The following is a 111,871-nucleotide window of genomic DNA, read 5'->3' as shown; positions in this document are numbered from 1 at the left end:
GCGGGTTCCAGAATGGCCTCAAATGGTTAGGGGATCATGAACCATCGGGGTGGGTCCGCGCTTTGCGGAGCCAAAAGCGGCATTTTCGCGGCTCTTGACGCCGGGGCCGGTGGTGGCCCATATGTGACGCATGCACGGTCTCCTCGCCATTTGCGCCATTTGCCGCGAGATTACGAGCTAGCGATTCGCTGGCTGGAGCCGTCTTTTCTCAATCACACTGAGAGCCCTGGACGCCCGGCCGAGAGGGATGGGTTGTCATGGAATTGCGTCTTTACGATACGCTGAGCCGGGAAAAGCGCACCTTCCTGCCGCTCGATGCGAACAACGTCCGCATGTATGTCTGCGGACCGACCGTCTATGACTTCGCCCATATCGGCAACGCGCGGCCGGTGATCGTGTTCGACGTGCTGTTTCGCCTGCTGCGCCACATTTACGGCGAAGCGCATGTCAAATATGTCCGCAACATCACCGACGTCGATGACAAGATCAACGACCGCGCGGCGCGCGATTTCCCCGGCCTGCCGCTGAACGAGGCCATTCGCAAGGTCACCGAGCAGACCGGAAGGCAGTTTCACGCTGACGTCGATGCGCTCGGCTGCTTGCGGCCGACCGTCGAGCCCCGTGCGACCGAGCATATCGGCGAGATGCGCGAGATCATCGAGAGGCTGATCGCCGGCGGCTTTGCCTACGTCGCCGAGGACCACGTGCTGTTCTCGCCGCAGGCGATGAACGCGGCGAATTCCTCGCTGCCGCGCTATGGCGCGCTGTCGAAGCGTTCGCTCGACGAGATGATCGCAGGCGCCCGTGTCGACGTCGCGCCTTACAAGCGGGATGCGACCGACTTCGTGCTGTGGAAGCCGTCGAAACCGGGCGAGCCGTCATGGCCGTCGCCGGCCGGCATCAAGGCCGAGGGCCGTCCGGGCTGGCATGTCGAGTGCTCGGCCATGGCCTGGAAGCATCTCGGCGAGCATTTCGACATCCATGGCGGCGGCATCGATCTCGTGTTCCCGCATCACGAGAACGAGGTCGCGCAGAGTTGCTGCGCCTTCCACCGGGAGCGCATGGCCAATTACTGGATGCATAACGGCTTCCTGCAGGTCGAGAGCGAGAAGATGTCGAAGTCGCTCGGCAACTTCATCACCATCCATGAGCTGCTCGCGGACTGGCCGGGCGAGGTGCTTCGGCTGAACATGCTCAAGACGCACTACCGCTCGCCGATCGACTGGACCATGAAGTCGCTGGAGGAGAGCGCCAAGACGCTCGACGACTGGTACCGCCTCGCAGCCGACGCCGCGCCCGGGAAACCCGCAGCTTCCGTGATCGAGCCGCTGCTCGATGACCTCAATACGCCGCTGGCGATCGCGGCGCTGCACGGCCTGCGCGGCAACGACGTGAGCGCGTTGGCTGGCTCGTTGCGGCTGCTTGGCTTCCTCTCCGAAAGCGCGGCGCAGTGGGAAGGACGAAAGCAGCAGGCGAGCGGGGTCGATGCCAACGAGGTCGAGCGCTTGATTGCGGAGCGGACGGCTGCCCGCAGCCGCAAGGATTTTGGCGAGTCCGACCGTATTCGCGATCTGCTCGCCGCGATGGGCGTTGCGATCAAGGACTCAAAGGAAGGTACGACATGGGAGATCGCACGATGAAGCGGCCCGATACGCCTTTCCCGCGGCACTGGCTCTATTACATCGCGCTGAAGATCGCGCTGCTGGCCGGCGCCGTGGCGCTGGTGCTCAAGCTCTACGGAATGTGGTGAACACGATGGCACAAGCGCATCCCAAGCCCGGCTTGCGGCCCTTCCTGCCTGCTGACGTGCCGGTGCTTGCCGCGATCTTCGCCGCCAGCATCGCGGAATTGACCGGCGATGACTACAGCGAGGCGCAGCAGGAAGCCTGGATGGCGGCGGCCGAGGACGAGGAGTTTGGGAAGCGGCTTGCGGCCGACCTCACGCTGATCGCGACGCTCGAGGGCTCGCCCGTCGGCTTCGCCTCGCTGCGCGGCAACGATCACATTCACATGCTCTATGTGCATCCGGCCGTGGCCGGGCAGGGCATCGCGACCATGCTGGTCGACGCGCTGGAGAAGCTTGCGGGCGGCCGCGGCGCGCAAAGCCTTTCGGTCGATGCCAGCGACACCGCGCAGGGCTTCTTCGCCAAGCGAGGCTACACTGCCCAGCAGCGCAACAGCGTCACCATCAACGACGAGTGGCTCGCCAACACCACGATGAAGAAGGCGCTCGGAGCGGGGCAATGAGCAAGGAGCGGCTCTACCTGTTCGACACCACGCTGCGCGACGGGGCGCAGACCAACGGCGTCGATTTCACGCTGGCCGACAAGCAGGTCATCGCGGCGATGCTCGACGATCTCGGCATCGACTATGTCGAGGGCGGCTATCCCGGCGCCAATCCGCTGGACAGCAAATTCTTCGCGACCAAGCCGAAGCTCAATCATGCGCGCTTTGCCGCGTTCGGCATGACGCGGCGGGCAGGGCGCTCCGTCTCCAACGACCCCGGTGTCGCCGGCCTCCTGGAGGCCAAGGCGGATGCGATCTGCTTCGTGGCGAAGTCGTCGGCCTATCAGGTTCGCGTCGCGCTGGAGACGACGAAAGAGGAGAACCTCGCCTCGATCCGCGACAGCGTCGCGGCCGCGAAGGCCGCCGGCCGCGAGGTGATGCTCGACTGCGAGCACTTTTTCGACGGCTACAAGGAAGACCCGGGATTCGCGCTGGCCTGCGCCAAAGCGGCCTATGAGGCTGGTGCGCGCTGGGTGGTGCTCTGCGACACCAATGGCGGCACCATGCCTGATGAGGTCGAGGCCATCGTCAGAGAGGTGACGACGCACATCCCGGGGGATCATGTCGGCATCCACGCCCATAACGACACGGAGCAGGCGGTAGCCAACTCGCTCGCCGCGGTGCGCGCCGGCGCGCGGCAGATCCAGGGCACCCTCAACGGTCTCGGCGAGCGCTGCGGCAACGCCAATCTCTGCTCGCTGATCCCGACGCTGAAGCTCAAGAAGGGTTTTGCCGAATCCTTCGAGATCGGCGTCACGACGGAGAAGCTGGCGACCCTCGTAAAAGTCTCGCGCACGCTCGACGACATGCTCAACCGCGCGCCGAACCGGCATGCTCCTTACGTCGGCGAGAGCGCCTTCGTCACCAAGACCGGCATCCACGCCTCCGCCGTGCTGAAGGATCCGCAGACCTACGAGCACGTGCTGCCGGAACTCGTCGGCAATCATCGCAAGGTGCTGGTGTCCGATCAGGCCGGCCGCTCCAACGTCATCGCCGAGCTCGATCGTGCCGGCATTGCTTACGACAAGAGCGATCCCAAGCTGACGCGCCTCGTCGAGGAATTGAAGGAGCGCGAGGCACAAGGCTACGCCTATGAGTCGGCCAACGCTTCGTTCGAGCTGCTGGCGCGCCGCACGCTCGGCAAGGTACCGCAATATTTCGAGGTCGAGCAATTCGACGTCAACGTCGAGCAGCGCTACAACGCGCTGGGAGAGCGGGTCACCGTTGCGCTCGCGGTCGTCAAGGTCGACGTCGCAGGCGAGCATCTGATCTCGGCCGCCGAAGGCAATGGCCCCGTCAACGCGCTGGACGTCGCCCTGCGCAAGGACCTCGGCAAGTACCAGAAATACATCGAGGGCCTGAGGCTGATCGACTATCGCGTGCGTATCCTCAACGGCGGCACCGGTGCGGTCACGCGCGTGCTGATCGAGAGCGAGGACGAGAACGGCGACCGCTGGACCACAGTGGGCGTGTCCCCGAACATCATCGACGCCTCCTTCCAGGCGCTGATGGATTCGGTGATCTACAAACTGGTGAAGTCGGGGGCGCCGGCGTAAGTATAGCGGGGGCATTCCGGGGCGGTCCGCAGGACCGAACCATGGTGCGCAGTTGCGCACCTGAGAATCTCGAAATTCCGGGTTCACGCTTCGCGTGCCACGGAATGACGGCGGGGGAGGGAGCACGGCCATGATCGACCACATCTCCGTAGGTGTCAGCGATCTCGATCGCGCCGCGAAATTCTACGAGGCGACGCTCGCCGCGCTGGGCCTTTCGCGCCTCGTGACGCGGCCGCGGACGATCGGGTTCGGCAAGACCTATCCGGAGTTCTGGATCAACTTGCGCGAAGGCATGGCGCGTGTCGCGCCGGAGAGCGGCGTGCACATCTGCCTGCGGGCGAAGACGACCAGCGAAGTGGATGCGTTTCACGCAGCGGCGTTGTCCGCGGGCGGCGCCTCCGATGGCTCGCCCGGCGTCCGCCCCCACGACCGCGTGCGTTACTACGCGGCCTTCGTCCTCGATCCCGATGGCAACCGCATCGAAGCGGTGACTTTTCCGCAGGAATAGCAGGCGAGCTACAGCCGCCGCGCCACGTCGGGTGCGAGATCCTGCTCGCTGTCGGGAATCTGTGCAGCCGCGGCGCGCAGCCGCGGAATGATCTCCTCGATCTTGTCCGCCTTCAGGATATCGACGGACAGGCCGGCCCGGATGAACTGGGTTTCGCGCATGTGCGCGACCAGGGAGAATAACGGCTCCCAGAAGCCGTCGACATTGGCGAGCAGCACGGGCTTGGCGTGACGGCCGAGCTGCTGCCAGGTCAGCTGCTCGACCAGCTCCTCCAGCGTGCCGAGCCCGCCGGGCAAAGCGACGAAGGCATCCGAGCGCTCGAACATCAACCGCTTGCGTTCGTGCATGTCGGGCGTGACGACCATTTCCTGCACGCGAGTCAGCGCGTTCTCCCGCATCCGCAGAAAGTCGGGAATGATGCCGGTAACGGTGCCGCCGTGATCCAGCACGGAGGTTGCGACCGCACCCATCAGGCCCAGCGAGCCGCCGCCATAAACGAGGCGGATCTTGCTTTCCGCCAGCGCTTTGCCGAGCGCCTTCGCCGCTTCGATGAAGTTGGGATTGGTTCCAGGGCCGGAGCCGCAATAGACGCAGACGGTTTTGATCGTGCTCATTGATACCATGATGCATTGCAGCGAAGAGGCGTCAAGCCCAATCGGTGATTCGATACTCCCGGAAACCTACCGGTAAATGACGATGAACAATCGAGAATTCGCCATCTGGCGGGGTGCGTTGGCATCAGGAAGGCTCTATATGACGGACGAAAATCGCAAATCGCAGTTGCGCCCGCACCCGGCGGGCTGTCAGGCATCTTGATGGACCAACCTCAATCGTTCGACGGCGCCAACGTTCCTGATCCTCCTGCCGGAGGACCGCAGGCCGGAGGCACGCTAATGGGCACGCTGGCGCATCTGTGGCCCTATATCTGGCCGGGCGATCGCGTCGATCTGAAGATGCGGGTGGTCTGGTCGCTGGTGCTGCTGCTCGCCGCCAAGCTGATCACGCTCGCGGTGCCATTCAGCTTCAAGTGGGCGACGGATGCGCTGACCGGCGCCAATACCGCGCCGGTCGCGGCCGACAACTGGCATCTCTGGGTGATTGCCTCGCCGCTGCTGCTCACCGCGAGCTACGGCGTGATGCGCATCCTGATGGCCGTGCTGACGCAATGGCGCGACGGCATCTTCGCCCGTGTCGCCATGCATGCTGTGCGCAAGCTTGCGACCCTCACCTTCATCCACATGCACGAGCTGTCGCTGCGCTTCCACCTCGAACGCAAGACCGGCGGCCTGACGCGCGTGCTGGAGCGCGGCCGCGAGGGCATCGAGGTCATCGTGCGCATGGTGATCCTGCAACTGATCCCGACCATCGTCGAGGTCTCGCTGCTGCTGGCCGTGCTGCTCTGGCAATTCGACTGGCGTTACGTGGTCGCCACGCTGATCACGGTCACGCTCTATATGTACTACACCTACATCGCGACCGAGTGGCGGATCGGCATCCGCCGCAAGATGAACGATTCCGACACCGAGGCGAACACCAAGGCGATCGACTCGCTGCTCAACTACGAGACCGTGAAGTATTTCAGCGCCGAGGCGCGCGAGGCGCAACGCTATGACAAATCGGTCGAGCGCTACGAAGAGGCGAGCGTCCGCACCTATACTTCGCTCGCGGTGCTCAATACCGGGCAGGCAGTGATCTTCACGCTGGGCCTGACCGCGACCATGCTGATGTGCGCGATGGGCGTGCGCAATGGTACCAACACGGTCGGCGATTTCGTGCTGGTCAACGCCATGATGATCCAGCTCTACCAGCCCCTCAACTTCATGGGCATGGTCTATCGCGAGATCAAGCAGGCGATCATCGACATCGAGAAGATGTTCAGTGTGCTGGGGCGCGAGGCCGAGATCAAGGATGCGCCTGACGCGAAGCCGCTGGTCATCTCCGCCGGCACGGTGCGCTTCGAGGACGTGCGCTTTGCCTATGAGCCGTCGCGGCCGATCCTGAAAGGGATCAGCTTCGAGGTGCCGGCCGGCAAGACGATCGCGATCGTCGGCCCGTCCGGTGCGGGCAAGTCGACGATCTCGCGCCTCCTGTTCCGGCTGTATGACGTCTCCGGCGGCAAGATCCTGATTGACGGCCAGGACATCCGCGACGTCACGCAGGCGAGCCTGCGCGCATCGATCGGCATGGTGCCGCAGGACACCGTGCTGTTCAACGACACCATCCGCTACAACATCCGCTACGGTCGCTGGGACGCCAGCGATGCCGAAGTCGAGGAAGCGGCGCGGCTGGCGCAGATCGATCATTTCATCCGCATGGCGCCGAAGGGTTACGAGACCCAGGTGGGCGAGCGCGGCCTGAAGCTGTCAGGCGGCGAGAAGCAGCGCGTCGCGATCGCGCGCACGGTGCTCAAGGCGCCGCCGATCCTGGTGCTGGACGAGGCGACATCGGCGCTCGACACCCACACCGAGCACGAGATCCAGGGTGCGCTCGACCGCGTGGCAAAGAACCGCACCTCGCTGGTGATCGCGCACCGTCTTTCGACCATCGTCGGCGCCGACGAGATCATCGTGTTGGATCAGGGACGCATCGCCGAGCGCGGCACCCACGCGAAGCTGCTGGCGCAGGGCGGTCTCTATGCGAGCATGTGGAACAGGCAGCGCGAGGCCGAGGCGGCGCGCGAGAAGCTGGCCAGGATGGCTGACAGCAGCGAGGCACCCAACCGGCAGCCGCCGCCGGTCGATGATGTCCTGACGAGGCCTGCGGCGGTGGAGTGATCTTGTCTCGGGTCCCAAGTCTGGCCTAAACAAGCGCGCGCGACGACCCGCCATTAAACTCCGACCGGCAGATAGCGATGTCCATTCTCGATTCGATCCAGCGTCAGATCCCGCCGATCCACAAGGAGGGCTATCCCTTCATCGGTGGCTTTGCGCTGGCAAGCCTGCTCCTGTTCTGGCTGTGGTCGCCATTGGGGTGGATCGGCACGATCCTCACCGTTTGGTGCGCGCTGTTCTTCCGCGACCCCGTCCGCGTGACACCCGTCCGTGAAGGGCTGGTTGTTTCGCCCGCCGACGGCCGCGTCTCGATGATCACCATGGCGCTGCCGCCGGCCGAACTCGGCCTCGGCGACCGGCCGTTGCCGCGCATTTCGGTGTTCATGAGCGTGTTCAATTGCCACGTCAATCGCGCGCCCGTAGCTGGCAGGGTGGACCGCATCGCGTACCGTCCGGGTCTCTTCATCAACGCCGAGCTCGACAAGGCGAGCGAGGATAATGAGCGCAACTCGCTGGTGATCACGACGCCGACGGCGCGGATCGGCGTTGTCCAGATCGCCGGCCTCGTCGCCAAGCGCATCGTCTGCTTCGTCAAGGAGGGACAGTCGATCGGCGCCGGCGAGCGCTTCGGCCTGATCCGCTTCGGCTCGCGCCTCGACGTCTATTTGCCCGTGGGCACCAAGGCGCTGGTCTCGGAAGGGCAGACCGCGATTGCCGGAGAGACGATCCTGGCCGACCTTGCCGGCGACGACCCGAGCCGGGTCTACCGCACCAATTGACCGATAGTCGGTGCTTGCAGGCCTTCCGCCGCAATGGCGGAGGGAGGCGTGACTTGCTATATCTCGCTCGAGGTGAGCAATGACGCCCTATGACTTCAAATATCCCGATGCACGCCGCCGGCGGTTCCGACCGATCCCGGTGCGGATGCTGGTCCCCAACGTCATCACCCTGCTGGCGATTTGCGCCGGCCTGACCTCGATCCGCCTGTCGATCGAGGGGCGGATGTCGCTCGCCGTCTACGCCATCGTGTTCGCCGCGGCGCTCGACGGCATCGACGGCCGCATCGCCCGCATGATCAAGGGGCAGTCCAAGTTCGGCGCCGAACTCGACAGCCTCGCGGATTTCGTCAATTTCGGCGTGGCGCCCGGCCTGATGCTGTATTTCTGGCAGCTGCACGAGCTCGGCAATGCCGGCTGGATCGCTGCGATGGTATTCGCAATCTCCGGCGGCCTGCGTCTCGCGCGCTTCAACGCCACCATGGATGATCCGAACAAGCCGGCCTTCGCGGCCAATTTCTTTACCGGCGTGCCGGCGCCGGCCGGCGCAATCACGGTGCTTCTGCCGATCTACATCGCGTTCCTCGATCTCGGCCGCACCCCTGTGGCGGTGACGGCGGCCTATACGCTTCTGATCGCCTTTCTGATGGTGTCGCGCCTGCCGGTATTCTCCGGCAAGACCAAGCGCATGCGCGTGCCGCCGGAGCTGGTGCTGCCCGCGTTCGTCGCCGTGATCGTTTTCATCGCGCTCCTGATTGCCTATCCCTGGCATGTGCTGTCGATTGGCACGGTGCTTTATCTGCTCTGCCTGCCGCTCGGCTACAAATCCTACCGCGACCAGGCGCGCGCGCTGCAAGCCGCCGCGCCTGCGGAAGGGGAAGTCTCGTCACCTCCTTCTGCGCCGACGCTGTCGAACCTGTCGGAGCCGCCGCAGGATGACGACCGGCCCGGTCGGCTGCACTGAGCGTTCTTCGCGGATATCTGCCATGAGGCCTGCCTGAGTTGGGTCGGAGCCCGATCTCGGCTATATCGCCCGTGTGACGGCGGCATCGCGCAATCAATCGCCGCCAATCTGGGAGAGAACGCCGTGACTGATACCGCGACCGGGCCGCTGCCCGCTTCCGTCCTCGAGGCACTGGGCCGCTACGATACGCCGACGATCTGCAATGCCATGGAGATCGTGGCGCCCGAGCGACGGTTGATCGGCTACACCACCAAGCAACTGGTCTGTCCGTTCCCCGATTTGCCGCCGATCGTCGGATATGCCCGCACGGTGACCATCCGTTCGGTGTTGAAATCCTCGCTTCCCGCCGAGGAGCAGTCCAAGCGCCGCATCCAGTATTACGAGTATGTCGGCACCGGGCACGGTCCGCGCATCTCGGTGATCCAGGACATCGACGGTCCTGATGTCGGCTATGGCGCGTTCTGGGGCGAGGTGCAGAGCAACGTGCACAAGGCGCTCGGCTGCCTCGGCGTCATCACCGACGGCTCGATCCGAGACATCCCGCAATGGGCGCCCGGCTTCCAGGCACTGGCCGGCTCGATCGGCCCGTCGCACGCCTGGGTGCATGCCGAGAATTTTGGCGGGGAGGTGCGCGTTGCCGGCATGACCGTGAGGTCGGACGACCTGATCCATGCCGACCAGCACGGCGCCATCGTGATCCCGCTCGAGGTCGCGGCAAAGCTGCCCGAGGCTGCCGAGCTCTGCGGCCGCCGTGAAACGCCGATCCTGGAGATTGCCCGCAGCCCCGACTTCTCTCTGGAGAAGCTGAAGGCCGCGCTGAAGCGCTCGGCGGAGATCCATTGAAGCGTGATGAGATCAGGATCGATCGGGTGTGTCGGAACGGAAACCGCTGCACATTCTTTCAGATCAGGCTCCAGGCAGGGACGACCTACGGCCGCGACGCCGGCCGCGGGTCGCCTTGTTCCGTCAGAAACAGGACCGCCTGGTCCGGCTCGCCGAACATCGCTGCGGCGCATCCAATCAGGGTGAACCCGCCGGCGAGGTCCAACAGGGTGATGCTGTCCGCATTGTCCGGGATGGGAATCAGGCGCGCCAAGATCACGGCGAAAGCCGCCTCTGCAAAGAGCACGAGGCTGAAGACCGGCAGGACGAGCTCCGGTTCGAGCAGGTGAAGTGCCAGCACCGCCGGCAGCGCAGTAAGAACACTGAACAGCGTCAACATCGCGACGGCTCCGGCGATCCAGCATGCGACCGGCCTTCAGAATAGCAATTCATCCCCCGTTCCGGATGTGGCGCAGGGCCGCAGCCGAACCGTGGGCCGACGCTATCTGCATGGTTAGCGAAGTGTTGAGATTCCTGTCGCTGGACGGCAATTGCGGTGTTCGCAGCGGCGGATGCCGCGCTGTCCGGACTTAACCTTTACGCGGCTTTAAGGGCGGGGCTCTAGGGTCCTGCGATGCGGTTCGGGTTGGGCCGCGTCAGCGGCCAGGACAGCCGTTGTTGCGTACGTGTTGGAGTCAGTAATGGATATCGCAACACTTGTCGGCTTGGTGGCGGGCGCCACTGTGGTGTCGACCCTGATCTTGATGGGCGGCAGCTTCGGGATGTTTTACGACATCCACGCCGTCATCGTCATCTTCGGCGGCTCGTTCGCCGCAACAATGATCCGCTTTCCACTGTCTGCGATGATCCACGGCGTGCCGCTCGGCGCGAAGTTTGCCTTTACCCTGAGCCGCCTTTCGGCCCACGACCTCGTCGACGAGCTCGCCCGCATCGCCGAAATCGCCCGCAAGCAGGGCCCGGTCGGACTGGAAAAGGTCGAGACGGACGAGCCGTTCCTCGCCAAGGGCATCCGCTACGTCGCCGACGGCTACGATCTCGATTTCATTCGCGACAATCTGGAGCGCGACCGCGACAACTTCCTGATGCACCTCGACGAAGGCAGCAAGATCTATCGCGCCGTCGGTGACTGCGCTCCGGCGTTCGGCATGATCGGCACGCTGCTTGGCATGGTGCAGATGTTCTCCAACATGTCGGATCCTTCCAAGCTCGGTCCGTTCATGGCCACCGCGTTGCTGGCGACGCTCTACGGCGCCGTCGTCGCCAACCTGATCTGCTTGCCGATCGCAGACAAGCTGCACGGCAAGCTGCTGGACGAAGAGACGAACCGCACCCTGATCATCGACGGCATCCTGATGATCCGCGACTCCAAGAGCCCAACGCTCGTGCGCGAAATGCTGCTGGCCTATCTGCCGGAGAAGCATCGTCACACCGAAGGCGAGCCGGTGCCGGCTTGAGGCCGCCGCCGGGATTTGAGAGATGGCCAAGAAAAAGCGCGGCGATGCTCACGGCGGCGGCCACGGCTGGTTCGTAACCTTCGCCGACCTGATGGCGCTGCTGCTGGCGTTCTTCGTGATGCTGGTCGCGTTCTCGACACAGGATGCCAACAAGCTCAAGATCGTCGCGGGCTCGATGCGCGAGGCGTTCGGCGTGCAGACCGAAGCGCGCTACTCGGGCATCGTCGAATCCGACGGCCTGCCGACGCGTCCGCGGCTCAAGAACGTCGACCACATCCAGCCCGAAGATTCGTCCAACACGCCGACGCCGGATCAGGAGGATCGCGAGAAGACCTCCGGCGCCAAGATCAAGGTCGACCGCAATTTCGCCCTGGCCGCAGCCTCGCTGCGCCAGGCGTTGCAGGACATGCCGGAGCTGACCGAGATGTCCAAGCACATCATGTTCGAGGAAACCAAGCAGGGCCTCAATCTCGAGATCGTCGACCAGGACGGCCGCTCGATGTTCGCCGACGGCTCCAAGGTGCCTTACGACCGCACGCGGCGCCTGGTCGAGAAGCTAGCGATCCCACTCAAGGCCACCCCGCTGCGGGTTTCCATCACCGGCCACACCGCGGCCGGATTCGTGCCGACCCGCAGCGACTACGGCGCCTTCGACCTGTCGGCAGACCGCGCCAACGCCGTGCGACAGATCCTCGAACGCGAAGGCCTGCCGCCGTCGCACATCTTCGCCGTCTCGGGCAAGGCGGATACGCAGCCGCTGTTTCCGGACGATCCCTCGCTCGCTGCCAACCGTCGGGTGACCATCACCCTGATGCGTGAAGATCCGCCGCTGCCGCCCAATCTGAAGCCGTGACCCTCTTGCACTACGATTATACCTGAGACATGTCGTCGCGCGGGCGACAAGCGTGGCCGCACCGTCACAGCATCCGTCTCAAGGCCTGCTAAGGTGGGGGGCCGATTGACACGCGCGCGGGAAGCGTCAAAAGGCGCCGGATCAATTCAGGGACGGAAGCGTTTTTCACCCCCATGACGGCGAGCATCACATCGACCGAGACCCAGGACGGGCAACCGGTCAAAACAGGCTTTTGGGCCCTTACGCTCGGGAGCATCGGCGTCGTCTTCGGGGATATCGGCACCTCGCCGCTCTATGCATTCCACGAGGCGGTCAAGGGCGCGGCCCATGGCGAGCCGGTGTCGCGGGTCATCGTGCTGGGCGTGCTCTCGCTGATTCTGTGGGCGCTGCTGATCGTCGTCACCGCCAAATACGTGCTGCTGCTGCTGCGCGCCGACAATAACGGGGAGGGCGGCACGCTGTCGCTGATGGCGCTCGGCCAGCGCGCGCTCGGGCGACGAAGCTGGGTTCTGCTCGCGCTCGGTGTGGTCGGCGCTTCCATGTTCATCGGCGATTCCATGATCACGCCGGCGATCTCGGTGCTGTCGGCAGTGCAGGGCCTCAAGCTGGCAACGCCCGCGCTCGAGCACTATGTGGTGCCGCTGACCGTCCTCATCCTGGTGCTGCTGTTCGCGGTCCAGAGCAAGGGAACCGCCCTGGTCGCATCGGCCTTCGGGCCGGTGATGGTCGTCTGGTTCGCCGTGATTGCGGTGATGGGGGCAGTGCACATTGCCGACGACCCCACCGTGCTCGCGGCAATCAATCCCTATTACGCGGTGCAATTCGTGCTGTCGCACGGCATCATCGGCCTCGTCACGCTTGGCGCCGTGTTTCTGGCGGTGACCGGCGGCGAGGCGCTTTATGCCGATCTCGGCCATTTCGGGCGCAAGCCGATCCAGTCGGCGTGGATGTTCTTCGTGCTGCCGGCCCTCTTGATCAACTATTTCGGGCAGGGGGCGCTCGTGCTGTCCGATCCCAGCGCGATCGAACATTCCTTCTACCGCATGGTGCCCGACAGCCTGGTGCTGCCGCTGGTCGGACTTGCGACGGCGGCAACCGTGATCGCGAGCCAAGCGGTGATCACGGGCGCCTATTCGCTGGTCTATCAGGCCGTGCAGCTCGGTCTCTTGCCGCGTTTCGAGGTGCGTTACACCTCCGAATCCCACGCCGGCCAGATCTATCTGCCCCGCGTCAACCGCCTGTTGCTGATCGGCGTGATGCTGCTGGTGCTGCTGTTCCACACCCCCAGCAATCTGGCCTCGGCCTACGGCATTGCCGTCTCCACCACCATGGTCGTCGACGGCATCATGGGTTTCGTCGTGATCTGGAAGCTGTGGAACTGGCGCGCGGCAACGGCCGCAGCCGTGATCGTGCCCTTCGTGATCGTCGATTTGAGCTTCTTCAGCGCCAACCTGCTCAAGCTGCTCGACGGCGCCTGGGTGCCGCTGCTGTTCGGCGTCGTCATGGCAGGGACGATCTGGACTTGGCGCAAGGGGTCCGGAATCCTGATCCAGAAGACGCGACGGATCGAGGTGCCGCTGGACGATCTGGTCGGCAGCCTGGAGAAGCGGCCGCCGCATATCGTCAAGGGCACGGCGGTGTTCCTGACCAGCGATCCCGCCTTCGTACCGACCGCGCTTCTGCACAATCTCAAGCACAACAAGGTGCTGCACGAGCACAACGTGATCCTGACCATCGAGACCGCGCACACGCCGAGGGTCGATCTGTCGGAGCGGTTCCGGATGGAGAAGATCAGCGACAAGTTCTCCAAGGTCCGTCTGCGCTTCGGCTATATGGAGCAGCCGAACGTGCCCAAGGCGCTTGCGATCGCGCGCAAGCAGGGCTGGCAATTCGACATCATGTCGACATCCTTCTTCGTGTCGCGAAGGTCGCTGAAGGCATCGGCGCAGTCGGGCATGCCGCTGTGGCAGGACCATTTGTTCATCGCGCTGAGCCGGTCCGCCAACGATGCCACCGACTACTTCCAGATTCCCACCGGGCGGGTGGTTGAAGTCGGAACCCAGGTCACCATCTAAGTGCATCGGCAAAGCCATGCATATCTGCATGGCTCCGGCCCGCAAACAGGCTAGGCCATGCCGCTGGCGCAAGACTATAAGCCGCGCGCTCTTCCGCCGTTGTGCCGTGAAGCATTTTGAGGCCACTGGGCTCTCCCATGACAACCGACGTAGCAGCAGTTCCTGCCCCGGAAACGGCGGTGGCCAATGGGCATGGCGAGGCCCACACAACGGCCCGTTTCGGTGCACTGACCCTCGGCAGCATCGGCGTCGTCTATGGCGACATCGGCACCAGCCCGCTCTACGCGTTCCGCGAGGCCGTGATGGCGGCCTCGGGTGCGGAGGGATTGCCGACGCCGGCAGCCGTGCTCGGTGTGCTCTCCCTGATCCTATGGGCGCTCATCATCGTGGTGACGCTCAAATACGTCGTGATCCTTCTCCGGGCCGACAACAACGGTGAGGGCGGCACCCTGGCGCTGATGGCGCTGGCCCAACGGGCGGTTGGCACCGGCGGGGGAACCATCGTCCTGCTCGGCATCATTTCCGGAGCCCTGTTCTATGGCGATGCCGTGATCACGCCGGCCCTGTCGGTGCTGTCCGCAATCGAGGGCATGAAGGACGTCACCCTGACATTCGAGCCCTATATCGTTCCGCTGACCATCGTGATCCTCGTCTGTCTGTTCGCTGTGCAGTCCCGCGGCACGGCGCGCGTCGCAGCGTTCTTTGGCCCGATCATGTGCGTGTGGTTCGCAGTCATCGCGGCAGCGGCGGTCCATCCGATCATCCAGCAGCCGCAGGTGCTGCTTGCGCTCAACCCGCTCCATGCGGTGTCCTTCATGCTGCACCATGGCATCATCGGCTTCGTGACCCTGGGCGCCGTGTTCCTGGCAGTCACCGGCGCCGAGGCGCTCTATGCCGACCTCGGCCATTTCGGCAAGCGGCCGATCCAGTTTGCCTGGCTCTCCATCGTGCTGCCGTCGCTGGCGCTCAACTATCTAGGGCAAGGGGCGCTTGTCCTCAGCGACCCCGGCGCGATCGTGAGCCCGTTCTTCCAGCTCTTTCCGCAAGGCTTTTTCCGCGGCAGCATGGTCGTGCTGGCCATCGCCGCCACGGTCATCGCGAGCCAGGCCGTCATCACCGGCGCCTATTCGCTGACGCGGCAGGCGATCCAGCTCGGCCTATTGCCGCGCTTCGAAATTCGCCATACGTCGGAAGCTCATTCCGGCCAGATCTTCATCCCCCGCATCAACCAGTTGCTGCTCGTCGCAGTGGTGCTGCTGGTGCTCTTGTTCCGCTCGTCCAGCGCCCTGGCTTCCGCCTACGGCATCTCGGTCACCGGCACCATGGTGGTCACGGCAATGATGGGCTTCGTCGTGATCTGGAAGGGCTGGCGATGGCCGCCGCTCGCCGCCGGGGTGCTGATCGCACCGTTCTTGTTCCTGGATCTGACCTTCCTGACCGCGAACCTCCTGAAGGTGTTCGAGGGCGGCTGGATGCCGCTGGCGCTCGGCGCGCTCATGGTCATCCTGATGTATACGTGGCGGCGCGGCAGCCGTCTGCTGTTCGAGAAGTCGCGCAAGCTCGAATTCCCGCTCGCGGACCTCGTGGCCATGCTGGAGAAACGGCCGCCGCAACGAGTCCCAGGCACCGCGGTGTTCCTGACCTCGGACCCGCTCAGCGCGCCGACCGCGCTGATGCATAGCTTGAAGCACTACAAGGTGCTCCACGAGAAGAATGTCATTCTTACCATCGAGACCGCGCAGACCCCGCGGATCGATCCGGCCGACCGCGTGAGGCTGGAGCAGATCTCGCCGACCTTCTCCAAGGTGACGCTGAAGTTCGGCTTCATGGAATCGCCCAACGTGCCGAAGGCGCTCGCGATCGCCCGCAAGCTGGGCTGGCAGTTCGACATCATGTCGACCTCCTTCTTCCTGTCACGCAGAGCGCTCAAGCCCGCGGCCCATTCCGACATGCCGCGCTGGCAGGACCGGCTGTTCATCTCGCTGAGCCGCTCCGCCAACGACGCCACCGATTATTTTCAGATCCCGAGCGGCCGCGTCGTGGAGGTCGGTACGCAGGTGGCGATCTAGGGCCCGGATTCAAAGCGGACTTCAAGTCGCTGCGATTTAGCTTTAACTTGCGCCGCGCGGCTCAAGCCTTTGTAGCGCTTGATTTTCGTCTCCCGAGAGGCGAGGTTGCCGCCAGCCGGGATCGCCCCGGTGCGCGGCCGCGACGTTGGAGGATGATGTGGCAAATCAAGTGCAGGATCTGACCCCGGACGAGGTCTCCAAAGGTGTCGCGGAAGGACGCTATCTGCTCGTCGACGTTCGCGAGCCGAACGAGGTTCAGGCCGAGGCCTATCCTTTCGGCGTCGTGGTGCCGCTCTCGACCTTCGATCCCAAGGCCATCCCCGATCCCGCAGGCAAGGAGGTCGTGTTCGCCTGCCGTTCGGGCAAGCGCTCGGTGACGGCCTCGCTGGCGGCGCAGGCGGCGGGCCTGCCTTACGACAGGCATCTGGCCGGCGGCATGCTGGCCTGGAAGGCGGCCGGACTCCCGACCAGGCTCGGCGGCTGATCGGCCCGATGTCCAAAAGCTCGTCCCTGAACAAGGTCTTCGCCGATCTTCCCGTCACCATCTTCGAGGCGATGTCGCAGGCCGCGCGCGACAACGAGGCCATCAATCTCGGCCAGGGCTTTCCCGACGATCCCGGCCCCGAGGACATTCGCCGCGCCGCAGCCGAGGCCTCGCTGAACGGCTACAACCAGTACCCGTCGATGATGGGTCTGCCGGAGCTGCGCCAGGCGATCGCGACCCATTATGGCCACTGGCACGGCCTCAAGCTCGACCCGATGAGCGAGGTCATGGTGACCTCCGGCGGCACCGAGGCATTGACCTCGGCGATCCTCGCGGTGGTGCAGCCCGGCGACGAGGTGGTCTGCTTCCAGCCGGTCTATGATTCCTATTTGCCGATCATCCGCCAGGCCGGCGGCATTCCGCGCCTCGTCCGGCTCGAGCCGCCGCACTGGCGCCTGAACGAGGACATGCTGAAGAGCGTGTTCAATTCAAAGACCAAGGCGGTCCTGTTCAACAACCCGCTGAACCCTAGCGCGGTGGTCTATCCGCGCGAGGACCTCGAGCTGCTGGCGCGCTACTGCCAGGAGTTCGACGTGATCGCGATCTGCGACGAGGTGTGGGAGCACGTCACCTTCGACGAGCACAAGCATATCCCGCTGATCACCATCCCCGGCATGCGCGAGCGCACCATCAAGGTCGGCTCGGCCGGCAAGATCTTCTCGCTGACGGGGTGGAAGATCGGCTTCGTCTGCGCCGCGCCGCCGCTGCTCCGCGTCGCCGCCAAGGTGCACCAGTTCCTGACCTTCACCACCGCGCCGAACCTGCAAGTGGCCGTCGCCTACGGCCTCGGCAAATCCGACGACTATTTCCTGTCGATGCGCAAGGATCTGACCCGGAGCAGGGACCGCCTGACCAAGGGCCTCGAGAGCCTCGGCTTCCCCGTGCTGAAGTCGCAGGGCACGTACTTCCTCACCGTCGACCTGTCGCCGCTAGGGCTCAACGAGAGCGACACCGAGTTCTGCTGGCGGATCGTGAAGGATTACAAGGTCGCGGCGATCCCGGTCTCGGCATTCTACGAGCAGGACCCGGTGACCTCAGTGGTGCGCTTCTGTTTTGCCAAGAAGGACCAGACGCTCGATACCGCGCTGGAGCGGCTCTCGGATGCGGTGCGCGGGCGCAAGAGGTAGGAACGAGATGACGAAGGTCGGCCGCTCGGGGTTTCGCCTCGGTCTCGCAATCACCGCGGCGGTGTCGTTCCTTTCCCAGGCGGCCGCCGCCGAGGAGCGCGTCGTCAACTTCTACAACTGGTCCAATTACATAGCGCCTGGCGTCCTCGAAGCCTTCACCAAGGAGACCGGCATCAAGGTGGTCTATGACACCTTCGATGCCAACGAGACGCTGGAGACGCGCCTGATGGCCGGCAAGTCCGGCTATGATGTGGTGGTGCCCACCGCCTATTTCCTGCAGCGCCAGATCAAGGCCAACATCTTCCAGAAGCTCGACAAGTCGAAACTGCCGAACCTCGCCAATGCCTGGCCGATGGTGACCAAGCACCTTGCGACCTACGACCCCGGCAACGTCTACGCCGCCAACTACATGTGGGGCACGACCGGCATCGGTTACAATGTCGCCAAGGTGAAGCAGATCCTCGGGCCCGACGCCAAGATCGACAGCTGGGACATCGTCTTCAAGCCGGAGAACCTGGCAAAATTCAAAGATTGCGGCGTGCACTTGCTGGACTCCGCCGACGACATCTTTCCGGCGGCGCTGAACTGGCTCGGGCTCGATCCGAACTCGACCAAGCAGGCCGACCTCGAGAAAGCAGCGGAGGCCGTGGCAAAAGTCCGGCCCTCCGTACGCAAGTTTCACTCGTCCGAATATCTGAGCGCACTCGCCACCGGCGAGATCTGCTTCGTGGTCGGCTGGTCCGGCGACATCATGCAGGCACGCGCCCGCGCAGCCGAAGCCAAGAACAGCAGCGGCGTCGAGATCGGCTACGCCATCCCGAAGGAAGGCGCGCAGATGTTCTTCGACAATCTCGCGATCCCCGCCGATGCCAAGAACGTCAATGAAGCATACGAGCTGATCAACTATCTCTACCGCCCCGAGGTCGCGGCGAAGAACGCCGACTTCCTGTCCTACGCCAGCGGCAATCTCGCCAGCCAGAAGCTGGTCGATCCGAAGATCCTGAACGACAAGAACATCTATCCGGACGAGGCGACGCTCTCGAAGTTGTTCGTCATCACCGCGCGCGAGCCGGCCACGCAGAGGATCATCAACCGGCTCTGGACCAAGGTGAAGACGGGGCGCTGAGCTGGATTGCCGTCATAGCGAGCGAAAACTCTGGATTGCTTCGTGGCTTCGCTGCTCGCGACGGCGACGTAACTAACGCCACCTTCGATGCAGCCAAAGCCACTGCTCGGGATGCTCGCGCACCCAGCTTTCCACCACGCTGGTGATCGCCTGCGTCGTGCCTTGGATGTCGATCCTGCCCTCCGCATCGCGCACCGGCTTGACCTCTTCGGTCAGTTCGCCGCGGAAACGGCCACCGGGCAGGCGGATGATGCGGACGCCGTGGATCGGGCATTCGACCTGGCGGAGCAGGCGCGCCAGCATCGGATTGGCGCGGGTCTTGCGGCCGAAGAATGTGACCTCGACGCCGCCGGTGAGATACTGGTCGATCAGCATCGCGACGTGCTTGCCGTCCTTCAGCGCCTGGGCGAGCCGGAGCGGGGCGTCACGGCCCGCCGGGATCAGCGTGCCCATGTTGACCTGTCGCATCTCCTGGATGATGCGGTCGGCCGAGGCGATGTTCGGGCGGCGATAGAGGATCGCGGTCTCCAGTCCATGCGCGACGGCGGCGAGCGCCGGCAATTCCCAATTGGCGAGATGCGCAGCGAAGATCAGCGCCGGCTTGCCGTCATCGCGGATCCGGTCGAACAGCTCGATGCTGCGCGGCGACAATTCGATCCGGCTGTTCTCGGGATGGTCGCGGTCGTAGTCCCAGACCTTGTCCATATGGGCGAATTCGGCGCCGACGCGGCCGAGATTGTCCCACACGCCCATCAGGATCTGCTCGATCTCCTCCGGCGATTTCTCCGGAAAGGCAGCGGCGAGATTGGCGCGGCCGATCCGATGCTCGCGCAGGCGCGGGCCGATCGTCTTCACGACGCGCGCGAAGAAGTCGGAGGTCTTGACCGGATCGAAATAGCGCGTGGTGCGCAGCAGGCCGACGGTCGCGGCGCCAATCAGGCTTCCGCCGAGCGATTTGGCAGCCTCGCGCGCGCGGGCCTTCGTGCTCGCAGTCAGCAGCGCCATGCGTCCGGTCAGGCCGGTTCGCGGGTCAGGATCAGCGAAGCGTTCTGGCCGCCGAAACCGAACGAGTTCGACATCACCGCGGTGACGCGGGCATCGCGCGCCTTGTTGCCGACGACGTCGAACAGGATCGTCGGGTCCGGGGTGTCGTAGTTGATCGTCGGCGGAATGCGCTGATGCTCGAGCGTGAGCAGCGAGAAGATCGCCTCGACTGCGCCGGCGGCCGAGATGGTGTGGCCGACCATGGATTTGTTCGACGTGACCGGAATCTTCCGCAGAAGCTCGCCGAACACGGCCGATGTCGTGTTGTACTCCATCTTGTCGTTCTCGGGCGTCGCGGTGCCGTGCGCGTTGATGTGATCGATCTGGTCCGGCGTCATGCCGGCGTCGGCCAGCGTCTTGTTCATGCAGCCGATGATCGGCTTGCCGTCAGGCGAGGAGCGGGTGCGGTGGAAGGAATCGGTGAGCTCGCCGCAACCGGCGATCACGCCGAGGATCTTTGCGCCGCGTGCAGTCGCCGCCTCATAGCTTTCGAGCACCAGCGCGCCGGCGCCCTCGGCCATGACGAAGCCGTCGCGGTTCTTCGAGAAGGGGCGGGAGGCCGCCTGCGGCGGATCGTTCTGGGTCGACAGGGCCGAGAGCAGAGAGAAGCGCACCATGGCCTCGGGATTGACCGTGCCGTCGGTCGCGACGCACAGCGCGGCATCGGTCTCTCCGCGGCGGATCGCTTCGACGCCGAGCTGGATCGAGGTGGCTCCGGACGCGCAGGCCGTCGACAGCGAGATCGGGGAGCCCTTGGTGCCGAAGGTCTCGGCGAGGTAGGCGGCGACCGAGCCGAACATGAAGCGATGATGATAGGCGCTGTACTTGCCGCCGCCGGAAATGCGGAGCAGATCATCATAGGTGATGTCCTGCTGGCCGACTGCGCGACCAAGCTCGCGACGCTGCGGCCATTCGACCTCGACCGGCGCAACCGCGAGGAAGAGGGGACCCGGGAAGTCGGCCTTGGCGCCGATGCCGGACTGCTCCAAGGCTTCCTGCGTCACCAACTCGGCCATCCGCTCGGACAGGGCGGTCGAGGAGAACGGATCGACGCTGACGAAATCGACCGTGCCGGCCATGGTGGTCTTCAGGCCGTCGACCGGAAAACGCGTGATGGTGCGGATGCCGGATTCGCCGGCGACGAGCTTCGCCCAATTGTCGGCCTTGCCGGCGCCGAGCGAGGTCATGATGCCCATGCCGGTGACGACGACGACGGGACGCCCGAGTTTGTCGCGTGGTGCAGTCATGTCGATCCCCGCTTGAGCTAGCTAAACTGCCTCGACCAGCGCCATGCCTTCGCCGCGCCAATGTCCGGCCCCCACCACGACAATCTGGGTGGGTGCGCCCTGCATTTCAATCTCGGTCCCCGTGGAATCATGCGGCGGGAACAGCGCGCCGCGCGAGATGGACAGTGCGGCCAGCGCGATGCCGAGCGGGAATTGCGTCTCCATGGCGTGGCCGAACATCGTGCCGGTCGAGCGCACCGGGAACTCGGCATGGTTCTTCAGGAAATTGCGCTCTTCCGAGGTCGCGGGCTCGGCACCGGTCGCGCCGGATATGATCGCGCCCTTGCCATCGCGCTTCGGCAACTGGGTCCACAGCTTCTCCAGGGTCGCAGCCATGTCGCCGGGCTGCTTGCGCTTGGCGAGGTCGGCGACCACGCTCGACAGCTTTGCGAACGGCTTCGCGCCGCGCGCTTCCGCATGCGCCTTCGATTCCAGCACCAGGAAAGCGCCGGCCGAGCCGAGCGCGAAGCCGGGATGGTCCTTGCGCGCCCAGACGGGAGCGAACTTGTCCTTCAAGTTGAAGTCGCCGAATTCGTAGAGGACGAGCAGGTCCTTGCGTTCGCCGTTGTGCGAGCCGCCGACCAGCGCGATGTCGCTTTCGCCCGAGGCGATGCGCGCGAGCGCAATGCGCGCGGCATCGGCGCCGGCGACCTCTTCACCCATGAAGGTGCGCGAGGTACCTCCCAAGCCGTGCACGATGGCGATGTTGCCGGCGAGCAGGTTGGAGAGCTGGGCCAGGAACAGCGTCGGCCTGAGATCGCTCATCAGCCGCTCGTTCAGGAAGCCCGGCGCGTTGGCGCCCTTGGCCTCGGCGGTGAGAATGCCGGTGTCGACGTTGAGATCGCGCTCTCCGCCGCCGGCGGCGACCACCATGTCGATCTTCGACAGGATATCCTTGTTGCCCTTGATGCCGGCGGAATCGAGTGCAAGACCGGCGGCATAGGTGCCGATGCGCTGCCAGGCCTCCATCTGGCGCTGGTCGCCCTTCTTGGGAATCTGGCTGTCGAAGCTGACCGGCATCAGCGGATGCACGATGTAGGGGGCAAAGCCCTTCTCGTCGACATTGATGCGCTTCTCCTGAAGCGCGGCCCAGTTGGCATCCAGGCCCTCGCCAAGCGAGGTGGCGAGCCCAATGCCCGTGATCCAGACTTCGGTCTGGCCCGGCTTCGAAACGGAAGTGTCAGTCATGGCGATACGGCCTGTTGCGGAAACCCGACGCGCTTGGCGATCGCGTCCATGTGGGAGCGCATGTCCGCATTGGGGAAGGGAATCAGCGTGAAGGTGAGCGCCGAATTCGCGCGCAGCTTGCCGCCAACCTTGATCTTGGCCTCGGTCATGGCATAGCCGGAGCCTTCGTGGGTGAGGCTCGCCTCGATGCTCATGAGATCGCCGGGGAACACCGAGCCGCGCACCTTGGCCTCCTTCACGGCAGCCAGGATCGGCATACGTTCGAACTTGAACACGCCGAGCTGAAGCCAGCCGGAGGCCTGCGCCATCGATTCGATCAGAAGCACGCCGGGCATCAAGGGATAGCCCGGGAAGTGCCCCTCGAATACGGTGCTTTCCTTCGGGACCTGGGCTTCGACGACGATCGTCTTCTCGTCGACCTTGAGGTCGACGATGCGATCGATCATGTGGAAGTATTCGAGTTGCATGACTGCGCCCTTAGGCGCTCGCACCCTTGGCCGCAACCAGTTCGTCGATGCGGGCGCACAGGTTCTTCAGGACGAAATATTGCTCGGTGGTCGCCTTGCCGTCGTTGACCTCCTGGGTCCACTTTTCCAGCGGCAGCTTGATGCCGAACTGCTTGTCGATCGCGAAGGCGATATCGAGGAAATCGAGGCTGTCGATGCCGAGGTCATCGATGGCGTGGCTATCCGGCGTGATCGTGTCGCGCGGGATGTCGCAGGTTTCAGCGATGATCGTAGCGACCTGATCGAATGTGGAGGACATCACTAAGCCTTTGATAGATTGTGGGTATTTCTCAGATATTCCAGAGTGGCATGGTGGGTGGGCATCGCGCCCCTGATGACGCCCTCTAACCCCTCTCTGGCCGGGTCGAAAGCCCGTATATCGGAGCGCCGCCCTGAGTTCAATGGAGCCGGACAAGGGCGGCGACAGGGCTGGGGATGCCTGTCGGAGCCTCCCGGCGCACGACCGGCGGCGACCGGCTCTAGATGTGTGGCGTCGTGATCTTGATACAGTCGCGGCGGCCCATCAGCACGCAATCCTGGGTCCGGCGCAGGTCGGCGATGCTGACCGCGAGCCAGATCCCGATCGCGGTCAAAGCAATGGTGAAGGCCAGCGCTGCGATGTTGGCAAGCATGCGCTGGCGAAAATTGTCGGGTTCGGCGCGGGGCTGCTCATAGCGCGACAAGTCGAGCCGTTCGGGTGCGATGCGCAGCGGCTGCACGGTGCCGCTGCCGCGCTGGGCCGGCCGGGAAGGCGCGGTGCGCGGCCTGAACTGGAGCACCCGGTGCTCGTCATCAGAGCTTATGGGCCGCTGGTTGTTCATGGGGCGGGATCACTCCGAAGCTCCGATTTTGATAGCATAGGCGACGAGAGCGTTGCAGAAAATCTTCTGAATGCGCGCGTGCATTTGTGCAGTCGCACAATTTGTGAATGGATGGTCCAAAGCGTCGGGGAAGCCGGTCGTCGTGCATTTTATCGCCGCTGGATCCGATGGCATGAGCCGCGGGAACCGGAACATCAGCTGCAACGGTGTGAGGACTTTCGATCATGACGAACACGCGCGAGCCGAGAGTGCATCCGGTCCCGATTATGTCGCTCCGGCCGACACAGATGACGGTCGGACTGCGCGAGGTCAGGGAGAAACGCAAGCGCTGGCGCGAGCACGACAACAAGGAGCAGGCCGACCTGCTCGGCAAGCACATGATTCCCGTCGTCTTCGGTCCAGACAAGCGCTACTACGTCATCGACCATCATCATCTCGGCCGCGCGCTGCACGATGAAGGCGTCAAGGAGGTGCTGGTGACCATCGTCGGGGACCTCAGGATGGTCGAGCGCGAGGCTTTCTGGGGCGTGATGGACAACAGGCGCTGGGTCTATCCTTACGACGCCAAGGGCGAGCGGCGGTCGTTCCGCGACCTGCCCAAATCGCTCGCCGATCTCAAGGACGATCCATTCCGCAGCCTTGCCGGCGAATTGCGCCGCATGGGCGGCTTCGCCAAGGACACTACGCCGTTCTCCGAATTCCTGTGGGCGGATTTCCTGCGCAGAAGGCTGTCACGCAAGGCGGTCGACGCTGATTTCGACAAGGCGCTCGAGATCGCCATGGCTGCGGCGAGGAGCAAGGATGCGATCTACCTGCCTGGCTGGTGCGGTCCGGAGGACGAGGATTAGGGCGGTGGACGCCCTGCGACACCATCCCTCGCATGACATCACGGTCTCTTGAGCGAAATCATTTTTCATCGCCATGAAGCGGTCCTGAAACACGGGCCGTCCCATCTATGGTTATCGAGCTCATACAGGAGGCCGAAATGCGCCGTCTGATTTTTGTCATTGCCGTGCTCGCCGTCGCCTCAGCAGGCATCTCCGCCTCGTTTGCCGCAGTTCACCACGCCCGAACATTGACATTTGCCGAGCGGTTTGCCCCGGCGCTCGAGGCGATGGCAAAGCGCTAGCGGTACGGCGGCCCGAACACGCTTGATCTTCCGCAAGTTCGCGGCGGCGTCGGCGGCTATCGTGCGCCTGCATGATTACGGAAGCAGCGATACGCCCCGACGCGGGGGCGGGAGGGCTACAGGTCATGCTGACTGGGACATGACCATGAGCATCATCTTTCGTCTCCTGTTCATCATCGCCGGCGCGGTCACCGCACTGTTCGTCGCGCGTGATGCGCTGAACTTCACGATCATCCAGACCTTCGTTGCGATTTTGCTCGTGACCGCTATCGTGGGCGTTGGAAGTCTCTGGAGCCTGCGGCGGAAGACGTGAGTGAGGTAGAACGCGGCAGTTTAGCCGGGCTGAGCGAAGCCGAGGCCCGGCTACGGCTACAACAGGAAGGTTACAACGAACTGCCCCGGTCCGAACGGCGCACTCCACTGCGCATCGTTCTGGAGGTGCTGCGCGAACCGATGCTCGCGCTCCTTCTGTGCGGCGGGCTGGTCTACCTCCTGCTCGGCGATCTCCGCGAGGCACTGCTTCTGCTCGTGTTCGGGGCCATCTCCGTCGTGATCACCATCGTGCAGGAGACCCGCACCGAACGTGTGCTGGAAGCCTTGCGAGAGCTGACCAGTCCGCGAGCGCTCGTGGTCAGGGACGGGGAACGCCGGCGGATCGCAGGGCGGGAAGTCGTCCGTGGCGATCTCCTCGTCCTCTCCGAGGGCGATCGGGTTCCGGCAGATGCCATGCTTGTCAGTGCGCGAGATCTGGCTGTCGACGAGTCGCTGCTAACCGGCGAGTCGGTGCCCGTTCGCAAGCAGCTCGCCAAGATGCCGCCCGCGGAAGCGGCATCGACCGATCATCGCCCGGGCGGTGACGACCAGCCATTCGTGTATTCGGGCTCACTCGTCGTACGAGGTGAGGGCCTGGCCGAGGTCGAGGCCACCGGGCCCCGCAGCGAGATCGGGAAGATCGGATTGTCGCTGCATGGCTTGCGGCCGGAGCCGCCTCGGCTGCAGCAGCAGACTGCCCGGCTCGTTCGGCTTTGCTTTCTCGGCGGCGTGGCGATCAGCCTTGCCGCTGTCCTGCTCTATGGAATGTTGCGCGGAGATTGGCTGCAGGCGTTGCTCGGGGGCATCGCAATCGGCATGTCCATGCTTCCCGAGGAGTTTGCCGTCGTCCTGACGGTGTTCATGGCCATGGGCGCCTGGCGCATCTCCAAGGCGCGCGTGCTGACGCGTCGCGCCGCAGCGATCGAGGTGCTTGGCTCGGCGACGGTGCTCTGTACCGACAAGACCGGCACCTTGACGCAGAACCGGATGTCGGTCGCGGAGCTGAGGTTGCGCGACGGCGTAAATATGCGGGCTGGGTCCTCGCAGGCGGCTCCCGTAAGAACAGAGTTTTTCGAACTGGCGCGTTGCAGCGTTCTGGCAAGCTCGCCGGAACCGTTCGATCCCATGGAGAAGGCGCTGCACGCATTCGTGCATGCAGGTCTCCCGCAGGACGACGAGGCCGCGGACGCTCGGACCTTGGTACGCAGCTACGGCCTGCGCCCCGAACTGCTGGCGATGACCCAGGTCTGGCGTTGGTCGCATCAGAAGGGCCTCGTCGCGGCGGCGAAAGGCGCCCCCGAGGCGATCGCGCACCTCTGTAAGCTGGATGGTGCGGATCAGGAGGCGATGCGGGATGCGGTCGCGGTGATGGCGAAGAATGGTCTTCGCGTGCTCGGCGTGGCCGCCGCAACCTACCACGGCGAGGACCTGCCGCCGTCCCAGGAAGGCTTCGCCTTTCGCTTCATCGGTTTGGTGGGGTTGGCCGACCCGCTTCGTCCGGGCGTTCCCGAGGCGGTGGGTGAATGCCGCTCGGCCGGCATTCGCGTCGTCATGATCACGGGCGACTATCCGGCGACCGCCATGGCGATCGCCGGGCAGGCGGGACTCCATGTCAACGAAGTCGTGACTGGCGAGCAGATCAAGCTTGCGGACGACGGCGAGCTCGATGCGCTCGTCAGAAACGTGAACGTCTTCGCGCGCGTCCTGCCGGAGCAAAAGCTGCGGATCGTTCAGGCGCTGAAGCGCTGCGGCGAGATCGTGGCGATGACGGGCGACGGCGTCAATGACGCGCCGTCCCTGAAAGCCGCGCATATCGGGATCGCGATGGGCGGCCGCGGCACCGACGTCGCTCGCGAGGCATCCTCGATCGTCCTGCTCGACGACGATTTCAGCTCCATCGTCGCCTCTATCCGGCTGGGACGCCGGATCTACGACAATCTGCGCAAGGCCATGGCCTTCATTTTCGCCGTCCACGTTCCGATCGCCGGGCTTGCCCTGCTTCCCCTGGTTTTCGGGCTGCCGCTGGTTCTCGGCCCGGTTCACATCGCCTTTCTGGAGCTGATCATCGACCCCGTATGCTCGCTGGTGTTCGAAGCCGAGCGGGAGGAGCGCGACGTCATGCAGCGCCCGCCGCGACGGGCCGATGCGGAGCTGTTCTCGTGGCCCTTGATCGGCTGGAGCGTCCTGCAGGGCGCCATGGCGTTCGCCTTGATCGCCGCGATCTTCGTCGGAGCGATTCGTTCCGGGCTTCCGCCCGATGAGGCGCGCACGATCGCATTCATCACGCTCGTCGTCTGCGTGATCGCGCTGGTGCTGGTCAACCGGTCCTTCAGCGCCTCCTTCTTGTCTGCCTTCTTCCGCCCCAACCCGGCGCTGCTGTGGATATTTCTCTCGATTGCGTTCGTGCTCGCCACGGCTCTGTTCTGGCCGCCCGCGTCCGGTCTCTTTCGTTTCGGTCCCCTGCACCTGGTGGACCTGATGATCACGCTCGGCGCGGGATTGCTGGTGCTTACGGCGCTCGAACTGCTCAAGCCGTTGTGGGGCCGCCGGCTTCGGTTCTAGCCGCTCCCTCGGGAATCCGTCTGCGGCAAGGTCTCTGTCCGTTGCGGATCTTCCTTGCCGCCGAGGGCTCGATGCAGCCAGCGTTCGACGCGGCGGCCGATCGTGAGCAGCACGAAGGTAAAGGCGAGCGCGACCAGGACGATCTTCCACTGCCCGGCGCCGCAGGCAATGCCGACACAGGCGGCGAGAAAGGTGCAGGCCGCGCTGGTGAGGCCCCGCACCCGAAAGCGGTCGCTCTCGTGGACGATGACGCCGGCGCCGAGAAAGCCGATACCGGTGAGAATGCCCTGGATCACGCGGCTCGCCGCATCGGTGATCCCGCCGGGCTCGGCGAACGCGACCGCGAGCAGCACGACCGTTGCGGTAGAGAGCCCGACGATGCCGAGCGTCTTCAGTCCGATCGGCTTGCCATGCAGGTCGCGATTGAGGCCGATTGCGCTGCCGGCGAGCGTCGCGCTGCCGAGGCGCAGCAGGATTTCGGGCCAGTCCAGCTCTGTCATTGCGTGTCGATCATGTCTTCGGCAGGCGTCCCATCAGGTAGAACTCGTCGTTCGGACGCATGCCCGTGAAATTCGCCAGCCGGTTCGACAGCGCGAAGAAGGCGGAGATCGCGGCGATGTCCCAGATGTCGTCGTTGCTGAAGCCGTGCGGGGCGAGCGCTGCGAAATCGTCGTCGGAGATGCGCTGCGCCTCGGTCGAGACTTTCATCGCGAAGTCGAGCATTGCCTTCTGCCGCGGCGTGATGTCGGCCTTGCGGTAGTTCACCGCGACCTGGTCCGCGATGAGCGGGTTCTTGGCGCGGATGCGCAGGATCGCGCCGTGGGCGATCACGCAATACTGGCACTGGTTGGCCGCAGAGGTCGCCACCACGATCATCTCGCGCTCGGCCTTGGTGAGGCCGCCGTCCTTCTCCATCAGCGCGTCGTGATAGGCGAAAAAGGCGCGGAACTCGTCGGGACGATAGGCCAGTGTCAGGAACACGTTCGGCACGAAGCCGCTCTTCTCCTGCACGGCGAGAAGCCGCGTGCGGATGTCGTCGGGGAGTGTATCGAGGGCGGGTGCGGGGAAGCGCTGCGGGGCGGTCTTTGTCATGGCATGGATTCCGGCTGGGGGTCGGAAACCATACTCGATGCGGCCTGCAGGCTCAATCTGGTGGCCGATGCAATGACGGTATCGGATCGACCGTTGCCTTACCGCAGCGGCTTCTTGAGCAGCGAGAAGCGGTCCGGATCAAGGCCCATCGATGGCTGCAGCATCGGGGCTTCGACGCTGGACATCGTCTTCGCCGGCGGTGCCGAGAACACCGGATCGTTCGGCACGTCGCGCTGCGATGTGGCACCGCGCCAGCGCTCGAGCACGGCGCTGACGAAATGCATGTCATGGCCGGAGGTGACGGAGGGCACGCTCGAGATGGTGGCTTCGCCGCGCGGCAATTGATGCGGCGGCACCTCCTTGAAGCGCAAGCGCGTCGGCAGTGCGACGCCTTCGCCGAAGGCCAGCACCTCGCGCGTGCCGAGCGAGGGCACGAAGGAGAGCAGGTTCGCGGCGGCGTCCGACACCGCGGCGCGCAGCAAGGCCTGGTCGCGATCGTTGGCAAGGCGCATCGTGAACAGCGTGTTGCACTGGGAGATGATGGTCGCGTCGAGCTCTGCCGGACGCTGCGTGATCAGGCCGAGATAGACGCCGTATTTACGTCCCTCCTTGGCGATGCGCGACACTGCCTTGCGGGTCGGCCCGAAGCCGATGTTGCGGTCGGCGGAGGCATAGCGGTGGGCTTCCTCGCAGACGAACAGCAGCGGTGAGACGCCGTCGCTCCACAGGCCGAAATCGAAGGCCATGCGGCAGAGCACCGAGACGACGGAATCGATGACTTCCGCCGGGAAGCCGGCGAGTTGCATCACCGTCATCGGCTTGCCGTTCGCTGGCAGGCGGAACAGATGGCTGATCACCTCGGCCATGGTGTCGCCGCCGACATTGGCGTTGTCGAACATGAAGGCGTAGCGCGGGTCGTTGCGCACGGCCTCGATACGCGAGATCAGCTTGTGATAGATGATGCGCGAGGAGCGGTTCTCGAGCTTGCCCATACGCTCGTCGATCAGCGACAGCAGGTCGACGAGGCGATAGGGCACCGGCGTGTCGACGGTGTAGCCGATCTGCTTGGGATCGATGCGCTTGAGACCGATGCGGTCGGCGTTCTGGTACTGGGTGTAGACGCCCTTGGCGAGCGGAATCACCTCAGCGAGGATGTCGAGCTCCTCCGGCACGCCGGCGCGACCGCCGAACAGCACGTCGACGATCTCCTCGAAGTTGAACAGCCAGAACGGCAGCTTCAGGTTCCGCGGGTTGAGAACCAGCGCGCGGTCGCCGAAGCAACGGCCATATTCGTTGTGAACGTCGAGCAGGAAGATGCGCAGGTTCGGCCGCGCCTTCAGGATCTCGTTGAGCAGCAGCGAGACGCCCGTCGATTTGCCGACGCCGGTCGATCCCAGCACCGCAAAGTGCTTGGACAGCATTTCCTCGACGTCGACATAGGCGACGACGGAGCGATCCTGCTGGAGGAAGCCGACATTGATCTGGTCCGACCCCGTCGGCGCGTAAATCGTGCGCAGCTCCTGGCTGGTGATCAGGTCGACGGCGTCGCCGATCGTCGGATAGTTGGTGACGCCACGCTGGAATTTGGCCTTGTCCGCGGCGTTGAGGATCTCGCCGAGCAGATCGACCGAGGCAATGGCGATGTAGCCGTCGGAGCTCGACAGGTTCTCGCAGGAGACCTCAGTGATCATCGCGACGATGACCGAGCTGGCGCAACGAATGCTGACGAAGCGGCCGACGGTCGCCCGAACCTCCGAGATCGGCATTTGGCTTGCCGCCAATAACCCGACCCGGGCGAGCGATCCGCGAACCGAAATCACACGTCCAAAGGATGTCACGATGAGTGGACCCAGCAAGAGCAACGAATTCGCTCCGACTATGCGCGGCTGTCGCTGCACAAACGGTTAAACGCCGGGCGCGGCGGCTTCGTTAAATCTGCGGTAATTCAGTCGGGAGCTTTGTGGCCAATGCACACTTAGGAGCGTAAGTGCCCGGAAATTGCTGCATTTCTCGCCCGTTGCCCCATAACGGTCTTAGGGAAGATTTTACCATTCGGGCAGGCTGCAGTCCGCTCGGAAGGCGCCCTTGGGCCACCGGGCGCCGCTCGCGCGATGGTCGATTTGTTGACGGGACCTAATGATTTGTACATTAGTACAAATCAAATCGCGGTCCTCGGCGCCGACCGGGCCCTGCGCCTCACGTCCGTCAGGCGGATAGCAGCCACATCCCTGGAGGAATCATGCAGCCCGAACCGATCCTCGATCTCGCTCATCTCGGCCATATGGAGCTGTTGACGCCCAAGCCTGATGAGAGCCTCAAATTCTTCGTCGACGTCATGGGCATGACCGTCAGCGGGCAAAAGGGCGAGTCGGTTTACTTGCGCGGCTGGGACGATTACGAACGCTATTCGCTCAAGCTCACGGCTTCGAAGACATCGGGCATGGGCCACATGGCGCTGCGCGCACGCAGCCAGCAGGCGCTGGAGCGTCGGGTCGCCGCGCTCAAGGGCTCTGGCTTCGACATCGGCTGGATCGACGGCGACATGGGGCAGGGGCCAACCTTCCGCTGCCGCGATCCCGACGGCCATATCGTCGAGCTCTACTACGAGACCGAATGGTATCAGGCACCGCCGGAGCTCAAGCCCGCGCTGAAGAACCAGGCGCAGCGCTTTCCGGCCCGCGGCGTCAACGTCCGCCGGCTCGACCATCTCAACTGCCTTGCCGTCGACATCAAGGCCAACCGCGAGTTCTTCGAGAACTATCTCGGCTGCCGGCTCACCGAGCAAATCGTGCTCAACGACGGTCGTGAAGCCGCGATGTGGCTGACCATGTCGAACAAGAGCTACGATTTCGCCTATTCGCTCGACCATTCCGGCGTGCCCGGCCGCTTCCACCACGTCACCTACGCGCTCGACAGCCGCGAAGAGATCTTGCGCGCCGCCGATATCTTTCTCGAGAACGGTGTGCACATCGAGACCGGTCCGCACAAGCACGCGATCCAGCAGACCTTCTTCCTCTATGTCTACGAGCCCGGCGGCAACCGTGTCGAGGTCGCCAATGCCGGTGCGCGTCTCATCCTCGCGCCCGACTGGAAGCCGATCGTGTGGACCGAAGAGGAGCGCAAGAAGGGCCAGGCCTGGGGACTGAAGACGATCGAATCCTTTCACACCCACGGCACGCCGCCGGTGGAGGTGGAGAAGCACGCCTGAACTAATGTGCCGATGATCGGAGGCGCGCGATCGTCTCGCGCACGTTGGTCCACGCCGGTTTGTCGGGTGCAAACTGCCGGCGCAGGAACGTGACGAGCTCCTCCACCTGCGTGTCGCTCATGCTGTTCCTGAACGCCGGCATGTAGCCGAGGTCGCTGGAGACGGGCTCGACAATGCCGTGCAGGATGACTTGCACGAGATTGTCCGCCGTTCTGCTGTGCAGATTGCTGTTGAGCGCGAGCGAAGGCCTGGTGCCGAACAGCGGCAGACCGCCGACTTCGTGGCAGACCGCGCACGCACCCTGGTAGAGGCGCGCGCCGGGGGATGCGGCGACGGCGACCTGCGTCCCGCTCTCGAGCTTCGCGGCAAGTGCGTCCTGGGTCCCCATGGCCCTATCGTTGAACGAGTTGAGATAGACGGCCATCGCACGGATGTCCTGGTCGGGCAGGGCTTTGAGATCCTTCACGATCGGCGCCATGGGGCCGGCCGCGACGCCGTGATAGCGCGAATGGCCGGTGCGCAAATAAGCAAAGAGCTCATCCTCGCTCCACGGGATCGGCGCATGCGAGAGCGAGGTCAGGGGCGGCGCTTCCCAGCCCTCGGCAAAACCGCCGGCGAGATAGGCCTCGCGCTGCTCGGCGCCGAGCGCGTTGCGGGGCGAATGGCAGGCGCTGCAATGGCCGAGACCTTCGATCAGATAAGCGCCGCGATTCCAGGCTTCCGACTTCGCGGGATCGGGCTTGAACTCGCGCGTCCGATGAAACAGCGCATTCCAGCCTGCCAGCAGCGGACGGAGATTGAACGGGAATTTGAGCGCGTTTGCGGGGGGCGTCGCGCGCACCGAAGGCTGAGCCATCAAGTAGGCGTAGAGTGCCTGCATGTCGGCGTCGCTTGTCTTCGCAAAATGCGTGTAGGGAAAGGCGGGATAGAGCTGGCGCCCGTCGCGATGCAATCCGTCGCGCATCGCGCGTTCGAAGGCGGGATAGGACCACGCGCCGATGCCGGTCTCGACGTCGGGTGTGATGTTGGTTGCGTAGATCGTGCCGAAGGGCGTCTCCAGTGCGCGGCCGCCAGCGTTGACCGCTCCGCCAAGGCTGGTGTGGCACTCCGCGCAGTTGCCGAGCGCAGCAAGCTGCTGGCCGCGCGCAATCGTTGCCGCGGAATAGACCGATGCATCCGGTCGCGAGATCGGTGCGATGGCTCGTCCCGGAAGCAGTGCTGCGCCAATCCCGATCGCAGCGGTGCACAGGGCCGCAACCGCAGCGAAGACGCCGGCGCGCTTGGCGAAGGGATTTGTCCAGATCCGAGACGGTGGCGGCGCGGCCGGTGCGGGCAGGGCCTGCGGCGTCGCCGGCCTGTCGCCATGCAGCCCTTTCAAGATGCGCTCGGGCGTAAACGGCGGCTCGCGAAACCGTACGCCGGTGGCGTCGAATATCGCGTTCGCGATCGCCGCCGCGCTCGGCACCGAGGCGGATTCGCCGACGCCGAGCGGCGGCTGGTCCTGACGCGGCAGCATCAGGACATCGATCTTGGGAACGTCGGGGAAGGGGATGATCGGATAGGCACCCCATTCCCGCGCCGCCACCGCGCCGCGCTCGAACGACACTTCCTCCATCAGCGCGCGGCTGGTGGACTGAATGACATTGCCCTGGATCTGGTGGCGCACGCCGTCCGGATTGATCATCAGGCCGGAATCCTGCCCCGCAACGACGCGCGTGACGCTGACATCGCCGGTGGTCTTGTTCACCGCGACGTCGGCGACCCAGGCCGACCACGCCGCGCCATAACCGGGAAACTTGCTGTGCACGTAGAGCGCATAGGCAAAGCCGCGCCCGTGCACGACCTCGCCGTCCTTCTCCTCGCGTACCGGACGTGGTTTCCACCCCGCACGTTCGGCGACCGCATGGACGAGATCGATCGCGCGCGGGTCTTTGAGATAGCGCAGGCGGTATTCGATCGGATCGACGCCGGCCTCCGTTGCGGCCTCGTCGATGTAGGATTCGTGGGCGAAGGTGTTCGGCAGCGCGGACACGCCGCGAATCCAGGAGGCGCGCACGATCGGCGGCATGTCATGGGCAACGACACGCATGTGATCGTAGTCGTAGGGTGGGATCGCGGTGCGGTCGCCCATCTGAAGCACCGCCGGTTCCGGCGATATGCGTCCCGTCAGCAGCAGCGCCAAGGTCGGCGCAGCGTTTGAGGGGTAACGCGTGGCCAGATCGTAACCGGCAATGCCGCCACCGGCGTCCAGTCCGCCATTGACGTCGATGAGCTGCGCGGTGCCCTTGGGTTCCCAGGCGTGCTCCTGCTCCCGAGTCAATTGCACGCGCACCGGCCGTCCGACCGCGCGCGATAGCAACAGCGCGTCGGCGGTGACGTCATCGGCGCAGTTGCGGCCGTAGCAGCCCGCAGCCTCCAGCCGGATCACCTCGATCTCGCTCTCGGGCCGCTCGATCAGAAGTGCAAGGTCGCCGCGAAGCACATGCGGGTTCTGTGTGCCGGACCAGACCCGGATATTGCCTTCCTGGAAATCCGCGACCGCGCAGGATGGACCGATCGACGCATGCATCTGATACGGCCACACGTAAGTGCGCTGCATCGGCTTGGCCGCGCCCGCGATCGCCTGGTCGACGTCGCCCTTGTCGATCAGCGTGCGCGGAGTCGACGGATTGGCGCGGAGCGCGGTCTCGACGTCGGCAAGATCGGTCAGGGTGGGCGTCGGCTTCCAGCTCACCTTGAGCTGCTCCGCTGCGCGGATGGCCTGCTCCTCGCGCTCGGCGACGACGCCGACGAAATCGCCGATGCGCACCACGGCCACGAGGCCAGGAATGCCGCGGACCGAGGATTCGTCGACCGCGAGCAAGCTGGTGCCGACGAACGGGCCGGCGTCGACGCCCGCATAGGGCGGGCGCACGACACGCCCGTGGAGCATGCCGGGCACTCGGATGTCGTGGACGAAGGTCAGCTCGCCCGTCGCCTTGGCGGGCAGATCGACGCGCGGCACCGACTGGCCGACGATGGAGTAATCGTCGGCCGGCTTGACTTGCACATCGTCGGCCAGCTCGAGCCGGATCGTCTCGTCGCCGATCAGCTCGCCATAGCTGATGCTGCGGTTGTCGCGGCCGCGCACGAGGCCGTCTTCGATCCTGAGGTCGGCGGCCGGCAGCTCCAGGCGTTCTGCTGCGCGTGCGATCAGGAAATGCCGCGCTTGCGCTGCAGCCCTGCGCAGAGGGACGGCCGTGATCTGGATGGTTTCGCTCGCAATCGTCGCGCCCTGGTTCGGCACCACCGACGTGTCGCCGAGCACGATCACGACGCGCGCAAAGGAGACGTCGAGCTCTTCGGCGACGATCTGGCCAAGCGCGGTACGGATGCCGGTGCCGAGATCGACGTGGCCATTATAGGCCGTGACCGAACCATCCGCAGTGATGCGGACGAAGGTCTCGGACGTGACCTCGTCGACGGTACGGGCGACGACGAGCGAGCCCGATGGCCGCTCAGCTCCGTTCGAAACAGGGGAGGCCATCAGTCCGCGGCCTCGACGATCTGGCCCGATGCGCGCATCACCGCGCGCAGGATTTCGACATGGGTGCCGCAACGGCAAAGATTGTAGCGTAGCGCCGCCAGCGCCTCCTGCTCGGTCGGCCGCGGGTTGATGGCGAGCAGCGCCTTGGTGGTCATGATCATGCCGTTGAGACAGTAGCCGCATTGCGCAGCCTGCTCGTCGATGAAGGCCTGCTGCACGAGGTCGGGTCTCTCGCGGGTGCCGAGGCCTTCGAGCGTCACGATGTCGCGGCCTTCACAGCCGCTCACCGGGATCACACAGGAGCGCGCCGCCGCGCCGTCGATCAGGACAGTACAGGTGCCGCATTCGCCGAGGCCGCAACCGTACTTCGGGCCATTCAGCGCGAGCTCGTTGCGCAACACATAGAGCAGCGGCGTCTGGCGCTCTGCCGTGACCTCGTGGATCCTGCCGTTCACGGTGAGGCGGATCGATGCCTGCGTCATGCTCGTTCCCAAACCAAGATTATGCAATCGCGGAAATTCGACCACGCGACGATACCGTTTGTACACAAACGTGCAAGCCGCGCATTCCGCACTGCAGCGCGATTGCCTTGTTTGTGGACAGAGCGGATAGGCAAATGAGGTTTTATACGGCAGTGGCATCTTTTGCGCTGCACCGCCGCTTGACAGCCCCGGGGGACCGCGCGCAACATCGTTCGTATACGAATGATAACCGAAGTGTCCGCCTCCGACATGGTGACAGAAACGACGAGCGCCGTCATCGACAAGATCCGCTGCGATGCGTGTCCGGTGATGTGCTATATCAAGCCGGGCGCGGCGGGGGCTTGCGACCGCTATGCCAACCACGACGGCAAGCTCGTCCGCGTCGATCCGCACGTCATCCTGGAGCGCACCGTCTCGCATGGCGGCAAGCTGGTCCCGTTCAGCCGCACCGAGGACTGGGACGGCAAGATCGTCCACGAACCCTCGACCTTCGTCACAGCGATCGGCGCGGGAACGACCTATCCCGACTACAAGCCGGCGCCGTTCATCGTTTCCGCAGAGGTCGACGGCGTCGACATGGTGACTGTGGTTACCGAGGGCATCTTCTCCTATTGCGGTGTCAAGGTGAAGATCGACACCGACCGCTATCTCGGGCCGGAGACTGCGACTGTGCGCGCGCAAGGGGAGGCGGTCGGCCACGTCACCACCAGCGAATACGGCTCGCAGATGCTGTCGCTCGGCGGCGTGCATCATCTCACCGGCGGCTCCAAGAAGGAAGGTCGCATCACCTGCGACACGCTGATGGATCTCGCCAATTGCAAGGCGGTCGAGCTCACCATCGACGGCGGCGCCACGGTGGTGGTGCAGGCCGGGCAGCCCCCGATCGTCAACGGCGTGAAAGAAGAGCGTATGCGCGTCGGCTGCGGCTCTGCGACGATCGGCATGTTCGCAAAGCAGTGGCACGGCAAGGTCGACGAGGTCGTCGTGGTCGACGACCACATCACCGGCGTGCTCAGCGAGCATCAGGCCGGCAAGCTGCTCGACATCGCCGATACCGGCATCAAGATGAAGGGCCGGCGTTCGACGCCCGGCCGCTATTTCCAGGTCGCCGATCCCGGCACGGGTTGGGGCGGCACCGACATATCCGACCCGCTCTCGATCCTCGGGCCGTTTGATCCCAAGGAAGCAAAGCCCGGCCTGACCATGCTGATGGTCTCCACCACGGGTGAGCATTCGTCCTACTACGTGCTCGACGATGCCTTGAGGCCGGTCGAGACCGAGATGCCGGCCGACCTGAAGTTTTCGGTCGAGCGCATCCAGGAGAATTGCGAGCCGGCGCTGTGCACCGTGCTGTTCATGGCCGGCGCGGGCGGCTCGCTGCGCGCGGGTGTCACCGACAATCCGGTGCGGCTGACCCGTTCGGTGAAGGATGCGCTGACGCGAGTCACCAGCGGCGGCGCACCGGTTTATGTCTGGCCCGGCGGCGGCATCACCTACATGGTCGATGTGACGCAGATGCCTTCAGGCGCGTTCGGCTATGTGCCGACACCGGCCCTGGTCGCGCCGATCGAGTTCACGCTGAAGCTGTCCGACTATGCCGCGCTCGGCGGACACATGGACTATGTGAAGCCGCTTGCCGAGGTGCAGAACGGCGACGATATCCGCCAGTTGCCCTGGCATCATCCGATTCCGGGGCGCCGGACATGATGAGACGCCCGCAAATCGCATTGCTGTCTGATGGCCGGCGGCTGCATTTGCAGGATGGACCGATCGATCTGATCGCGGAGGCGAGGGGAGCTGCAGGCGAGGTGCGCTCCGCCTATGAGGCCGCGGTGCACCGGTTCACCGGACTGCTGGACGAGCTCTGCGCCGAGTTGGCGGATTTGCGGATGGCTGCGGCGGATCGGACGTCGCTGCAGGGCGTCGTCGCGCGTCGCATGCACTCCGCTGTGGCGCCCTATGCCGCTGATTGCTTCATCACGCCGATGGCGGCAGTTGCCGGCAGCGTGGCGGAGGAGATTCTGGCCGCAATGCTGCGTGCTGCGACGCTTGATCGCGCCTATGTCAACAATGGCGGCGACATCGCGCTTCATCTCGGCGGCGGTGAGTCTTTTTCGGTCGGCTTTATGGATCGGCCTGATCGCGATGGCGTGATGCGGACGATGCGGATCGAGGCGGATGATCCGGTGCGCGGCATCGCGACCAGCGGACGCCGGGGCCGCAGCTTTTCGCTCGGGATCGCCGACGCGGTGACGGTGCTGGCGGCGACGGCGTCGCGGGCCGATGCGGCTGCGACGGTGATCGCCAATGCCGTTGACCTCCCCGGGCATCGCGCCGTCATCCGCAGGCCTGCGAACGAGCTTCAGCCCGACAGCGATCTGGGCCCGCGCCTCGTCACCCGCGACGTTGGTGAGTTGTCGCACGATGACGTCGCCGTCGCGCTCGAATCTGGCGCGGAATGTGCACGACAATTGTTCGATCGCGGACTGATCGAGGGTGCCGTGCTGCAGCTTTGTGGTGATATGCTTGTCATCGGACCGAAAGACATTGAACGGCAGGGATCGCTCCCGCGTCAGCCGGAGAATGCGGTTCATGTCTGAACAGGGAAGAGCTCAAGGAAGCAAAACATGAGCGCGATCATCCGCAAGATCGTCACCGTCGTCGAAGAGACGCAGATGGAGATGGGCCGGCAAGTCTCGCCGCCGACGCGGCGTGCGGCTGCGATCGCCGTGATCGAGAATCCATTTGCCGGAAAGTACGTCGAGGATCTCTCGCCGCTGATCGCCATCGGCGAGGAGCTCGGAGAGCTCCTGTCGAAGCGCGCGGTGGCCGCGCTCGGTATCGACGGCGCCAAGGCACAGAGCTACGGCAAGGCGGCTGCCGTCGGCGAGAATGGCGAGCTGGAGCATGCCGCCGCGATCCTCCACCCCAAGATGGGCGCGCCGGTACGCAAAGTGCTGGGCAAGGGTGCGGCGCTGATTCCCTCGTCGAAGAAGCGCAGCGGCCCGGGTACGACGCTGGACATCCCGCTGGGGCACAAGGACGCAGCCTTCGTCCGCAGCCATTTCGACGGCATGGAGGTACAGATCAACGATGCGCCGCGCGCCAACGAGATCATGGTCGCGGTTGCGGTCACCGACAGCGGCCGTCCGCTGCCGCGCGTCGGCGGGCTGACGGTCGCGGAGATCAAGGGCGAAGACGGTCTGAGATAGGATACGTAAAGAAGTTCAAACTGGAGGTTGGGATGCGAGCAAGAAATATCATCGTCGGCGCGGCTTTCGCGTTTCTGGCGGGCGGCATGGCTCATTCGGCCCTGGCGCAGGACATCAAGATCGGCGAGATCAACAGCTATTCGCTGCTGCCGGCGTTCACCGAGCCCTATCGCAAGGGTTGGCAGCTCGCGGTCGAGGAAGTCAACGCGGCCGGCGGGATCAACGGCAAGAAGCTCGTCGTCATCTCCAAGGATGACGGCGGCAAGCCGGCCGATGCGCAGACCGCGGCCAACGAGCTCGTCTCGAGCGAAGGTGTCGCGATGCTCGCCGGAACGTTCCTGTCGAATATCGGCCTCGCCGTCAGCGACTTCGCCAACCAGAAGAAAGTGTTCTTCCTCGCGGCCGAGCCGCTGACGGACGCGATCACCTGGTCCAAGGGCAACAAGTACACCTTCCGCCTGCGTCCATCCAACTACATGCAGGCGGCGATGCTGGTGGAGGCGGCTGCGAAGCTGCCGGCCAAACGCTGGGCCACGATCGCGCCGAACTACGAATACGGCCAGTCGGCGGTCGCGGTGTTCAAGAAGCTGATGTCGGAGAAGCGCCCGGACATTCAGTGGGTCGACGAGCAATGGCCGCCGCAGGGCAAGATCGACGCCGGCCCGGTGGTGCAGGCGGTTGCCGCCGCCAATCCCGAAGCGATCCTCAACGTCACCTTCGGCGCGGATCTCGTCAAGTTCGTGCGCGAAGGCAACACCCGCGGCCTCTTCAAGGGGCGCGAGGTCGTCTCCTTCCTGACCGGCGAGCCCGAATATCTCGACCCGCTCAAGGACGAGACGCCCGAGGGCTGGATCGTCACCGGCTATCCCTGGTACTCGATCAAGACGCCGGAGCATGATGCGTTCCTGAAGGCGTACCAGGCCAAGTACAACGACTATCCGCGCCTCGGCTCGATCGTCGGCTATCAGACGATCAAGGCGGCAGCGGCGATCCTCGCCAAGGCGGGCTCGACCGATCCGGAGAAAATGATCGCCGCGGCGGAGGGGCTGTCGATGCCCTCGCCGTTCGGCGAGATCACGTTCCGCAAGATCGATCATCAGTCGACCCTCGGCGCCTTTGTCGGCAAGACGGCGCTGAAGGACGGCAAGGGCGTGATGGTGGATTCGGCCTACAAGAAGGGCGGGGACTATCTGCCCAGCGATGCCGAAGTCGCGAAGCTGCGTCCGAAGGATTGATACGAAAGGGACCCGGGCCTTCACGGTTCGAGGCGCGCGGCGCCGCCGCGTTCCTCACCGTGAAGGTCCTGGGACCTCATCCCGAGGAGGCGCGGAGCGCCGTCTCGAACGATGAAGCCCAACACCTGAGATCCAACCAACCGGACCGCCGATGGCCTTTTACGTCGTACAGTTTCTGACCGGTCTCGCCAGCGCAGCGTCGCTGTTTCTGGTGGCCTCGGGCCTGTCGATCATCTTCGGCGTGACGCGCATCGTGAACTTCGCGCATGGCGCCTTCTATATGATCGGCGCCTACATCGCCTTCTCGCTCACTGAACGGCTTTCCGGCGCGTTCGGCTTCTGGGGCGGGATCCTCCTCGCGGCGCTCGCGGTGGCGGTGATCGGCGTCATCGTCGAGATGGTGCTGCTCCGCCGCATCTACCATGCGCCGGAGCTGTTTCAGCTGCTCGCGACATTCGGCCTGACTCTGATGGTGGAGGATCTCGTCGTCCTGATCTGGGGACCTGACGATCTCGTCGGCCGCCGCGCGCCCGGCTTCAGAGGCGCGATCGATTTCTTCGGACAGAACGTCCCGACCTACGACCTGTTCCTGATCGTGCTCGGACCGGTCGTGCTCGGCATTCTCTGGCTTCTGTTCCAGCGCACGCGCTGGGGTGTGCTGGTGCGGGCGGCAACGCAGGACCGCGACATGGTTGCCGCGCTCGGCGTCAACCAAAAATGGCTGTTCACGTCGGTGTTTGCCGTCGGCGTTTTCCTCGCAGCCCTCGGCGGCGCGCTCCAGATCCCGCGCGATGCCGTGCATCACGCCATGGACCTGCGCATCATCGTCGAGGTGTTCGTCGTGGTCGTGATCGGCGGGCTCGGCAGCATCGTCGGCGCCTTCGTTGCGGCGGTGCTGGTCTCCGAGCTCAATGCCTTCGGCATCCTGATCTTTCCGAAAATATCGATCATTCTCGTTTTCCTGGTCATGGCGGTGGTGCTGATCGTTCGCCCCTGGGGCCTGTTCGGCAAGCCGGAGGCGGCCGCGCGCAAGACGCCGGGCCTCACCGTCAATCCCTGGCGGCCGCTGACGTCGAACGAGAGGTTGATGGCGCTTGCTGCGCTCGTCGTTGCGGCGACCCTGCCTCTGTTCGCCGGCAATTATCTGCTGACGGTCGGCTCGGAGATCGCGATCTTCGTGATCTTCGCCGTCAGCCTGCATTTCCTGATGTCGGTCGGCGGCCTCGCGTCCTTCGGCCACGCCGCCTATTTCGGGCTCGGCGCCTACGGCATCGCGTTCCTGGCAAAAATGGCGGGACTGCCGATGATCGTGTGCCTGTTGCTCGGCCCGCTGCTCGGCTGCATGGGCGCCGCCGTATTCGGCTTCTTCGCCGTGCAGCTCTCCGGCGTCTATTTCGCCATGCTGACGCTCGCTTTCGCTCAGATCGTGTGGTCGATCGCCTTTCAGTGGGTGGAGGTGACCGGCGGTGACAACGGCATTCTGGGCCTCTGGCCCTCGAGCTGGGCGGCGAGCCCGTCGCATTTCTACTGGCTGGCGCTCGGTGTTGCAGCGCTGGTGACGGTCGCGCTGCGGGCGATGGTGTTCTCGCCGTTCGGCTATGCGCTTCGTGCCACGCGCGACTCGCTGCTGCGCAGTGAGGCCATAGGCATAGATGCCAAGCGCATCCAGTGGACCGCCTTCGTGATCGCAGGCACGACGGCCGGCATCGGCGGCGCATTGTTCGCCTACCTCAAAGGGAGCGTCTTCCCGGACAATCTCGGCATCTCGCTGTCGGTCGATGCGCTGGTCATGGTGCTGCTCGGCGGCGTCGAGACGGTGTCGGGCGCGGTGATCGGCGCCATCGTCTACAAGGCCTTGAACATCTGGCTGGTGAGCCAGACCGATCTGTCGAAGCTCGTGCTCGGCGGCTTCATCGTGCTGATCGTCGTCGTCTTCCCCAAGGGCATCGTCGGCATGCTGGAGATGCTGGCGCAGCGCCGCAGGAAAGCATCGCCGCCGGGGTCTCCCTTGCTCGCCAAGCCGATCGAGTCTGCCGAATGAACGTTGCACCCCCACTTCTCGCCGTCGAGGGCCTCACCAAATCCTACGGAGGCATCCATGCCGTGCGCGGCGTCTCGTTCTCGCTGCGTGCCGGCGAGATCCTGGCTCTGATCGGGCCGAACGGTGCGGGCAAGAGCACCTGTTTCGATATGCTCAACGGCCAGAACATCCCGGATAGCGGCCATGTCCGCCTGTTCGGCGAGGAGATCACGGGACGGAAGCCGCGCGAGGTCTGGCGGCTCGGCGTCGGGCGCACCTTTCAGATCACTGCGACTTTCGCCACCATGACCGTGCGCGAGAACGTGCAGGTCGCACTGATCTCGCACGGGAAGCAGCTGTTCAATCTGTTCGGCTCGGCGCCGAAGTTCGACCGCGGCGAGGCCGGCCGTCTGCTCGAGCTGGTCGGCATGGGCGGCTATGCGGACCGACCCTGCGGCGAGCTTGCCTATGGCGATCTCAAGCGGCTCGAACTCGCGGTGGCGCTCGCCAACCAGCCGAAGCTGCTGCTGATGGACGAACCCACGGCCGGCATGGCGCCGCGCGAGCGCGTCGATCTGATGCGGCTGACCGCGAGCATCGCGCGGGAAAAATCGATCGGCGTGCTCTTCACCGAGCATGACATGGACGTGGTGTTCGAGCATGCCGACCGCATCATCGTGCTCAATCGGGGTACGTTGATTGCCGAAGGCACGCCGGCGGAGGTGCGTGGCAATCCCCAGGTGCAGGCCGTGTATCTCGGCGAGGGGCTCGTCTACGACGCCCGCCACCGCGAGGGAGCTTCGGCATGAAGCTGACGGTGCAAGACCTCAACAGTCATTACGGTCCGGCCCATATTCTGTTCGACGTCGGCTTCGAAGTCGGCGAGGGGGAGGTGGTGGCGCTGCTCGGTCGCAACGGCGCCGGCAAGTCGACGACGTTTCGTTCGATCGTGGGCCTCGTCGCGCAGCGCTCCGGCCGCATCACGTTCGAAGGCAAGGATGTCTCGGCGAAGCCGACACATGAGATCGTGCGCGAGGGCCTCGGCTATGTTCCGGAGGAGCGGCGGATCTTCACGGACCTGACCGTCGAGGAGAATCTCGAGGTCGGCCGCCAGCCGAGGCGGCCCAACGCGCCGCATTGGACCCGCGAGAAGCTGTTCGCGCTGTTTCCGAATCTCGGTGAGATGAAGAACCGTCCGGGTGGCCGCATGAGCGGCGGCGAGCAGCAGATGCTCACCATCGCGCGGACCCTGATGGGCAATCCCTCGCTGGTGCTGCTGGACGAGCCCTCGGAGGGCCTGTCGCCGAAGATCGTGGAGCAGATGGTCGATGCCATCCTGACCATGAAGAAGGAGGGCGTCAGCATCGTCGTCTCCGAGCAGAACCTGCATTTCGCGCGGCTGATTTCCGATCGCGCCTACATCATCGAGCGCGGCCGCATCTGCTTCGGCGGCACCATGGCCGAGCTCGACGCGCGTCCGGATATCCGCGACGCGCATCTGTCGTTGTGAAGGCGGGGAACGGATGGCGAGAAGCGTCACGGCGAAGAAGAGTGTCAAGCCGGCAAGACCGCCTTACGTGCTGGACGAACAGGTCGGCTTCATCCTGCGCCAGGTCTGGCAGCGCCACAGCTCGATCTTCGCCCGCGACATCGGCACCAACCTCACGCCAACGCAATGGGCGGCGTTGTCGAAACTGGCAGAGACCGGGCCGTGCTCGCAGAACCAGCTCGGCCGTCTCACGGCGATGGATGTCGCGACCATCAAGGGTGTGATCGATCGCCTGACGGCACGTGGTCTCACCGAGACCAGCCAGGATCCGGACGACGGGCGGCGCTTGCTCGTGAGCCTGACCCGCGCCGGTCAGCAGCTTGCCGAAAAGTTGGCCCCGAATGCCCTCGCGATCAGCCGCGAGACCTTGGCGCCGCTTGAGCCCAAGGAGCGCGATACGCTGATGGCGCTCTTGAACAAGCTGCGTTGAAGCGCGACTAACCTCGGTAAGGGCGCGACCGAGGTTTTGCGGACATGAGAGCGGCGAATTGGCTTGCGATGGCCTTGTGTCTCGGTGCGTCTCTAGCAGGCGCATGCGGTCCTGTCCTTGCAGCTCAAGCCTATGAAGGGTTCTGGGCATCGACCAAGAAGGACTGCCGTGATGACGACAGCCCGAACCGCATGAGCATCGAAGGCGGCAACCGCCTCTATTGGTACGAGACGCGATGCCTCGCCAGTCGGATCACGGCCGACGGAAAGCTGAGCTGGAAGATGCGGCTCGCCTGTGAAGGCGAGGGCGAGAAGTTTCGCTCCAGTCCCCGGGTCTCGATCGCGGCGGATGGCAGACTGGTGATGGACAATGGACCGGTCGGGCGCGCCAAGCGCCAGACCTATGTGCGTTGCGAGTTGCCCAAACGGCGCTGATCCTCAGCGCCCCGAGTCTTTGCCGGTTCATCCGGATCGGGCAGAGAGACCAGCAGCGGAGGCGGCAGCCGTGAACTGCGATGGCCGCGTTACTTCGCGACCACCTCAGGCACCTTGCCGGCCGGCGGCGTGTTGCGGCTGCGCTGGGTGCGCACGATGCCGTCGATGATGGTCATGCCGATGCCGGGCAGGTCGCCGAGCTGCACGCTCTCCAGGATGTTCTTGCCGGGCGAGTGCTGCGCCTTGTCCATGATGACGAAGTCGGCGGAGCGGCCGACTTCAATGAGGCCGCAATCGAGCTGCCGCATCCGCGCGGTGTTGCCGGTGGCAAGGCAGAACGCGATCTCGGCCGGCAGTTCGCCCAGCGAGGACAGCATCGAGACCATGCGCAAGATGCCGAGCGGCTGCACGCCCGAGCCGGCGGGCGCGTCGGTGCCGAGGATGACGCGGTGCAGGTCGCCCATCTCGCGCGCGGTGCGCAGCGTGAACAGCGCCGAGCGCTCGTTGCCGTTGTGCACGAGCTCGAGTCCGCGCTTGCAGCCCTCGCAGATGCAGCGGATCTGGTCGTCGGGCAGGGCGGTGTGACCGCCATTGATGTGCCCGACCACGTCAGTGTCGGCCTCCAGGACCACGTCCTTATCGATCAGGCCGGAGCCGGGGATCGATGGGCCGCCGGTGTGAATGGTGCTCTGGATGCCGTATTTGCGCGCCCAGCCGACCATCTTGCGTGCCGTCGGGCCGTCCTTGACGCCGCCCAGGCCGACCTCGCCGAGCAGCTTGACGCCGTTGGCGGCCATCTCCTTGAAATCTTCCTCAACCATCTCGCATTCGATCACCGGCGCGCCGGCGTGCACCTTCACGCCGCCAGGACGCAGGGTCCAGAACGCGCGCTGGGCGAACACGGCCATCGCTTTGAGGCCGACGACGTCGCGGGGACGGCCGGGCATATGCACTTCGCCGGCGGAGATCATGGTGGTGACGCCGCCATGGAGGTAGCTGTCGATCCAGTTGATCTGGTTCTGCCGCGGCGTCCAGTCGCCCGCCACGGGGTGGACGTGGCTGTCGATCAGGCCTGGCGCGACCGTGGTGCCCTGGGCATCGACGATGGTGGTGGCGCCTTCCGTATTGACGTCCTTGTAGCGGCCGATGGCGGTGATCTTGCCGTTCTCGGCCACGATGGTGTCGCCGTCCAGGATCGGCTTTTCCAAAGCGCCGGACAGGATCAGGCCGATATTTCGGATCACCAGCTTCGAGGGTCCGGTGGCCTGGGGGGCGTCATGCGCCATGGAAGGGCTCCTTATTCCTAACTGCAACGCTTCCGATCTTGGGCAGCCTTGACCGCCGGATCAAGCCGGATTATTCATTAGTATACGAATGATCGTGTACAAACGACGCATAGCTGACCGCCTTGGGACCGCAAGCAAGCGACACGGAAGGGTGAGATGAGCAATTTCAACCAGGAAAGCGTTCTGAGCGTCCACCACTGGACCGACACGCTGTTCTCCTTCAAGACCACCCGCAGCCCGACCTTCCGCTTCCGCAACGGCGAATTCACCATGATCGGGCTCAAGGTCGGCGAGAAGCCGCTGCTGCGGGCCTACAGCGTCGCCAGCGCCAATTACGAGGAGACGCTGGAGTTCTTCTCGATCAAGGTCCCGGACGGACCGCTGACCTCACGGCTCCAGCATCTGAAGGAAGGGGACGAGATCATCGTCAGCCGCAAGGCGACGGGCACGCTGGTGATCGATAATCTGGAGGAGGGGCGGAACCTCTACCTGATCGGCACCGGCACCGGCCTTGCCCCGTTCCTGAGCGTGATCAAGGACCCCGAGACCTACGAGCGGTTCGAGAAGGTCGTGCTGCTGCACGGCTGCCGGCACGTCAAGGAGCTCGCCTATGGCGAGATGATCACCGAGACGCTGCCGAAGGACGAATTGATCGGCGAGTACATCCGCAACCAGCTGATCTACTATCCGACCGTGACCCGCGATCCGTTCCGCAACCGCGGCCGCATCACCGACCTCATCACGTCAGGCAAGCTGTTCGACGATATCGGCCTGCCGGTGCTGGAAGCAGCCCGGGATCGCGTCATGATCTGCGGCAGCCCGGCACTGGTGGCGGACACGCGCGTGCTTCTCGGCGAACGCGGTTTTGTCGAGGGCAATCACGGTGAACCGGCCCAGTTCGTGGTCGAGAAGGCTTTCGCCGAGCGCTGACCTGGGATCATCTGCGCAATAACGCCGTATTTCTGCCGCGTCCAGCCCGTTGCAGCGCCGATTCGGCGCTTGATACACTGTGGGAGCGAATCAGCGGAGTTCCCACATGGTTGCGGACAGCGACAGCAACATCGCCTGGCACCGGGTCCAGTTGAAGAAGAACCGCGCCGAGTTGAAGGCGCTGGAGACCGCGCGCTTCACGATGGGCGAGATCGCCTCGTCGAAGCGCAATGGCCAGACCCAGAAGTCGATCGCAGAACTCAAGCGCAAGATCTTGCAGTCCGAGCGCGTGGTCGCCGATCACGACAAGCGCACGCGCCGTCCGTTGGCGACCGACCTGCAAAGCCTCAGCAATGGCAGCTGGAGCCATTGGGACGCCTACACGCAACAGCAGCGCAAGACCGGCCAGCGCTCTCCGGGGCGCGGCTAGACGCCTCTCTCGGCGTGTCCTGAGGCGCGCGCTTCACCCCTTGCGCCGGCGGTGCCGCTTGCCATCTGGGTGAGACGCCAGCAATCGGTCCGGTGCTCCCATGACTGTGCGCATCGATTTCACCAGCGAGGCCTACCTTCGCGAGCCGCCCAAGGCGATTGCGAAGCTGCGCATGTCCGGCCCCGTGGTCGCGACACGATTTCCTCTCATCGGCGACGTCTGGATCTCCACGACCCACGATGCCACGGCGCAAATCCTGAAGGACAGCGCGACCTTCACGTTGAGAAGGGAAGATGGCGACGTCGCGGGCCTGCGCTGGTGGATGCCGAGATACGTCAGGACCATCGCCAACAACATGCTGACGATGGACGAGCCGGATCACAAGCGGCTGCGCAGCATCGTGGACGAGGCCTTTCGCCGGCGCGCGATCGTCGCCATGGAGCCGCGCATTCGCGCCATCGCCGACACGCTCGCGGACGAGCTGTTCGCAGCTGGAAGCCCGGCCGATCTCGTGCAGCGCTACGCACGCATCCTGCCGCTCGCGGTGATCTCGGAGCTGCTGGGCCTGCCTCTGGCCGACCGTCCGAAGTTCATCGCCTGGGCCAACGCGATGTCCTCGCTGACGAACGTCTTCGGCTTCTTCCGCCTGTTGTTCGCGTTCCGCAAGATGCGGGCCTATCTCGAACGGCAATTGCAGATCGCGCGCGCGGAGGGTGGCGAGGGCCTGATCGCCGAGCTGATTCAGGTGGAGCGCGAAGGCGGCCAGATCTCGCCGGACGAAATGGTCTCGATGGTGTTTCTGTTGCTCGCGGCGGGATCGGAAACCACGACGCATCTCATCAGCGGTTCCGCTTACGAACTGCTGAGGAATTCCGGGCTGCGCGACTGGCTGGAGCAGGACTGGAGCCGCATCGGGCTCGCCGTGGAGGAGTTCCTGCGCTTCGTCTCGCCGGTGCAATTCTCGAAGCCGCGCTACGTGCGACGAGACGTCGAGATAGAGGGCGTGCGGCTGAAGAGGGGCGATCGCGTCATGGTGATGCTGGCTGCTGCGAACATGGATCCGGCCATGCATGAGCGCCCGGAGAGGCTGGATCTCGAACGCAAGCCGAACCGTCACATCTCGTTCGGAACGGGAATCCATTTCTGCCTCGGCCATCAGCTCGCGCGCATAGAGACCGCCTGCGCGCTGGAAGCTCTGTTCGTGCGCTGGCCGAAACTTGGTCTGGCCGTCGATCCCGCCGGGGTCCGCTGGCGCAAGCGACCGGGCTTGCGCGCCGTTGCGATGCTTCCCGTCACGGCCGAGAGCCGCGGAACAAGGTAACTGCTCGCAGCGAAGCGAGCGCCGACCGTTCCCTGACCTCGGCGAGCTGAAGACAAGCTCCCTTCGGAAAATCGTTGTCGCGCGCGATCTATCAGGAACGCCGCGCCGCTCGTCCTGTTGTCATCTCGACATAGGGCGCCGCGACGAGTTCCTCGGTCGTTCATGTCGAGGTCGACGTCTTAACGGGAGACAATTCATGGCCAGCAAGATGCCACCTGTTCCGCCGGACAATCAGAGCCGAAAGGGAACTGGCGACAGCAAGCAGATGTCCGCCGATCAGCTGCCGCAGGGTCAGCAACGCGCCCAAAATCCGGACCAGCAAGGACAACAGGGCAACATCCAGCAGAACACGACCAATCAAGGCTATCAGCAAGATCGCTGAGGAGGGGACATCCATGTCGACATCCACCAAGACACCGAACAGCATTCGTCAGGGCGGCCCCGGCGCCTCGCACGAGAACGCAAAGGCGCCGCTGGAAGTGAAGAAGCCGCCCGCCGATGACTCGCGGCGGAATCACAGCAGGGTTTCCGGCGGTGGCGGGGAGCAGGATTCGCACCACACGCACGAAGAGGCTCGAAAGGGAGGAGGCAGATAAGCCATGACCAATAAGCAACCCAAGCTGTATGCGCCGAGCGAGAAGGACCTGCGCGAGAATCCCATGATCGGGGGATCGAAGGGCGCCACGATGGCAGGCGCCTCGGCCGAGGACCTCGAGGACGCCCTTGGCGCCAACACGATCGAAGGGGACGTCGAGAACGACGTCAACGCCGCCGGCGGCATCGACAAGGACGTCGCGCGCAGCGGCTCCCATCGACGCCGACGCTGAAATAGGAGTCATCCGATGCAAGGCAACAAGACGCACGAACAGCAATTGCGCATTCTTGAACGGAAGAGCGATGTGCCCGATCAGCGCGAGCTTGACCAGGCCATCGGCCGCAATCCCCGGGATGACTCCGTTCATCATGCCAACCGGCAGGCACGGCAAAGCGAGTTTCCCGTGAGTCGCGGCGGTCTCAACCAGGAAAGCGACCACAATAAGCACAACGATCCCGGTCAAAGCGGCCACAAGCCGCCAAGACCGACGACGGCGCAAGAGAAGCACTGACGTCCCGAAAATCACCGCAAGAGGAGAGACTGATGCCAGGTGGGCACGGCAGCAAGACGCACTTCAGATCGGGCATGCACGGCAAGGGCGACGGCACGGGCGCGCTGACCGACGTGCCGAAGGAGATGATCGGCGACAACATGGTCCTGTCCAACCGCGACAAGAAGCAGCATTCGGACATTCGCGGCATGGACGGCAAGACCATCCAGACCGAGCAATATCAGGACCATTCTGCGAACCGGCTCGACGATGAGCCGGGGACCGACCAGACCTGAAGGTTCCTCCCGCCGACTTGCGGACCGGTGCTCAGCCGGTCCGCTTTTTCGTGGCCGCAAGATCGCGCTCCCAGCCGAACACCGAACGGCCGTCGAGATCCGGCGAGACCGCGCGTTCGCCGACGATGAAAGCGTCAACCGACGGCCCCTGCGCGGTGCGCTCCAGCCGCCGCGCCTGATCGTCCAGGCGCTTGATCGCCTGGATCTCCTCCTCGCGCCCGAGCCTCGCGTTCTGGATCGCGCGCTTCAGCACCCGGATGGTCTCGTCATAGACCTTGATCGGGACGGGGTAGGGATGCCGGTCCTTGCCGCCATGGGCGAGCGAGAAACGCGCCGGATCCTTGAAGCGATAGGGCGCGCCATGCACGACCTCGGCGACCATCGCGAGCGAACGCACGGTGCGCGCACCCACGCCGGGCGTCAGCAGCAGTTCCGGAAAATCGACCGGGCCGCGCTCGGCGGCTGCCGCGAGCGTGCCGTGCAGGCGGCGCGCGAACACGTCCTTGGGCCGGACGTCATGATGCGCAGGCATGATCAGATGCGGCAGCGTGGCCTGTGCCGGCTTCGGCTCGGTCCCGATGAGCCGCTCGAATTCGGAGACGATGCGATCGGGGCCGAGACCACCCAAGAGATCGAGCTGCGCGGCGCGCGAGATGTCGGCGCGGTGGTCGGTGAGATTGACGATCTCACCTTGCTGCGGACCGTCGATCGCGCTGTGCGGCGTATCGACAAAGCTCTTCAGCGCCTCGGAATGCCAGTGATACCGGCGCGCCTGCCGCTTGTCGCCGTTCATGCCCTGCTGCACCACGGTCCATTTGCCGTCGGCGGTCACGAAGAAGCCGTGCAGGTAAAGGTCAAAGCCGTCCTGCACCGCGGCGCTGTCGACCTTTGCCACCAGGCGGCTGGCGCGGGTCAGCTTCGCGCCGTCGAATCCGACGCGGTTGCCGAGTTGCATCAGTTCGTCCGGTGTCTTGCGCGAATGCTGGCCCCGGCCGCCGCAGACATAAATCCCGAGTTCGTCCTGAAGCGGCCCGAGGCCACGCTTCAGTGCGCCGATCACGGAGGTCGTGATGCCCGAGGAATGCCAGTCCATGCCCATCACGGCTCCGAACGACTGGAACCAGAACGGATGCGACAGCCGCTGCAGAAACGCATCGCGGCCATAATGATGAACGATCGCTTGCGTGACGATCGCCCCCAGCGAGGACATGCGACTTGCCAGCCACGGCGGAACCCGCCCGGTGTGGAGAGGAAGATCGGCGCTGCCGGTACGTCGAGTCATGGACGGCTCAAACTAGCGCCTCGGCGACGGTTGCGCCAGTGGAATGCTGCGTTGCACGAAACAGGGGAGCGAAGCCAGCCACTAGGCGTTGAACGCTGAGGGATTGCAGCGACGGGGACACTCATGGATTGGCAGAGTCTCGTGGCCGACATCGACACGATGTTCGGCTGGATACCGTCATGGTTCGTCGGTCTCAGCCTGGTTGTCGGCGCAGTTTTGCTCGCCCTGGTCGCCTATCGGGTGGCCAGATGGCTGCTCAAGCGCGCCTTCGGAACCCGTCTTCCGATCCTGAGCGTATTCATCGATCGTACGGCCGGACCGGCGCAAATGGCACTCTGCTTGGCCGCCGTCGCACTCGTGTTGCCACTTGCGCCGCTTGACGATGCGATCCGCACCCCGCTGACGCGCCTGTTCGTTGTGGCCTTCATCGCGCTGATCGGCTGGATCTCGATCCGGATCGTGGACATGAGCGCGGCGCGCTATCTGCAGAACTTTCGCGTTGTCACCGAGAACTTCATCGCACGCAAGCATGTGACGCAGGTTCGCGTGTTCAAGCGTGTCACCGACACCATCATTGTCGTGATCACCGTGTCCACTGCGCTGATGACGTTCGACTCGGTAAGGCAGTATGGCGTCAGCCTGTTCGCTTCCGCCGGCGCCGCCGGTATCATCGTCGGTCTTGCCGCGCGGCCGCTGCTGAGCAATCTGATCGCAGGCTTGCAGATCGCAATCACCCAGCCGATCCGCATCGAAGACGCCGTGATCATCGAGAACGAGTGGGGATGGGTTGAGGACATCGCCTCGACCTACGTCGTGATCCGGCTGTGGGACTGGCGCCGTATGGTGGTGCCGCTGTCCTATTTCATCGAGAAGCCGTTCCAGAACTGGACCCGCGACACTGCCTCCCTGATCGGCGTCATCGCGCTCCATGTCGATTACCGTGCCGACGTGGCGCGCATCCGGCAGTGGCTGGAAGAGGTGGTAAAGAAATCCAAGCTGTGGGACGGCGAGGTGGTCAATCTCCAGGTCGTCGACGCAGACGCGCGGACAATCGAGCTTCGCGCGCTGGTCAGCGCGCGCAACGCGCCGCAATCGTGGGACCTGCGCTGCGAGATCAGGGAAAAGCTCGTGGCCTTCATCCGCGACGAGATGCCGGAAGCGCTGCCGCGCGAGCGCGCGATCCTGATCCCGTCAGGCGATGATGATGCCGACTATCTGCGGCGCCCCGCGCCTCCGGAGACCATGCGGGCGAGGCCGGATAATTAACGGTCGGCGCCGCTCGCGGGCCGCTTACGCGCGCTGCTTTGGTCGCGGCCAGCCGCTGGCCGGCCTGCTGCCGGATCGTGTCCCAGCGCGTCAGTCCCGGGCCCGAAGGTAGTTCTTGTTGACGAGACCTGATCTTTTGTACGATAGTACAAATGCATGATGCGCAAGCCCACCAGCAAGGAAACGTCCCGCAAGCCGAACATGCGCGAGGCGATCCTCGTTGCGGCGGAGGAGCTGTTCGCCACCAACGGATTCAATGCCGTGTCGGTGCGCGACATCGCGCAAGCCGCCGGCGCCAATCCCGGCAGCGTCACCTATCATTTCAAGACCAAGGACGGCCTGCTGCTGGAGATCTACCGACGCCATTGCGCGCCGATGAATCTGCGCCGTTCTGAACTGCTTGCCGCCGCGAAGCGCGTGCGCGATCTCCAGGACCGGCTGGAGGCGATCGTGCGCGCCTATGTGGTGCCGGCCTTCACCTCGGGCAGCGATCTCGCCGGCGGAGGGGCGCGGTTCACACGGCTGCGCGCTGTGATGTCGGCGGAAGGCAACGAGGTCGCGCGAAAGATCATCGCGCAGACCTTTGACGACACGAGTCATGCCTTCATCGACGCAGTCCACGAGAGCCTGCCGCACATTCCGCGCACCGACATCGTCTGGCGCAGCCATTTCCTGCTCGGCGCGCTCTATTATTCGCTGGTGACGCCGGAGCGCGTCTCGCGCCTGTCGCGCGGCGAGGCTGACGGGAGTGATGCCGCGAGTGCCATCGAGCAATTGGTGCAGGCCAGCGTTGCGGCGTTCCAGGCGCCGTCTCTGGATCAAGCTGCCCCGGCGCGGCGGCGGCCGGCCGTCGCCAACAAGACCTGAGCGGTCTCGCCTCGGCGGTTCACTGATGACGATGATGTACACGCCGACCATTCCGCCGCCCGATCCGAACACGCGCACGCCGAAATTCGGACTGCCGAAGCTGTCCTGCGACGCGCATTGCCACATCTTCGGACCCGGCACCAAATATCCTTACGCGCCGGACCGCTCCTACACGCCGCCGGACGCGCCACTGGAGGATTTCCGAGCGCTGCACGCCAAGCTCGGCGTCGAGCGTGCTGTCATCGTCAATGCCACCGTGCATGGGACCGACAACAGGGTCGCGCTCGACGCCGTCGCACGGAGCGACGGCGCCTACCGCGCGGTCGCCAACATCGACGACACCATTACGGAACGCGGGCTCCGCGAGCTGCACGAGGGCGGCTTCCGCGGCTGCCGCTTCAATTTCGTCCGTCATCTCGGCAGCGTCCCCGAGAGGGGCGTGTTCGATCGCGTCATCGCCATGGCCGCACCGCTCGGCTGGCACGTCGACCTGCACTTCGATGCGATCGACCTGCCGGAATATGCCGACATGCTGGCAAGGCTGCCGCTCCGCTACACCATCGACCATATGGGCCGGGTGCAGGCATCCGAGGGGCTCGGCCAAGTTCCGTTCAGGACCTTGATCGAGCTGATGCAGCGCGACGAGAAATGCTGGATCAAGATCTGCGGCGCGGAGCGGGTGTCCTCGGCCGGTCCGCCGTTCACCGATGCGGTGCCGTTCGCGCGCAAGATCATCGAGACCGCGCCTGATCGCGTCATCTGGGGCACGGACTGGCCGCATCCCAACGTCAAGGCCATGCCGAATGATGGCGACCTCGTCGATCTGATTCCGATGTTTGCGCCGGAGCCGGAGCTTCAGCAGAAGATCCTCGTCGACAATCCAGCGCGCTTGTTCGAGTTCAAGGCGTGACGGCATTCCCGCGATCGACAAGCGGCGCGGCATCCTTGCAGGGCGCTGGAGTGGGACACGGGCCAATGCATGCGAACGAAAGGAGTAATCCATGAAGACAGGACTCGTGATCACGGCCCATCCCGGCGATTTCGTCTGGCGCGCCGGCGGCGCCATCGCGCTGCATGCGAAGAAGGGCTATCGCATGAAGATCGTGTGCCTGTCCTTCGGTGAACGCGGCGAGAGCCAGTTCGCGTGGAAGGAGAAGGGTGCGACGCTGGACTCGGTCAAGGCGGGCCGCAAGGACGAGGCGGAGCGTGCCGCAAAGCTGCTGGGTGCCGAGATCGAGTTCTTCGACTGCGGCGACTATCCGCTCAGGCTGACGGAAGCGCATTTCGATCGCATGGTCGACATCTACCGCGAGCTCAATCCCAGCTTCGTGCTGACGCACGCGCTGGAGGACCCCTACAACTTCGATCATCCGAACGCAGCGCATTTCGCGCAGGAAACGCGCGTGGTCGCGCAGGCCATGGGCCACAAGCCCGGTGCGCAATACAAATATTCGGCGCCGCCGGTGTTCCTGTTCGAGCCGCACCAGCCGGAGCAATGCAATTACAAGCCGGATCTGCTCCTCAAGATCGACGAGGTCTGGAAGGAGAAATATGAAGCGTTCCAGATTCTCGCCGCGCAAAAGCATCTCTGGGGCTATTACGAGCGCGTCGCGCTCAATCGTGGCATTCAGGGCAGCCGCAACACCGGTGTGCCCATGACGTACGGCGAGGCCTATCAGCGGCTGTTTCCGACGGTGGCGGAGGAGCTCGCATGAAGCCTGTCGTCGTTCGCAACATCAAACGGGCCGATCCCGCCGGCATGGCGGAATACGGCGTCTCGACGGTGCATGAGGCCTACGAGCGTCTCGGCCTGATGAAGCCGTATTTGCGCCCCGTCTGGCCGGGCGCGGCGATCGCGGGGCCCGCCGTCACGGTGCTGGCGCAGCCCGGCGACAACTGGATGATCCATGTTGCCGTCGAGCAGTGCAGAAAAGGCGACATCCTCGTCGTCGGCTGCACCACCGACAACACCGACGGAATGTTCGGCGAGCTGCTGGCGACCTCGCTCAGGGCGCGGGGCGTGCAGGGGCTGATCATCGATGCCGGCTGCCGCGATGTCAGAGCATTGCACGAGATGCGCTTTCCCGTGTGGTCGCGCGCAGTCTCGGCCAAGGGGACGGTGAAGGCGACGCTCGGCTCGGTCAACGTCCCCGTGGTTTGCGCCGGTGTGAGCGTCGACCCCGGCGACATCGTCGTGGCCGATGACGATGGCGTGGTGGTGGTCCCGAAGCGCTATGCGGCCGAAGTCGCCGAGAAGGCCGGGAAGCGCAACGCGGAGGAGGGACGCAAGCGCAAGCGGCTCGCCTCGGGCGAACTCGGCCTCGACATGTACAACATGCGCGAAGCACTGGAGAAAGCTGGGCTCGTCTATGTCGACAATTCCGGGGACGTCTGAAGCGGGAGCAGGAGGATGGATCGTCTCAAGCTGAAGGCCGTGCTCGGCGGTCATGCCCACGTCAAGGCGGCGAAAAGCGGCGCGCTTCGTTCCGACCTGTTCGATCTCGAGTTCATCGAGTACACGCCGACCAACACGGCGTTCAAGCCGATGGTGCGCGAGCAGGCCTTCGACGTCTGCGAGATGGCGATCGTCACCTATCTGATGGCGAAGGCGCACGGCAAGGCGCTGGTGCTGTTGCCGGCGACCATGCTGGGCCGCTTTCAGCATTCCTACGCGCTCTATAATCCGGCGCAGGGGACGCTCGGGCCGTCTGCCCTCGAAGGCAAGCGCGTCGGAATCCGCTCGTTCACGACCACGACGGGCGCCTGGATCAGGGGCATCCTCGCCAACGACTACGGCGTCAACCTCGACAATATCCGCTGGGTGACCTTCGAGGATCCGCATGTCGCTGAATATGTCGACACCGCCGAGCGCGCGCCGAAGGACAAGAAGATCCTGCAGATGCTGCTCGATGGCGAGCTCGACGCCGTGCTCGGCGAAACCTCTGATGATCCGAGGTTGAAGGCGTTGTTCCCTGATCCAGCTGCGGAGGCGGCGAAATGGTACGCCCGCCGCGGAGTCGTGCCGGTCAACCATCTCGTGGTCGTGACCGAAGGGCTGGCGAAATCGCGCCCGGACGTCGTTGCCGGCGTCTATGACCTGCTCAAGCGGAGCAAGGAACAGACGGGGCCTGCCGCGACTCCGGACCTCATTCCGTTCGGGATCGAGGCGAACAGACAGCCATTGGAGCTGATCATCGACTATGCATTCCAGCAGGCGCTGATCCCGCGCCGCTATGCGGTCGAGGAGCTCTTCGACGAGACGATTCGAGGAATGAACTGATGGCTTACCGAGGCGGACCGGATCCTCGCGAGGATCAATCTCAAAAGTGATCAGCTCAAGATCGCGCGGGCCTGAAAGCTGACGACCTCGTCGCGAGCGCGCTCGATCAGGTCGATCAGATTGCGGGACTTGCGGACGAGTTGCTCGGTGGCGGGCTGCGTGCGGAATTCCGCCAGCACGGCGCGAACGCATTTGCTGGCGGCATCGAGCGTCCAGAGCGCACGGTTCACGTCGTCCTGCGTCTTGATTGCCGCGATGTCGAGATCCGAGAGAACATGGCCGATGCCGTCGAGCCGCTTCTCCGCCGCATCGGTGGGCGTTCGAATCTGGGCGGAATGATCGATGCTGCGGAATGCGCTGAACATACTCGTACTACCCACCGACCGCAGATGGTCAGCCGAAGGTGTAGTATGGTCGGCGACGCCGGCCTCGCAATGCGTTGGGCTACGGTCCGGGATTCTACCGAATTCGAGCGGCGGCGCTAAAATCCAGGTCAGGACGTTCGGTTGGTTTCCGGGATCATTTTACCGGCGAACCGACGTTTTCATCATGGCCGGAAGGTTTCGGCGGCGCGCAAAGCTGCGCTTGGCATGTTCACTCGGCTCTTCGATGACGAGCGAACCGGGGTCAGTTCTTCGGGCTCAAGAGGGTGGGCCGCTGCCGCGCAAATGTCTGCCGGCCGCTCTTGAAGCCCATCAGGATATCGGGCAGCTCGGCGATAGCGAAGCGGCCGTCCGTTGTGTCGAGCACGATGAGATCGGCGGGATTGCCGACCTCGATACCGTAATCACGGAGGTTCATCAGCCGCGCCGGCAGCTCGGTCACGAGATCAAGGCAGATGTCGAAATCGCTTACGGAGGCGTGTGCAACGTTGGCGTAGAAGTTTGCCATCCGCAGCAGCGAGGCATCTCCGAACGGCGTGAAGGGATTGAGCACGTTGTTGGTCGCGACCGAGCACACGACGCCGTCGGCTGCGAGCTTGTGAGCGAGCGTCAATCCGCGTGGCGCGTTGTGGGTGGCCTCGCGCCCCATCAGATAGAGATCGGTCGCGGGCAGCACGGTGACAGCCACTCCGGCCCTCGCCAGTTGCACGGCGGCAGCCTTCATGCGCTCGGGCGGCAATGCGGAGAGCTTTGTCGCATGACCGATCGCCACGCGTCCCCCATAGTTGCGCCGCTCGGTCTGGCGGCAGACCTCGTCGAGATGCCACCAGGAGGGGTCGAGATCGAAGTCGAGATGGAGATCGACGTCAACGTCGAATTCCTCAGCCAGATCGAAGATGCGCGCGAGATGCGCATGCGGCTCGGTGTCCATGTAGGGACAGCCGCCGATGGCCTCGCCGCCGTTGCGCAGCGCCTGGATCAGCAGCTCCTCGGCTCCGGGATCGTTGGTCAGGCCCTCCTGCGGAAAGACGCAGAGTTCCAGGGCGATCGCCCAGGCGTAGGCGTCCTTGAGCGCCTTGACCGCCTCGAAGCCGCGCAAGCCGATGCGCGGGTCGATCTCGACATGCGTGCGCATGCGCGTCGTACCGTGCACGATGGCGCGTTCGAGCACCTTTGCGCCCCGCGCGTAGACGTCGTCGACCGTGAAATTCTTCTTCATCCCGGCAACGGCACGGATCGCTTCCGAGACGCTGCCGTGATCGTGCCCGCAGCGGCCGAGCAGGCAGGCCTTGTCGAGATGGATATGGGTGTCCACGAAACCGGGCAGCGTGAGGTGCCCGCCGAGGTCGACCTCGACCGCTTCGCAGGCAAGCCTTGGCGCGATTGCGGCAATGCGTCCGCTCTTCACCCCGATGTCGGCGGGGGCGGCGGATGATCGCAACAGCGCGTTGCGAAAGATCAGGTCGAAGGGGGCTTGGGCGGTCATGACGTCGGATTCAGCTGAGGGAGCCTAACCCAAGGCTTGGGGGTGGGCAGCTCCAGATTGTGTGCAGTCGGGCCGCCAGATTGTTGAAAAAATGTGCATGCACTTCAGGGCCTGAATCGTAGAATATGGACAGTCTGGAGAAGCCGCCATGTCCGTTGCCGCGAACACCGAACGCCCGATGACCGATGCCGAGATCGTCGAAGCCTATCTCACGGCGTCGATGATCCCGGATCCCGACGCCGCCGCGGCCTACATGAAACCCGGCACGTTGATCACGTTCACCGGCGGACGCGAGTTCGATCATCCGCGCGGGCCGACCGGCTTCAATGCGAAGCGCTACCGCTGGGTCAAGAAGAAGATGGAGCGCTTCGACGTCTGCCCGGGCGCGAACGAGACCGTCGTCTACAGCATCGGCACGCTCTATGGCGAGTGGATGGACGGCACGCCGTTCGAGGGCAACCGCTACGTCGATCGCTTCGTCGTCCGGGGCGGGCAGATCGTCAAGATGGACGTCTGGAACGACAGCGCCGAGCGCATCCTCGTTCAGCGCGGGATCGAGGCTTAGCCCCTTCGCGCGATTTTCGGCAGCTTGACGACGCGATCGCTCGTCACCTCGTCGGCATAGGGCGCCAGGATATCGAGCAGATCACGGCCCCGCTGAGGAGTGGGAGCAACCAGCGCGCGATTGGCCACGGAATCGAGGTGGTGATGCATCAATTCCATCACCTTGGCTTCGTCACCCTTGGCCAGCGCCGCGATGATGGCGCGATGCTCATTGATGGCGCATTCGGTCGAATGCGGCCGGCTGTAGAGCGACAGCGTCAGGCAGCAGCGATAGGCGACCTCGCTGACATAGCGCACCAGGATCGGGCTGTTCGTCATGTGCGCGAGCAGGATGTGGAATTCGGTGGCGAGCCGGATCGACACTGCATCCGTGCCGCCGCGCGCGCGATCCTCGGCGTCGACATGGGCATTCAGCTCAGCGATCTGCGCCCTGGTCAGCTTGCCCGCGAGCTGACGCACGACGAGCCGCTCGAGCTCGATGCGGATGTCGAAGGCATCGCGCGCCTCCTGCCAGCTCGGCGTCGCCACCACCGCGATCCGGTTGCGGCGAAGCTCGACGAGACCTTCCGCGGCAAGTTGGCCCAGCGCATGGCGGGCGATGGTGCGGCTGACGCCGAAGCGCTCGCCGAGTGCATCCTCGGGCAGCTTTGCGCCGGGCTCGAGCGCCTGCTCGATGATCGCGCGCCTGAGCGCGCGGCAGATCACGCTGACCTTGTCCGACGCTTCGGAAGTCTTGCTGCTCGCGCGCGCGGGCATCGGCGAATCCCTGGGATGTTCGAGGCCTCTCATTAGCATAGCCCAGCGGCGATCCAGCGCCCGAATTGCATGCAGTTCGATGTCCAGATTGCCTAAACTGGCTCCGTCGGGTCGTCCGGAGCGTCTGGCAAATGCTCGATATCGCGGACATCGGGGGATTGGCACTCAGCTTGCATACACTTTTCCTGTGATGCGCATGCAACCCAACGCTCAGTTTGACGGCCAACCCGTTCCCGAAGGCGCCGCCGCCACAGCTATCGAGTTGTCGGAGGCGTCCGTGACCTTCGGGCGCGGTGACCGCGCCGTGCCCGCCCTGTCGAAGACCACGTTGAAGATCGCCGACGGCGAGTTTGTCGCACTGGTTGGCCCCTCAGGATGCGGCAAATCGACCATTCTCCGTCTCGTCAGCGGTCTGGTGCAGCCGAGCAGCGGCGTCGTCATCGTTGGCGGTCGCGAAGTCGCGGCGCGTGCGGTGCGGGTCGGCATGGCCTTTCAGAACCCGACCATGCTGCCGTGGATGACGATCGAGCGGAACATCATGCTGCCGCTGAAGATCGTCGAGCCGTTCCGCTCGAACTTCCGCAGGCTTCGCAAGACCGCGTTCCGCGACAAGGCCAACGCGCTGCTGGAGCAGGTCGGCCTCAAGGGCTTCGGCGGCCGTTATCCCTGGCAGCTTTCCGGCGGCATGCTCCAGCGCGCCAATCTCTGCCGCGCGCTGATCCATGAGCCGCGCATGCTGCTGCTGGACGAGCCCTTCGGCGCGCTCGACCAGTTCACCCGCGAAGAGCTGTGGGCAATCCTTCAGAACCTCTGGATGACGCACAAGCCGACCGTGCTTCTGGTGACGCACGACCTGCGCGAGGCGGGCTTTCTTGCCAGCCGCATCTGCGTGATGAGCGCGCGTCCCGGCCGCATCCTCGACGACAGCCGCGTCGATTTCGCGCGGCCGCGTACGGTCGCGATGACGTTCGAACCGGATTTCGTCGCACTGAACCAGAAGCTGCGTGCCTTCATCGAGGATGCGCGCAGCGCGGCCCAGCAGGGAGCAGGCTGATGTTCGGGATCGATGTCAGGCAGAAGGCGTGGTCGGCTGGGCTGATCGTGCTGTTCTTCGTCGCCTGGGAGCTGTTTTGCCTGATGACCGGCATGTCCGATCTCGTGCTGCCGCGCCCCTCGCAGGTGTTCACGACGTTGATCGATCGTTTCCCCGTGCTGTGGCCGCACATCGTGCAGACGCTCGCCACGACGATGTTCGGCTTCGTCCTCGGAGTCGCGCTCGGCGTCGCCCTCGGCGCGATCATCGGCGTCTCGAAGACCGCCTACGACACCTGCTATCCGCTGCTGATCGGCTTCTCGTCGATCCCCAAGGTCGCCGTGGTGCCGATCTTCGTGCTCTGGTTCGGCTCCGGCACGGTCCCGGCGGTGCTGACCGCGCTGTCGATCTGCTTCTTCCCGATCGTCGTCAACATCGCGACCGGCCTTGCCACGACCGAGCCCGAGCTCGAGGACGTGTTGAAGGCACTCGGCGCCAGCAAGTTCGACATTCTCTGGAATGTCGGCCTGCCCAGGACCATGCCGTTTTTCTTCGCGTCGCTGAAGGTCGCGATCTCCTATGCCTTCGTGGGCGCCGTGCTGTCGGAGACGGTCGCCTCCAACCGTGGCATCGGCAACGTCATGATGACCGCGTCCTCCAATTTCAACGTGCCGCTGGTGTTCGCCGGCTTGTTCGTGCTCGCCGGGCTCGGCGTCGCCCTCTACGTCGTGTTCTCCCTGATCGAAGGGCAGGTCACCGGCTGGGCCACGCGCAAGAACGACGTGATTGCCACCTGATTTCAAACCACACGCAACGAAGCTTGAGGAGGTCTCGATGTTGAGAAAAGCAACTGCCGCGCTGCTGGGATTGGCGCTGTCCACGGGGGCGGTGATGGCCCAGGAGACCACGATCAAGTTCACGCTGGGCTGGAAGACCCAGGGCAGCGACGCCGCCTTCTTCTACGCCAAGGACAACGGCTTCTTCAAAGAGGAAGGCCTCAATGTCGTCATCGACCAGGGCGAAGGCTCTGGCGCCACCGTGACGCGCATCATGTCCGGCGCCTATGACGCCGGCTTCGGCGACGTCAACGCCATCATCCAGAACGCCTCCACCAAGCCGCAGGAGGCGCCCGTCATGGTTTACATGATGTGGAATCAGCCGCCGTTCGCGATCGTTGCCAAGAAGAGCAGCGGCATCAACACCATCAAGGATTTCGAAGGCCGCACGCTCGGCGGCGCGCAGGGCACGCCGACCACGCGCCTCCTGCCGGTATTCACGCGCAAGAACGGCCTCGACGGCGAGAAGATCAAGATCTCCAACATGGCGCCGAACCTGCAGGAGCCGATGCTGATCAAGGGCGACATCGACGCGGCCCTGGTCTTCAACATCACCAGCTATTTCAACCTGGTGCTCAATCGCCAGGATCCGGACAAGGACTTCAAATGGTTCTCGTTCGGCGAGTATGGCCTCGATCTCTATTCCAACGGCGTGATGGTGTCCCGGAAGCTGATCACCTCGAACCCGAAGGCGGTCGCGGGCCTCGTGCGCGCCATCAACAAAGGTGCGATCGCGATCGCCAAGGACCAGAATGCGGGGATGAAGGCGGCGCTGAACTACGACAACCTCATCAACGCCGACGTCGAGAAACGCCGGCTGCAATATTCGTTCGAAAAACTGATTGTCTCGCCGGAGATGAAGGAGATCGGCATCGGCGACATCAAGGACGATCGCATGACGCGCGCCATCGGCATCGTGGTCGAGGGTTACCAGCTGGCCCGCGCCCCGACGCCAGCGGAAGTATTCTCGCGCGAGTTCCTGCCGCCGCGCGCCGAGCGGGAGCTGGTATACACGGCCAACTGATCCCAGGGAGATGCACATGGCCACGGAGATTTCGGCAACGAGCCTGTTCCGTGGCTCTGATCGCGACATCGGCGAGAACGTCGTGCTGCGGCACGATGGCGGCGTCATCACCGAGATCGTCGAAGGCGCAGGGCGGGATCCTCGATCTTTCCTCATCCCTGCCTTCGTCAACGCCCATGATCATGCCCGTGCCACCGCGTCGTCCTTCGGTGCGGTCGGCATGCCTTTGGAAAGCTGGATCCTGCGTACCGCGCTGGGCACGCCCGTCGATCCCTATCTCACTGCAGCTTCCGCTCTGGCCCGCTCCGCAAAGGCCGGCTGCGCGGCAATGATGGTGCATTACACCCGCCCGAGTGGGACGATGCCGTTGGTCGACGAGGCCAAGGCCATCGCGAAGGCCGCGTCCGATGTCGGCATCCGCATCGCGTTTGCGCTGGCCGTGCGTGACCAGAACCCGATCGTCTATGGCGATGCCGAGCCAGTGCTCTCGGGTCTGACGCGCGACGACCGCAAGACCATCGACGATCTGTTCGTCCGCCCGCCGGTCTCGCCGAAAGCATATATCGAGCTGACCGACGCCATTGCCGCAGCCATCGGCAGCCCGATGGTGGACGTTCAGCTCGGTCCTGCCGGCGTGCAATGGTGCTCGAAGCCGCTGCTGGAGGCGGTGGCCGAGAATTCGGCGCGTACCGGCCGCCGCATCCACATGCACCTGCTGGAAACCGTGTACCAGCGTGCCTGGGCCGACCAACACTTTCCGGACATGGTGCGCTGGCTACGCGACATTGGCTTTCTCTCGGAGCGGCTGACGCTGGCGCACTGCATCCACGCCCGGCCGGACGAGCTGGAGATGATCGCGTCCTCTGGGGCGCGCATCGTCACCAATTTCAGCTCGAACATGCATCTGCGCTCGGGGCTCGCGCCGATTGCGGCTGCGCATGAATGCGGTTGCGCCATCGCAGTGGGCGTCGACGGGCTGGCGCTCGACGAAGACGACGACATCTTGCGGGAGATGCGGCTGGTGCAGATGGTCCATGGCGGACTGGGTTTCAAGGCGACATGGACACCCGCCGAGCTGTTCTCGATCGCGATCCGCAATGGACGTCGCGCGACTGGCGCCCCCGGCAATGGCGAGCTCGTCGTCGGCAACCCTGCCGATTATGTCGTGATCGATCTCGATCGGCTGGATCGAGACCAGATCATGCCGGTCGATCCGATGGCGCTGCTGTTCGCACGAGGCAATGCGTCCCTGGTGAAGGACGTCGTCGTCGCAGGCAAGGCCATCGTAAGGGAGGGGACCTGCACCGGCGTCGACCTGCCGGCCATCGAGCGGGAATTCCGGGACCTGTACCGCGCCAATGTCGGCAAGCTCACGAACTTTCAGCGGATGTGGCCGCGGCTGTCCGAGCGGCTGGGCGGCTGGTTCGAACAGCAGTTGACGTGCCAGTGATGCGGCTCCGGTTCGGGCAGGTTGAAAAACGCGATAGCTGGTAGTCGCTGCCATCGCCGCGCTCTCGCGAGCGCAGCTTTCAGGCGTTCGAGTATTTCTTCAGCTCGAGCCGTGCGATCTGATTCCGGTGGACCTCGTCGGGACCGTCGGCAAGCCGCAGCAACCGCGCGGTGGCATAGGCCTGCGTCAGGCCGAAGTCGTTTGAGGTGCCGCCGCCGCCATGCGCCTGGATCGCCCAGTCGATGATCTGGCAGGCCATGTTGGGCACGGCGACCTTGATCATCGCGATCTCGGCCTTCGCCACCTTGTTGCCGACCGTGTCCATCGCATGGGCTGCATTCAGTGTCAGCAGCCGCGCCTGCTCGATCATGATGCGGGCCTCCGCGATGCGCTCCTGCGTCACCGTCTGCTCGGAGACCGGCTTGCCGAAGGCGACACGGCTGCGCACGCGGCGGCACATCTTCTCCAGCGTGCGTTCGGCAAGGCCGATCAGCCGCATGCAGTGATGGATGCGGCCGGGCCCGAGGCGGCCCTGTGCGATCTCGAAGCCGCGGCCCTCGCCGAGCAGCATGTTCTCCTTGGGCACGCGCACATTGGTGAAGACGACTTCGGAGGCGCGGTCGGGCACGCCGTAGAAGCCGAACACGGGCAGGGGACGCTTCACCTCGATTCCGGGCGTCTCCAACGGCACCAGGATCATGGATTGCTGCTTGTGCCGGTCCGGATTGTCGGGATCGGTCTTGCCCATGAAGATGCAGATCTTGCAGCGCGGGTCGGTCGCGTTGGTCGTGTACCATTTGCGCCCGTTGATGACGTAATGGTCGCCGTCGCGCACGATCGAGCTCTCGATATTGGTCGCATCGGATGAGGCGACCGCAGGCTCGGTCATGGCGAAGCAGGAGCGGATCTCGCCAGCGAGCAGCGGCTTCAGCCAGCGTTCCTTGTCCTTCTCGGTACCGTAGCGCTCCAGCACCTCCATGTTGCCGGTGTCCGGCGCCGAGCAGTTGAAGACTTCGGGCGCGAGGTGCGAGCGGCCCATGACCTCGCAGAGCGGGGCATATTCGAGATTGGTGAGGCCCGCGCCATGGCTCGACTCCGGCAGGAACAGGTTCCAGAGCCCCTCGGCGCGCGCCAGCGGCTTCAGCTCCTCGACCACGGGATAGACCTTCCACGGTCCCAGCTCTTCCGCCTCGCGATAGAAGCGTTCCTCGTTCGGATAGATGTGCCGGTCCATGAAGCTCTCGAGCTTGCGCTTGAGCTCGACGACTTTGGGCGACATCGGGTAGAGCATCTCTGATCTCCTTGATCGATGGACGGCATCTAGCCGATTTCGAGATAGTCCGGATCTGGCAGTCTGGGAAATGGTGCGGTCGGCAGCGTCTGATACCAGAATGCGACGGAGGCAATGTCGTCCTGCAGCGGAAGATACTTTGCTTCCTTGACGCCCGGCAGCCAGCCCAGCGCCTGGACCGTCACGCGCAGACCGGACCGGAAGCGCACGGGATCCGGGATGTGCCAGCGGTAGAGGCCGAAGCGCTGCTGGGACTTGTAGACACCGTCAGGCCGGATCACCTGCGGCAGTCCGGCATAGGGCGTGGTGAATTCCTGGTAGCGCGATTGCTGGGCAGGCCCGTGGCCCGAATGTGCGACATAGGGGTCGAAATTGTAGGCACCGCAGAAATAGTCCTCCGTGCCGGTGCCGCAGATCGTCGGGAATGCACCGTCCCCGTCGATGTAGAACTTGACCTCGCCTTCGCCCCACCAGCCGTTGTTGTTGACACCCCAGGCCATGTAGGTGCCGACATATTGGCCGGCGCCGCCGATGCCATCGAGGATGGTGTAGACCTCCTTGTAAGGCAGCGGATTGGTCCGCCGGAATTGCGCATGGAAATAGGCGCAGTCCTCGGAGACGTCGGTCAACACATAGTTGATCTGGTAGTAGACCGTGATCTGCTCGTCGCTGCGGTTCTCCAGCGTGAAGCGGGCACGCTTGCGGAACGGCATCTCCCAGTAGCAGTTGAAGGCGCGGCCGGGATTGACGCAGACCGCGAGCGAAGACACTTGCGCGTATTCTTCCCAACCGCAGGCGAAGAAGTCTCCGGCCGGGCATTCCACGCTCGGCTGTTCCTGGTCGTCCCAGTAGATGCGCAGGATCGAATGGCGCAGCCGCCCGCGCGCCAGCGTCATCCAGATCTGCTGGATTGCGCCCTGGCCCTGGATGTCGGCGAGCGTGAAGGTCGCGCCGGGCTCGATCAAGACGTAAGGCGAAATCTTCCATCCCTGGCCGAGATCGCGCGCCTGACGCGCGGCGGGGCCGTCCACGGACATCCCGCCTTTGCCCCTCTCGCCGGTGAAGTTCTCCGGGCTGATCGATCGCGTCTGCGCATTCGACAGCCGCGACAGATTGCCGAGATGCATGCCCAATCCGGAAAACGTCATGGTGTCCTCGATCCAAGGTGAGCGAGGCTTGGCTATATCGCTCCCGAATCTACCAAAAGATGAAGACAGCGCGCGGAATTGTCTGCACGCGGTCAGGTGCCATCATGTGACGCGATATTCCTTGAATCTCTCGCGCAGAGCGGATTTCAGCACCTTGCCGGTGCCGGTCATCGGAAATTCGTCGAGGAATTCGACCGCATCCGGCATCCACCAGCTCGCGATCTTCGGGCGCATGTGGTCGAGCAGCGTCTTGCCGTCGACGGTCGCGCCCTTCTTGCGAACGACGAGGAGCAGAGGGCGTTCCTGCCATTTCTCGTGGCTGATCGCGACGACGGCCGCCTGCAGGACGTCGGGATGGGACAGCGCGATGTCCTCGAGCTGGATCGAGGAGATCCACTCGCCGCCGGACTTGATCACGTCCTTGGAGCGGTCAGTCAGCGTGACGTGACCCTGCGGGTCGATCACCGCCATGTCGCCGGTGATCAGCCAGCCGTCGCGGTCGAGGCCTTCGTTGAGCTTCATGTAGCCGGATGCCACCCAGGGCCCGCGGGCGCGCAAATGGCCGACGGTCTTGCCGTCGCGCGGCAGCTCGTTGCCGGCATCGTCGACGATGCGCAAAGCGGTGCCAAAACAGGCGCGTCCCGAGACCTGACGGCGGTCGAACTTCTCCTTCTCGCTAAGATGCTCCGAGCCGGGCCGCAGGCCCGGCATCGAGCAGCCGAGCGCCTCGGTCATGCCCCACGCCTGGATGTAGTCGATATTGTACTCGCGCTTGAGTTTCTCGACCATCGCCCGCGGCGGGGCCGAGCCGGACGACAGCGTCGCGCGCAGCGTCGTGAACTTGTTGCCGGTGCGGCCCAGCCAGTCGAGCAGGATCAGCCAGAAGCTCGGCACGCCCGCCGACAGCGTCACCTTCTCGCCTTCGAGCAGTTCATAGAGCTTGTCGGGCTCGTAGTTGCGGCCGGGCAGTACCAGCTTGGACCCGGTGTAGGGAGCCGTGAACGGCATGTTCCAGCCGTTGCCGTGGAAGAGCGGCGCCATCGGCATCATCACCTCGCGCACGCCTTCGATATGGCCCGGCAGGAAGTCGAAGTTGCAGCAGGTCATGGTCTGCAGGATCGCGGCGCGATGCGAGTAGATCACGCCCTTGGGATTGCCCGTCGTGCCCGAGGTGTAGCAGATGGTCGAGGCGGACTTCTCGTCGAATAAGGGCCAGGCGAAACCGGAATCGTCCTCTCGCTCCAGCAATTCCTCGTAGCAATGCACGTTCGCGAGCTTCGTCTCCGGCATCCGCTCTCGCGAGGACATCACGACATAGCTCTCGATCGTCTTGAGCTGCGGCGCGATCGCCTCGACGAGCGGCAGCGTGGCGCGGTCGATGAACAGGAGGCGATCTTCGGCGTGGTTGATGATGTAGACGAGCTGCTCCGGAAACAGGCGCGGATTGACGGTGTGCAGCACGTAGCCCATGCCGGGCGCGGCATAGAACATCTCGAAATGGCGGTGAGTGTTCCAGGCCAGCGTCCCGACCCGGTCGCCGGGCTTCATGCCGAGCCGCTTCAAGGTCAGCGCCATGCGCTTGATCCGTGGATGCGCATCCGCATAGGTATAGCGGTGAATGTCGCCTTCGATCTCGCGCGCGACGATCTCGGCTTCGCCGTGATAATCGGCCGCATACTGGATCAGGCCGCTGATCAAAAGCGGCATGTCCATCATCAATCCTTGCATGGTCTCCTCCAGATGCCGCGTCGTTGCGTCGGCTAAGGCTCATGATTTGCCTGCGAGGTTAGCGGAACGTCACGCAGCGTTCACGCAAAAAACAGCGGGCGTGATTGCACGCGGCACTTTTTCGGGGCTAACGTGCGGCGAGCTGCCGACGAAGCAGCACGCGTGGTGGAGGAAATGGATGTCAGCGGAAAGACGCAAGACCGGTACAAGCGGCGCATCTACGGTCGATGTTTCCGCGCTCCGCGCCCGCTATCGCGATGAGCGCGATCGTCGTCTGCGCGCCGAGGGCAAGGCGCAATATATCGAGGTCACAGGCGAGTTCGGCCGCTACCTCGACGACCCCTGGGCAGATCCCGGATTTGCGCGCGACGCCGTCAGCGAAGCGACTGAAGTTCTCATCGTCGGTGGCGGCTTCGGGGGTCTGTTGTGCGGCGCGCGATTGCGCGAGGCCGGCATCGACGATTTTCGTATCGTGGAAAAGGCGGCCGACTTCGGCGGCACCTGGTACTGGAATCGTTATCCCGGTGCCGCCTGCGATACCGAGAGCTACATCTATCTGCCGCTTCTGGAAGAGACTGGCTACATGCCGGTGCGCAAGTACGCGCGGGCGCCGGAGATCTACGAGCACTCGCGCCGCATCGGCCGTCATTTCGGGCTTTACCAGCGCGCGCTGTTTCAAACTGTCATCTCGAGGATGACATGGCAGGAGCGGGAGGCGCGCTGGCTGGTCGAGACCGATCGGGGCGATCGCATCCGCGCGCGCTTCGTCATTTTGGCCGGCGGTCCGCTGAGCCGTCCGAAGCTGCCGGGCATTCCCGGGATCGAAACGTTCAAAGGCCACAGCTTTCATACCAGTCGCTGGGATTACGGCTACACCGGCGGCAGTGCGGATGGTGATCTGACAGGTCTTGCGGACAAGCGCGTCGGCATCATCGGCACCGGCGCCACCGCCGTGCAATGCGTGCCGTACCTCGGCCGTTCGGCGAAGGAGCTCTATGTCTTTCAGCGCACACCGTCCGCCATCGGCGTACGTGATGACCGTCCGACGGATCAGGCCTGGGCGCAGAGCCTCAAGCCAGGCTGGCAGCGCGAGCGCATGGACAATTTTACGGCCGTGATTTCAGGCGAGCCGTTCGAACGGGACCTGGTGCAGGACGGCTGGACCGGCCTGCTCGGAGAGATCCTGCTGGCGCCGCGCCGGCAGCAGCAGCCGGTGACCTCGATGGAGGAGGCGCTGAAGGTGATCGAGCAGGCCGATTACCGCAAGATGGAGGAGATCCGCGCTCGCGTCGATGCGGTGGTCAAGGACGAGGCGACTGCGGCTGCGCTCAAGCCCTGGTACAAGGCATTCTGCAAGCGGCCGTGCTTCCACGACGAATATCTCGACACATTCAACCGCTCCAACGTGCATCTCGTCGATACCGGAGGGCACGGCGTCGAACGCATCACCGAGAACGCCGTCGTCGCCGGTGGCAAGGCCCATGAGCTCGACTGCCTGATCTATGCCAGCGGTTTCGAGGTCGGCACCGATTATGCCCGCCGCATGGGGTTCGAGGTCTATGGCCGCGACGGCATGAGCCTGTCCGAGCGCTGGCAGGACGGCGTCAAGACGCTGCATGGCTTCTACAGCCGCGGCTTCCCGAATTGCTTCCTGATCGTCACGGTGCAGGCCGGACAGAGCGCCAATTTCCCGCACATCATCGACGAGCAATCGCAGCACATCGCCTATGTCATCAAGCAGGCCCGCGAGCGCAAGGTCCGCACCCTGGAGCCGACGCTCGCCGCCGAGAACGCCTGGGTCGAGGAGGTGGTCAAGGCCGCACTCGGCCGGCAGACTTATCTCGCCGAATGCACGCCCGGCTACTACAACAACGAAGGCGTGTTCGATCCGATCGCGGCAAGAAACAGCCAATATTGGCGCGGGCCGGTGGCATTCCTGCGACTGCTCGACAAATGGCGCAAGGAGGGCAATCTGGAAGGACTGGAATTGTCCCATGATCAGGTCATGGAGTCGCCGCCTTCCACCGGCTAAGATTGCGCCGCCGAGCGGTGCAGGACAGGAGTCGGGTATGATCAGGGGCAGGGTTGTTGCGGGAGCGGTTCTTGGCGCGATGACGCTGCTCGGGTTCCTGGCATCGGTCGCCGAGGCCGCGCAATGCGGCAGCTCGCCGGCGGGTTTTGAGACCTGGAAGCGCGAATTCGGCGCGGAGGCGCAAGCCAAGGGCATCGGCCCCACGGCGCTTTCGGCGCTGATGCAGACGAACTATGCCAGCGCCACGATCGCGGCCGACCGCGGCCAGCGAAGTTTTTCGCTGACGCTCGACCAGTTCCTTGCCAAGCGCGGCGCCGCCACCATCGTTGCCAAGGGACGGCAGCTCAAGCAGTCGCAGGCTGCCTTGTTCGCCTCGATCCAGCAGCGCTATGGCGTCCCGCCCGGACCCTTGCTCGCGATATGGGGCATGGAGACCGGTTTCGGCAGCCAGCGCGGCAACCAGAACATGCTGTCGTCGATTGCGACCCTTGCCTATGATTGCCGGCGGCCCGAATTCTTCACCGACCAGCTTTATGCCGCCCTGAAGCTGATCGACCGCGGCACGCTATCGGCATCGACCCGCGGCTCGATGCATGGTGAGGTCGGCCAGACCCAATTCATGCCCAAGAGCATCCTGGCCTACGGCACCGGCAATCTCGAGGTTGCTGCCAATGCGCTGAACTCGACGGCGAATTTCCTCAAGGCCCATGGCTGGAAAGCAGGAGCTGGCTACCAGCCGGGCGAGCCGAATTTCGCCGCGATCGAGGCCTGGAATGCGGCCGGCGTGTATCAGAAGGCGATCGCGCTGATGGGCCGGCAGATCGACGAGGGCGGCGGGGCGGCCGCGTTGCGCTAGGCCGCTCAGCAAGGCGTGATGCGTCAGCAAGAGAAAGTTGTTGCCATCAGGAACCGACGGCATGAGGTTTGCTTGATCAAGTTCAGGGCTGGGCATGAGGAGACTCAACATGGCTACCCAGATCGTGATGGACCAGACAGGCGACACGCGCCACGAGTTTGATCCCGGCAATGCCGAAGCGCTGGCGCGCGCCGAACGCCGCTTTCGTGAGCTGACCGGAGCCGGCTTCACCGCCGCTCTTCGAACCGGGCCCGGCGAAGTCACGCGGATCCGATCGTTCGATCCGACCGCCCAGGAAACGCTGTTCTATCCCCGCCTGGTCGGCGGTTGATCTGAGCCGCACATGATCCTGGCAGTCTGGCTCCGCGCGCCGGCGCGTGCACGCCTGCACGCGCTGCGTGAGCTCTATCGCCGCTTCTTCGGCGAGAACACGCCTGACGCCCGCGGCCGGCGGCTGCTTGCTGAATGGCTGTCGCCGAAGCAGCGCGCTCAATTCGAGGAGCACCGGTATTTCGACGTCGTTGGGTGCGACACCGGCAGAACCTATCGCATCCACTACGGCACAGCCGCCAATGTCCACGAGATCGACTGCGACGGGCGTCCGACGACGGGGTGGTGCTTCGTCCCATCAGGCTTCCTGGTGCCCGGCGACGTCATGCTTGCGCAGAAGATTGCGCTCGAGACTGACGAGAGGAATGCCTTGGCGCTCGCGAACCGGTTTCCGCCGGCGACGCACTCGGAGCACTTTTACCGGCGGCCTTTTTAGGCCCGGTCAGTGGGTCGAGTGGGTCGTGCGGTAGGCATCCAGCGCATGGGCCGCGAAGACACCAGCGCTGCAAAGGGCGAGCAGGGCTGAAATCAGCTCGATCATAGCTCGTCCTCCCGTAGCGGCTGGGCAACGAGGCTCTGGCAGCACGAATATTCGTAGATCAGGTCGAGGATGAATTGCATGGTGGCCGTCCCTGTACTTGTTTTGACAACCACTTAACCGGCCATCTGTTTCAGGCGTGTTTCGTCGCATCGGAAAAGGGGTTTCGCGCGGAACTCTGCGCTGGCTCGGGCGCTGCGGCCTCGCTATATCCGCAACAATTGAGGCCATGTGAGCTGCCACATCGGGAGCGGTGCATCATATTGCGAGGCAAGATCATGACGCAGGTCGAATGGTTCGATGATCTCACCGTCGGAATGCGCTTCAAGTCCCCCGAATGTCTCGTCACAGAGGCTGACATCAAGCGCTTCGCGATAGAGTTCGATCCCCAACCCATGCATCTCGATCACGAGGCCGCCAAGGCGACGCTGTTCAAGGGGCTTGCCGCCTCGGGATGGCACACCGCTGCGATCGCGATGAACCTCGCAATTCAGGCCCGGCCGTTCGGCCCGCACCCGCTGATCGGTGCCGGTGTGGACGGACTGCGCTGGACGATGCCGGTACGGCCGAATGACCGCCTGCATCTGGTCGGCGAGGTCATGAGCCTGACGCCGTCCAAGTCGAAGCCGCAGGGCATCGCGCTGGTGAAATGGACCATGTTCAACCAGAACGGCGAGGAGGTTTACACCTTCACGCCGATCGCGATCGTGCCGCGGCGAGACTCTCGCTGAATCATTCGGCAAGGCCCTGGACCGGCGCCGCGCTGGTCTGGCTCCCATGATGCGTCAGCGGCTTCATGCCGGTGACGGTCCGCAGCAGCACATAGAACACCGGCGTCAGGAACAGGCCGAACACGGTCACGCCGATCATGCCGGAGAACACGGCGACGCCCATTGCGCGCCGCATTTCCGAGCCGGCGCCGGTCGAGAGCACCAGCGGCAACACGCCCATAATGAAGGCCATCGACGTCATCAGGATCGGCCGCAACCGCAAGCGACTCGCCTCGATGGCGGCCCGGATCGGCGTGCGCCCGGCGAATTCGAGCTCGCGCGCGAATTCGACGATCAGGATTGCATTCTTGGCCGAGAGGCCGACCAACACGATCAGGCCGATCTGGGTGAAGACGTTGTTGTCGCCCTTGGAGATCCAGACGCCGAACATTGCAGCGAGCAAGCCCATCGGCACGATCATGATGATCGACAGCGGCAGGGTCAGGCTCTCATAGAGCGCGGCCAGCACCAGGAATACCAGCAGGATTGCCAGCGGGAACACCCAGATGCCGGAATTGCCGGCAATGAACTCCTGATAGGTGAGGTCGGTCCATTCGAAGGCAAAGCCCGGCGGCAGCACCTCCGCCGCGATCCGCGTTGCCGCCTCCTGCGCCTGGCCGGATGAGAAGCCGGGCGCGGCCGCCGCATTGATGTCGGAGGACAGGAAGCCGTTGTAGCGGATCGCGCGCTCCGGGCCCGCGCTCTGGCGGATCGTGAGCAGCGCCGACAACGGCACCATGTCGCCGGAGGACGAGCGCACCTTCAACTGCCTGATGTCGTCGGCCCGAGCGCGGAACGGGGCGTCGGCCTGGACGCGGACGGAATAGGTGCGGCCAAATTTGTTGAAGTCGTTGACGTAATAGGAGCCGAGGTAAATCTGCAGCGTGTTGAACACCTCGGTGACCGGGACACCCAGCTGCAGCGCCTTGGTGCGGTCGATGTCGGCGAACAGCTGCGGCACGTTGACCTGGAAGCTCGAGAACACGCCGGCGATCTCCGGCGCCTTCTGCATCGCCGCCATGAAGGCGTTCGTCGCCTCGTTCAGGGCGTCGTAGCCGAGCCCGGCACGGTCCTCGATCTGCAGCTTGAAGCCGCCGATCGTGCCGAGGCCATTGACCGGCGGCGGCGGGAACATGGCGATGAAGGCTTCCTGGATGCCGGCATATTTCTTGTTCAACTCGGCTGCGATGGCGGGGCCGCTGAGCGAGGGGTCCTTGCGTTCGTCGAAGGGCTTCAGCGTCGAGAACACGATGCCGGCATTGGACGAGTTGGTGAAGCCGGAGATCGACAGGCCGGGGAAGGCGACCGAGCTTTCGACGCCGGGCTGGGTCAGCGCGATGTCGCTCATCTTGCGGATCACCTCTTCGCTGCGGTCGAGCGAGGCGCCATCGGGCAGGCGGGCGAAGCCGACCAGGTATTGCTTGTCCTGGCCCGGCACGAAGCCGCCCGGCACCTGCTGGAACAGAAACGCAGTGAGTCCGACCAGCACCACATAGAGGCCCATCACGGCGGACTTGCGCGAGATTACCTTGCCGACGCTGCCGCTGTAATTCTCCGAAGACCGTGTGAAGGCTTTGTTGAAGCCCCGGAAGAACCAGCCGAGGCTCTTTTCCATGATGAGCGTCAGCCGGTCCTTCGGATCGTTGTGGCCCTTCAGCAGCAGTGCCGACAGGGCCGGCGACAGGGTCAGTGAATTGATCGCCGAAATCACGGTCGAAATCGCGATCGTCAGTGCGAACTGCTTGTAAAACTGCCCGGTGAGACCGGAAATGAAGGCGAGCGGCACGAACACCGCGATCAGCACCATGGCGATTGCGATGATCGGGCCCGAGACCTCACGCATGGCCTGGTAGGTCGCATCGCGCGGCGACAGGCCGGACTCGATGTTGCGCTCGACGTTCTCGACCACGACGATGGCGTCATCGACCACGATGCCGATCGCGAGCACCAGGCCGAACAAGCTGAGTGCGTTGATGGAGAAGCCGAACACGTGCATCACCGCGAACGTGCCGACGATCGAAACGGGCACGGCGAGCAGCGGAATGATCGAAGCGCGCCAGGTCTGCAGGAACAGGATCACGACGAGCACCACCAGGGCGATCGCCTCCAGCAGCGTGTGGATGACCGCCTCGATCGACGAGCGCACGAATTGGGTGGGATCGTAGACGATCTGGAACGACACGCCCTCCGGCATGTTCTTCTTGATCTCGGCCATGGTGGCGCGAACGTTGTCCGAAATCTGCAGCGCGTTGGAGCCGGGCGCCTGGAAGATCGGAAGCGCCACCGCCTGCTTGTTGTCGAGCAGCGAACGCAGGCCGTATTCGGACGCCCCCAGCTCGATGCGCGCGACGTCGCGCAGGCGCACGACTTCGCCGCGCGTGCCCGTCTTGACCACGATGTCGCCGAACTGCTCCTCGTTCGAGAGCCGGCCTTCGGCGTTGACGGAGAGCTGCAGGTCGATCCCCTTGACGTTCGGGGAGGAGCCGACCACGCCGGCGGCGGCCTCGACGTTCTGTGCCTGGATCGCCCTCACGATATCGCTGGCGGTCAGGCCGTGCTCGGCGGCCTTCTGCGGATCGACCCATACCCGCATCGAATAATCGCCCGCGCCATAGATCTGCACGTCGCCGACGCCGTCGATCCGCGCCAGCCGGTCCTTGACGTTGAGCACGGCGTAATTCCGCAGATACGTCATGTCGTAGCGGCCGTTCGGCGACAGGAGATGCACGACCATGGTGAGGTCGGGCGACGACTTCTTGGTGATGATGCCGAGCTGTCGCACCACGGCTGGCAGGCGCGGCTCGGCCTGCTGCACGCGGTTCTGCACCAATTGGGTCGCCTTGTCGGGATCGGTGCCGAGGCGGAACGTCACCGTCAGCGTCATCGCGCCGTCGGTGGTCGCCTGGCTCGACATGTACAGCATGTTCTCGACGCCGTTGATCTGCTCCTCGATCGGCGTTGCCACCGTCTCGGCGATGACCTTGGGGTTGGCCCCGGGATAGGTCGCGCGCACGACGACCGAGGGCGGCACCACGTCGGGATATTCCGAGATCGGCATCGCGAACAGCGAGATGAGCCCCGCCAGGAAAATCAGGACGGAGAGAACGCCCGCAAAAATCGGGCGATCGATGAAGAATTTTGAGAGATTCATGGCTTCGCCCCTGGGCAATATTCTGCGTGTCGACGCCAACTCCTCGTCATTCCGGGCCGCGCGCAGCGCGAACCCGGAATCCAGAGGTGAACGGTCGGTGTCTCGTAAGTTCGAGATCCCGGGTGCGCGCTACGCGCGACCGGGGATGACGGAAAGCACTAGCGCTGCACCACGTCCTGCTTGCTGTGGTTGGATGCCTGTTGCCCCCGTGCGCCCATGGCTGCCACCTCCGTCTTGAGGAGGGCTCCCGGGCGCACACGCTGCAGGCCGTTGACGACGATACGCTCGCCGGACTTCAGGCCCGACGTGACGATGCGAAGCCCGTCGACGGAGCCGCCGAGGGTGACTAGCCGGTAGACGGCGCGATTGTCGTCGCCGACCGCCATCACGAACTTCTTGTCCTGGTCGGTGCCGATCGCGCGCTCGTCGATCATCACCAGCGCCTGTTGCTTCGGCTGGCCCATGCGCACGCGGGCGAACTGGCCGGGAATGAGCCGTCCGTCGTCGTTGCGGAATACGGCGCGGACACGGATGGTGCCGCTCTGGCCATTGACCTGATTGTCGATCAGCTGGATGTGGCCCTTCGCGGACAGACCGCCCGAGGTCGTCATCTCGACCGGGATCTGGTCGAGCTTGCCGCGTCGGCCCGACGCATCCGCAATCGAATTCAGCGCGCGCAGCACGACCTCTTCATCTGCGTCGAACGAAGCGTAGATCGGATTGACCGAGACCAGCGACGTCAGCACCGGCGACGCCGTGCCGGCGGCGACGAGATTGCCGACGGTGACCTCGATCTTGCCGACCCGGCCGTCCACGGGCGCGCGCACTTCAGTGTAGTCGAGATTGAGCTTTGCTGTCTGCAGCGTCGCCTCGGCCGCCTTCACATTGGCGATCGCTTCGCGGTTGGCGTTTTCGCGCTGGTCGTAGTCGCGCCGCGTCACCACGGCGTTGCCGACGAGCTGCGCGCCGCGCTCGAGCTCGCTCTGTGTGAACACGACGCGCGCTTTCGCGGCTTCGAGCTGGGCCGCAGCCTTGTCGACCTCGGCCGCGTAGGGGGCGGGATCAATCTTGAACAGCACGTCGCCGGCCTTCACCAGCGCGCCCTCGGTGAAGTTCGCCGACATGATCGCGCCCGCAACGCGGGGGCGGAGCTCGACGCGCTGGATCGCCTCAAGCCGGCCGGAGAAGTCGTCCCACAGCACGGTCCGGCGGGGCTCGATCGTCGCGACGGTAACGGAGACGGCTTGTTCGGCGGCGGCGGCCGGCGCGGTCGCTTGCGCCGCATGAAAATAGCGGCCGGTCGCAATTGAGCCGGCCGCGGCGAGGGCACCCACGATGGCAACGCCTGCCAAAAGGCGGCGGAAACGGCCGGTGCGGGAGGTATGTTGGGAGGGGGGCATTTGCGCGCTCCAGATATGTAGTGTTCACTACAGATGTGGAGCTGGATACCGCAGTGCAAGATACTTATGTACCGCTCACTAAGAAAATTGTAGCCCCGTACCGCAATAAATGGAAGATCTTAGGAAAGTAGAATTAGAACAAACGGTTAGGATTCGGCGTTGGCCCGGGCAGAACGCGATTCCGAGGAGACAGCACATGGGCATGGGACGCCCCCGCGAATTCGACGCCGAAAAGGCGTTGGATCAGGCGATGGAAGTGTTTTGGCGCCATGGCTATGAGGGCGCGACGATTGCCCAGCTGACAGAGGCCATGGGTATCAACCCGCCCAGTCTCTACGCCTGCTTCGGCAACAAGGAAGGCCTGCTGAAGGCCGCGCTCGACCGCTACACGAAGTTGCGCAACATCTGGATGGATGAGGTGGTGGCAGCACCAACCGCCCGCGCGGTGGCCGAGCGGATGCTGATGGGCATCGCCGAGAAGCAGACTGATCCCGCCAATCCGCCCGGCTGTCTGCTCGTGCAGGGCGGCGTGGCCTGCGGCACCGGTTCGGAGAACGTGCCGTTCGAGCTTGCCGCCCGCCGCGCCCAGAACGAAGAGCAACTGCGCGAGCGCTTCATTCGCGCCAAGGCCGAAGGCGATCTCAAACCGAGTTGCGATCCCGCTGCGCTCGCGCGCTACGTCTCCGCGGTCTCCGTCGGCATGGGCGTGATGGCGTCCTCGGGCGCGGATCGCGAAGCGCTGCGGCAGGTCGCGAGCGTGGCAGTGCAGGCCGTGGAGGCGCAGTCGGAGCGCGCCCGATAACGTTCGAGCTGTTCTGCCCGACGTGTCAATCCAGCATGCGGGCCCCGCCATATCGAACGAAATTCCTCAATCATTTGTACTGTGCATGGGGTTGTTTTCGCGTTTTCATCGGAGCAACCCCGGGGGATTCCGACGGTGACGTTTGACCTGACGTTTCTTGGGACATCGGCAAGCGTTCCTTCGGCGGAGCGCAACCATCCGGCGCTTCTCGTGGAGGCCGCAGGCAAGCGCGTCCTGATCGATTGCGGCGAGGGCACGCAGCGTCAGCTGCTGCGCAGCGGTGCCGGCTTTCGACGTCTCGACCGCATCCTGCTGACGCATGCTCATCTCGATCACGTGCTCGGCATCCCCGGCCTGTTCTCGACGCTGGGATTGCGGCAGGCTTCCGACGCGATGACCATCCATGGCGGGCAGGGGACGCTCGACATCGTCATCCGCATGCTCGCGGGACTATGGGGCGTCGGCAGGGCGCCGATCGCGGTCCAGTTCGAAGGGCTCGCCGAGGGACAGGTCCTGGCTTGCGGTGAGTTTACCATCGACTGTTTTCCGGTCCGCCACCGCGACACCGACAGTTTCGGCTTTGTCTTCCAAATCCCGCCTCGCCGTCATCTTCGGCCTGACCGCCTCGTCGCGCTTGGCGTGCCCGACGGTCCCTTGCGCGGCGAGTTGGCCGCGGGCCGACCGGTCGTGCTCGGCGGCCGAACGATCGATCCGGGAGACGTCCAGGGCCCGCCGAGCGGCGGCAGGAAGCTCGTCGTGATCGGCGACACCGAGACAACCGAGGGGCTGTCGCAATATGCGGCCAACGCCGACATGCTGGTTATCGAGGCAACGTTCCTCGAACGCGACGCGTCCACCGCGCGAAATTACGGCCATCTCACCGCGGCCGAAGCAGCTTCCTTTGCGGCCGCGAACAACATCGGACAGCTCGTGCTGACGCATATGTCCGGACGCTACCAGGACGAGGAGATTCTCGCCGAGGCGGCAAAGATCTTCCCGAACACCCGGATCGCCGCAGATTTCGATCGCGTCGTCGTCTAGTCCGTCCGAAGCGAGGCAAACGTCGGACTGGCGTTCAGGCGACCGGGTCCTGGAAAGTGCATCTGACGCCGATCGGGGCCTCGGCGTGTTCCTGCCGTAGCGCCGGGCGGGACACAATCACCGTACGATCTGGATTTGCGAACGTCTCGCGCATCTCGATCAGGAGTGCGTTGTCGGCGAGCGTCATCATGCGCCCCGACCCGACCGCTCCATCCGCGGCTCGCGCCACGCAGTAGCTGAAGTCGACGGCACCATAGTCGGGAAGCGGAAACAGGGCGCCGCTTTCCGGGTCCGTCGGCCGCTCCATCACCCATTCCGCTGATGAACCGAGCGGTTCGATCTCTCCGCTTGGCGGCGGGGCGAGAAACGAGCGAAACTCTCCGGTGCGCTGGTTCTTGATGAAGTACAGAATGTCTCCGCTGACCTGGACCGCCAGACCCGCGAGAATCTTGTGACCCGTCTCGATGAGCAGGTTGTCGATCACCGTGATCGCTTGTGGCTTCGCAGGCGCTGCCGACTCGGTGGTCGCCTCGTCGGGCCGCGCGTTGTGCCACCAATCCCACCAGGCAAAGTGGTTGGGCTTGCGGTCGGGCCAGTGACCGGTGCCGATTTGAGGCAGGGAGACGTTCGGCAGCGTGCCATTGCGGCCGTCGAGCCCCACCCAGACCAGCGACTTTGGATCGTCCGCGGGCGTACCCAGGGCCGATACCGATGGCCGGCGCACGTGCGGGACATTCCATGCCCCTGCAGCGAACACGATCTGCTGCGGCCAGGGCGTGGAAATAAGCGCACCCGACCAGTTCAGCATCGACTGCAGCGCTCCTCCCAGCGACGGGGGATGGATGCTGGCGAACGTCGGCTGCTTTGCGGCAAAAGGCGCCGAAACGAGCTCAGTCCAGAACTCGAACAGCTCGGGCTCCGTGATGACATCCGGCTTCTGCGGAATGCCATAGCGATCGAGCTCGGCGGGAGACGCTTTGAGCAGGTCGAATCCGGCAGGCACGACTTCATAGAGGCCGCACCGATCAATCGCGGACATTCTTCTCTCCCACGGAGATGCCGGCTTCCTTCCCTTCATCGAAGACGCCCGTGTGCTGCCACTCGTCCCTGGCGTTGTCGACGAGCTTCGTGAACTTCGGCAGATATGTCCTGTCCAACAGAATCCTGTCGATGATGGCGCCTGCCAGTTTCACGCCGGCCACGGTATCCGAACGATAGTGGAGGCCGGCGATCTCGCGATTGCGTGCGACTCTGTCGGCGAGGGCGCCGAGCGACTTTCCGATCGTGGTTCTGCCCGCGGCTCCTGGCGCGGGGGCCGGAAAGCCGAGAGACGGCGGAATGACTTTCGTCAGCAACGCCGCGAAGACGTGAGCCTGAGTGGCGTGACCGCTTGGGAATGACGCATGTCCGCCGTGCTGGATCGGCGACATGAGGCCGGGGACGACCTGGGTTGGACGCGGACGATTGAAATGAGCCTTGTAGTGCATCGTGATCAACGCCGTAAGCGCGTCGGCGACGATCAGCATGCGTGATGTCGCCGGATGCGTCGTCGGCGTCGCGGACACCAGATGCAGGAACTTGCTGATGAACTCGTCGGCCTCCGATACGATGTCGCCGAGGGCCGCAGCGCGCTCATGAACGGCCATGTTTCTCAGGGCGCTGATATCGTCCTCGATTGCGCCCGCCCAAGGAGTTGGGCCGGCGCCGAGCAGTGCAAACCCGCCGAGCCGGTCGAGCCAATCTGCCCGGCTGGCGAGATCGGACATCACCACCCAGGCATACCAGCGGGTCGACCAAAGCTTCATGCCGAAGCCGCCCGCATCAAATCTGGCGCCGGCGACGTCGCGCTCGGTTATGAACGGACGATCGACGCGATCGCTGAACATGGCACCGCCTGATCCGCCCGCGTTGCCGCCGTAGCCGCCATATCCTCCATAGCCTCCGTAGCCACCATATCCGCCATAGCCGCCGTAACCGCCATATCCTCCGTATCCGCCTGCCATGTGCGCCTCCTCTGTTTAGGATTTGTCGGTATCGCTCTGGCTGTTTCCGTGCCGAAGTGCCGCTGCCAGGCGCGAGAGAGCTGCTTCGACGCGCGCCAGGGTCGGCTTCGGCCATGGCGATGTTGAGATCCACTTCAGATCGAGCTCACCTTCGGGCATGAGCGGCCGTGCGAAGGTTTGTGCCTCGTGGAGGCGTCCGCTCTCCACCAGCGCAGCAACGAGGACGCGCAGGTTCACCTGATTGTTAGGTAATTGCGTCGCGACACGCCGCGCATGTTCGACGGCAGATGCGAGGTCCTGCATGGCAAAGTAGGCCTGAGCCAAGATCATTTCGGCGAACCATGCGTGCCGGTCTCTCGGCGACAGACGCAGATTGACGGTGGCATCGCGGAGCGCGTCGTCGTAGTTCTCGCAGCGGACATGCACCGCGGCCCGGTAAGCGAATGCGAGCGCAAGGTTCGGCGTGATCTCGATCGCGCGGTCGAGCTGCCCGAGGGCCCCGACGTGGTCATGCTTGCACTGCGATAGCGTGTAACCGCCGACGGCGTTGGCGAGCGGGTCTTCGGAGTTGCGCTCAAGCGCTCTTTCGGCGAGAGCACGCGCCGTGTCGCGCTCGTTCAATGCATTCGCAGACCACCCGCGCGCGACGCGCTGCATGTGCCAGATGGCGCTGTAGGAAAGCGGAGGCGCCCAGTTCGGGCTGAGGACATGTGCCCGTTCGAAATTGGTTCGCGCCGTCACGAACGTCGTGTAGTCCGGGCTGAACATCTGATCGTAACCGACAAGTGCCAGCTGATACGCGTCGAGATCGTCTGGTCTCTTCTGCATCGCGCGATGTAGCTCCCGGTCGCGAACTTGGGGCGCCAGCGAGCGTATGACCTCGACGGCGATGCGATCCTGCAAATCGAAGACGTCGGCTGCAGTCCCGCTGAGGCGATCGACGCGGACAACCTCGACGGTTTCGGTTGCGACGAGCTCGGTCGAGATCCGGATCTGGTCGCCAGCGCGCTGAATGCTGCCATGAAGCAGATATTGCGCATTCAGATCGCGGCCGATTGCGCGCAGATCCGGCGTCTGCGAGACCGGGATCATCGTGGAACCGCGCGAAATGACGAACAGCTCCTTTAAGCCCGACAGAGCCTGGACGACGCTGTCGACGACGCCGATCGTGAATTGAGGCTCGAGAGCGGGGGTAAGCGCGCGAAAGGGCAGTACGGCGATCGACGGTCGGCTGACGTCGGATCCGTTCGAGGCGACAGCGGGGGCTGCCATGGAGAACGGGACCGGGCGTGCCACGGCCTCAGGCTGCTGCTGTCGCACGCCGGCAATCAGGTCCTGCGTGAGCTTGTGCGGTTCGATGTCGTAGGCGTCTTCGAGCTGGCGCCAGAGGCGCGCATAGATCGCGAGGGCAGCGCCGATACTTCCAGAGGCGAGGTGACTCCTGATGAGAACACGAATAGCCCGCTCGTTCTCGGAATCCAGCCGGTGAATCGCCTTCGCGGCAGCTTCAGCCGTTGGCGTCACGACTGCGTCGCTCTCATCGGGCAGCAGCCTCGTCAGCGCGTGGATCAGCCGTTCGTGGATCAGTGGTCGCGTCTCCGCGAGCCATTCCGAGAATGCCGGATCGACGCTTTCCAGGTCGTCAAGGATGTCGTCGGTCAGGCGTTCGCGTGCGAGCAGCAGTGGATGGACCATGCCGCGCTCGGCATCCGAGATGATCTCGACGAGATCACATGTCACGTGCTCGACATCGAGTGCCACGTGAATCTGGTCTGCGTGGAAATGTGAGCAGCCCAGCGCTCTTAGCTCGCGCTGAATCTGGCTCAATGATTGGCGCAGCGACCCCTTTGCGAGCACGTCGTCCTTCTCGCTCCAGAGCAGTCCGACCAACTTGCTCCTTGGCAGCTGGCGTGAGGAGGAGAGGATCATATAGCCGAGAAGCGCTTGTGCCTTCCGGCCGAGCCCGACCTCTTGCCCGTCCACGGACGCTGAAAATGCTCCGATGATCTTGAGGGTCAGTCGGTTGGCCCCGCCCTTGCCAACCGCCTTGTCGCCGTTGACTCCCGACATCTCGTCCCATCCCTGGTCGATCGTGTCGAGGACAGTGTAGGAGGGCCGGGTGCGGGTGGCCAGACTTGGCAGAACGCAAAAGGCAGGTTCGCTTGGTCTGCGAAGCCAATGACCGGTGAGTTCGGGAATGCAGCCCGCCGGGGCTGCTGCAATGCCAGAATCGTACATCTTCGGTCGAGAGATGGCCAAGGGTTGCGGAATGATCGAAATGCGACTTGCGAGCACGAAATGAAATGGCTCCTGCCTTCGAGCCGATGGGCGTGAATCCAGCGTGAATCGCGGCTTGGCCGTCGCGGCGCGGGCAACTCACGCGCGAGTTCGATGGGCTTGCTCGCTTCACCGACCGCCTTCACCGATTGCCGCTGGCGGCGGAAGCCGGGCGGCATCGCCGGTATTCGTGCGGCAAGTCCCGGGCGGGCCACCCCGGCGTTCCGTGCGCGCACCGTATTCACGGGCCATTCACGGCCAATTCGCATCGTCCGCCTATGTTTCGTTCGTGACCGAAGGGTCGCGCAACTTGGCAAGGGAGAGGCGTATCATGACTGTCCTGCTGAGAAACACCTTCAGGGCCTGGATCGATTGCGTCCCCGGCGCACCGCCCAAGCTGATCATGATCGGCGACGTGCGGGTGCCGGCCAACGGCTGGCAAGCCCGGCTGACCAGGCGCTCACCGCAGGGGATCAATCCAAAGATCCTGATCCTCGACGTAAATGCCCAGGAGCCGAGCGGTGAAGCCCGGCAGGAGATCACCACGATCCCGCTTCGTTACGAGGAAAGTCCGCCGCAGGACGAATACGGCCAGGTGATGATCGCGAACGGCAAAGGCGAGATCGTCGTCCACGTCGGCCGCACGCATTGACTGCGCTCTGGCGCGATGGTCCCACAGGCTGGTCGCGCTAAAGCGACGGTCCACAACGCGGGAAGATGCGTTCGCTCGGTCGTGAACGCAGCGAGAACACGCGACGATGTTCACAGAAGGGCTGGACCGCGAAGGTCGGCGCGGCTATATGAGCGGCCTGCGAGCCGCTGATTTGCCAAAGCTTTCAGCCAGCCTCGCAATCTTCCGAAGAAGCTGAGAGATTTCAAGCGCTTCGGTGGGGAATGGTGTAACGGTAGCACAACAGACTCTGACTCTGTTTGTCTTGGTTCGAATCCAGGTTCCCCAGCCAGTTCCCGGCACGCATCCGATATACCGTTCCAGACCCGGTGCGGATCGACAGGTCCACAGCCGCGCGGCGGTTTGTCTCATCCAACATCGCATTTCCGAGTCGGATCGCGGCGCCCTGTATCGTCCTTGGGCCGTAATTCAAGGAGATCCCAATGCCCTATGTCGATGGCTTCATTCTCGCCGTTCCGAAGGACAAGATCGAGGCCTACAAGGCGCTGGCGACCACCGCCTGCGCGCTCTGGATGGAGCACGGCGCGCTCGATTATGTCGAATGCATCGGTGACGACGTTCCCTATGGTGAGCTCACCTCGTTTCCGCGCGCGGTGATGGCGAAAGACGACGAGGTCGTGGTGTTCGCCTGGATCGTCTATCGCGATAGGGAGAGCCGCGACGCCATCAACAAGAAGGTGATGGAGGACCCTCGGATGAAGTTCGAGGGCATGCCTTTCGACGGCAAGCGCATGATCTATGGCGGCTTCACGACGCTGCTCCGGGCGAACGACGTTGTTGGCTGACAGCCATTGTCGCTGCCACGGCGCGGCGCGGAGACCGGATGGAACGCGTGCGAAAATACGACTGCGCCGCGCCGCCGCCTTTACTTGATCTTGTCGTAAGCCGCCGCGAAGTCGACGAGCGGCATCGGGATCGCGATCGTCTCCTTGGCCATGTTCTGGAAGGAGACCTTGAGCTGCTTGCCGGACCGCAAGGCGGCGAGCAGGTCGGGCGCGACCGGCGTCGAGGCGTAGCAGCCGCGGTTTTCGCAGGTCTGGATCTGGAGGTCGAATGTCTTGCCTTCGTCGACCTGCAGCTTGGCGCCGACCGGAAGGTTGAGGCCGAGCGGCAATTGCAGGAGCGCGATCGGCGTGCGCGTGTCCGGCGCAATGCGGATGTTGATCAGGACGACGGTCTGGCCGGTCTTGGTCAGGACCGCGTTCTGCTCCATCGCGCATTCGAGCGGCGCCTCGCGGCTCGCACTGGTGCAGCGGACGATCCAACCAGGCTGTCCGGGAGTGCCCTCCGCCTGTGCTTGCGTCGGGGCAGGTGCGGGCTGCGCGACCGGAGGAGCGGCGTTCTTCTTTGCACCCTGCTGGGCATGTGCGGCGCCCGCCGACAACAGGGCGGCGGCGAGGGCGACAAATTTGAACTGAATGGGCATGGCGGACCACGTTGGCGAGAAACCGGGCGCCTCGCTGTAGCGTCGCGGCATGCGCGGCGCAAGTTTACTCGGCGGCTTCCTTGACGCTGCCGTGCTCGAGGGTCTCGTCGCCGTCGCCCGAGCGGCCCCAGGTCGAGAACCAGTTATTGAGCTTGTCGAGATAGAGATAGACGACGGGCGTCGTGAACAGCGTCAGCGCCTGGCTGACGATCAGGCCGCCGACCATGGCATAGCCCAGCGGCTGACGGATCTCGGCGCCGGTGCCGTGGCCGAGCATCAAGGGCACGCCGCCCAGAAGCGCGGCCATCGTCGTCATCATGATCGGGCGGAAACGCAGCAGCGCGGCCTGGCGGATCGATTCCTCCGGCGTCTTGTGCTCGTCGCGTTCTGCGGCAATCGCAAAGTCGACCATCATGATGCCGTTCTTCTTCACGATGCCGATCAGCAGGATGATGCCGATCAGCGCGATCAGGCTGAAGTCAAAGCCCGCCGCCATCAGGATCGCGAGCGCACCGACGCCGGCTGAGGGCAGTGTCGAGAGAATCGTGATCGGATGGATGTAGCTCTCGTAGAGAATGCCGAGGATCAGATAGACCACGACGAGCGCGGCGAGGATCAACAGGGGCACGGTGCCGAGCGACTGCTGGAACGCCTGAGCGGTACCCTGGAAGCTCGAGTTCAGCGTCGGCGGCGCGCCGAGCTCGGCCATCGCGCGCTGCACGGCCTCGGTTGCCTGGCCGAGCGCAACGCCCTGGGCGAGATTGAAGCTGATCGTAATCGACGGGAACTGGCCCTGGTGGCTGATCGAGAGCGGGCGGACCGGGTCTGTGGTCCAGGTCGCGAAGGTGGACAGTGGCACCTGATCGCCCGTCAGCGGCGATTTCAGATACAACTTGTTCAGCGTCTCGAGATCACCCTGCAGTTCCGGGAGGACCTCCAGGATCACCTTGTAGGTGTTGAGCTGGGTGAAATACTGCGTGACCTGCCGCTGTCCGAAGGCGTCATAGAGCGTGTCGTCAATCAACTGGGGCTGAATGCCGTAGCGGGCGGCGGTGTCGCGGTTGATCTTGAGCTGGACCGTCGTGCCCTGCGTCTGCTGGTCGCTGGCGACATCGCGCAACTCGGGCAGCGTTTGCATCTTGGCGAGGATCTTCGGCGCCCACTCGTTGAGCTCAGCGAGATCCGCATCCTGCAAGGTGAACTCGAACTGCGTGCGCGTTGGTCGGCCGCCGAGGCGGACGTCCTGGGACGCCTGCATGTAGAGGCGGGCGCCCTCGACCTTGTCGAACTGCGGACGAAGCCGCGCGATGATCTGTTGTGCCGAGGCCTCGCGCTCGTTGCGTGGCTTCAGGGTGATATACAGGGCGCCGTTGTTGCCGGCGCGGCCACTGCCGCCGATCACGCTGGCAACCGCCGCAACATCGGGATCGGACAGGACGATCTGGCCGAGCGCCTCCTGCTTCCTCTGCATCTCCTTGAACGAAATGTCCTGCGAGGCCTCGGAGGCCGCGGTGATCAATCCATTATCCTGCTGCGGGAAGAAGCCCTTGGGGATCAGGACGAAGAGATAGATCGACAGCGCGAGTGTCGCAAAGAAGACGGCAAGCGTGGTGCGCCTCCAGCTCAGCGCGATGTCAAGCACGTAAGCGTAACCGCGCAACAGCGCCTCGAACCCGCGTTCGCTCCACTGGAAGATCCGGCCGTGCTTGACTTCGCCATGCGCGCGCAGGAAGCGAGAAGCCATCATGGGGGTTAGCGTGAGGGAGACGAACATCGACACGAATATCGTCATCGCCAGCACGACCGCAAATTCTCGGAACAGTCGCCCGATGATGCCGCCCATCAAGAGCAGCGGGATCAGCACCGCAACCAGCGAGATGCTGATGGAGACGATCGTGAAGCCGATTTCCTTCGCGCCCCGGTAGGCTGCGGCCATGGGCGATTCGCCCTGCTCGACGTAGCGCGATATGTTTTCGAGCATGACGATGGCGTCGTCGACGACAAACCCGACCGCGATTGTGAGGGCCATAAGCGAAAGATTGTCGAGCGTGTAGCCCGCAACCCACATCATGGCGCAAGCGCCGAGCAGGGCGAGCGGCACGGTCACTGCCGGGATCACCGTCGCCCAGAAACTGCGCAAGAAGATGAAGATCACCATCACCACGAGGAAGACGGTGAGCAGCAGAGTGAACTGCACGTCATCTACCGAAGCGCGGATCGTTTGCGTACGATCGCTCATCAATTCGACCTTGATGGCGCTCGGAATTGCGGCGACCAGGCGCGGCAGCGTTGCCTTGATGCGGTCGACAGTCTCGATGACGTTGGCGCCTGGCTGCTTGAACACGACGAGGAATACGCCGCGCTTCCCGTTGGCCCAGGCGGCCTGCTTTGCGTCCTCAGGACCTCTGATCGCCTGCCCGATGTCCCGGATCCTCAATGGTCCGCCGTTGCGGTAGGCGACAATGACGTCGTTCCACTCCTTGGCGTCCGTCAACTGGTCATTGGCGTAGATCGTGTAAGCGCGCCGCTCCCCGTCGATGTTGCCCTTCGGACTGTCGACTGTGGTGATCGCGATCTGACTGCGCACGTCCTCCAGCGACAGGCCCTTGGCGACGAGCTTGGCCGGATCGATTTGGATGCGGATCGCCGGCTTCTGCTGACCGCCGATGAAGACCTGTGCGACGCCAGAAATCTGACTGATCTGCTGAGCAAGCTGGGTATCGGCGGTGTCGCTGACAGTGGTGAGCGGGAGCGTGTCCGACGTCGCGGACAGGATCAGAATCGGCGCGTCCGCCGGGTTGACCTTGCGGTAGGTCGGGGGCGAGGGCAGGTTCTTCGGCAACTGGCCGCCAGCGGCGTTGATTGCACTCTGCACGTCGTTGGCAGCAGCGTCGATGCTACGGTTGAGGTCGAACTGGATGGTGATCGACGCGGTTCCCAGATAGCTCGTCGAGGTCATTTGCGCGATGCCGGGAATCTGCGCGAATTGCCGTTCGAGCGGCTGCGCCACGGACGAAGCCATCGTCTCGGGGCTGCCGCCGGGCAGGTTGGCGGTGACCTGGATGGTCGGAAAGTCCACTTGCGGCAGCGGTGCGACCGGTAGCAGCGGATAGGCGACAAGGCCAACGAACAGAATGCCGGCCATCAGCAGCGAGGTGCCGATGGGATAGCGGATGAAAGGTGCCGAAATCCCGCCGCCCATCATTCCTGTCGTACCTTGCTCTCGGCCCGATCCGAGCTTGCCACCGTCGTCGAGACGAGACTTCCGGGTTGGACCTTGAACTGACCGCCGACGATGACCTGCTGGCCCGGACTCAAGCCTTCCTCGATGACAGACTGGCCAGCCATGGCATAGCTGACCTTGATCTTGTGCAGTTCGGCCTTGTTGTCCTGATTGACGCTGTACGCGTAGAGGCCGTTGGTGGAGCGCTGGACCGCTTCATCCGGAACCACGGTCGCATCCTTCAGCGTTCGCACCAGCAGGCGCGTCGAGACCGACTGGCCGGGCCACAATACGTGGTCCTTATTGTCGAACACCGCCTTGAGCCGGATCGTCCCGCTGGTTGTGTCGACCTGATTGTTGATGACCGCAAGCTTACCCTCGGCGAGCATATTCTTACCGTCCGTGGTGAAGGCGATCACCTTGAGCGCGCCGGCTTTCTGGCCTTCGCTGATATAGGGGAGCTGGTCTTGCGGCGCCGTGAAGATGACCGAGATCGGCTCGACCTGCGAGATCGTGACGATGCCCGTCTGCGTCGAGGCGTTCACGATATTGCCGATGTCGACCTGACGCAGGCCGGCGATACCGGTGATCGGTGCCTTGATCTGAGTGTAATCGAGCTGGGTCTGGGCGTTGGCGATTGCGGCTTCGTCGGCGGCGATTTGAGCCGTGAGCTGGGCGACTGTCGAGCGCTGGGTATCCACGCGCTGTGCGGTCGCAAACTCGCCGAGCCTCATGGCTCGCTGCAGCTCGAGATTGGCGTTGGCGAGGCTAGCCTCGTCCTGTGCCTTCTTGGCCTTCGCCTGGTCAAGCGCGGCTTGATAGGGACGAGGATCGATCGAGACCAGAAGCTCACCCTGCTTGACGATCTGGCCCTCCTTGAACTCGAGCTTGATGATCTGGCCGTCGACCCGGCTGCGGACCTGGACGGTGTTGAAGCCCTGAACCGTGCCCAGACCGGTCAGGTAGACTGGGAAGTCGGTCTTCTGCACCGCTGCGACGCTGACGGGGACAGCGGACGGGCGAGGGGCGCCCTTCTCCGCAGCCTGGGTTTTTCCAGCCTGGGACGAGCCAAACTTCTGCCAAGCATAATAACCCGCGGAGGCCACGGCCGCGATGATCAGAAGCCAGAGGATCGGCCGGGACTTTTTCATCGCGTCTCGTGTCGGCTCGTGCCCTCAGCTATGAATTAATGGGGCAATCGTGGAGTTCCATGGTGATGTATAATACACGCCAAGTTTCAGTGTAAACAGCACTATCGCTTGAGAAATCCTAAACAATTGGAAAGCTTTGCACCCGTTGGGCAGCGTCTGGCGCGTCGGTGTGCAGTGGGGCATTTCTCCAGGCCACGAGCCGGTCGGCGCGCCAAGTTTGCACAGCGCCGCAGCGGCGTACTCGGCGGACTACTCCACGCTGAGCTATGGTTCGGATTACCCAGCAAGAACGGTTCTAAGTCGGATAGGGGCCGCTGCGGTTGTCAGGGATTTCAGCATCGTCCATATCGGCGCCGCGATGAATGGAGCGCAGGATGGACGAGCTGAACGGCAAGCTGATCGCGTGCCAGATTCTGATCACGGGGTTGATCGCGCGTGTCGCAAACGAGCAGCGCGATCCCTTGCGCTTCCTCACCGATTTTCGTGATGAGATCAAAGCCGTCGTGAACGGCGTCCACATCGCCGGCATGGACAACACCGATCGCGTGCGCGCCGTCGCGCAGAAAACCGTCGACGAATTGTTCTCGCTGATGAAGCCGCCGAGCAGCGACTGAGAGTGCAACGATTGGTTTGCGTTGCCTCTCTAGAGCGAATCCAATGTTCGTTTAGAACGATTTCAAACTGCAGATTAGAATCGTTTTGATCTGGATTGATTCAAGGGTTCTCGCGAACGGCTCGCATTGACCCGCTATTTTGTGGCCGATACCAACAGCCCATCGTTCGTTCGAAGTGAATGAGCGAACAGGAATATGGGGCGTTTGGTAATGGGGCAGGTGGTCGCACCGAAATCGTTGCGTTCGGTCGCAGCATTCGATTCGTTGGATGAGAGGTTCGTAGGCGTTTCCGGCAAAAAGGTATCGGCAGTCGCGAGCTTGATCGCGGTGGCGTCGGTTTCAAGCGGCGCGCAGGCGCAGCAATCGGACCTGCCGCCGGTGACGGTCGATGCTCCGGTCGAGCGCCCGCGTCCGACGGCCTCGAGGCCCTCGCCTGAGCAGATCCGTGCCCGCAACGCGCTTCGCCGCGCCGCGCAGCGCCAGCAGGCGCAGCAGACGGCTCCCGCCACGCCCTCGGGCGCGCCCGACGGCAATCCCTATGCCGATCCGGCGGCGCCCTACAAGGTCGACCACGTCCAGGCCTCGGGCAAGTTTCCCGAGAAGATGCTGAACACGCCCAAGAGCATCACCGTGCTCAGCAAGGAAGTGCTCGAGGACAAGAACGCGACGACGCTGAAGGAGATCGGACGCTCGACCGCCGGCGTGACGCTCGGCTCGGGCGAGGGCGGCAACGCGTTCGGCGATCGCTTCTTCATCCGCGGCTTCGATGCACGCAATGACGTCTTCATCGACGGCATCCGCGATCCCGCCGTGTCCATCCGCGAGAACTTCTTCACCGAGCAGATCGAGATTCTGCGCGGACCGGCATCTTCCTATGCGGGCCGCGGCACCGCCGGCGGCGCCATCAACATCGTCACCAAGCAGGCCGGCGACGTCAATTTCAAGCGCATGGACACCGAGTTCGGCACCGATCAGACCAAGCGCGTCACCCTGGACGTGAACCAGGTGATCGATCCCACCTTCTCGGTGCGCACCGGCGGCCTGTTCCAGGACGCCAACGTCGCCGGACGCAACTACGTCACCGACAATCGCTGGGGCAGCTTCATCTCGACCAAGTACACCCCGACCAGCGACATCAAGATCACGACGAACTACGTCCATACCGATCTCAGCGGTTATCCCGATTTCGGCGTGCCTTATTACAAGCAGGGCAACGTTCCGGTGACCTCGGCGGGCATTCCGCGCGAGAACTGGTACGGCTTTCTTAATCGCGATTTCCAGACGGCGCGGCAGGATTTCGGCACCGGAACGATTGAGTACAAGGTCAACGAAGCCATCACGCTGACCAGCAAGGTGCGCGGCGAGCACTCGCTGCTCAACTACATCGGCACGCTGCCGCAGAACCCGAATACCACCAATCCCAATCCGCTGCTCTGGACGACCACGGCGAGCGCGCAGAGCCGCTATCAGACCGTGGACGTATGGGCCAACCAGAACGAGGCCACGTTCAAGCTCGACACCGGCGGGGTCAAGCACACCGCCGTGTTCGGCGTCGAGTATTCGAACGAGAACGTCTCAATCGACCGCTACGCGGGCTTGGCGTCGGAACTGTCCGGCTCCGCTTTCACCAGCAACGGCGCTGTCCAGAACGTCAATCTCTATTCACCCCAGTATACCAACATTCCTTTCGGCACGCCGTCGCTGACCGGAAATCCGACGCGCTATGGCGTCAACACCACCAGCGTCTATGTCATGGACACTGCGAACTGGCAGGACACAATCATCGTCAATGGCGGCGTGCGTTACGACGGCTACAGCCAGAGTTCGTCCACCAACGCGGCTTATCTGAAGCAGAATGCCGATCTGGTGAATTACAACGTCGGTGCCGTCTACAAGCCGATGCCGATCGGCAGCCTTTATGCGGCCTATGCGACCTCGGCGAATCCGTTCGGATCGGAGCTTGATGCGACCGGTACCGACTACGGCGGCGTTCCGCCCAACACGGCCGTCCTGCTCGGGCCCGAGCGCAACAAGGCGATCGAACTCGGCACCAAATGGGAGCTCGCTGACCGCCACCTGCTCGTGACCGGTGCATTGTTCCAGACCACCAAGGACAATGCGCGCGAGACCGTCAACGGCTTGTTGACGTCGGGCGCTGCCTACAGGATCCAGGGCATCGACATCGAAGCCGAGGGCAAGATCACCGATCGCTGGAGCATCTTTGGCGGCCTGGTGCTGATGCAGTCCAAGGTCACGCAGAGCGGCGTCGCTTCGAATATAGGCTTGCAACTTGCCAACATCGCTCACCAGTCGTTCAGCATGCTGACCAAGTACAAGTTCGACGGGGGGTGGGAGCTCGGCGGGCAGGCGGTCTACCGCTCAAAAGTCTATGGCGGCACGTTCGCGGCCAACACCAACGAGCTGCCGAGCTACTGGCGCTTCGACGCGTTCGTCGAGAAGAAGATCGACCAGAACTGGACGATGAAGTTCTACGCGCAGAACCTCACCAACAAGCTCTATTACGACTCGTTCTATCGCAGCAACGTGCCGTTCGTGGCGGTTGCGCCGGGACGGGCATTCTACGTCGTAACGACAGCGAAGTTCTGATCATGTTGACCTGCCTACCTGGCGTTCTCAGCAAGGATGATGTGGCGGATTTCCGCCGCATCATGGACGCCAGCGAATGGGAGGACGGCCGCTCCACCGCCGGCGCGCAGTCGGCGATGGTCAAGCGCAACGAGCAATTGCCTGCGGACGGCGAGGTCGCGCGCAAGCTGGGCAACCGCATCATCTCGGCACTGACCTCGAACCCGCGCTTCATTGCGGCGGCGATCCCGCTCCAGATCTTTCCGCCGCTGTTCAACCGCTATGCGGCGAGTAGCGGCCATCATTTCGGCCTGCACGTCGACAATGCTATTCGCGGCGACCGTCTGACCGGCCTTCGCATCCGCACAGACCTGTCGGTTACGCTGTTCCTCGCCGAGCCGGAAGAGTACGACGGTGGCGAACTTGTGATCGAGGACACTTACGGCTCGCACGAGGTCAAGTTGCCAGCCGGTGACTGCGTGCTCTATCCCTCGACCAGCCTTCATCTCGTCACTCCCGTGACGAGGGGAACGCGGGTTGCGTCTTTCTTCTGGCTGCAGAGCATGATACGGGACGATCAAGCCCGGAGCATGATCTTCGACCTCGACACCGCGATACAGGCGCTGGTGGAACGGCTCGGGCGTGACGATCCCGAAACGGTCAAATTGACGGGTATCTATCACAACCTCATTCGCTACTGGGCCGAAGTATGAAGACCATGACCTCAAGAGCAAGCCTGGCCGCCGCTGCGATGCTGGCGGTCGCCTGGCTCGCATCCCCTGTTTCTGCCCAGACACAGACCCCGCCGTCGCCGGCGACGCAGCAAACGGCTGCGCCGCCTGCGGCCAGCCCGGCTCCGGCAGCTGCCCCCTCGGCAGTTGCCCGCTCGGAAACTGCGCCCGCGGCCTCGGCCGCACCGCCCGTGGTCACAACGCCGGCGCCGGCAAAGTCCGAGTCCGCGGCCGGCGTTGCGCCTGCCATGAAGGAATTGTCGCCCTGGATGATGTTCATGTCGGCGGACATCATCGTGAAGGCGGTGATGATCGGGCTCGCCTTCGCGTCGCTCATGACCTGGACCGTCTTCATCGCAAAGTCGATCGAGCTGTCGGTCGCTTCCACCAAACTTCGTTCGGCCCTGAAGAAGATTGGGGACGCGCGCTCCCTCTCCGAAGCGCAGATGGCGCTCGGTGCCAAGGAGGGCATCCTGCCGTCCTTCCTGGCGGCGGCCCTGCGCGAGGCGCGGATGTCGGCCGGCCTGTCCAGCGATGCCGGCATCAAGGAGCGCGCTGCATCCAGCTTTTCCGAGATCGTGCGTGCGGAACAGCGCCGCATCCGGATCGGCATGGGCGTGCTCGCCACGATCGGCTCCACGTCGCCCTTCGTCGGCCTCTTCGGCACGGTCTGGGGCATCATGAACAGCTTCATCGGCATCTCGAAGTCGCAGACCACGAACCTTGCCGTCGTCGCGCCCGGCATCGCCGAGGCGCTGCTCGCCACCGCGATCGGCCTCGTCGCTGCGATTCCCGCAGTCATCATCTACAATCACTTTTCGCGCGTGACGAAGGGCTATCTCGAGCTCGTCAGCCGCGCCTCGGGCGCGGCGGGGCGGCTGCTCTCGCGCGATCTCGACCGCAGCCACGGCAGTGTGCATTCGCGCGCGGCGGAGTGAGCCATGGGTGTTTCGCTCGCAGACAACGACGGCGAAGACGACGATTTCTCGGAAACGCATGACATCAATGTCACGCCGTTCATCGACGTCATGCTGGTGCTGCTGATCATTTTCATGGTCGCAGCGCCGCTCTCGACCGTCGACCTGCCGATCGATCTGCCGACATCGAGCGCGACGCCGCAGAAGAAGCCGGACAAGCCGACTTATCTCAGCATCAAGCCCGATCTGACGCTCGCGATCGGAGAGAACCCGGTTCACCGGGCCGAGTTGATAGGGACGCTCGACGGCCTGTCAGACATGAGCAAGGACAAGTATGTCTTCCTGCGCGCCGATCGTTCGGTGCCGTATGGCGAGTTGATGGGAGTCATGGAGCTCTTGCGCTCGGGCGGCTATACGCGGGTGAAGCTGGTCGCGCTGGAAGGTGCTCCAGGGGCGCCCGCGGCAGGCCCCGCTCAGCCTTAAGGGCCAGTCATGTCGGACGAACTCAGACCATCCCGGAAGCTATGGATCTTGGCGGCCATGGCGGCGCTCGCGCTGCATCTGGGTGGGGCAGCGCTCGCGCTGGCTCACTTGCGCGTCGATGACGACGGCGACGGCCTTGGTGCGGTCGGCGCCGAGTTCGCCGTGGAGATGGCGTCGCCAAAGGCGCCCGAAACCGACCTTCCACCCGGGCCAGACAGCGAGGCCATGCAGGAGCAGCAGGCGCTTCCCGAGCAGAAGGCCGAGACCAAGGAAACGGAGCTTCCGAAGGATCAGGCACAGGAGGTCGAGGATCCCGACCGCGTCGTGACCGAGAACGACGCGAAGAAGCCGAGCGAAGACGATCCGAAGATTCAGGCGGTCGAGACTCCGGCCGCTGAAGCGTCGCCGAAATCGGTGGCGACCGCTCGTCAGACGCTGGAGGAGGACGCGCGCGAGGCCGAGAAGGCGATGGCGCCTGTCATCGGTATCGGCAAGGACATCCTGAAGCTGACGGCCGACTGGAACCGCAAGATCAGCGCGCATCTCACGCTGCACAAGGTCAATCCTGAAGGCAAGGTGCCCAACAACCAGAAGGTCAAGGTGAGCTTCGCCATCAACCGGAAGGGCAACGTGCTTTCAGTGGATGTCGTGGAATCGTCGGGGGACGCGGCCTACGATGCGGCAGCGATATCGATCGTCCGCAAGTCGGACCCCATTCCGCAGCCGCCTGCCGGACTGACCGACGACCGGTTCGAACGTACCGTCGACATCATCTTCACCCCGCCGGACGCGAAGAAGAAAAGGAGGACTCAGCGCCAGTAGAGCCGAATTCCGACGTAGACCACCACCAGACAGGCGAAGATCAGCGCCACCGGAAGGGGCCGTTTCTGGGGGCCGGCGAATGCCGATGCTGCGAAGGAGGCGGACTTCTTCTGCTTCGGCGCCGGGCGGCGGAATGCGGTAACGTTGTCCGCCGCCGTTTCGGGTGGGCGTGGGCGGACGTCCGGTGGGGTTCCTGCGCCGCCCATTTCGGCATAATAGGCCTTGTAGATCGCTCCGATGGTGGCCTCGGTGGCTTCGCCCTCGCTCATTTGCGCCAGCAGGTTCTTGTAGCTGGCGAGGAACTCCTGGGCCTCCGGCGGCAGTGCGGACGACCCGTTGAGCTTCGCCATCATCTTCCAGGTGGCAAAATCGGCACGGGCGCGGGTGTCGGCGCGTCGCGCGATGAGCATATCGGCAGCTTTGACCAAGTCGGCCTCTGGCCCTTCGGCTGGTGTTCGGGTGTCGCTGTTCAACTACGCGTTGCCGGTCAGGAAGAGAACAGCCTGAATCACATAACCGGTCAACGTCCGCAGTATTGCGGAAATAACATCAAGATTTAGACCGAACTGGGAACCTGCAAGCGGCAGCAGGATCAACAGGCTGATCAGGATTAGCATTCCGAACGGCTCGAGCCGGGCCAGCGGCACGGCGAGGGGGCGGGGCAGTAGCCCGACCGCGACCCGCCCGCCATCGAGCGGTGGGATCGGCATCATGTTGAAGACGGCCAGCACCGCGTTGATGATGAGCGCATTCTTGAGGTTGTCGGCAACCCATTTCGCCGCGCTCGCGGGCACCAGGGGCAAGGCATGGAAGGCGAGAGCGGTGGCGAGCGCCAACAGGATGTTGGTCGCCGGCCCGGCGAGCGCCACCCAGACCATGTCCAGCCTTGGATTGTTCAGCTTACGGAAGTTCACCGGCACCGGCTTGGCGTAGCCGAACAGGAACGGTGAATGCGCGAACAGCAGCATGGCCGGCAGGATCACGGTGCCGAACGGGTCGATATGCTTGATCGGGTTGAAGCTGACGCGGCCGAGCTGCGAGGCCGTGTTGTCGCCCAGCCGGTCCGCGACGAAGGCGTGCGCGGCCTCGTGGAAGGTGATGGCGAGCACGAGCGGAAGAACCCATACCGACAAGTCATAAAAGGATATATTCACAGCTCATCCGTTCCGGTTCGGCGCGCGCGCTTTGCAAAGCAGGCCGTATAGGGCCGCAACCCTTTACGATCTACCTTATATGGCGCCGAATTCCGAAATTGCCCGTTGCAAATGGTCCGCCAGCAGTGCGGCCGGTCGCGACAGATTACGCGCGCGATGGAGGCGGATGTCCGCGGTCGGCAGCGGCGGCAGGCTGTCGCGCAGGACGCGCAGGCGAGGAGGCAGGGTGCCCACCTTCACGACCGTGATTGCGAGGCCCTGTGCCGCGATCGCTACCACCGCCGCAAGTGTCCGGCTGACGAAGGCAAGGCGCCACGGCCGGGCGGCCGCATCGAGGGCCTCAATAGCCCATTGCCGGAACAGGCAGCCCGGCGGATAGAGCGCGACGGGCAGGATGTCGTGCGGTGCGGCGACCGGGTATGACGCGCCTGCGGCCCAGACCGGCCGCTCGCGCCGCAGCAGTTCGCCGTCGCCGTGTCCTTCCGGATGCATGGCAATGACGAGATCATAAGCTTCGCCGAGCCGGGCCGGCATCGTGGCGGTTAGCCGGTATCTATCTCGACCCGGATCTCCGGATAGCTTCTGGCAAAGTACGCAAGCAAAGGTGGAATGACGATTGTACCGTAGTCGTCCATTGCCCCGAGGCGGACGACGGCTTCGCGCCTGCGCGGGCGGAGCGCATCGACTGCCTCTGCATTGAGGTCGAGAAGCCGCTTGGCATAGACAAGCAGCTCCTGACCCGCTGCGCTCAGTGCCACGCCCGACCTCGTGCGATGGAACAGCCTGACGTCCAGCCGGTCTTCGAGACGTTTGATCTGGACACTCACCGCCGATTGCGTGCGGTTGAGGATCGTGGCGGCGCGCGTGAACGACCGATGCTCCGCAACGGCGAGGAAGGCCTTCAGAAGGTCGGGGTCGAGGTCGGCCGCGGTCATGACGAAAACTTATCCTGGAATTACGGAAATTCCATTCCCCGTTTCGGCGCGCCTCCTATGCTGTCCGCAAAGCCGTCGGGGAGGAGTCGTGGCCGAGATCCTTGGCGTTTTTGCTGCGGTGTTGTCGAGCGCGCTGGGTGGGACCTCCATCGGTGCCACGCGTTATCTCGTCGGGAGCATCGATCCGCTCGCGATCGGCTCGTTCCGCTTCGGCATCGGCTTCCTCCTGCTGTTGCCTCTCGCGCTGCTGCGCGCCGATCACTGGCCCAAGCGAGAGGACTGGGCCGCCGCCGTCGGCCTCGGAATTCTATTCTTCGCCCTGTTTCCGATCCTGTTCAACGCCTCGCTGATCTTCACGACCGCCCCGCGTGGCGCGCTTGCGTTGTCGACGCTTTCTTTGTTGTCGCTCGTGATCGGGGCCGCTCTCGGCGCCGAAGCCCTGACCTGGCGCAAGTCGGTGGGTGTCGTGATCGCGACGTTTGGCGTTGCGGTGGCGCTTCTCTCCGATCTGACTTCGGCCCCGTCGGGAGCCTGGCGCGGAGATCTCCTGATGACAGCGGCTGCGCTGTGCATGGCGCTCTATGGCATCTGGTCGAAACCGCTGATCCGCCGCTCCAGCTCGATCGCCTTCACGACCATCAGCATGGCGGCGGGTGCTGCCTGCTTGATCCTGCTCTCCTGCGTCCGCGGCAGTTTTGCCCCGGTCGCGAACTTCGGTGCGCCGCAATGGCTGGCGGCGCTCTATCTCGGCGGCTTCGGTGCGGCGCTGACCTTCCATCTCTGGGCCTTCGCTCTGGAGCGGACGACGCCGACGCGCGTCGCGATCTCAGTGACGGTCAATCCGATCACGGCATCGCTGGTCGGAGCCTGGCTGCTGAACGAACCGCTGCGCTGGAATCTCGCGGCGGGCATCGTTGCGGTCTTTGCCGGGATCTGGATATCGACGACGACCGGACGGCGCGATCGGCCGGGAGGCGCGTCCGCCTCACACCAGACCTGACGTTATGTCGGGATCGTTCCCGGATATTGCACCAATCCGTCATCGACCTTCACCCAGGTGAGCTTCTCGCTCACCCAGATGTGCTCGGTCGGGGCGAAAGCATTGCGATCATCGAAAGTGGCGAGGGCGACCCCCGCCAGCGTTCCGTTGCGCCGCCATGCGAACAGGCGCGTGCCGCAGTGCTTGCAGAACACGCGGTCGATGTTCTCGGAGGAGGCGTAGCGTGCGGTCTCACCCTCGACGCTGAGCGCGCGCTGATCGAACTGCGCGCGGGCGAAGTAGGGCGAGCCCATCGCCTTCTGGCAGATGCGGCAATGACAGATGCGGACGTTGAGCGGCTCGCCTTCCGCCTTGAACCGCACCGCGCCGCACAGGCATCCGCCTTCCCGGATCATGATGACCTTAATAGGTTGCGCGCCCACCCGAAATGTCGAACACCGCGCCGGTCGAGAATGCGCAGTCCTCGGATGCGAGCCAGGCGACCATCGCGGCGAGCTCTTCCACGAGCACGAAGCGGCCTTTCGGGATCTTCGACAGCATGAAATCGATGTGTTGCTGAGTCATCTGGTCGAAGATTGCGGTCTTTGCCGCCGCCGGCGTCACCGCATTGACGAGAATGTCGTGTGCCGCCAGTTCCTTGCCGAGCGATTTCGTCAGCGCGATCAGGCCGGCCTTGGAGGCCGAATAGTGTGCGGCGTTGGGGTTACCTTCCTTGCCGGCGATCGAGGCGATGTTCACGATGCGCCCGTATTTCTGCTTGAGCATCACGGGCACGATCGCCTTGCTTACGATGAACGGGCCGTCGAGGTTGATGCGCAACACCTTGCGCCATTCCTCCAGGTCGGTCTCCCAGACCGGCTTGTTGACACCGGCGATGCCGGCATTGTTGACGAGAATGTCGATCTTCCCGAAGGCGGCCAGAGTTGCATCGCGGGCCTGATCGACTGCCTGGGTGTCGGTGACGTCGACCTTGAAGACTTTCGTCTCGCCACCGACTTCGCTTGCCGTCTTCTCCGCCAGCGTCGAGTCGAAGTCCCAGATCGCGACCTTTGCGCCCGAGGCGACGAAGCGCTCGGTGATGGCGCGGCCAAAGCCCTGCGCACCGCCGGTGACAATGGCGACGCGGCCGTCGAGATCGATCTTGTTCATGCCGGGTGCCCCTGGGGTCAGAGCATGTAGCCGCCGTCGACCACGAGGTCGACGCCGGTGGTGAAGGCGCTCTCGTCGCTGCCGAGATAGACCGCCATGGCCGCGATCTCCTCGGCGGTGCCGAGCCGCCCCATCTTCTGGCGGGAGATGAACATCTCCTTGCCCTGCGGCCCTTGTGCTGCGGCGCGGTCGAGCATCGAGGGCGTCTCGACGGTGCCGGGACAGATCGAGTTGCAGCGGATGCCCTTGGTGATGAAGTCGAGCGCGACCGCACGCGTCAGCAGCGACACCGCCGCTTTTGATGCGCTGTAGACGTAGCGATTGGCGGGCGGCCTCAAGGCCGCGCAGGACGAGATGTTGACGATGCTGCCGCCGCCCCCCGCAAGCATCTCCGGCAGGAACGCCTTGATGGTCCGGTGCATCGACTTGACATTGAGGTCGAACGAGAAGTCGAAATCCTCTTCGGAGCAGTCCAGGATGGTGCCGTGGTGCACGAAGCCGGCCGCGTTGAGCAGGATGTCGATCCTGCCGACGCGCTTGGCGAACGCATTGACCTCGGCGGTGTTGCGGACGTCGAGCTTGGCGACTTCAGTGATGCCTTCCTTGGTCAGGGTCGCGATCCCGGCCTCGTTGATGTCGGTGGCGATGACGGTTGCGCCCTCGCGCGCGAACGCGATGGCGCAGGCGCGCCCGATTCCAGCCGCAGCAGCCGTGACGACGGCGCGCTTGCCCTTGAGGCGGTCTGCCATTTTGTTGTTCTCCTCACCCTGAATCTGATGGCTGTGTCGTCATTGCGAGCGAAGCGAAGCAATCCAGAATCTTGCCGCGGAGGGCGCTCTGGATTGCTTCGTCGCTTCGCTCCTCGCAATGACGGTGTGGCTTCTAGTGATTATCCCGCGCCACGCCAAACGTACCGGCGACGTTCTGATAGCGGGTGGCGAGCTCCATGCAGGCGCCGGTCGATTGCTGGCCGACGGTGTTGCGGTAGATCTCCTGCCACGGCGTCTGGTTCGGCGGGTGCTTGAAGCCGCCACTGGCCTTGAGCTCGGCATGCCGCTTCTTCAGCTCCTCGTCCGAGATCAGGATGTTGGCACTGCCCTTGTTGAGATCGATCCGCACCGTGTCGCCGGTCTTGAGGATCGCGAGACCGCCATTGGCGGCGGCTTCCGGCGAAGCATTGAGGATCGAGGGCGAGCCCGAGGTGCCGGACTGGCGGCCGTCACCGATGCAGGGCAGGGACAGGATGCCGCGTTTGATCAATGCTGCCGGCGGCTGCATGTTCACGACCTCGGCGCCGCCGGGGTAGCCGATCGGACCGGTGCCGCGGATGAACAGCACGCAGTGCTCGTCGATGTCGAGCGCGGGGTCATCGATCCGCTCGTGATAGTCCTCAGGTCCTTCGAACACGATGGCGCGGCCTTCGAAGGCGTTCGGGTCCTTCGGATTGCTGAGGTAGCGGTCGCGGAACTCCTTGGAGATTACGCTGGTCTTCATGATCGCGGAATCGAACAGATTGCCCTTCAGCACCAGGAAGCCGGCGTCCTTCACCAGCGGCTTGTCGTAGGCCCAGATCACGTCGTTATCAGGCGCGGGCGCATTCCTGCAATTCTCGCCGATGCCGCGGCCGTTGACCGTGACTGCATCCTCGTGGATCCGCTTGTGCTTCATCAGCTCGCGCACCACGGCCGGCACGCCACCGGCGCGGTGGAATTCCTCGCCGAGATAGAAGCCTGCCGGCTGCATGTTGACGAGCAGCGGCACGTCATGGCCGACCTTCTGCCAGTCCTCGATCGAAAGCTCGACGCCGATATGGCGGGCCAGCGCATTGATGTGGATCGGCGCATTGGTCGAGCCGCCGATCGCGGAATTGATCACGATGCAATTCTCGAACGCCTTGCGGGTCAGGATGTCCGAAGGCTTCAGATCCTCCCAGACCATCTCGACGATGCGCTTGCCCGTCTCGTAGGCGATCTGGCCGCGCTCGCGATAGGGTGCGGGGATTGCCGCACAGCCGGGCAGGGAGAAGCCGAGCGCTTCGGCAAGCCCGTTCATGGTCGAGGCCGTGCCCATCGTGTTACAATGGCCGACCGAGGGCGCCGAGGAAGCCACGATCTCCATGAACTCTTCATAGTCGATCTCGCCGGCGGCAAGCCGCTCGCGCGACTTCCAGACGATGGTGCCGGAGCCGGTACGCTCGCCGGCATGCCAGCCGTTCAGCATCGGTCCGCCCGACAGCACGATCGCGGGCAGGTTCACGGTGGCCGCCGCCATCATGCAGGCCGGGGTGGTCTTGTCGCAGCCGGTGGTCAGCACCACGCCGTCGAGCGGATAGCCGTAGAGGATTTCGACGAGGCCGAGATAGGCGAGGTTTCGGTCGAGCGCCGCGGTCGGGCGCTTGCCGGTCTCCTGGATCGGATGGGTCGGGAATTCCATCGCAATGCCGCCGGCTTCGCGGATGCCCTCACGGACGCGATGGGCAAGCTCGATGTGGTGGCGGTTGCAGGGAGAGAGGTCGTTGCCGGTCTGGGCGATGCCGATGATCGGCTTGCCGGACTGCAGCTCGGCGCGGGTGAGGCCGTAGTTCAGGTAACGCTCCATATAGAGCGCCGTCATGCCCGGATTGTGCGGGTTGTTGAACCATTCTTGCGAGCGAAGATGGCGGCGGGAGCCGTTGCTGCCGGCGGCATGCCCATTGGTTGGCTTCTTTGTCATTGGTTTCTCCTGCAATGCAAACGCACCGGCGTCCGTCTCACGGTAGCGGCATGTGCGATGCCCAACGGCGCGAGCGATGATCTGCCGTCCCGCTGGCGGGGTCGTTTCCTCATAAGTGCAATACTAGTCGTGGCTACTTGGTAACGCTATCATTTTGTTCGCTGCGCCCGCGGCGGAAGTGGCCGGCCTGCTGTCCGCACGTCGTGCTGACGAGCTTTGCCGCTCGATCACCTTGAAGCCGAGATCGAGCACCGCCTGCTCCGGCCGCCGCCCTTCGATGGCGTTGATCAGCATGGTGGCGGCCGTCTTCCCCATCTCGTAGCGGTTGGTGCGGACGCTGGTGAGAGTGGGGACGGCGGAGGCCATGAATTCGAGGTCGTTGAAGCCGACGATCGCGATCTGCTCGGGGACCTCGATCTCCCGGCGCCGGCATTCGAACAGGACGCCGAGCGCGAGGTCGTCGTTGGCGCAGAACACCGCGTCTATGTCGGGCTCGCGCGCCAGAAGATCGGTGAACAGCGCGCCGCCGAGCGTCACGGAGGTTGGCGTCGCCGTCGTGACCACGAGACGCTGATCGAACAGTCCGGCGTCCTTCATCGCCGAGACATATCCGTCGAGGCGCCGCTGCACTCTGGGATCCATGCGTGCGCCGACGAAGCCGATCTTGCGGTGGCCTTGTTCGAACAGGTGCGCTATCGCGGCGCGGGCCGCATCGTAGTGTGAAAAGCCGATCATCATGTCGACCGGATCCGGACCGATCTCCATGATCTGCACGATCGGGCAGTCTGCGGCCTCCAGCATCGCGCGGGACTCGGCTGTCTGGTCGATGCCAGTGACGATCAGCCCGGCGGGTTTCTGCGCCAGAAACAGACGCAGCAGCTTCTCTTCCTGGAGAATGCTGTAGCGTGTGTTGGACAACTGGATCGAGTAACGGCTGCCTTCGGATGCATCATAGATGCCGCGCAGCACATCCGAGAACACGTTATTCGTGAGGGAGGGGATCAATACACCGATGACTTCGGTGCGTTGCGAGGCCAGCGCGCGGGCCGCAAGGTTGGGCACATAGCCGAGCTCCTTCGCGGCACTCTCAACCCGTGTCCGCTTGGCGACGGACAGAGCCTCCGGATTGCGGAAGAAGCGGGACGCGGTAATCGGGCTGACGCCGGCGAGCTCGGCCACTTCGGCCAGCCGGATTTTGCCTGACTTGGTGCGTTTTCGACCCATTTGCTGCTCTTAACACAGTCAGTCCTGCAAACAAAGGAACGTTGACAGCGCTACCAGCAACGACTAACCAAAGACAAATTGCCAAAACCGCACAAACTACCGACAATGTCGCCCGCTAAGATCGGGCTTCGTTCGGTGAAGTCTGAAAAAACAAGACGGTCGCGGCGCTTGGAGGCGTCGTGGACTTTCGAGGAGGGAGCTAGATGTCGTCTGTGCAAATCCGCGACGTGCGGAAATCGTTCGGCAATTTCGAAGTCCTGCACGGCGTGACGATACCGATCGAGGACGGCCAATTCGTCGTCCTGGTTGGTCCCTCCGGCTGCGGCAAGTCGACGCTTCTGCGCATGCTCGCCGGTCTCGAGAACATCACCTCCGGCACGATCTCGATCGGCGATCGCGTCGTCAACAATGTCCAGCCCAAGGAGCGGGACATCGCGATGGTGTTCCAGAACTACGCGCTCTATCCGCACATGACGGTCGCCGACAACATGGGCTTCTCGCTGAAGCTGCGGAATGCCAGCGCCGACGAGATCAACAAGCGCGTCAAGCGCGCGGCCGAGATCCTGGCGCTGTCGCCGCTGCTGGACCGCTACCCGCGCCAGCTCTCCGGCGGCCAGCGCCAGCGCGTCGCCATGGGGCGCGCCATCGTGCGCGATCCGCAGGTGTTCTTGTTCGACGAGCCTTTGTCGAACCTGGATGCCAAGCTGCGCGTCGCCATGCGCACCGAAATCAAGGAACTGCACCAGCGGCTGAAGACGACGACCGTCTACGTCACCCACGACCAGATCGAGGCCATGACCATGGCCGACAAGATCGTCGTCATGCATGACGGCATCGTCGAGCAGATGGGCACGCCGCTCGAGCTCTACGACAAGCCCGACAACCAGTTCGTCGCCGGCTTCATCGGCTCGCCCGCAATGAACTTCCTCAAGGGGCATGTGCGCGTCAATGGCGTTGCCACCTTCGAGGGACCGAACGGCGTCAAGCTGCCGCTCAAGACGGCGCCGACGGCGTCCGACGGCCGTCCCGCGGTCTACGGCGTGCGGCCGGAGCATTTCACCATCGCCGACGATGGCGCCGAGGCCGAGATCATCGTGGTCGAGCCGACCGGCTCGGAGACGCAGGTGTTCGCCAAGGTCGGTGGCGAGCAGGTGGTCGCGGTCTTCCGCGAGCGTCACCAGTTCAACCCGGGTGACAAGATACGGCTGAAGCCCGACCCGGCGCTGGTGCACTTGTTTGACGACGCGACGGGGAAACGCCTCAACGCGTAGCGCATAAAGCAACAAAGCATAAGACGACAAAAAACATCACAGGGAGGACGACATGCAAGACTTTACCCGCCGAACATTGCTTCAAGGCGGAACGGCACTGGCTGCGACCGGCATGCTGACCGGGCCGGCACTGTTCGACTTCGCCAGGGCCTGGGCGCAGAGCGCGCCCTGGAAAGCCGAGCCCGGCGCCAAGCTGACCGTGATGCGCTGGAAGCGCTTCGTGCCGGCGGAGGACGATGCGTTCAACGCAATGGTTGCGGCCTTCAAGGCTGCGACCGGCACCGAGATGAACGTGTTCAGCGAATCCTTCGAGGACGTGCAGCCGAAGGCCTCGGTTGCAGCCAACACCGGTTCGGGGCTCGATCTCGCCTGGGGCCTGCACACGCTGCCGCAGCTGTTCCCGACCAAAGTGCTGAAGATGAACGACGTCGCCGATTATCTCGGCAAGAAATACGGCGGCTGGACCGACGCGGCCGCCAAGACCTGCAAGCAGGGAAATGACTGGCTCGGCATCCCCGTCGCGACCAACGGCGGTTACATGACGTACCGCAAGTCGGCGCTCGACAAGGCCGGCTTCAAGGAATTCCCGAAGGACTTCCCCGGCTTCCTCGAGATGTGCAAGGCGCTGAAGGCGAACAACACGCCGGCCGGCTTCGCGCTCGGCCACGCATCGGGCGACGGCAATTCGTGGCTGCACTGGGTGCTGTGGGGGCATGGCGCGTACACGGTCGACCAGAACGACAAGATCGTGATCAATTCGCCGGAGACGGCGAAGGCGCTGGAATACTGCAAGGCGCTGTACGAGAGCTTCATCCCGGGCACTGCGTCCTGGAACGACTCCTCCAACAACAAGGCGTTCCTCGCTGGCGAACTCTATTGCACAGCGAACGGAATCTCGATCTACGTCGCCGCCAAGACGGATGCGAGCAAGAAGGAGCTCGCTGCGGACACCTATCACGCGCTCTGGCCGGTCGGTCCGGTCGGCAAGCCGACTGAGCTGCAGCTGGCGCTGCCGATCCTCGCGTTCAACTTCACCAAGTATCCGAACGCGGCGAAGGCATTCGTCGCCTTCATGCTGGAGAAGGAGAACTACGAGAAGTGGCTGGATGGCGCGCAGGGCTATCTGACGCAGACCTTGAACGCCTATGAGTCCGCGCCGATCTGGACAGCGGATCCCAAGAACGCCGTGTTCGCACAGGCTTCAAAGCGCACGCTGCCCGCGTCCGGTATCGGCACGGTCGGCGAGAAGGCGGCAACCGCGATCGCCGACTTCATCGTCGTCGACATGTTCGCCAATTACTGCACCGGCACCAAGGATGCGAAGGGTGCGATGGCGGAAGCCGAGCGCCAGCTGAAACGCATCTATCGCTGACGGTCACCGGGCGGGCGGCCCTCCGGCCGCCCGCCCGTCAATATTTTTGATCAGGGATATCGGGCATGGCTGATGTCGCAATTCCCCGGGCCAAGCCTCAGTTGAGCGAGGACAGCGCCTGGATCCAGCTCAAACACAATCGCAACTGGCTCGGCTTCTGGTTCATGGTGCCGGCCATGGCGTTCCTGATCTTCTTCCTGGCTTATCCGCTGGGGCTCGGCATTTGGCTGTCCTTCACGGACACCCGCATCGGCAGGGTCGGGCAATTCGTCGCCACCGAGAACTATGAGTGGCTCTGGGACGACTCTATCTTCTGGTTGTCGGTATTCAACACGCTGCTCTACACGTTCGTCGCCAGTGCCTTCAAATTCGGCATCGGGCTCTATCTTGCGCTGCTGCTCAACGAGCATATGCCGTTCAAGGCGATGCTGCGCGCCATGGTGCTCATCCCCTTCATCGTTCCGACGGTGCTGTCGGCTCTCGCCTTCTGGTGGATCTTCGACTCGCAATTCTCGATCATTTCCTGGTCGCTGAAGCAGCTCGGACTGATCAGCCAGAACATCAATTTCCTGGGGGACACCACCTGGGCGCGGATCTGTGTGATCTTCGCCAATGTCTGGCGCGGCGTTCCCTTCGTGGCGATCACGCTGCTTGCGGGATTGCAGACCGTCTCGCCATCGCTCTATGAGGCCGCAACGCTCGACGGCGCGTCGCGCTGGCAGATGTTCCGGCACATCACCTATCCGTTGCTGACGCCGATCATCGCGGTCGTGATGACGTTCTCGGTGCTGTTCACCTTCACCGACTTCCAGCTGATCTGGGCGATGACGCGTGGCGGCCCGGTCAACGCCACCCATTTGATGGCCACGCTGTCTTACCAGCGCGCGATCATTGCCGGGCAGCTGGGCGAGGGAGCCGCGATCTCCAGCGCGATGATCCCCTTCCTGCTCGCAGCCATCATGGTCTCGTGGTTCGGCCTGCAGCGCAGGAAATGGCAGCAGGGAGAGAACAATGACTGATCTGCCGACCAGGTCGATTGATCTCAAGGCCACCCTGTCGGCGTCCTCTCCGACCGCGGCGAAGGACGACCATAGCGAGGGCATGAGCTATCTGCAGTCGGTGCCGCGCAGGATGGTGACGCTGTATCTGCCGCTCACGATCATCGTGGTCGTCCTGCTGTTCCCGTTCTACTGGATGGCGCTGACGTCGGTGAAGCCCGACGAGCAGTTGCTCGACCTCGACAAGTACAATCCGTTCTGGACTTGGAATCCGACGTTCAAGCACTTTCACAAGCTTCTGTTCGAGAGCTATTACCCGCACTGGCTCTGGAATACGATGTACGTGGCCGTGTGCGCGACGGTGCTGTCGATCTTTGCGAGCGTGCTGGCCGCCTACGCGATCGTGCGGTTGCGCTACAAGGGCGCCAATCTCGTTGGCGGGCTGATCTTCCTCGCCTATCTGGTGCCGCCGTCGATCCTGTTCATTCCGCTCGCCACCGTCGTGTTTCAGTACGGCCTGTTCGACTCGCCGCTTGCGCTGATCCTGACCTATCCGACCATCCTGATTCCGTTTTCGACATGGCTGCTGATGGGTTATTTCAAGACCATCCCGTTCGAGCTGGAGGAGTGCGCGCTGATCGACGGGGCAAGCCGATGGCAGATCCTGGTCAAGATCGTGCTGCCGCTCGCGATCCCCGGCCTGATCTCGGCCTTCATCTTCTGCTTCACTTTGTGCTGGAACGAGTTCATCTACGCCCTGACGTTCCTGCAATCGACCAGCAACAAGACGGTCCCGGTCGCGATCGTCAACGAGTTCGTCGACGGCGACATCTACCGCTGGGGCTCGCTGATGGCCGGAGCGCTGGCCGGCTCGCTGCCGCTCGTGATCCTTTACGCCTTCTTCGTGGAGCATTATGTGTCGGCGATGACCGGCGCCGTGAAGGAGTGATCGCGGTGCTTGCCGAAGCGGCATCCGGAGCGGTGCGCTTCGGCCAATAAGAAGGAGTTAGGCTCTTGCACATTCTGGTTCTGGGCGCTGCCGGCATGGTTGGCCGCAAACTCTGCGAACGGCTGCTGCGCGACGGCCGGCTGGGCAAGAGCGACATCACCAAGCTCACCATGCATGACGTGGTCGAACCGAAGAAGCCGGAGAACGCCGGCTTCCCGGTCGAGACCATCTCGGGCGATTTCGCGGTACCGGGCGCGGCCGAAAAGCTGGTCGCCGGCCGCCCCGACGTGATCTTCCATCTCGCCGCCATCGTCTCGGGCGAGGCAGAGCTCGACTTCGACAAGGGGTATCGTATCAACCTCGACGGCACGCGGATGCTGCTCGACGCGATCAGGCTCGCGGGCGGCGGTTACAAGCCACGCGTGGTCTTCACGTCCTCGATCGCGGTGTTCGGTGCGCCGTTCCCGGATGCGATCGGCGACGAGTTCTTCCACACCCCGCTGCTCAGCTACGGGACCCAGAAGGCGATCGGCGAATTGCTGCTCGCCGACTATTCCCGTCGCGGCTTCCTCGACGGCATCGGCATTCGCCTGCCGACGATCTGTATCCGGCCCGGCCTGCCAAACAAGGCGGCCTCGGGTTTCTTCTCCAACATCCTGCGCGAGCCGCTGGCCGGCAAGGAGGCGATCCTCCCGGTGTCCGAGGACGTCCGCCACTGGCACGCCACGCCGCGCTCGGCCGTCGGCTTCCTTCTGCACGCCGGCACCATGGACCTCGCCGCCGTCGGCCCGCGCCGCAACCTGACCATGCCGGGCCTGTCGGCCACGGTCGGCGAGCAGATCGCCGCCTTGAAGCGGGTTGCCGGCGAGAAGGTCGCCGCGCGCATCAAGCGCGAGCCGGATCCCTTCATCGTCGGCATCGTCGGCGGCTGGCCACGCAATTTCGATCCGAAGCGCGCACGCGAGCTCGGCTTCACCACCGCCGAGAAGAACTTCGACGACATCATTCGCATTCACATCGAAGACGAGCTCGGCGGCAATTTCGTTCCCTGATCTCCGACTGGGCGGGCCCTGGTGATGGCGAGCGTTGCTTGCATCGGCGAATGCATGGTCGAGCTGAGGCAGGCGCAAGGAGGCGCATCTGCCGGGCAGGGCGGCGGCCTGTACTCACGGGGCTTCGGCGGCGACACCCTCAACACGGCCGTCTATCTGGCGCGGCTCGACATCAAGGTCGATTATTTCACCGCACTCGGCGATGACGGTCTCAGCGACGAGATGGTCGCGGCCTGGAATGCGGAAGGCGTCGGCACGCGGCGTGTCGTGCGGCTGGCAGGCAAGCTGCCCGGCCTCTACATGATCCAGACGGATGCAAAGGGCGAGCGCCAGTTCTTCCACTGGCGCGACAGCGCGGCTGCGCGGCAGCTGATGAGCCTGCCGGAGACCGACGAGATCCTCAACTCGCTGATGAGCTATGACGTCGTCTATCTCTCCGCGATCACGCTCTCGATCTACGACGCACCCGGACGCGAGCGGCTGCTCGCCGCGATCAAGCGCGCGCGCCTGCTCGGCACCCGCTTCGTGTTCGACACCAATTTTCGCGCACGCGGGTGGCCCGATCGCGACGTTGCGCGCGAGGTGTTTGCCGCGGCGCTTGCGACTGCCGACATCGTGCTGACCTCGACCGAGGATCTGCTCGCACTCTATCCGGGCGAGAGCGACGATCAACTGATGGCGCGCATTCCCAGCCCCGAGCTGGTGTTCCGCCTGGCCGAGCCGGTGAGCCTGCTACGCTTTCCCGGCGGGACCAGCGAGGTTCCGGCCGAGCCGATGACCAAGCCCGTGGTGGACACGACTGCCGCCGGTGACAGCTTTGCGGCCGCCTATATTGCGGCCCGCCTCGGCGGTTCCGATCCGGTCGAGGCGGCCCAGGCCGGGCATCGCCTCGCCGGCGTCGTGATTTGCTATCCCGGTGCCATCATTCCGGGCTATGCCATGCCGCCGAAGAAACGGCACCGGCCGGCGCCCTCTCGCCAAGCCACCAAGTGAATCGAGACCTAATGACCACGAGTGCCCAACAGAATCACCTCGTCGCCCTGTTCAAGGCCGCGACGGTCATTCCCGTCCTGACCATCGAGCGAATCCAGGATGCGGTGCCGCTGGCGCGTGCGCTGGTCGCCGGCGGCGTTCGCACGCTGGAGGTGACCCTGCGCACCCCCGTTGCGATCGAGGCGGCACGGGCGATGATGGCGGAGGTGCCCGAGGCGGTCGTCGGCATTGGCACGATCCTCAACCCGGCCGACTTCACCCGTGTCGAGAAGCTTGGCGTGGCGTTCGGCATCAGTCCGGGCCTGACCCCCGATCTCCTGAAGGTGGCGACCGACAGCTCCTTGCCCTTCGCGCCGGGCATTGCCACGGCCTCCGAGCTGATGATGGCGCTGTCCTACGGTTTCGACGTCGCCAAATTCTTTCCGGCCGAGCAGGCCGGCGGCATCAAGGGCCTGCGCGCCCTCGGCGGGCCGTTCCCGAACCTACGC

The 111,871-nt window shown here is 64.1% G+C and carries 109 protein-coding genes and 1 tRNA gene (1 of these 110 cut by a window edge); 72 read left to right on the top strand and 38 right to left on the bottom strand.

All coding sequences use genetic code 11. The features are described from left to right. Positions 1–257: 257 nt before the first annotated feature. The 4 genes from cysS to ASG57_RS04695 all read left to right on the top strand — a co-directional run bounded on the left by cysS (position 258) and on the right by ASG57_RS04695 (position 4,350). Positions 258–1,640, top strand: a complete 1,383-nt coding sequence (cysS, locus tag ASG57_RS04710; RefSeq protein ID WP_024338342.1) for a cysteine--tRNA ligase — start codon at positions 258–260, stop codon at positions 1,638–1,640. 115 nt (positions 1,641–1,755) lie between these two features. Further along, entirely contained in the window at positions 1,756–2,247 is a 492-nt protein-coding gene (locus tag ASG57_RS04705) for a GNAT family N-acetyltransferase (RefSeq protein ID WP_024338341.1), read from the top strand. Beyond that, on the top strand, positions 2,244–3,842 hold the full coding sequence (cimA, locus tag ASG57_RS04700; RefSeq protein WP_057195770.1) for a citramalate synthase: 1,599 nt from the start codon (positions 2,244–2,246) through the stop codon (positions 3,840–3,842). Before ASG57_RS04705 ends, cimA begins: the two co-directional genes overlap by 4 nt. Before the next feature lie 130 nt (positions 3,843–3,972). After that, positions 3,973–4,350: a VOC family protein gene (locus tag ASG57_RS04695; RefSeq protein ID WP_024338339.1), complete on the top strand. Its 378-nt coding sequence runs from the start codon at positions 3,973–3,975 to the stop codon at positions 4,348–4,350. Positions 4,351–4,358: 8 nt separating this feature from the next. Here the strand turns inward: ASG57_RS04695 and ASG57_RS04690 are convergent, their stop codons facing one another. Continuing rightward, positions 4,359–4,964 carry an LOG family protein gene (locus ASG57_RS04690; RefSeq protein ID WP_024338338.1) on the bottom strand — a complete coding sequence of 202 codons (606 nt, stop codon included), beginning with the start codon at positions 4,962–4,964 and terminating at the stop codon, positions 4,359–4,361. 201 nt (positions 4,965–5,165) lie between these two features. On the opposite strand from ASG57_RS04690, the gene ASG57_RS04685 reads away from it, so the two are divergent. The 4 genes from ASG57_RS04685 to ASG57_RS04670 all read left to right on the top strand — a co-directional run bounded on the left by ASG57_RS04685 (position 5,166) and on the right by ASG57_RS04670 (position 9,704). Further along, positions 5,166–7,124, top strand: a complete 1,959-nt coding sequence (locus ASG57_RS04685) for an ABCB family ABC transporter ATP-binding protein/permease (protein WP_024338337.1) — start codon at positions 5,166–5,168, stop codon at positions 7,122–7,124. Between the two features lie 71 nt (positions 7,125–7,195). Beyond that, the gene (locus tag ASG57_RS04680; protein WP_283805266.1) at positions 7,196–7,900 is read left to right on the top strand and encodes a phosphatidylserine decarboxylase; all 705 of its coding nucleotides are present in this window, start codon (positions 7,196–7,198) and stop codon (positions 7,898–7,900) included. Between the two features lie 79 nt (positions 7,901–7,979). Further along, positions 7,980–8,861 carry a CDP-alcohol phosphatidyltransferase family protein gene (locus ASG57_RS04675; RefSeq protein WP_024338335.1) on the top strand — a complete coding sequence of 294 codons (882 nt, stop codon included), beginning with the start codon at positions 7,980–7,982 and terminating at the stop codon, positions 8,859–8,861. Between the two features lie 123 nt (positions 8,862–8,984). Next, the gene (locus ASG57_RS04670; RefSeq protein ID WP_024338334.1) at positions 8,985–9,704 is read left to right on the top strand and encodes an RraA family protein; all 720 of its coding nucleotides are present in this window, start codon (positions 8,985–8,987) and stop codon (positions 9,702–9,704) included. Positions 9,705–9,789: 85 nt separating this feature from the next. Here the strand turns inward: ASG57_RS04670 and ASG57_RS04665 are convergent, their stop codons facing one another. Then, the gene (locus ASG57_RS04665) at positions 9,790–10,083 is read right to left on the bottom strand and encodes a hypothetical protein (protein ID WP_024338333.1); all 294 of its coding nucleotides are present in this window, start codon (positions 10,081–10,083) and stop codon (positions 9,790–9,792) included. A 301-nt stretch (positions 10,084–10,384) separates the two neighbouring features. Between ASG57_RS04665 and ASG57_RS04660 the strand changes: the two genes are divergently transcribed. From ASG57_RS04660 to ASG57_RS04630, 7 genes are all read left to right on the top strand, one after another. Continuing rightward, positions 10,385–11,158 carry a motility protein A gene (locus ASG57_RS04660; RefSeq protein WP_024338332.1) on the top strand — a complete coding sequence of 258 codons (774 nt, stop codon included), beginning with the start codon at positions 10,385–10,387 and terminating at the stop codon, positions 11,156–11,158. Positions 11,159–11,180: 22 nt separating this feature from the next. Then, the gene (locus ASG57_RS04655; protein WP_024338331.1) at positions 11,181–12,011 is read left to right on the top strand and encodes an OmpA/MotB family protein; all 831 of its coding nucleotides are present in this window, start codon (positions 11,181–11,183) and stop codon (positions 12,009–12,011) included. Positions 12,012–12,184: 173 nt separating this feature from the next. After that, entirely contained in the window at positions 12,185–14,086 is a 1,902-nt protein-coding gene (locus ASG57_RS04650; protein ID WP_024338330.1) for a potassium transporter Kup, read from the top strand. Positions 14,087–14,223: 137 nt separating this feature from the next. Beyond that, positions 14,224–16,155, top strand: a complete 1,932-nt coding sequence (locus tag ASG57_RS04645; RefSeq protein WP_057195769.1) for a potassium transporter Kup — start codon at positions 14,224–14,226, stop codon at positions 16,153–16,155. 157 nt (positions 16,156–16,312) lie between these two features. After that, the gene (locus tag ASG57_RS04640) at positions 16,313–16,639 is read left to right on the top strand and encodes a rhodanese-like domain-containing protein (RefSeq protein ID WP_024338328.1); all 327 of its coding nucleotides are present in this window, start codon (positions 16,313–16,315) and stop codon (positions 16,637–16,639) included. 8 nt (positions 16,640–16,647) lie between these two features. After that, positions 16,648–17,826 (top strand): aminotransferase, encoded by a 1,179-nt coding sequence (locus ASG57_RS04635; protein ID WP_024338327.1) that lies wholly within the window; start codon positions 16,648–16,650, stop codon positions 17,824–17,826. A 7-nt stretch (positions 17,827–17,833) separates the two neighbouring features. Further along, positions 17,834–18,952 carry a polyamine ABC transporter substrate-binding protein gene (locus ASG57_RS04630; RefSeq protein WP_024338326.1) on the top strand — a complete coding sequence of 373 codons (1,119 nt, stop codon included), beginning with the start codon at positions 17,834–17,836 and terminating at the stop codon, positions 18,950–18,952. Positions 18,953–19,024: 72 nt separating this feature from the next. On the opposite strand, the gene ASG57_RS04625 is transcribed toward ASG57_RS04630, so the two are convergent. From ASG57_RS04625 to ASG57_RS04600, 6 genes are all read right to left on the bottom strand, one after another. Then, positions 19,025–19,957: a lipid A biosynthesis lauroyl acyltransferase gene (locus ASG57_RS04625; RefSeq protein WP_024338325.1), complete on the bottom strand. Its 933-nt coding sequence runs from the start codon at positions 19,955–19,957 to the stop codon at positions 19,025–19,027. A gap of 8 nt (positions 19,958–19,965) precedes the next feature. Further along, positions 19,966–21,243 (bottom strand): beta-ketoacyl-ACP synthase, encoded by a 1,278-nt coding sequence (locus ASG57_RS04620; protein WP_024338324.1) that lies wholly within the window; start codon positions 21,241–21,243, stop codon positions 19,966–19,968. Between the two features lie 21 nt (positions 21,244–21,264). Then, positions 21,265–22,470, bottom strand: a complete 1,206-nt coding sequence (locus ASG57_RS04615; RefSeq protein ID WP_024338323.1) for a beta-ketoacyl-ACP synthase — start codon at positions 22,468–22,470, stop codon at positions 21,265–21,267. Then, positions 22,467–22,937: a 3-hydroxyacyl-ACP dehydratase FabZ family protein gene (locus tag ASG57_RS04610; protein WP_024338322.1), complete on the bottom strand. Its 471-nt coding sequence runs from the start codon at positions 22,935–22,937 to the stop codon at positions 22,467–22,469. The genes ASG57_RS04615 and ASG57_RS04610 overlap by 4 nt, the downstream gene beginning before the upstream one ends. 10 nt (positions 22,938–22,947) lie before the next feature. Further along, on the bottom strand, positions 22,948–23,235 hold the full coding sequence (locus ASG57_RS04605; RefSeq protein WP_007592476.1) for an acyl carrier protein: 288 nt from the start codon (positions 23,233–23,235) through the stop codon (positions 22,948–22,950). Positions 23,236–23,455: 220 nt separating this feature from the next. Beyond that, positions 23,456–23,797: a hypothetical protein gene (locus ASG57_RS04600; protein ID WP_024338321.1), complete on the bottom strand. Its 342-nt coding sequence runs from the start codon at positions 23,795–23,797 to the stop codon at positions 23,456–23,458. A gap of 224 nt (positions 23,798–24,021) precedes the next feature. Here ASG57_RS04600 and ASG57_RS04595 point away from each other — a divergent pair, with 224 nt between their 5' ends. The 4 genes from ASG57_RS04595 (at position 24,022) to ASG57_RS04590 (ending at position 27,800) form a co-directional block, all read left to right on the top strand. Then, entirely contained in the window at positions 24,022–24,645 is a 624-nt protein-coding gene (locus ASG57_RS04595; RefSeq protein WP_024338319.1) for a ParB-like protein, read from the top strand. A gap of 107 nt (positions 24,646–24,752) precedes the next feature. After that, positions 24,753–24,926, top strand: a complete 174-nt coding sequence (locus ASG57_RS37540; protein ID WP_155248335.1) for a hypothetical protein — start codon at positions 24,753–24,755, stop codon at positions 24,924–24,926. Between the two features lie 145 nt (positions 24,927–25,071). Beyond that, positions 25,072–25,239: a hypothetical protein gene (locus ASG57_RS38575; protein WP_196232361.1), complete on the top strand. Its 168-nt coding sequence runs from the start codon at positions 25,072–25,074 to the stop codon at positions 25,237–25,239. Then, on the top strand, positions 25,236–27,800 hold the full coding sequence (locus ASG57_RS04590; RefSeq protein ID WP_024338318.1) for a cation-translocating P-type ATPase: 2,565 nt from the start codon (positions 25,236–25,238) through the stop codon (positions 27,798–27,800). Before ASG57_RS38575 ends, ASG57_RS04590 begins: the two co-directional genes overlap by 4 nt. Here the strand turns inward: ASG57_RS04590 and ASG57_RS04585 are convergent. The 3 genes from ASG57_RS04585 to ASG57_RS04575 form a co-directional block, all read right to left on the bottom strand. Next, positions 27,797–28,300, bottom strand: coding sequence for an MgtC/SapB family protein (locus ASG57_RS04585; RefSeq protein ID WP_024338317.1), 504 nt, complete (start codon positions 28,298–28,300; stop codon positions 27,797–27,799). The genes ASG57_RS04590 and ASG57_RS04585 overlap by 4 nt on opposite strands. Positions 28,301–28,310: 10 nt before the next feature. Then, on the bottom strand, positions 28,311–28,892 hold the full coding sequence (locus ASG57_RS04580; protein WP_024338316.1) for a peroxidase-related enzyme: 582 nt from the start codon (positions 28,890–28,892) through the stop codon (positions 28,311–28,313). Positions 28,893–28,990: 98 nt separating this feature from the next. Further along, positions 28,991–30,730 carry an ATP-binding protein gene (locus ASG57_RS04575; RefSeq protein WP_028145841.1) on the bottom strand — a complete coding sequence of 580 codons (1,740 nt, stop codon included), beginning with the start codon at positions 30,728–30,730 and terminating at the stop codon, positions 28,991–28,993. Between the two features lie 401 nt (positions 30,731–31,131). Here ASG57_RS04575 and ASG57_RS04570 point away from each other — a divergent pair, with 401 nt between their 5' ends. After that, positions 31,132–32,100 carry a catechol 2,3-dioxygenase gene (locus tag ASG57_RS04570; protein WP_024338314.1) on the top strand — a complete coding sequence of 323 codons (969 nt, stop codon included), beginning with the start codon at positions 31,132–31,134 and terminating at the stop codon, positions 32,098–32,100. 1 nt (position 32,101) lies between these two features. On the opposite strand, the gene ASG57_RS04565 is transcribed toward ASG57_RS04570, so the two are convergent. Both ASG57_RS04565 and ASG57_RS04560 read right to left on the bottom strand, forming a co-directional pair. Then, a complete protein-coding gene (locus ASG57_RS04565) occupies positions 32,102–35,626 on the bottom strand; it encodes a molybdopterin cofactor-binding domain-containing protein (protein WP_024338313.1) in 3,525 nt (1,174 codons plus the stop codon). After that, the gene (locus tag ASG57_RS04560) at positions 35,626–36,108 is read right to left on the bottom strand and encodes a (2Fe-2S)-binding protein (protein ID WP_024338312.1); all 483 of its coding nucleotides are present in this window, start codon (positions 36,106–36,108) and stop codon (positions 35,626–35,628) included. The genes ASG57_RS04565 and ASG57_RS04560 overlap by 1 nt, the downstream gene beginning before the upstream one ends. A 249-nt stretch (positions 36,109–36,357) precedes the next feature. Between ASG57_RS04560 and ASG57_RS04555 the strand changes: the two genes are divergently transcribed. The 9 genes from ASG57_RS04555 (at position 36,358) to ASG57_RS04515 (ending at position 44,988) form a co-directional block, all read left to right on the top strand. Next, positions 36,358–37,815, top strand: a complete 1,458-nt coding sequence (locus ASG57_RS04555; RefSeq protein WP_024338311.1) for a hypothetical protein — start codon at positions 36,358–36,360, stop codon at positions 37,813–37,815. Then, positions 37,812–38,708, top strand: coding sequence for a UPF0280 family protein (locus ASG57_RS04550; RefSeq protein ID WP_024338310.1), 897 nt, complete (start codon positions 37,812–37,814; stop codon positions 38,706–38,708). The genes ASG57_RS04555 and ASG57_RS04550 overlap by 4 nt, the downstream gene beginning before the upstream one ends. A 27-nt stretch (positions 38,709–38,735) precedes the next feature. Continuing rightward, a complete protein-coding gene (locus tag ASG57_RS04545) occupies positions 38,736–39,320 on the top strand; it encodes an amino acid synthesis family protein (protein WP_024338309.1) in 585 nt (194 codons plus the stop codon). Between the two features lie 32 nt (positions 39,321–39,352). Beyond that, positions 39,353–40,555 carry an ABC transporter substrate-binding protein gene (locus ASG57_RS04540; RefSeq protein WP_024338308.1) on the top strand — a complete coding sequence of 401 codons (1,203 nt, stop codon included), beginning with the start codon at positions 39,353–39,355 and terminating at the stop codon, positions 40,553–40,555. A gap of 151 nt (positions 40,556–40,706) precedes the next feature. Beyond that, a complete protein-coding gene (locus ASG57_RS04535) occupies positions 40,707–42,596 on the top strand; it encodes an ABC transporter permease (RefSeq protein WP_024338307.1) in 1,890 nt (629 codons plus the stop codon). Beyond that, positions 42,593–43,384: an ABC transporter ATP-binding protein gene (locus ASG57_RS04530; protein ID WP_024338306.1), complete on the top strand. Its 792-nt coding sequence runs from the start codon at positions 42,593–42,595 to the stop codon at positions 43,382–43,384. The genes ASG57_RS04535 and ASG57_RS04530 overlap by 4 nt, the downstream gene beginning before the upstream one ends. Beyond that, positions 43,381–44,085 carry an ABC transporter ATP-binding protein gene (locus ASG57_RS04525; protein WP_024338305.1) on the top strand — a complete coding sequence of 235 codons (705 nt, stop codon included), beginning with the start codon at positions 43,381–43,383 and terminating at the stop codon, positions 44,083–44,085. The genes ASG57_RS04530 and ASG57_RS04525 overlap by 4 nt, the downstream gene beginning before the upstream one ends. 13 nt (positions 44,086–44,098) lie before the next feature. After that, the gene (locus ASG57_RS04520) at positions 44,099–44,554 is read left to right on the top strand and encodes a MarR family winged helix-turn-helix transcriptional regulator (protein WP_024338304.1); all 456 of its coding nucleotides are present in this window, start codon (positions 44,099–44,101) and stop codon (positions 44,552–44,554) included. A 44-nt stretch (positions 44,555–44,598) separates the two neighbouring features. After that, the gene (locus ASG57_RS04515) at positions 44,599–44,988 is read left to right on the top strand and encodes a hypothetical protein (RefSeq protein WP_024338303.1); all 390 of its coding nucleotides are present in this window, start codon (positions 44,599–44,601) and stop codon (positions 44,986–44,988) included. An 89-nt stretch (positions 44,989–45,077) separates the two neighbouring features. Here the strand turns inward: ASG57_RS04515 and ASG57_RS04510 are convergent, their stop codons facing one another. After that, a complete protein-coding gene (locus tag ASG57_RS04510) occupies positions 45,078–46,274 on the bottom strand; it encodes an amidohydrolase family protein (RefSeq protein WP_024338302.1) in 1,197 nt (398 codons plus the stop codon). A 156-nt stretch (positions 46,275–46,430) separates the two neighbouring features. On the opposite strand from ASG57_RS04510, the gene ASG57_RS04505 reads away from it, so the two are divergent. The 8 genes from ASG57_RS04505 to ASG57_RS04475 all read left to right on the top strand — a co-directional run bounded on the left by ASG57_RS04505 (position 46,431) and on the right by ASG57_RS04475 (position 50,336). Next, positions 46,431–47,204: a ferredoxin--NADP reductase gene (locus ASG57_RS04505; RefSeq protein WP_024338301.1), complete on the top strand. Its 774-nt coding sequence runs from the start codon at positions 46,431–46,433 to the stop codon at positions 47,202–47,204. Between the two features lie 106 nt (positions 47,205–47,310). Beyond that, positions 47,311–47,634, top strand: coding sequence for a hypothetical protein (locus ASG57_RS04500; RefSeq protein WP_024338300.1), 324 nt, complete (start codon positions 47,311–47,313; stop codon positions 47,632–47,634). A 100-nt stretch (positions 47,635–47,734) separates the two neighbouring features. Then, positions 47,735–48,955 (top strand): cytochrome P450, encoded by a 1,221-nt coding sequence (locus ASG57_RS04495; RefSeq protein WP_024338299.1) that lies wholly within the window; start codon positions 47,735–47,737, stop codon positions 48,953–48,955. Between the two features lie 196 nt (positions 48,956–49,151). Then, positions 49,152–49,337, top strand: coding sequence for a hypothetical protein (locus tag ASG57_RS04490; RefSeq protein ID WP_024338298.1), 186 nt, complete (start codon positions 49,152–49,154; stop codon positions 49,335–49,337). Between the two features lie 13 nt (positions 49,338–49,350). Next, entirely contained in the window at positions 49,351–49,551 is a 201-nt protein-coding gene (locus ASG57_RS36475) for a hypothetical protein (protein ID WP_080654845.1), read from the top strand. 3 nt (positions 49,552–49,554) lie between these two features. After that, on the top strand, positions 49,555–49,782 hold the full coding sequence (locus tag ASG57_RS04485) for a hypothetical protein (RefSeq protein ID WP_024338297.1): 228 nt from the start codon (positions 49,555–49,557) through the stop codon (positions 49,780–49,782). 15 nt (positions 49,783–49,797) lie between these two features. After that, the gene (locus ASG57_RS04480; RefSeq protein WP_024338296.1) at positions 49,798–50,061 is read left to right on the top strand and encodes a hypothetical protein; all 264 of its coding nucleotides are present in this window, start codon (positions 49,798–49,800) and stop codon (positions 50,059–50,061) included. A 32-nt stretch (positions 50,062–50,093) separates the two neighbouring features. Further along, positions 50,094–50,336 carry a hypothetical protein gene (locus ASG57_RS04475; RefSeq protein ID WP_024338295.1) on the top strand — a complete coding sequence of 81 codons (243 nt, stop codon included), beginning with the start codon at positions 50,094–50,096 and terminating at the stop codon, positions 50,334–50,336. Positions 50,337–50,367: 31 nt separating this feature from the next. Here ASG57_RS04475 and ASG57_RS04470 read toward each other — a convergent pair whose 3' ends face one another. Beyond that, complete coding sequence (locus tag ASG57_RS04470) at positions 50,368–51,618, bottom strand: DUF763 domain-containing protein (RefSeq protein ID WP_024338294.1); 1,251 nt, start codon at positions 51,616–51,618, stop codon at positions 50,368–50,370. Positions 51,619–51,741: 123 nt separating this feature from the next. Here ASG57_RS04470 and ASG57_RS04465 point away from each other — a divergent pair, with 123 nt between their 5' ends. From ASG57_RS04465 to ASG57_RS04440, 6 genes are all read left to right on the top strand, one after another. Then, positions 51,742–52,884 carry a mechanosensitive ion channel family protein gene (locus tag ASG57_RS04465; RefSeq protein WP_024338293.1) on the top strand — a complete coding sequence of 381 codons (1,143 nt, stop codon included), beginning with the start codon at positions 51,742–51,744 and terminating at the stop codon, positions 52,882–52,884. 156 nt (positions 52,885–53,040) lie between these two features. After that, positions 53,041–53,751: a TetR/AcrR family transcriptional regulator gene (locus ASG57_RS04460; protein WP_024338292.1), complete on the top strand. Its 711-nt coding sequence runs from the start codon at positions 53,041–53,043 to the stop codon at positions 53,749–53,751. Positions 53,752–53,776: 25 nt separating this feature from the next. Continuing rightward, complete coding sequence (locus ASG57_RS04455) at positions 53,777–54,661, top strand: amidohydrolase family protein (protein WP_057195768.1); 885 nt, start codon at positions 53,777–53,779, stop codon at positions 54,659–54,661. Positions 54,662–54,752: 91 nt separating this feature from the next. Beyond that, positions 54,753–55,466: a PIG-L deacetylase family protein gene (locus ASG57_RS04450; RefSeq protein WP_024338290.1), complete on the top strand. Its 714-nt coding sequence runs from the start codon at positions 54,753–54,755 to the stop codon at positions 55,464–55,466. Further along, complete coding sequence (locus tag ASG57_RS04445; RefSeq protein WP_024338289.1) at positions 55,463–56,146, top strand: 4-carboxy-4-hydroxy-2-oxoadipate aldolase/oxaloacetate decarboxylase; 684 nt, start codon at positions 55,463–55,465, stop codon at positions 56,144–56,146. The genes ASG57_RS04450 and ASG57_RS04445 overlap by 4 nt, the downstream gene beginning before the upstream one ends. A 15-nt stretch (positions 56,147–56,161) precedes the next feature. Next, positions 56,162–57,031 (top strand): substrate-binding domain-containing protein, encoded by an 870-nt coding sequence (locus tag ASG57_RS04440; RefSeq protein WP_024338288.1) that lies wholly within the window; start codon positions 56,162–56,164, stop codon positions 57,029–57,031. Positions 57,032–57,081: 50 nt separating this feature from the next. Here the strand turns inward: ASG57_RS04440 and ASG57_RS04435 are convergent, their stop codons facing one another. Together ASG57_RS04435 and ASG57_RS04430 are read right to left on the bottom strand one after the other, a co-directional pair. Next, positions 57,082–57,396 (bottom strand): hypothetical protein, encoded by a 315-nt coding sequence (locus ASG57_RS04435; RefSeq protein WP_024338287.1) that lies wholly within the window; start codon positions 57,394–57,396, stop codon positions 57,082–57,084. Between the two features lie 262 nt (positions 57,397–57,658). Next, positions 57,659–58,900 carry an amidohydrolase family protein gene (locus ASG57_RS04430; protein ID WP_024338286.1) on the bottom strand — a complete coding sequence of 414 codons (1,242 nt, stop codon included), beginning with the start codon at positions 58,898–58,900 and terminating at the stop codon, positions 57,659–57,661. Between the two features lie 148 nt (positions 58,901–59,048). Here ASG57_RS04430 and ASG57_RS04425 point away from each other — a divergent pair, with 148 nt between their 5' ends. Further along, positions 59,049–59,465 carry a nuclear transport factor 2-like protein gene (locus tag ASG57_RS04425; RefSeq protein WP_024338285.1) on the top strand — a complete coding sequence of 139 codons (417 nt, stop codon included), beginning with the start codon at positions 59,049–59,051 and terminating at the stop codon, positions 59,463–59,465. On the opposite strand, the gene ASG57_RS04420 is transcribed toward ASG57_RS04425, so the two are convergent. Beyond that, a complete protein-coding gene (locus tag ASG57_RS04420) occupies positions 59,462–60,220 on the bottom strand; it encodes a GntR family transcriptional regulator (RefSeq protein WP_024338284.1) in 759 nt (252 codons plus the stop codon). The two genes, ASG57_RS04425 and ASG57_RS04420, sit on opposite strands and share 4 nt — an antisense overlap. Positions 60,221–60,410: 190 nt before the next feature. On the opposite strand from ASG57_RS04420, the gene ASG57_RS04415 reads away from it, so the two are divergent. From ASG57_RS04415 to ASG57_RS04400, 4 genes are read left to right on the top strand one after another with little or no spacing between them, the layout of a single operon-like run. Further along, entirely contained in the window at positions 60,411–61,274 is an 864-nt protein-coding gene (locus ASG57_RS04415) for an ABC transporter ATP-binding protein (protein WP_024338283.1), read from the top strand. Further along, positions 61,274–62,050, top strand: coding sequence for an ABC transporter permease (locus tag ASG57_RS04410; protein ID WP_024338282.1), 777 nt, complete (start codon positions 61,274–61,276; stop codon positions 62,048–62,050). Before ASG57_RS04415 ends, ASG57_RS04410 begins: the two co-directional genes overlap by 1 nt. A gap of 37 nt (positions 62,051–62,087) precedes the next feature. Continuing rightward, on the top strand, positions 62,088–63,113 hold the full coding sequence (locus ASG57_RS04405; protein WP_024338281.1) for an ABC transporter substrate-binding protein: 1,026 nt from the start codon (positions 62,088–62,090) through the stop codon (positions 63,111–63,113). Positions 63,114–63,129: 16 nt separating this feature from the next. Next, on the top strand, positions 63,130–64,563 hold the full coding sequence (locus ASG57_RS04400; RefSeq protein WP_024338280.1) for an amidohydrolase family protein: 1,434 nt from the start codon (positions 63,130–63,132) through the stop codon (positions 64,561–64,563). Between the two features lie 79 nt (positions 64,564–64,642). On the opposite strand, the gene ASG57_RS04395 is transcribed toward ASG57_RS04400, so the two are convergent. The 3 genes from ASG57_RS04395 to ASG57_RS04385 form a co-directional block, all read right to left on the bottom strand. Then, positions 64,643–65,854 (bottom strand): acyl-CoA dehydrogenase family protein, encoded by a 1,212-nt coding sequence (locus ASG57_RS04395; RefSeq protein ID WP_024338279.1) that lies wholly within the window; start codon positions 65,852–65,854, stop codon positions 64,643–64,645. A 29-nt stretch (positions 65,855–65,883) separates the two neighbouring features. Continuing rightward, positions 65,884–67,002, bottom strand: a complete 1,119-nt coding sequence (locus ASG57_RS04390; protein ID WP_024338278.1) for a glycoside hydrolase family 172 protein — start codon at positions 67,000–67,002, stop codon at positions 65,884–65,886. Between the two features lie 102 nt (positions 67,003–67,104). Then, the gene (locus ASG57_RS04385) at positions 67,105–68,730 is read right to left on the bottom strand and encodes a long-chain fatty acid--CoA ligase (RefSeq protein WP_024338277.1); all 1,626 of its coding nucleotides are present in this window, start codon (positions 68,728–68,730) and stop codon (positions 67,105–67,107) included. A gap of 178 nt (positions 68,731–68,908) precedes the next feature. Here ASG57_RS04385 and ASG57_RS04380 point away from each other — a divergent pair, with 178 nt between their 5' ends. The 5 genes from ASG57_RS04380 to ASG57_RS04360 all read left to right on the top strand — a co-directional run bounded on the left by ASG57_RS04380 (position 68,909) and on the right by ASG57_RS04360 (position 73,217). After that, positions 68,909–70,762 (top strand): flavin-containing monooxygenase, encoded by a 1,854-nt coding sequence (locus ASG57_RS04380; protein ID WP_057195767.1) that lies wholly within the window; start codon positions 68,909–68,911, stop codon positions 70,760–70,762. 37 nt (positions 70,763–70,799) lie between these two features. Then, entirely contained in the window at positions 70,800–71,618 is an 819-nt protein-coding gene (locus ASG57_RS04375; RefSeq protein WP_024338275.1) for a lytic murein transglycosylase, read from the top strand. Positions 71,619–71,727: 109 nt separating this feature from the next. Continuing rightward, the gene (locus ASG57_RS04370) at positions 71,728–71,949 is read left to right on the top strand and encodes a hypothetical protein (RefSeq protein ID WP_007592399.1); all 222 of its coding nucleotides are present in this window, start codon (positions 71,728–71,730) and stop codon (positions 71,947–71,949) included. Positions 71,950–71,961: 12 nt separating this feature from the next. Then, positions 71,962–72,384, top strand: coding sequence for a hypothetical protein (locus tag ASG57_RS04365; protein ID WP_024338274.1), 423 nt, complete (start codon positions 71,962–71,964; stop codon positions 72,382–72,384). Positions 72,385–72,764: 380 nt separating this feature from the next. Then, entirely contained in the window at positions 72,765–73,217 is a 453-nt protein-coding gene (locus tag ASG57_RS04360; protein ID WP_024338273.1) for a MaoC family dehydratase, read from the top strand. 1 nt (position 73,218) lies between these two features. Here the strand turns inward: ASG57_RS04360 and ASG57_RS04355 are convergent, their stop codons facing one another. Further along, on the bottom strand, positions 73,219–76,407 hold the full coding sequence (locus tag ASG57_RS04355; RefSeq protein ID WP_024338272.1) for an efflux RND transporter permease subunit: 3,189 nt from the start codon (positions 76,405–76,407) through the stop codon (positions 73,219–73,221). Positions 76,408–76,565: 158 nt separating this feature from the next. After that, positions 76,566–77,807 carry an efflux RND transporter periplasmic adaptor subunit gene (locus ASG57_RS04350; protein WP_024338271.1) on the bottom strand — a complete coding sequence of 414 codons (1,242 nt, stop codon included), beginning with the start codon at positions 77,805–77,807 and terminating at the stop codon, positions 76,566–76,568. Between the two features lie 196 nt (positions 77,808–78,003). Here ASG57_RS04350 and ASG57_RS04345 point away from each other — a divergent pair, with 196 nt between their 5' ends. Then, positions 78,004–78,609 carry a TetR/AcrR family transcriptional regulator gene (locus tag ASG57_RS04345; RefSeq protein WP_024338270.1) on the top strand — a complete coding sequence of 202 codons (606 nt, stop codon included), beginning with the start codon at positions 78,004–78,006 and terminating at the stop codon, positions 78,607–78,609. A gap of 135 nt (positions 78,610–78,744) precedes the next feature. Continuing rightward, on the top strand, positions 78,745–79,650 hold the full coding sequence (gene rnz, locus ASG57_RS04340; protein ID WP_024338269.1) for a ribonuclease Z: 906 nt from the start codon (positions 78,745–78,747) through the stop codon (positions 79,648–79,650). Between the two features lie 34 nt (positions 79,651–79,684). On the opposite strand, the gene ASG57_RS04335 is transcribed toward rnz, so the two are convergent. The 3 genes from ASG57_RS04335 to ASG57_RS04325 are packed head-to-tail and all read right to left on the bottom strand — an operon-like array spanning position 79,685 to position 83,723. Continuing rightward, positions 79,685–80,689, bottom strand: a complete 1,005-nt coding sequence (locus ASG57_RS04335; protein ID WP_024338268.1) for a G1 family glutamic endopeptidase — start codon at positions 80,687–80,689, stop codon at positions 79,685–79,687. Continuing rightward, on the bottom strand, positions 80,676–81,653 hold the full coding sequence (locus tag ASG57_RS38570) for a phosphatase PAP2 family protein (protein ID WP_024338267.1): 978 nt from the start codon (positions 81,651–81,653) through the stop codon (positions 80,676–80,678). Before ASG57_RS38570 ends, ASG57_RS04335 begins: the two co-directional genes overlap by 14 nt. A 15-nt stretch (positions 81,654–81,668) precedes the next feature. Further along, the gene (locus ASG57_RS04325; protein WP_024338266.1) at positions 81,669–83,723 is read right to left on the bottom strand and encodes a BTAD domain-containing putative transcriptional regulator; all 2,055 of its coding nucleotides are present in this window, start codon (positions 83,721–83,723) and stop codon (positions 81,669–81,671) included. Between the two features lie 538 nt (positions 83,724–84,261). Here ASG57_RS04325 and ASG57_RS04320 point away from each other — a divergent pair. The 3 genes from ASG57_RS04320 (at position 84,262) to ASG57_RS04310 (ending at position 85,406) form a co-directional block, all read left to right on the top strand. After that, positions 84,262–84,582, top strand: a complete 321-nt coding sequence (locus ASG57_RS04320; protein ID WP_024338265.1) for a hypothetical protein — start codon at positions 84,262–84,264, stop codon at positions 84,580–84,582. 236 nt (positions 84,583–84,818) lie between these two features. Next, positions 84,819–84,892 (top strand) — tRNA-Gln (locus tag ASG57_RS04315). Between the two features lie 151 nt (positions 84,893–85,043). After that, positions 85,044–85,406 (top strand): DUF1428 domain-containing protein, encoded by a 363-nt coding sequence (locus tag ASG57_RS04310; RefSeq protein WP_024338264.1) that lies wholly within the window; start codon positions 85,044–85,046, stop codon positions 85,404–85,406. An 80-nt stretch (positions 85,407–85,486) separates the two neighbouring features. Here the strand turns inward: ASG57_RS04310 and ASG57_RS04305 are convergent, their stop codons facing one another. The 3 genes from ASG57_RS04305 to ASG57_RS04295 form a co-directional block, all read right to left on the bottom strand. Next, positions 85,487–86,047 carry an invasion associated locus B family protein gene (locus ASG57_RS04305; RefSeq protein ID WP_024338263.1) on the bottom strand — a complete coding sequence of 187 codons (561 nt, stop codon included), beginning with the start codon at positions 86,045–86,047 and terminating at the stop codon, positions 85,487–85,489. 64 nt (positions 86,048–86,111) lie between these two features. Next, the gene (locus tag ASG57_RS04300) at positions 86,112–89,252 is read right to left on the bottom strand and encodes a multidrug efflux RND transporter permease subunit (RefSeq protein WP_024338262.1); all 3,141 of its coding nucleotides are present in this window, start codon (positions 89,250–89,252) and stop codon (positions 86,112–86,114) included. Next, complete coding sequence (locus ASG57_RS04295; protein WP_024338261.1) at positions 89,249–90,421, bottom strand: efflux RND transporter periplasmic adaptor subunit; 1,173 nt, start codon at positions 90,419–90,421, stop codon at positions 89,249–89,251. Before ASG57_RS04295 ends, ASG57_RS04300 begins: the two co-directional genes overlap by 4 nt. 374 nt (positions 90,422–90,795) lie before the next feature. On the opposite strand from ASG57_RS04295, the gene ASG57_RS04290 reads away from it, so the two are divergent. The 6 genes from ASG57_RS04290 to ASG57_RS04265 all read left to right on the top strand — a co-directional run bounded on the left by ASG57_RS04290 (position 90,796) and on the right by ASG57_RS04265 (position 96,574). After that, complete coding sequence (locus ASG57_RS04290) at positions 90,796–91,035, top strand: hypothetical protein (RefSeq protein ID WP_024338260.1); 240 nt, start codon at positions 90,796–90,798, stop codon at positions 91,033–91,035. A gap of 210 nt (positions 91,036–91,245) precedes the next feature. Beyond that, the gene (locus ASG57_RS04285; protein ID WP_024338259.1) at positions 91,246–93,642 is read left to right on the top strand and encodes a TonB-dependent receptor; all 2,397 of its coding nucleotides are present in this window, start codon (positions 91,246–91,248) and stop codon (positions 93,640–93,642) included. A 2-nt stretch (positions 93,643–93,644) separates the two neighbouring features. Further along, entirely contained in the window at positions 93,645–94,334 is a 690-nt protein-coding gene (locus tag ASG57_RS04280; RefSeq protein WP_024338258.1) for a Fe2+-dependent dioxygenase, read from the top strand. Further along, entirely contained in the window at positions 94,331–95,290 is a 960-nt protein-coding gene (exbB, locus tag ASG57_RS04275) for a tonB-system energizer ExbB (RefSeq protein WP_024338257.1), read from the top strand. The genes ASG57_RS04280 and exbB overlap by 4 nt, the downstream gene beginning before the upstream one ends. 3 nt (positions 95,291–95,293) lie before the next feature. Then, positions 95,294–95,752 (top strand): TonB system transport protein ExbD, encoded by a 459-nt coding sequence (gene exbD, locus ASG57_RS04270; RefSeq protein ID WP_024338256.1) that lies wholly within the window; start codon positions 95,294–95,296, stop codon positions 95,750–95,752. A 9-nt stretch (positions 95,753–95,761) separates the two neighbouring features. Beyond that, positions 95,762–96,574 carry a TonB family protein gene (locus tag ASG57_RS04265; protein ID WP_024338255.1) on the top strand — a complete coding sequence of 271 codons (813 nt, stop codon included), beginning with the start codon at positions 95,762–95,764 and terminating at the stop codon, positions 96,572–96,574. Here the strand turns inward: ASG57_RS04265 and ASG57_RS04260 are convergent. The 4 genes from ASG57_RS04260 to ASG57_RS39790 all read right to left on the bottom strand — a co-directional run bounded on the left by ASG57_RS04260 (position 96,562) and on the right by ASG57_RS39790 (position 98,663). Further along, positions 96,562–96,984 carry a hypothetical protein gene (locus tag ASG57_RS04260; protein WP_024338254.1) on the bottom strand — a complete coding sequence of 141 codons (423 nt, stop codon included), beginning with the start codon at positions 96,982–96,984 and terminating at the stop codon, positions 96,562–96,564. The two genes, ASG57_RS04265 and ASG57_RS04260, sit on opposite strands and share 13 nt — an antisense overlap. 63 nt (positions 96,985–97,047) lie before the next feature. Next, on the bottom strand, positions 97,048–97,728 hold the full coding sequence (locus ASG57_RS04255) for a site-2 protease family protein (RefSeq protein WP_024338253.1): 681 nt from the start codon (positions 97,726–97,728) through the stop codon (positions 97,048–97,050). A gap of 75 nt (positions 97,729–97,803) precedes the next feature. Further along, positions 97,804–98,262 carry a LysR substrate-binding domain-containing protein gene (locus ASG57_RS39795; RefSeq protein WP_349509756.1) on the bottom strand — a complete coding sequence of 153 codons (459 nt, stop codon included), beginning with the start codon at positions 98,260–98,262 and terminating at the stop codon, positions 97,804–97,806. Positions 98,263–98,270: 8 nt separating this feature from the next. Next, positions 98,271–98,663: a LysR family transcriptional regulator gene (locus tag ASG57_RS39790; RefSeq protein ID WP_349509755.1), complete on the bottom strand. Its 393-nt coding sequence runs from the start codon at positions 98,661–98,663 to the stop codon at positions 98,271–98,273. Positions 98,664–98,751: 88 nt separating this feature from the next. Here ASG57_RS39790 and ASG57_RS04245 point away from each other — a divergent pair, with 88 nt between their 5' ends. Beyond that, positions 98,752–99,663 carry a DMT family transporter gene (locus ASG57_RS04245; RefSeq protein ID WP_024338252.1) on the top strand — a complete coding sequence of 304 codons (912 nt, stop codon included), beginning with the start codon at positions 98,752–98,754 and terminating at the stop codon, positions 99,661–99,663. Between the two features lie 2 nt (positions 99,664–99,665). Here ASG57_RS04245 and ASG57_RS04240 read toward each other — a convergent pair whose 3' ends face one another. From ASG57_RS04240 to gntR, 5 genes are all read right to left on the bottom strand, one after another. Further along, the gene (locus ASG57_RS04240; RefSeq protein WP_024338251.1) at positions 99,666–100,058 is read right to left on the bottom strand and encodes a GFA family protein; all 393 of its coding nucleotides are present in this window, start codon (positions 100,056–100,058) and stop codon (positions 99,666–99,668) included. 7 nt (positions 100,059–100,065) lie between these two features. Further along, positions 100,066–100,812 carry an SDR family NAD(P)-dependent oxidoreductase gene (locus ASG57_RS04235; RefSeq protein ID WP_024338250.1) on the bottom strand — a complete coding sequence of 249 codons (747 nt, stop codon included), beginning with the start codon at positions 100,810–100,812 and terminating at the stop codon, positions 100,066–100,068. A gap of 17 nt (positions 100,813–100,829) precedes the next feature. Next, positions 100,830–101,561, bottom strand: a complete 732-nt coding sequence (locus tag ASG57_RS04230; protein ID WP_024338249.1) for an SDR family oxidoreductase — start codon at positions 101,559–101,561, stop codon at positions 100,830–100,832. 133 nt (positions 101,562–101,694) lie between these two features. After that, a complete protein-coding gene (locus ASG57_RS04225) occupies positions 101,695–103,524 on the bottom strand; it encodes an IlvD/Edd family dehydratase (RefSeq protein WP_024338248.1) in 1,830 nt (609 codons plus the stop codon). Positions 103,525–103,647: 123 nt separating this feature from the next. Continuing rightward, the gene (gene gntR, locus ASG57_RS04220; protein WP_024338247.1) at positions 103,648–104,748 is read right to left on the bottom strand and encodes an HTH-type transcriptional regulator GntR; all 1,101 of its coding nucleotides are present in this window, start codon (positions 104,746–104,748) and stop codon (positions 103,648–103,650) included. A gap of 203 nt (positions 104,749–104,951) precedes the next feature. Here gntR and ASG57_RS04215 point away from each other — a divergent pair, with 203 nt between their 5' ends. The 7 genes from ASG57_RS04215 to eda form a co-directional block, all read left to right on the top strand. Beyond that, positions 104,952–106,019: an ABC transporter ATP-binding protein gene (locus ASG57_RS04215; protein ID WP_024338246.1), complete on the top strand. Its 1,068-nt coding sequence runs from the start codon at positions 104,952–104,954 to the stop codon at positions 106,017–106,019. Positions 106,020–106,071: 52 nt separating this feature from the next. After that, a complete protein-coding gene (locus tag ASG57_RS04210) occupies positions 106,072–107,391 on the top strand; it encodes an ABC transporter substrate-binding protein (protein WP_024338245.1) in 1,320 nt (439 codons plus the stop codon). A gap of 65 nt (positions 107,392–107,456) precedes the next feature. Next, positions 107,457–108,410: a carbohydrate ABC transporter permease gene (locus ASG57_RS04205; RefSeq protein WP_024338244.1), complete on the top strand. Its 954-nt coding sequence runs from the start codon at positions 107,457–107,459 to the stop codon at positions 108,408–108,410. Then, complete coding sequence (locus ASG57_RS04200; RefSeq protein ID WP_024338243.1) at positions 108,403–109,338, top strand: carbohydrate ABC transporter permease; 936 nt, start codon at positions 108,403–108,405, stop codon at positions 109,336–109,338. Before ASG57_RS04205 ends, ASG57_RS04200 begins: the two co-directional genes overlap by 8 nt. Before the next feature lie 65 nt (positions 109,339–109,403). After that, positions 109,404–110,390, top strand: a complete 987-nt coding sequence (gene denD, locus ASG57_RS04195) for a D-erythronate dehydrogenase (protein ID WP_024338242.1) — start codon at positions 109,404–109,406, stop codon at positions 110,388–110,390. A 24-nt stretch (positions 110,391–110,414) separates the two neighbouring features. Beyond that, positions 110,415–111,383 (top strand): sugar kinase, encoded by a 969-nt coding sequence (locus ASG57_RS04190; protein WP_057195766.1) that lies wholly within the window; start codon positions 110,415–110,417, stop codon positions 111,381–111,383. An 11-nt stretch (positions 111,384–111,394) separates the two neighbouring features. Beyond that, a protein-coding gene (eda, locus tag ASG57_RS04185; RefSeq protein ID WP_024338240.1) for a bifunctional 4-hydroxy-2-oxoglutarate aldolase/2-dehydro-3-deoxy-phosphogluconate aldolase crosses the window boundary here: on the top strand, positions 111,395–111,871 show its 5' portion. The gene runs 174 nt beyond the window's last position; 477 of the gene's 651 nt are visible here — the first part of the coding sequence; it begins with the start codon at positions 111,395–111,397; the stop codon falls past the right edge of the window.

Origin of the sequence: Bradyrhizobium sp. Leaf396 (assembly GCF_001424605.1) — a bacterium.
Classification (GTDB): domain Bacteria; phylum Pseudomonadota; class Alphaproteobacteria; order Rhizobiales; family Xanthobacteraceae; genus Bradyrhizobium; species Bradyrhizobium japonicum_C.
Note: the sequence above shows the minus strand (reverse complement) of the source record. Positions and strands in the feature narration are given on the sequence as shown.

Excerpts from the sequence above, each read along its gene's own strand:
- cysS (WP_024338342.1), top strand. The coding sequence starts at position 258 with ATGGAATTGCGTCTTTACGATACGCTGAGCCGGGAAAAGCGCACCTTC.
- ASG57_RS04705 (WP_024338341.1), top strand. The coding sequence starts at position 1,756 with ATGGCACAAGCGCATCCCAAGCCCGGCTTGCGGCCCTTCCTGCCTGCT.
- cimA (WP_057195770.1), top strand. The coding sequence starts at position 2,244 with ATGAGCAAGGAGCGGCTCTACCTGTTCGACACCACGCTGCGCGACGGG.
- ASG57_RS04695 (WP_024338339.1), top strand. The coding sequence starts at position 3,973 with ATGATCGACCACATCTCCGTAGGTGTCAGCGATCTCGATCGCGCCGCG.
- ASG57_RS04690 (WP_024338338.1), bottom strand. The coding sequence starts at position 4,964 with ATGAGCACGATCAAAACCGTCTGCGTCTATTGCGGCTCCGGCCCTGGA.
- ASG57_RS04685 (WP_024338337.1), top strand. The coding sequence starts at position 5,166 with ATGGACCAACCTCAATCGTTCGACGGCGCCAACGTTCCTGATCCTCCT.
- ASG57_RS04675 (WP_024338335.1), top strand. The coding sequence starts at position 7,980 with ATGACGCCCTATGACTTCAAATATCCCGATGCACGCCGCCGGCGGTTC.
- ASG57_RS04665 (WP_024338333.1), bottom strand. The coding sequence starts at position 10,083 with ATGTTGACGCTGTTCAGTGTTCTTACTGCGCTGCCGGCGGTGCTGGCA.
- ASG57_RS04660 (WP_024338332.1), top strand. The coding sequence starts at position 10,385 with ATGGATATCGCAACACTTGTCGGCTTGGTGGCGGGCGCCACTGTGGTG.
- ASG57_RS04655 (WP_024338331.1), top strand. The coding sequence starts at position 11,181 with ATGGCCAAGAAAAAGCGCGGCGATGCTCACGGCGGCGGCCACGGCTGG.
- ASG57_RS04650 (WP_024338330.1), top strand. The coding sequence starts at position 12,185 with ATGACGGCGAGCATCACATCGACCGAGACCCAGGACGGGCAACCGGTC.
- ASG57_RS04645 (WP_057195769.1), top strand. The coding sequence starts at position 14,224 with ATGACAACCGACGTAGCAGCAGTTCCTGCCCCGGAAACGGCGGTGGCC.
- ASG57_RS04635 (WP_024338327.1), top strand. The coding sequence starts at position 16,648 with ATGTCCAAAAGCTCGTCCCTGAACAAGGTCTTCGCCGATCTTCCCGTC.
- ASG57_RS04630 (WP_024338326.1), top strand. The coding sequence starts at position 17,834 with ATGACGAAGGTCGGCCGCTCGGGGTTTCGCCTCGGTCTCGCAATCACC.
- ASG57_RS04625 (WP_024338325.1), bottom strand. The coding sequence starts at position 19,957 with ATGGCGCTGCTGACTGCGAGCACGAAGGCCCGCGCGCGCGAGGCTGCC.
- ASG57_RS04620 (WP_024338324.1), bottom strand. The coding sequence starts at position 21,243 with ATGACTGCACCACGCGACAAACTCGGGCGTCCCGTCGTCGTCGTCACC.
- ASG57_RS04615 (WP_024338323.1), bottom strand. The coding sequence starts at position 22,470 with ATGACTGACACTTCCGTTTCGAAGCCGGGCCAGACCGAAGTCTGGATC.
- ASG57_RS04610 (WP_024338322.1), bottom strand. The coding sequence starts at position 22,937 with ATGCAACTCGAATACTTCCACATGATCGATCGCATCGTCGACCTCAAG.
- ASG57_RS04605 (WP_007592476.1), bottom strand. The coding sequence starts at position 23,235 with ATGTCCTCCACATTCGATCAGGTCGCTACGATCATCGCTGAAACCTGC.
- ASG57_RS04600 (WP_024338321.1), bottom strand. The coding sequence starts at position 23,797 with ATGAACAACCAGCGGCCCATAAGCTCTGATGACGAGCACCGGGTGCTC.
- ASG57_RS04595 (WP_024338319.1), top strand. The coding sequence starts at position 24,022 with ATGACGAACACGCGCGAGCCGAGAGTGCATCCGGTCCCGATTATGTCG.
- ASG57_RS37540 (WP_155248335.1), top strand. The coding sequence starts at position 24,753 with ATGGTTATCGAGCTCATACAGGAGGCCGAAATGCGCCGTCTGATTTTT.
- ASG57_RS38575 (WP_196232361.1), top strand. The coding sequence starts at position 25,072 with ATGAGCATCATCTTTCGTCTCCTGTTCATCATCGCCGGCGCGGTCACC.
- ASG57_RS04585 (WP_024338317.1), bottom strand. The coding sequence starts at position 28,300 with ATGACAGAGCTGGACTGGCCCGAAATCCTGCTGCGCCTCGGCAGCGCG.
- ASG57_RS04580 (WP_024338316.1), bottom strand. The coding sequence starts at position 28,892 with ATGACAAAGACCGCCCCGCAGCGCTTCCCCGCACCCGCCCTCGATACA.
- ASG57_RS04570 (WP_024338314.1), top strand. The coding sequence starts at position 31,132 with ATGCAGCCCGAACCGATCCTCGATCTCGCTCATCTCGGCCATATGGAG.
- ASG57_RS04565 (WP_024338313.1), bottom strand. The coding sequence starts at position 35,626 with ATGGCCTCCCCTGTTTCGAACGGAGCTGAGCGGCCATCGGGCTCGCTC.
- ASG57_RS04560 (WP_024338312.1), bottom strand. The coding sequence starts at position 36,108 with ATGACGCAGGCATCGATCCGCCTCACCGTGAACGGCAGGATCCACGAG.
- ASG57_RS04555 (WP_024338311.1), top strand. The coding sequence starts at position 36,358 with ATGGTGACAGAAACGACGAGCGCCGTCATCGACAAGATCCGCTGCGAT.
- ASG57_RS04550 (WP_024338310.1), top strand. The coding sequence starts at position 37,812 with ATGATGAGACGCCCGCAAATCGCATTGCTGTCTGATGGCCGGCGGCTG.
- ASG57_RS04545 (WP_024338309.1), top strand. The coding sequence starts at position 38,736 with ATGAGCGCGATCATCCGCAAGATCGTCACCGTCGTCGAAGAGACGCAG.
- ASG57_RS04540 (WP_024338308.1), top strand. The coding sequence starts at position 39,353 with ATGCGAGCAAGAAATATCATCGTCGGCGCGGCTTTCGCGTTTCTGGCG.
- ASG57_RS04535 (WP_024338307.1), top strand. The coding sequence starts at position 40,707 with ATGGCCTTTTACGTCGTACAGTTTCTGACCGGTCTCGCCAGCGCAGCG.
- ASG57_RS04530 (WP_024338306.1), top strand. The coding sequence starts at position 42,593 with ATGAACGTTGCACCCCCACTTCTCGCCGTCGAGGGCCTCACCAAATCC.
- ASG57_RS04525 (WP_024338305.1), top strand. The coding sequence starts at position 43,381 with ATGAAGCTGACGGTGCAAGACCTCAACAGTCATTACGGTCCGGCCCAT.
- ASG57_RS04520 (WP_024338304.1), top strand. The coding sequence starts at position 44,099 with ATGGCGAGAAGCGTCACGGCGAAGAAGAGTGTCAAGCCGGCAAGACCG.
- ASG57_RS04515 (WP_024338303.1), top strand. The coding sequence starts at position 44,599 with ATGAGAGCGGCGAATTGGCTTGCGATGGCCTTGTGTCTCGGTGCGTCT.
- ASG57_RS04510 (WP_024338302.1), bottom strand. The coding sequence starts at position 46,274 with ATGGCGCATGACGCCCCCCAGGCCACCGGACCCTCGAAGCTGGTGATC.
- ASG57_RS04505 (WP_024338301.1), top strand. The coding sequence starts at position 46,431 with ATGAGCAATTTCAACCAGGAAAGCGTTCTGAGCGTCCACCACTGGACC.
- ASG57_RS04500 (WP_024338300.1), top strand. The coding sequence starts at position 47,311 with ATGGTTGCGGACAGCGACAGCAACATCGCCTGGCACCGGGTCCAGTTG.
- ASG57_RS04495 (WP_024338299.1), top strand. The coding sequence starts at position 47,735 with ATGACTGTGCGCATCGATTTCACCAGCGAGGCCTACCTTCGCGAGCCG.
- ASG57_RS04490 (WP_024338298.1), top strand. The coding sequence starts at position 49,152 with ATGGCCAGCAAGATGCCACCTGTTCCGCCGGACAATCAGAGCCGAAAG.
- ASG57_RS36475 (WP_080654845.1), top strand. The coding sequence starts at position 49,351 with ATGTCGACATCCACCAAGACACCGAACAGCATTCGTCAGGGCGGCCCC.
- ASG57_RS04485 (WP_024338297.1), top strand. The coding sequence starts at position 49,555 with ATGACCAATAAGCAACCCAAGCTGTATGCGCCGAGCGAGAAGGACCTG.
- ASG57_RS04480 (WP_024338296.1), top strand. The coding sequence starts at position 49,798 with ATGCAAGGCAACAAGACGCACGAACAGCAATTGCGCATTCTTGAACGG.
- ASG57_RS04475 (WP_024338295.1), top strand. The coding sequence starts at position 50,094 with ATGCCAGGTGGGCACGGCAGCAAGACGCACTTCAGATCGGGCATGCAC.
- ASG57_RS04470 (WP_024338294.1), bottom strand. The coding sequence starts at position 51,618 with ATGACTCGACGTACCGGCAGCGCCGATCTTCCTCTCCACACCGGGCGG.
- ASG57_RS04465 (WP_024338293.1), top strand. The coding sequence starts at position 51,742 with ATGGATTGGCAGAGTCTCGTGGCCGACATCGACACGATGTTCGGCTGG.
- ASG57_RS04460 (WP_024338292.1), top strand. The coding sequence starts at position 53,041 with ATGATGCGCAAGCCCACCAGCAAGGAAACGTCCCGCAAGCCGAACATG.
- ASG57_RS04455 (WP_057195768.1), top strand. The coding sequence starts at position 53,777 with ATGACGATGATGTACACGCCGACCATTCCGCCGCCCGATCCGAACACG.
- ASG57_RS04450 (WP_024338290.1), top strand. The coding sequence starts at position 54,753 with ATGAAGACAGGACTCGTGATCACGGCCCATCCCGGCGATTTCGTCTGG.
- ASG57_RS04445 (WP_024338289.1), top strand. The coding sequence starts at position 55,463 with ATGAAGCCTGTCGTCGTTCGCAACATCAAACGGGCCGATCCCGCCGGC.
- ASG57_RS04440 (WP_024338288.1), top strand. The coding sequence starts at position 56,162 with ATGGATCGTCTCAAGCTGAAGGCCGTGCTCGGCGGTCATGCCCACGTC.
- ASG57_RS04435 (WP_024338287.1), bottom strand. The coding sequence starts at position 57,396 with ATGTTCAGCGCATTCCGCAGCATCGATCATTCCGCCCAGATTCGAACG.
- ASG57_RS04430 (WP_024338286.1), bottom strand. The coding sequence starts at position 58,900 with ATGACCGCCCAAGCCCCCTTCGACCTGATCTTTCGCAACGCGCTGTTG.
- ASG57_RS04425 (WP_024338285.1), top strand. The coding sequence starts at position 59,049 with ATGTCCGTTGCCGCGAACACCGAACGCCCGATGACCGATGCCGAGATC.
- ASG57_RS04420 (WP_024338284.1), bottom strand. The coding sequence starts at position 60,220 with ATGCCCGCGCGCGCGAGCAGCAAGACTTCCGAAGCGTCGGACAAGGTC.
- ASG57_RS04415 (WP_024338283.1), top strand. The coding sequence starts at position 60,411 with ATGCGCATGCAACCCAACGCTCAGTTTGACGGCCAACCCGTTCCCGAA.
- ASG57_RS04410 (WP_024338282.1), top strand. The coding sequence starts at position 61,274 with ATGTTCGGGATCGATGTCAGGCAGAAGGCGTGGTCGGCTGGGCTGATC.
- ASG57_RS04405 (WP_024338281.1), top strand. The coding sequence starts at position 62,088 with ATGTTGAGAAAAGCAACTGCCGCGCTGCTGGGATTGGCGCTGTCCACG.
- ASG57_RS04400 (WP_024338280.1), top strand. The coding sequence starts at position 63,130 with ATGGCCACGGAGATTTCGGCAACGAGCCTGTTCCGTGGCTCTGATCGC.
- ASG57_RS04395 (WP_024338279.1), bottom strand. The coding sequence starts at position 65,854 with ATGCTCTACCCGATGTCGCCCAAAGTCGTCGAGCTCAAGCGCAAGCTC.
- ASG57_RS04390 (WP_024338278.1), bottom strand. The coding sequence starts at position 67,002 with ATGACGTTTTCCGGATTGGGCATGCATCTCGGCAATCTGTCGCGGCTG.
- ASG57_RS04385 (WP_024338277.1), bottom strand. The coding sequence starts at position 68,730 with ATGCAAGGATTGATGATGGACATGCCGCTTTTGATCAGCGGCCTGATC.
- ASG57_RS04380 (WP_057195767.1), top strand. The coding sequence starts at position 68,909 with ATGTCAGCGGAAAGACGCAAGACCGGTACAAGCGGCGCATCTACGGTC.
- ASG57_RS04375 (WP_024338275.1), top strand. The coding sequence starts at position 70,800 with ATGATCAGGGGCAGGGTTGTTGCGGGAGCGGTTCTTGGCGCGATGACG.
- ASG57_RS04370 (WP_007592399.1), top strand. The coding sequence starts at position 71,728 with ATGGCTACCCAGATCGTGATGGACCAGACAGGCGACACGCGCCACGAG.
- ASG57_RS04365 (WP_024338274.1), top strand. The coding sequence starts at position 71,962 with ATGATCCTGGCAGTCTGGCTCCGCGCGCCGGCGCGTGCACGCCTGCAC.
- ASG57_RS04360 (WP_024338273.1), top strand. The coding sequence starts at position 72,765 with ATGACGCAGGTCGAATGGTTCGATGATCTCACCGTCGGAATGCGCTTC.
- ASG57_RS04355 (WP_024338272.1), bottom strand. The coding sequence starts at position 76,407 with ATGAATCTCTCAAAATTCTTCATCGATCGCCCGATTTTTGCGGGCGTT.
- ASG57_RS04350 (WP_024338271.1), bottom strand. The coding sequence starts at position 77,807 with ATGCCCCCCTCCCAACATACCTCCCGCACCGGCCGTTTCCGCCGCCTT.
- ASG57_RS04345 (WP_024338270.1), top strand. The coding sequence starts at position 78,004 with ATGGGCATGGGACGCCCCCGCGAATTCGACGCCGAAAAGGCGTTGGAT.
- ASG57_RS04335 (WP_024338268.1), bottom strand. The coding sequence starts at position 80,689 with ATGTCCGCGATTGATCGGTGCGGCCTCTATGAAGTCGTGCCTGCCGGA.
- ASG57_RS38570 (WP_024338267.1), bottom strand. The coding sequence starts at position 81,653 with ATGGCAGGCGGATACGGAGGATATGGCGGTTACGGCGGCTATGGCGGA.
- ASG57_RS04325 (WP_024338266.1), bottom strand. The coding sequence starts at position 83,723 with ATGTCGGGAGTCAACGGCGACAAGGCGGTTGGCAAGGGCGGGGCCAAC.
- ASG57_RS04320 (WP_024338265.1), top strand. The coding sequence starts at position 84,262 with ATGACTGTCCTGCTGAGAAACACCTTCAGGGCCTGGATCGATTGCGTC.
- ASG57_RS04310 (WP_024338264.1), top strand. The coding sequence starts at position 85,044 with ATGCCCTATGTCGATGGCTTCATTCTCGCCGTTCCGAAGGACAAGATC.
- ASG57_RS04305 (WP_024338263.1), bottom strand. The coding sequence starts at position 86,047 with ATGCCCATTCAGTTCAAATTTGTCGCCCTCGCCGCCGCCCTGTTGTCG.
- ASG57_RS04300 (WP_024338262.1), bottom strand. The coding sequence starts at position 89,252 with ATGATGGGCGGCGGGATTTCGGCACCTTTCATCCGCTATCCCATCGGC.
- ASG57_RS04295 (WP_024338261.1), bottom strand. The coding sequence starts at position 90,421 with ATGAAAAAGTCCCGGCCGATCCTCTGGCTTCTGATCATCGCGGCCGTG.
- ASG57_RS04290 (WP_024338260.1), top strand. The coding sequence starts at position 90,796 with ATGGACGAGCTGAACGGCAAGCTGATCGCGTGCCAGATTCTGATCACG.
- ASG57_RS04285 (WP_024338259.1), top strand. The coding sequence starts at position 91,246 with ATGGGGCAGGTGGTCGCACCGAAATCGTTGCGTTCGGTCGCAGCATTC.
- ASG57_RS04280 (WP_024338258.1), top strand. The coding sequence starts at position 93,645 with ATGTTGACCTGCCTACCTGGCGTTCTCAGCAAGGATGATGTGGCGGAT.
- exbB (WP_024338257.1), top strand. The coding sequence starts at position 94,331 with ATGAAGACCATGACCTCAAGAGCAAGCCTGGCCGCCGCTGCGATGCTG.
- exbD (WP_024338256.1), top strand. The coding sequence starts at position 95,294 with ATGGGTGTTTCGCTCGCAGACAACGACGGCGAAGACGACGATTTCTCG.
- ASG57_RS04265 (WP_024338255.1), top strand. The coding sequence starts at position 95,762 with ATGTCGGACGAACTCAGACCATCCCGGAAGCTATGGATCTTGGCGGCC.
- ASG57_RS04260 (WP_024338254.1), bottom strand. The coding sequence starts at position 96,984 with ATGCTCATCGCGCGACGCGCCGACACCCGCGCCCGTGCCGATTTTGCC.
- ASG57_RS39795 (WP_349509756.1), bottom strand. The coding sequence starts at position 98,262 with ATGCCGGCCCGGCTCGGCGAAGCTTATGATCTCGTCATTGCCATGCAT.
- ASG57_RS39790 (WP_349509755.1), bottom strand. The coding sequence starts at position 98,663 with ATGACCGCGGCCGACCTCGACCCCGACCTTCTGAAGGCCTTCCTCGCC.
- ASG57_RS04240 (WP_024338251.1), bottom strand. The coding sequence starts at position 100,058 with ATGATCCGGGAAGGCGGATGCCTGTGCGGCGCGGTGCGGTTCAAGGCG.
- ASG57_RS04235 (WP_024338250.1), bottom strand. The coding sequence starts at position 100,812 with ATGAACAAGATCGATCTCGACGGCCGCGTCGCCATTGTCACCGGCGGT.
- ASG57_RS04230 (WP_024338249.1), bottom strand. The coding sequence starts at position 101,561 with ATGGCAGACCGCCTCAAGGGCAAGCGCGCCGTCGTCACGGCTGCTGCG.
- ASG57_RS04225 (WP_024338248.1), bottom strand. The coding sequence starts at position 103,524 with ATGACAAAGAAGCCAACCAATGGGCATGCCGCCGGCAGCAACGGCTCC.
- gntR (WP_024338247.1), bottom strand. The coding sequence starts at position 104,748 with ATGGGTCGAAAACGCACCAAGTCAGGCAAAATCCGGCTGGCCGAAGTG.
- ASG57_RS04215 (WP_024338246.1), top strand. The coding sequence starts at position 104,952 with ATGTCGTCTGTGCAAATCCGCGACGTGCGGAAATCGTTCGGCAATTTC.
- ASG57_RS04210 (WP_024338245.1), top strand. The coding sequence starts at position 106,072 with ATGCAAGACTTTACCCGCCGAACATTGCTTCAAGGCGGAACGGCACTG.
- ASG57_RS04205 (WP_024338244.1), top strand. The coding sequence starts at position 107,457 with ATGGCTGATGTCGCAATTCCCCGGGCCAAGCCTCAGTTGAGCGAGGAC.
- ASG57_RS04200 (WP_024338243.1), top strand. The coding sequence starts at position 108,403 with ATGACTGATCTGCCGACCAGGTCGATTGATCTCAAGGCCACCCTGTCG.
- ASG57_RS04190 (WP_057195766.1), top strand. The coding sequence starts at position 110,415 with ATGGCGAGCGTTGCTTGCATCGGCGAATGCATGGTCGAGCTGAGGCAG.